110 protein-coding genes and 4 pseudogenes (2 of these 114 cut by a window edge) are annotated in these 110359 nt (G+C 71.1%); 56 read left to right on the plus strand and 58 right to left on the minus strand.

What is annotated here, in order from left to right:
• From AB5J53_RS24790 to AB5J53_RS24800, 3 genes are all read left to right on the plus strand, one after another.
• Positions 1–561: the 3' portion of an alpha-ketoacid dehydrogenase subunit beta gene (locus AB5J53_RS24790; RefSeq protein ID WP_369247847.1), read on the plus strand. It extends 420 nt beyond the left edge of the window; only the last 561 of its 981 coding nucleotides appear in the window; its start codon lies off the left edge, out of view; its stop codon occupies positions 559–561.
• A 10-nt stretch (positions 562–571) separates the two neighbouring features.
• Positions 572–1990 (plus strand): dihydrolipoamide acetyltransferase family protein, encoded by a 1419-nt coding sequence (locus AB5J53_RS24795; protein WP_369247848.1) that lies wholly within the window; start codon positions 572–574, stop codon positions 1988–1990.
• Between the two features lie 263 nt (positions 1991–2253).
• Positions 2254–2817 (plus strand): hypothetical protein, encoded by a 564-nt coding sequence (locus AB5J53_RS24800; protein WP_369247849.1) that lies wholly within the window; start codon positions 2254–2256, stop codon positions 2815–2817.
• Positions 2818–2913: 96 nt separating this feature from the next.
• Here AB5J53_RS24800 and AB5J53_RS24805 read toward each other — a convergent pair whose 3' ends face one another.
• Positions 2914–3810: a D-alanyl-D-alanine carboxypeptidase family protein gene (locus AB5J53_RS24805; protein ID WP_369247850.1), complete on the minus strand. Its 897-nt coding sequence runs from the start codon at positions 3808–3810 to the stop codon at positions 2914–2916.
• Positions 3811–4074: 264 nt separating this feature from the next.
• Here AB5J53_RS24805 and AB5J53_RS24810 point away from each other — a divergent pair, with 264 nt between their 5' ends.
• Both AB5J53_RS24810 and AB5J53_RS24815 read left to right on the plus strand, forming a co-directional pair.
• Positions 4075–4761: a GntR family transcriptional regulator gene (locus AB5J53_RS24810; RefSeq protein ID WP_369247851.1), complete on the plus strand. Its 687-nt coding sequence runs from the start codon at positions 4075–4077 to the stop codon at positions 4759–4761.
• Positions 4758–6062 carry a nitrate/nitrite transporter gene (locus AB5J53_RS24815; protein ID WP_369247852.1) on the plus strand — a complete coding sequence of 435 codons (1305 nt, stop codon included), beginning with the start codon at positions 4758–4760 and terminating at the stop codon, positions 6060–6062. Before AB5J53_RS24810 ends, AB5J53_RS24815 begins: the two co-directional genes overlap by 4 nt.
• A gap of 51 nt (positions 6063–6113) precedes the next feature.
• On the opposite strand, the gene AB5J53_RS24820 is transcribed toward AB5J53_RS24815, so the two are convergent.
• The gene (locus AB5J53_RS24820; protein WP_369247853.1) at positions 6114–6875 is read right to left on the minus strand and encodes a cyclopropane-fatty-acyl-phospholipid synthase family protein; all 762 of its coding nucleotides are present in this window, start codon (positions 6873–6875) and stop codon (positions 6114–6116) included.
• Positions 6876–7053: 178 nt separating this feature from the next.
• Positions 7054–7878, minus strand: coding sequence for a maleylpyruvate isomerase family mycothiol-dependent enzyme (locus AB5J53_RS24825; protein ID WP_369247854.1), 825 nt, complete (start codon positions 7876–7878; stop codon positions 7054–7056).
• A gap of 154 nt (positions 7879–8032) precedes the next feature.
• On the opposite strand from AB5J53_RS24825, the gene AB5J53_RS24830 reads away from it, so the two are divergent.
• Positions 8033–8851, plus strand: coding sequence for a carbon-nitrogen family hydrolase (locus tag AB5J53_RS24830; RefSeq protein WP_369247855.1), 819 nt, complete (start codon positions 8033–8035; stop codon positions 8849–8851).
• A gap of 192 nt (positions 8852–9043) precedes the next feature.
• Here the strand turns inward: AB5J53_RS24830 and AB5J53_RS24835 are convergent, their stop codons facing one another.
• Both AB5J53_RS24835 and AB5J53_RS24840 read right to left on the minus strand, forming a co-directional pair.
• A complete protein-coding gene (locus AB5J53_RS24835) occupies positions 9044–9541 on the minus strand; it encodes an LURP-one-related/scramblase family protein (RefSeq protein ID WP_369247856.1) in 498 nt (165 codons plus the stop codon).
• Positions 9538–10560, minus strand: coding sequence for a GlxA family transcriptional regulator (locus tag AB5J53_RS24840; RefSeq protein ID WP_369247857.1), 1023 nt, complete (start codon positions 10558–10560; stop codon positions 9538–9540). Before AB5J53_RS24840 ends, AB5J53_RS24835 begins: the two co-directional genes overlap by 4 nt.
• Positions 10561–10612: 52 nt before the next feature.
• On the opposite strand from AB5J53_RS24840, the gene AB5J53_RS24845 reads away from it, so the two are divergent.
• Positions 10613–11041: a cupin domain-containing protein gene (locus tag AB5J53_RS24845; RefSeq protein ID WP_369247858.1), complete on the plus strand. Its 429-nt coding sequence runs from the start codon at positions 10613–10615 to the stop codon at positions 11039–11041.
• 69 nt (positions 11042–11110) lie between these two features.
• On the opposite strand, the gene AB5J53_RS24850 is transcribed toward AB5J53_RS24845, so the two are convergent.
• Entirely contained in the window at positions 11111–11383 is a 273-nt protein-coding gene (locus AB5J53_RS24850) for a hypothetical protein (protein ID WP_369247859.1), read from the minus strand.
• A 154-nt stretch (positions 11384–11537) separates the two neighbouring features.
• Between AB5J53_RS24850 and AB5J53_RS24855 the strand changes: the two genes are divergently transcribed.
• A complete protein-coding gene (locus AB5J53_RS24855; protein ID WP_369247860.1) occupies positions 11538–13367 on the plus strand; it encodes a thioredoxin-like domain-containing protein in 1830 nt (609 codons plus the stop codon).
• A gap of 22 nt (positions 13368–13389) precedes the next feature.
• Here AB5J53_RS24855 and AB5J53_RS24860 read toward each other — a convergent pair whose 3' ends face one another.
• The 3 genes from AB5J53_RS24860 to AB5J53_RS24870 form a co-directional block, all read right to left on the minus strand.
• On the minus strand, positions 13390–13635 hold the full coding sequence (locus tag AB5J53_RS24860; protein ID WP_369247861.1) for a DUF6458 family protein: 246 nt from the start codon (positions 13633–13635) through the stop codon (positions 13390–13392).
• 111 nt (positions 13636–13746) lie between these two features.
• Positions 13747–15042: a M18 family aminopeptidase gene (locus AB5J53_RS24865; RefSeq protein ID WP_369247862.1), complete on the minus strand. Its 1296-nt coding sequence runs from the start codon at positions 15040–15042 to the stop codon at positions 13747–13749.
• Positions 15043–15219: 177 nt separating this feature from the next.
• Positions 15220–17046, minus strand: a complete 1827-nt coding sequence (locus AB5J53_RS24870) for an acyl-CoA dehydrogenase (RefSeq protein WP_369247863.1) — start codon at positions 17044–17046, stop codon at positions 15220–15222.
• Between the two features lie 143 nt (positions 17047–17189).
• On the opposite strand from AB5J53_RS24870, the gene AB5J53_RS24875 reads away from it, so the two are divergent.
• The 4 genes from AB5J53_RS24875 (at position 17190) to AB5J53_RS24890 (ending at position 20935) form a co-directional block, all read left to right on the plus strand.
• Positions 17190–17678 carry an SseB family protein gene (locus AB5J53_RS24875; RefSeq protein ID WP_369247864.1) on the plus strand — a complete coding sequence of 163 codons (489 nt, stop codon included), beginning with the start codon at positions 17190–17192 and terminating at the stop codon, positions 17676–17678.
• A gap of 135 nt (positions 17679–17813) precedes the next feature.
• The gene (locus AB5J53_RS24880; protein WP_369247865.1) at positions 17814–18785 is read left to right on the plus strand and encodes a pirin family protein; all 972 of its coding nucleotides are present in this window, start codon (positions 17814–17816) and stop codon (positions 18783–18785) included.
• A gap of 219 nt (positions 18786–19004) precedes the next feature.
• Entirely contained in the window at positions 19005–19793 is a 789-nt protein-coding gene (locus tag AB5J53_RS24885; RefSeq protein ID WP_369247866.1) for a VOC family protein, read from the plus strand.
• A gap of 92 nt (positions 19794–19885) precedes the next feature.
• The gene (locus AB5J53_RS24890) at positions 19886–20935 is read left to right on the plus strand and encodes an AI-2E family transporter (RefSeq protein WP_369247867.1); all 1050 of its coding nucleotides are present in this window, start codon (positions 19886–19888) and stop codon (positions 20933–20935) included.
• On the opposite strand, the gene AB5J53_RS24895 is transcribed toward AB5J53_RS24890, so the two are convergent.
• Entirely contained in the window at positions 20902–23082 is a 2181-nt protein-coding gene (locus tag AB5J53_RS24895; RefSeq protein ID WP_369247868.1) for a SpoIIE family protein phosphatase, read from the minus strand. The genes AB5J53_RS24890 and AB5J53_RS24895 overlap by 34 nt on opposite strands.
• A gap of 180 nt (positions 23083–23262) precedes the next feature.
• Between AB5J53_RS24895 and aspS the strand changes: the two genes are divergently transcribed.
• Positions 23263–25023, plus strand: a complete 1761-nt coding sequence (aspS, locus tag AB5J53_RS24900; RefSeq protein ID WP_369247869.1) for an aspartate--tRNA ligase — start codon at positions 23263–23265, stop codon at positions 25021–25023.
• Positions 25024–25139: 116 nt separating this feature from the next.
• On the plus strand, positions 25140–26090 hold the full coding sequence (locus AB5J53_RS24905) for an intradiol ring-cleavage dioxygenase (protein WP_369247870.1): 951 nt from the start codon (positions 25140–25142) through the stop codon (positions 26088–26090).
• 82 nt (positions 26091–26172) lie between these two features.
• Here AB5J53_RS24905 and AB5J53_RS24910 read toward each other — a convergent pair whose 3' ends face one another.
• The 3 genes from AB5J53_RS24910 to AB5J53_RS24920 form a co-directional block, all read right to left on the minus strand.
• Positions 26173–26697, minus strand: coding sequence for a hypothetical protein (locus AB5J53_RS24910; protein ID WP_369247871.1), 525 nt, complete (start codon positions 26695–26697; stop codon positions 26173–26175).
• Positions 26698–26856: 159 nt separating this feature from the next.
• Positions 26857–27759, minus strand: coding sequence for a hypothetical protein (locus AB5J53_RS24915; RefSeq protein WP_369247872.1), 903 nt, complete (start codon positions 27757–27759; stop codon positions 26857–26859).
• A gap of 79 nt (positions 27760–27838) precedes the next feature.
• Positions 27839–28270 (minus strand): ATP-binding protein, encoded by a 432-nt coding sequence (locus AB5J53_RS24920; protein WP_369247873.1) that lies wholly within the window; start codon positions 28268–28270, stop codon positions 27839–27841.
• A gap of 246 nt (positions 28271–28516) precedes the next feature.
• On the opposite strand from AB5J53_RS24920, the gene AB5J53_RS24925 reads away from it, so the two are divergent.
• The 5 genes from AB5J53_RS24925 to AB5J53_RS24945 all read left to right on the plus strand — a co-directional run bounded on the left by AB5J53_RS24925 (position 28517) and on the right by AB5J53_RS24945 (position 32249).
• Positions 28517–29368, plus strand: coding sequence for a helix-turn-helix domain-containing protein (locus AB5J53_RS24925; RefSeq protein ID WP_369247874.1), 852 nt, complete (start codon positions 28517–28519; stop codon positions 29366–29368).
• A gap of 3 nt (positions 29369–29371) precedes the next feature.
• Positions 29372–29551 (plus strand): DUF397 domain-containing protein, encoded by a 180-nt coding sequence (locus AB5J53_RS24930; protein WP_369247875.1) that lies wholly within the window; start codon positions 29372–29374, stop codon positions 29549–29551.
• Positions 29548–29949 carry a hypothetical protein gene (locus AB5J53_RS24935; protein ID WP_369247876.1) on the plus strand — a complete coding sequence of 134 codons (402 nt, stop codon included), beginning with the start codon at positions 29548–29550 and terminating at the stop codon, positions 29947–29949. The genes AB5J53_RS24930 and AB5J53_RS24935 overlap by 4 nt, the downstream gene beginning before the upstream one ends.
• 121 nt (positions 29950–30070) lie before the next feature.
• Positions 30071–30730 (plus strand): hypothetical protein, encoded by a 660-nt coding sequence (locus AB5J53_RS24940; protein ID WP_369247877.1) that lies wholly within the window; start codon positions 30071–30073, stop codon positions 30728–30730.
• A gap of 169 nt (positions 30731–30899) precedes the next feature.
• Positions 30900–32249, plus strand: coding sequence for a polysaccharide lyase family 1 protein (locus tag AB5J53_RS24945; RefSeq protein ID WP_369247878.1), 1350 nt, complete (start codon positions 30900–30902; stop codon positions 32247–32249).
• A gap of 95 nt (positions 32250–32344) precedes the next feature.
• Here AB5J53_RS24945 and AB5J53_RS24950 read toward each other — a convergent pair whose 3' ends face one another.
• The 5 genes from AB5J53_RS24950 to AB5J53_RS24970 all read right to left on the minus strand — a co-directional run bounded on the left by AB5J53_RS24950 (position 32345) and on the right by AB5J53_RS24970 (position 40325).
• Positions 32345–32827, minus strand: a complete 483-nt coding sequence (locus AB5J53_RS24950; protein ID WP_369247879.1) for a hypothetical protein — start codon at positions 32825–32827, stop codon at positions 32345–32347.
• A 180-nt stretch (positions 32828–33007) separates the two neighbouring features.
• A complete protein-coding gene (locus AB5J53_RS24955; RefSeq protein WP_369247880.1) occupies positions 33008–36199 on the minus strand; it encodes an FG-GAP repeat domain-containing protein in 3192 nt (1063 codons plus the stop codon).
• 102 nt (positions 36200–36301) lie between these two features.
• Positions 36302–36667, minus strand: coding sequence for a PH domain-containing protein (locus AB5J53_RS24960; RefSeq protein WP_369247881.1), 366 nt, complete (start codon positions 36665–36667; stop codon positions 36302–36304).
• Positions 36668–36876: 209 nt separating this feature from the next.
• A complete protein-coding gene (gene metG, locus AB5J53_RS24965) occupies positions 36877–38592 on the minus strand; it encodes a methionine--tRNA ligase (protein WP_369247882.1) in 1716 nt (571 codons plus the stop codon).
• A 176-nt stretch (positions 38593–38768) separates the two neighbouring features.
• The gene (locus AB5J53_RS24970) at positions 38769–40325 is read right to left on the minus strand and encodes a VWA domain-containing protein (RefSeq protein ID WP_369247883.1); all 1557 of its coding nucleotides are present in this window, start codon (positions 40323–40325) and stop codon (positions 38769–38771) included.
• A gap of 232 nt (positions 40326–40557) precedes the next feature.
• On the opposite strand from AB5J53_RS24970, the gene AB5J53_RS24975 reads away from it, so the two are divergent.
• The gene (locus AB5J53_RS24975) at positions 40558–42618 is read left to right on the plus strand and encodes a PhoX family phosphatase (protein ID WP_369247884.1); all 2061 of its coding nucleotides are present in this window, start codon (positions 40558–40560) and stop codon (positions 42616–42618) included.
• Between the two features lie 196 nt (positions 42619–42814).
• Here AB5J53_RS24975 and AB5J53_RS24980 read toward each other — a convergent pair whose 3' ends face one another.
• The 3 genes from AB5J53_RS24980 to AB5J53_RS24990 form a co-directional block, all read right to left on the minus strand.
• Positions 42815–44749 carry an FUSC family protein gene (locus AB5J53_RS24980; RefSeq protein ID WP_369247885.1) on the minus strand — a complete coding sequence of 645 codons (1935 nt, stop codon included), beginning with the start codon at positions 44747–44749 and terminating at the stop codon, positions 42815–42817.
• Between the two features lie 69 nt (positions 44750–44818).
• A complete protein-coding gene (locus tag AB5J53_RS24985; protein WP_369247886.1) occupies positions 44819–45826 on the minus strand; it encodes an endonuclease/exonuclease/phosphatase family protein in 1008 nt (335 codons plus the stop codon).
• 185 nt (positions 45827–46011) lie between these two features.
• Entirely contained in the window at positions 46012–46794 is a 783-nt protein-coding gene (locus tag AB5J53_RS24990) for an alpha/beta fold hydrolase (protein WP_369247887.1), read from the minus strand.
• Between the two features lie 95 nt (positions 46795–46889).
• Between AB5J53_RS24990 and AB5J53_RS24995 the strand changes: the two genes are divergently transcribed.
• Entirely contained in the window at positions 46890–48299 is a 1410-nt protein-coding gene (locus AB5J53_RS24995; protein WP_369252446.1) for a PLP-dependent aminotransferase family protein, read from the plus strand.
• Here AB5J53_RS24995 and AB5J53_RS25000 read toward each other — a convergent pair.
• Positions 48214–49113 carry a hypothetical protein gene (locus AB5J53_RS25000; protein ID WP_369247888.1) on the minus strand — a complete coding sequence of 300 codons (900 nt, stop codon included), beginning with the start codon at positions 49111–49113 and terminating at the stop codon, positions 48214–48216. The two genes, AB5J53_RS24995 and AB5J53_RS25000, sit on opposite strands and share 86 nt — an antisense overlap.
• 219 nt (positions 49114–49332) lie before the next feature.
• On the opposite strand from AB5J53_RS25000, the gene AB5J53_RS25005 reads away from it, so the two are divergent.
• Positions 49333–49653 (plus strand): hypothetical protein, encoded by a 321-nt coding sequence (locus AB5J53_RS25005; RefSeq protein ID WP_369247889.1) that lies wholly within the window; start codon positions 49333–49335, stop codon positions 49651–49653.
• A 238-nt stretch (positions 49654–49891) separates the two neighbouring features.
• Here AB5J53_RS25005 and AB5J53_RS25010 read toward each other — a convergent pair whose 3' ends face one another.
• Complete coding sequence (locus tag AB5J53_RS25010) at positions 49892–50347, minus strand: hypothetical protein (RefSeq protein ID WP_369247890.1); 456 nt, start codon at positions 50345–50347, stop codon at positions 49892–49894.
• Positions 50348–50452: 105 nt separating this feature from the next.
• On the opposite strand from AB5J53_RS25010, the gene AB5J53_RS25015 reads away from it, so the two are divergent.
• The 3 genes from AB5J53_RS25015 to AB5J53_RS25025 all read left to right on the plus strand — a co-directional run bounded on the left by AB5J53_RS25015 (position 50453) and on the right by AB5J53_RS25025 (position 53581).
• Positions 50453–51094, plus strand: a complete 642-nt coding sequence (locus tag AB5J53_RS25015; protein ID WP_369247891.1) for an NAD(P)-dependent oxidoreductase — start codon at positions 50453–50455, stop codon at positions 51092–51094.
• Between the two features lie 88 nt (positions 51095–51182).
• A complete protein-coding gene (locus AB5J53_RS25020) occupies positions 51183–52349 on the plus strand; it encodes a PP2C family protein-serine/threonine phosphatase (protein WP_369247892.1) in 1167 nt (388 codons plus the stop codon).
• Between the two features lie 107 nt (positions 52350–52456).
• Positions 52457–53581, plus strand: a complete 1125-nt coding sequence (locus AB5J53_RS25025) for a hypothetical protein (RefSeq protein ID WP_369247893.1) — start codon at positions 52457–52459, stop codon at positions 53579–53581.
• A 3-nt stretch (positions 53582–53584) separates the two neighbouring features.
• On the opposite strand, the gene AB5J53_RS25030 is transcribed toward AB5J53_RS25025, so the two are convergent.
• Positions 53585–54829: an amidohydrolase gene (locus tag AB5J53_RS25030; protein WP_369247894.1), complete on the minus strand. Its 1245-nt coding sequence runs from the start codon at positions 54827–54829 to the stop codon at positions 53585–53587.
• Positions 54830–55247: 418 nt separating this feature from the next.
• Between AB5J53_RS25030 and AB5J53_RS25035 the strand changes: the two genes are divergently transcribed.
• Positions 55248–56591 (plus strand): helix-turn-helix domain-containing protein, encoded by a 1344-nt coding sequence (locus tag AB5J53_RS25035; protein WP_369247895.1) that lies wholly within the window; start codon positions 55248–55250, stop codon positions 56589–56591.
• Between the two features lie 74 nt (positions 56592–56665).
• Positions 56666–56782 (plus strand): annotated as a pseudogene (locus AB5J53_RS25040) (3-beta hydroxysteroid dehydrogenase); the annotation flags it as partial.
• Between the two features lie 131 nt (positions 56783–56913).
• Here AB5J53_RS25040 and AB5J53_RS25045 read toward each other — a convergent pair.
• Positions 56914–57516 (minus strand): TIGR03086 family metal-binding protein, encoded by a 603-nt coding sequence (locus AB5J53_RS25045; RefSeq protein WP_369247896.1) that lies wholly within the window; start codon positions 57514–57516, stop codon positions 56914–56916.
• 125 nt (positions 57517–57641) lie between these two features.
• Here AB5J53_RS25045 and AB5J53_RS25050 point away from each other — a divergent pair, with 125 nt between their 5' ends.
• Both AB5J53_RS25050 and AB5J53_RS25055 read left to right on the plus strand, forming a co-directional pair.
• A complete protein-coding gene (locus AB5J53_RS25050) occupies positions 57642–58454 on the plus strand; it encodes a helix-turn-helix domain-containing protein (RefSeq protein ID WP_369247897.1) in 813 nt (270 codons plus the stop codon).
• A gap of 168 nt (positions 58455–58622) precedes the next feature.
• Positions 58623–58823 (plus strand): annotated as a pseudogene (locus tag AB5J53_RS25055) (hypothetical protein); the annotation flags it as partial.
• Here AB5J53_RS25055 and AB5J53_RS25060 read toward each other — a convergent pair.
• Positions 58813–60651, minus strand: a complete 1839-nt coding sequence (locus tag AB5J53_RS25060; protein ID WP_369247898.1) for an alkyl/aryl-sulfatase — start codon at positions 60649–60651, stop codon at positions 58813–58815. The pseudogene AB5J53_RS25055 and the gene AB5J53_RS25060 sit on opposite strands and share 11 nt — an antisense overlap.
• 318 nt (positions 60652–60969) lie before the next feature.
• Between AB5J53_RS25060 and AB5J53_RS25065 the strand changes: the two are divergent.
• A pseudogene (locus tag AB5J53_RS25065) lies at positions 60970–61494 on the plus strand (hypothetical protein); the annotation flags it as partial.
• Here AB5J53_RS25065 and AB5J53_RS25070 read toward each other — a convergent pair.
• From AB5J53_RS25070 to AB5J53_RS25095, 6 genes are all read right to left on the minus strand, one after another.
• The gene (locus AB5J53_RS25070; RefSeq protein WP_081218430.1) at positions 61470–61691 is read right to left on the minus strand and encodes a hypothetical protein; all 222 of its coding nucleotides are present in this window, start codon (positions 61689–61691) and stop codon (positions 61470–61472) included. The pseudogene AB5J53_RS25065 and the gene AB5J53_RS25070 overlap by 25 nt on opposite strands.
• Positions 61692–61775: 84 nt before the next feature.
• Entirely contained in the window at positions 61776–63548 is a 1773-nt protein-coding gene (locus tag AB5J53_RS25075) for a transglycosylase domain-containing protein (RefSeq protein WP_369247899.1), read from the minus strand.
• Entirely contained in the window at positions 63545–64282 is a 738-nt protein-coding gene (locus tag AB5J53_RS25080) for a hypothetical protein (protein ID WP_369247900.1), read from the minus strand. Before AB5J53_RS25080 ends, AB5J53_RS25075 begins: the two co-directional genes overlap by 4 nt.
• Positions 64279–64893, minus strand: coding sequence for a SigE family RNA polymerase sigma factor (locus AB5J53_RS25085; protein ID WP_369247901.1), 615 nt, complete (start codon positions 64891–64893; stop codon positions 64279–64281). The genes AB5J53_RS25080 and AB5J53_RS25085 overlap by 4 nt, the downstream gene beginning before the upstream one ends.
• A gap of 91 nt (positions 64894–64984) precedes the next feature.
• On the minus strand, positions 64985–65581 hold the full coding sequence (locus AB5J53_RS25090; protein WP_369247902.1) for a hypothetical protein: 597 nt from the start codon (positions 65579–65581) through the stop codon (positions 64985–64987).
• Between the two features lie 130 nt (positions 65582–65711).
• Positions 65712–66692: a L,D-transpeptidase gene (locus AB5J53_RS25095; RefSeq protein ID WP_369247903.1), complete on the minus strand. Its 981-nt coding sequence runs from the start codon at positions 66690–66692 to the stop codon at positions 65712–65714.
• A gap of 111 nt (positions 66693–66803) precedes the next feature.
• Here AB5J53_RS25095 and AB5J53_RS25100 point away from each other — a divergent pair, with 111 nt between their 5' ends.
• The gene (locus AB5J53_RS25100) at positions 66804–67334 is read left to right on the plus strand and encodes a SigE family RNA polymerase sigma factor (RefSeq protein WP_369247904.1); all 531 of its coding nucleotides are present in this window, start codon (positions 66804–66806) and stop codon (positions 67332–67334) included.
• Positions 67324–68028: a L,D-transpeptidase gene (locus AB5J53_RS25105; protein WP_369247905.1), complete on the plus strand. Its 705-nt coding sequence runs from the start codon at positions 67324–67326 to the stop codon at positions 68026–68028. The genes AB5J53_RS25100 and AB5J53_RS25105 overlap by 11 nt, the downstream gene beginning before the upstream one ends.
• 196 nt (positions 68029–68224) lie before the next feature.
• Here the strand turns inward: AB5J53_RS25105 and AB5J53_RS25110 are convergent, their stop codons facing one another.
• Positions 68225–69031, minus strand: a complete 807-nt coding sequence (locus tag AB5J53_RS25110) for a hypothetical protein (protein ID WP_369247906.1) — start codon at positions 69029–69031, stop codon at positions 68225–68227.
• Positions 69032–69183: 152 nt separating this feature from the next.
• On the opposite strand from AB5J53_RS25110, the gene AB5J53_RS25115 reads away from it, so the two are divergent.
• The 3 genes from AB5J53_RS25115 to AB5J53_RS25125 all read left to right on the plus strand — a co-directional run bounded on the left by AB5J53_RS25115 (position 69184) and on the right by AB5J53_RS25125 (position 70511).
• Positions 69184–69522 (plus strand): MerR family transcriptional regulator, encoded by a 339-nt coding sequence (locus AB5J53_RS25115; protein ID WP_369247907.1) that lies wholly within the window; start codon positions 69184–69186, stop codon positions 69520–69522.
• A gap of 279 nt (positions 69523–69801) precedes the next feature.
• Positions 69802–70005: a cold-shock protein gene (locus tag AB5J53_RS25120; RefSeq protein ID WP_010986199.1), complete on the plus strand. Its 204-nt coding sequence runs from the start codon at positions 69802–69804 to the stop codon at positions 70003–70005.
• A gap of 215 nt (positions 70006–70220) precedes the next feature.
• A complete protein-coding gene (locus AB5J53_RS25125) occupies positions 70221–70511 on the plus strand; it encodes an SCO5918 family protein (protein WP_369247908.1) in 291 nt (96 codons plus the stop codon).
• A 29-nt stretch (positions 70512–70540) separates the two neighbouring features.
• Here AB5J53_RS25125 and AB5J53_RS25130 read toward each other — a convergent pair whose 3' ends face one another.
• Positions 70541–70960 carry an ATP-binding protein gene (locus AB5J53_RS25130; RefSeq protein ID WP_369247909.1) on the minus strand — a complete coding sequence of 140 codons (420 nt, stop codon included), beginning with the start codon at positions 70958–70960 and terminating at the stop codon, positions 70541–70543.
• A gap of 189 nt (positions 70961–71149) precedes the next feature.
• Positions 71150–71614, minus strand: a complete 465-nt coding sequence (locus AB5J53_RS25135) for a cupin domain-containing protein (RefSeq protein WP_369247910.1) — start codon at positions 71612–71614, stop codon at positions 71150–71152.
• A 160-nt stretch (positions 71615–71774) separates the two neighbouring features.
• Here AB5J53_RS25135 and AB5J53_RS25140 point away from each other — a divergent pair, with 160 nt between their 5' ends.
• Positions 71775–72632 (plus strand): FkbM family methyltransferase, encoded by an 858-nt coding sequence (locus tag AB5J53_RS25140; RefSeq protein ID WP_369247911.1) that lies wholly within the window; start codon positions 71775–71777, stop codon positions 72630–72632.
• Here the strand turns inward: AB5J53_RS25140 and AB5J53_RS25145 are convergent, their stop codons facing one another.
• The 3 genes from AB5J53_RS25145 to modA form a co-directional block, all read right to left on the minus strand.
• Entirely contained in the window at positions 72633–73742 is a 1110-nt protein-coding gene (locus AB5J53_RS25145) for an ABC transporter ATP-binding protein (protein ID WP_369247912.1), read from the minus strand.
• Between the two features lie 99 nt (positions 73743–73841).
• Positions 73842–74708, minus strand: a complete 867-nt coding sequence (locus AB5J53_RS25150) for an ABC transporter permease (RefSeq protein WP_369247913.1) — start codon at positions 74706–74708, stop codon at positions 73842–73844.
• Positions 74705–75529 carry a molybdate ABC transporter substrate-binding protein gene (gene modA, locus AB5J53_RS25155; RefSeq protein ID WP_369247914.1) on the minus strand — a complete coding sequence of 275 codons (825 nt, stop codon included), beginning with the start codon at positions 75527–75529 and terminating at the stop codon, positions 74705–74707. The genes AB5J53_RS25150 and modA overlap by 4 nt, the downstream gene beginning before the upstream one ends.
• 175 nt (positions 75530–75704) lie before the next feature.
• Between modA and AB5J53_RS25160 the strand changes: the two genes are divergently transcribed.
• The 3 genes and pseudogenes from AB5J53_RS25160 to AB5J53_RS25170 all read left to right on the plus strand — a co-directional run bounded on the left by AB5J53_RS25160 (position 75705) and on the right by AB5J53_RS25170 (position 78610).
• Positions 75705–76250: a molybdopterin-dependent oxidoreductase gene (locus AB5J53_RS25160; RefSeq protein WP_369247915.1), complete on the plus strand. Its 546-nt coding sequence runs from the start codon at positions 75705–75707 to the stop codon at positions 76248–76250.
• 48 nt (positions 76251–76298) lie between these two features.
• Positions 76299–77231, plus strand: coding sequence for a LysR substrate-binding domain-containing protein (locus AB5J53_RS25165; protein WP_369247916.1), 933 nt, complete (start codon positions 76299–76301; stop codon positions 77229–77231).
• Between the two features lie 119 nt (positions 77232–77350).
• Positions 77351–78610 (plus strand): annotated as a pseudogene (locus tag AB5J53_RS25170) (NAD-dependent formate dehydrogenase).
• Between the two features lie 13 nt (positions 78611–78623).
• Here the strand turns inward: AB5J53_RS25170 and AB5J53_RS25175 are convergent.
• On the minus strand, positions 78624–79016 hold the full coding sequence (locus AB5J53_RS25175; RefSeq protein ID WP_369247917.1) for a molybdopterin-binding protein: 393 nt from the start codon (positions 79014–79016) through the stop codon (positions 78624–78626).
• 290 nt (positions 79017–79306) lie between these two features.
• Here AB5J53_RS25175 and AB5J53_RS25180 point away from each other — a divergent pair, with 290 nt between their 5' ends.
• Positions 79307–79702 carry a DUF5994 family protein gene (locus tag AB5J53_RS25180; protein ID WP_369247918.1) on the plus strand — a complete coding sequence of 132 codons (396 nt, stop codon included), beginning with the start codon at positions 79307–79309 and terminating at the stop codon, positions 79700–79702.
• 43 nt (positions 79703–79745) lie between these two features.
• Here AB5J53_RS25180 and AB5J53_RS25185 read toward each other — a convergent pair whose 3' ends face one another.
• The 3 genes from AB5J53_RS25185 to AB5J53_RS25195 all read right to left on the minus strand — a co-directional run bounded on the left by AB5J53_RS25185 (position 79746) and on the right by AB5J53_RS25195 (position 81364).
• Positions 79746–80339 carry a hypothetical protein gene (locus AB5J53_RS25185; protein WP_369247919.1) on the minus strand — a complete coding sequence of 198 codons (594 nt, stop codon included), beginning with the start codon at positions 80337–80339 and terminating at the stop codon, positions 79746–79748.
• Between the two features lie 126 nt (positions 80340–80465).
• The gene (locus tag AB5J53_RS25190; protein WP_369247920.1) at positions 80466–80753 is read right to left on the minus strand and encodes a hypothetical protein; all 288 of its coding nucleotides are present in this window, start codon (positions 80751–80753) and stop codon (positions 80466–80468) included.
• Positions 80750–81364 (minus strand): DUF5994 family protein, encoded by a 615-nt coding sequence (locus AB5J53_RS25195; RefSeq protein ID WP_369247921.1) that lies wholly within the window; start codon positions 81362–81364, stop codon positions 80750–80752. Before AB5J53_RS25195 ends, AB5J53_RS25190 begins: the two co-directional genes overlap by 4 nt.
• A gap of 414 nt (positions 81365–81778) precedes the next feature.
• Here AB5J53_RS25195 and AB5J53_RS25200 point away from each other — a divergent pair, with 414 nt between their 5' ends.
• The 5 genes from AB5J53_RS25200 to AB5J53_RS25220 all read left to right on the plus strand — a co-directional run bounded on the left by AB5J53_RS25200 (position 81779) and on the right by AB5J53_RS25220 (position 88964).
• On the plus strand, positions 81779–83350 hold the full coding sequence (locus AB5J53_RS25200; RefSeq protein ID WP_369247922.1) for a protein kinase: 1572 nt from the start codon (positions 81779–81781) through the stop codon (positions 83348–83350).
• Between the two features lie 183 nt (positions 83351–83533).
• Positions 83534–85636 carry a molybdopterin cofactor-binding domain-containing protein gene (locus AB5J53_RS25205; protein ID WP_369252448.1) on the plus strand — a complete coding sequence of 701 codons (2103 nt, stop codon included), beginning with the start codon at positions 83534–83536 and terminating at the stop codon, positions 85634–85636.
• Between the two features lie 10 nt (positions 85637–85646).
• Positions 85647–86102: a (2Fe-2S)-binding protein gene (locus AB5J53_RS25210; protein WP_369247923.1), complete on the plus strand. Its 456-nt coding sequence runs from the start codon at positions 85647–85649 to the stop codon at positions 86100–86102.
• A 651-nt stretch (positions 86103–86753) separates the two neighbouring features.
• Complete coding sequence (locus AB5J53_RS25215) at positions 86754–87866, plus strand: ferredoxin reductase (RefSeq protein ID WP_369247924.1); 1113 nt, start codon at positions 86754–86756, stop codon at positions 87864–87866.
• A gap of 27 nt (positions 87867–87893) precedes the next feature.
• Positions 87894–88964 carry a fatty acid desaturase gene (locus AB5J53_RS25220; protein ID WP_369247925.1) on the plus strand — a complete coding sequence of 357 codons (1071 nt, stop codon included), beginning with the start codon at positions 87894–87896 and terminating at the stop codon, positions 88962–88964.
• On the opposite strand, the gene AB5J53_RS25225 is transcribed toward AB5J53_RS25220, so the two are convergent.
• Both AB5J53_RS25225 and AB5J53_RS25230 read right to left on the minus strand, forming a co-directional pair.
• Complete coding sequence (locus AB5J53_RS25225) at positions 88965–89111, minus strand: hypothetical protein (protein WP_369247926.1); 147 nt, start codon at positions 89109–89111, stop codon at positions 88965–88967. It lies immediately after the preceding gene.
• Between the two features lie 137 nt (positions 89112–89248).
• Complete coding sequence (locus tag AB5J53_RS25230) at positions 89249–89617, minus strand: STAS domain-containing protein (RefSeq protein ID WP_369247927.1); 369 nt, start codon at positions 89615–89617, stop codon at positions 89249–89251.
• A 299-nt stretch (positions 89618–89916) separates the two neighbouring features.
• Here AB5J53_RS25230 and AB5J53_RS25235 point away from each other — a divergent pair, with 299 nt between their 5' ends.
• Positions 89917–90696 carry a L,D-transpeptidase family protein gene (locus AB5J53_RS25235; RefSeq protein ID WP_369247928.1) on the plus strand — a complete coding sequence of 260 codons (780 nt, stop codon included), beginning with the start codon at positions 89917–89919 and terminating at the stop codon, positions 90694–90696.
• A gap of 35 nt (positions 90697–90731) precedes the next feature.
• Here the strand turns inward: AB5J53_RS25235 and AB5J53_RS25240 are convergent, their stop codons facing one another.
• Positions 90732–91709 (minus strand): NADPH:quinone reductase, encoded by a 978-nt coding sequence (locus AB5J53_RS25240; protein ID WP_369247929.1) that lies wholly within the window; start codon positions 91707–91709, stop codon positions 90732–90734.
• A 928-nt stretch (positions 91710–92637) separates the two neighbouring features.
• Between AB5J53_RS25240 and AB5J53_RS25245 the strand changes: the two genes are divergently transcribed.
• Positions 92638–93165: a DUF5994 family protein gene (locus tag AB5J53_RS25245; RefSeq protein WP_369252450.1), complete on the plus strand. Its 528-nt coding sequence runs from the start codon at positions 92638–92640 to the stop codon at positions 93163–93165.
• Positions 93166–93215: 50 nt separating this feature from the next.
• Here AB5J53_RS25245 and AB5J53_RS25250 read toward each other — a convergent pair whose 3' ends face one another.
• From AB5J53_RS25250 to AB5J53_RS25275, 6 genes are all read right to left on the minus strand, one after another.
• Positions 93216–93431, minus strand: a complete 216-nt coding sequence (locus AB5J53_RS25250; protein WP_369247930.1) for a hypothetical protein — start codon at positions 93429–93431, stop codon at positions 93216–93218.
• 5 nt (positions 93432–93436) lie between these two features.
• A complete protein-coding gene (locus AB5J53_RS25255; RefSeq protein ID WP_369247931.1) occupies positions 93437–94039 on the minus strand; it encodes a DUF5994 family protein in 603 nt (200 codons plus the stop codon).
• Between the two features lie 189 nt (positions 94040–94228).
• Positions 94229–94399 (minus strand): hypothetical protein, encoded by a 171-nt coding sequence (locus AB5J53_RS25260; protein WP_369247932.1) that lies wholly within the window; start codon positions 94397–94399, stop codon positions 94229–94231.
• Positions 94400–94444: 45 nt separating this feature from the next.
• Positions 94445–94801: a PRC-barrel domain-containing protein gene (locus AB5J53_RS25265; protein ID WP_369247933.1), complete on the minus strand. Its 357-nt coding sequence runs from the start codon at positions 94799–94801 to the stop codon at positions 94445–94447.
• 357 nt (positions 94802–95158) lie between these two features.
• Positions 95159–95332, minus strand: a complete 174-nt coding sequence (locus tag AB5J53_RS25270; RefSeq protein WP_369247934.1) for a CsbD family protein — start codon at positions 95330–95332, stop codon at positions 95159–95161.
• A gap of 25 nt (positions 95333–95357) precedes the next feature.
• Entirely contained in the window at positions 95358–95525 is a 168-nt protein-coding gene (locus AB5J53_RS25275; RefSeq protein WP_369247935.1) for a hydrophobic protein, read from the minus strand.
• 436 nt (positions 95526–95961) lie between these two features.
• Here AB5J53_RS25275 and AB5J53_RS25280 point away from each other — a divergent pair, with 436 nt between their 5' ends.
• Entirely contained in the window at positions 95962–96231 is a 270-nt protein-coding gene (locus tag AB5J53_RS25280; RefSeq protein WP_369247936.1) for a hypothetical protein, read from the plus strand.
• Positions 96232–96409: 178 nt separating this feature from the next.
• On the opposite strand, the gene AB5J53_RS25285 is transcribed toward AB5J53_RS25280, so the two are convergent.
• Positions 96410–96766, minus strand: coding sequence for an ANTAR domain-containing protein (locus AB5J53_RS25285; RefSeq protein WP_369247937.1), 357 nt, complete (start codon positions 96764–96766; stop codon positions 96410–96412).
• A 202-nt stretch (positions 96767–96968) separates the two neighbouring features.
• Positions 96969–98336, minus strand: a complete 1368-nt coding sequence (locus AB5J53_RS25290) for a hypothetical protein (RefSeq protein WP_369252452.1) — start codon at positions 98334–98336, stop codon at positions 96969–96971.
• 245 nt (positions 98337–98581) lie between these two features.
• Here AB5J53_RS25290 and AB5J53_RS25295 point away from each other — a divergent pair, with 245 nt between their 5' ends.
• Complete coding sequence (locus tag AB5J53_RS25295) at positions 98582–99844, plus strand: molybdopterin-dependent oxidoreductase (RefSeq protein WP_369247938.1); 1263 nt, start codon at positions 98582–98584, stop codon at positions 99842–99844.
• A gap of 322 nt (positions 99845–100166) precedes the next feature.
• Here the strand turns inward: AB5J53_RS25295 and AB5J53_RS25300 are convergent, their stop codons facing one another.
• From AB5J53_RS25300 to AB5J53_RS25310, 3 genes are read right to left on the minus strand one after another with little or no spacing between them, the layout of a single operon-like run.
• Positions 100167–101054 (minus strand): class I SAM-dependent methyltransferase, encoded by an 888-nt coding sequence (locus AB5J53_RS25300; RefSeq protein WP_369247939.1) that lies wholly within the window; start codon positions 101052–101054, stop codon positions 100167–100169.
• A gap of 29 nt (positions 101055–101083) precedes the next feature.
• On the minus strand, positions 101084–101701 hold the full coding sequence (locus tag AB5J53_RS25305) for a DUF2064 domain-containing protein (protein WP_369247940.1): 618 nt from the start codon (positions 101699–101701) through the stop codon (positions 101084–101086).
• On the minus strand, positions 101698–102432 hold the full coding sequence (locus AB5J53_RS25310) for a glycosyltransferase family 2 protein (RefSeq protein WP_369247941.1): 735 nt from the start codon (positions 102430–102432) through the stop codon (positions 101698–101700). Before AB5J53_RS25310 ends, AB5J53_RS25305 begins: the two co-directional genes overlap by 4 nt.
• A 204-nt stretch (positions 102433–102636) precedes the next feature.
• Here AB5J53_RS25310 and AB5J53_RS25315 point away from each other — a divergent pair, with 204 nt between their 5' ends.
• Genes AB5J53_RS25315 through AB5J53_RS25325 form a run of 3 tightly spaced genes read left to right on the plus strand, consistent with a single transcriptional unit; the run spans position 102637 to position 104749 of the window.
• Positions 102637–103386 carry a response regulator transcription factor gene (locus AB5J53_RS25315; protein WP_369247942.1) on the plus strand — a complete coding sequence of 250 codons (750 nt, stop codon included), beginning with the start codon at positions 102637–102639 and terminating at the stop codon, positions 103384–103386.
• Between the two features lie 2 nt (positions 103387–103388).
• The gene (locus tag AB5J53_RS25320; protein ID WP_369247943.1) at positions 103389–103634 is read left to right on the plus strand and encodes a hypothetical protein; all 246 of its coding nucleotides are present in this window, start codon (positions 103389–103391) and stop codon (positions 103632–103634) included.
• Between the two features lie 2 nt (positions 103635–103636).
• A complete protein-coding gene (locus AB5J53_RS25325) occupies positions 103637–104749 on the plus strand; it encodes a sensor histidine kinase (RefSeq protein ID WP_369247944.1) in 1113 nt (370 codons plus the stop codon).
• 110 nt (positions 104750–104859) lie between these two features.
• Here the strand turns inward: AB5J53_RS25325 and AB5J53_RS25330 are convergent, their stop codons facing one another.
• Positions 104860–105855 (minus strand): NAD-dependent epimerase/dehydratase family protein, encoded by a 996-nt coding sequence (locus AB5J53_RS25330; RefSeq protein WP_369247945.1) that lies wholly within the window; start codon positions 105853–105855, stop codon positions 104860–104862.
• Between the two features lie 260 nt (positions 105856–106115).
• Between AB5J53_RS25330 and AB5J53_RS25335 the strand changes: the two genes are divergently transcribed.
• From AB5J53_RS25335 to AB5J53_RS25350, 4 genes are all read left to right on the plus strand, one after another.
• A complete protein-coding gene (locus tag AB5J53_RS25335) occupies positions 106116–106622 on the plus strand; it encodes a SigE family RNA polymerase sigma factor (RefSeq protein WP_369247946.1) in 507 nt (168 codons plus the stop codon).
• Positions 106623–106632: 10 nt separating this feature from the next.
• Positions 106633–107157 (plus strand): hypothetical protein, encoded by a 525-nt coding sequence (locus AB5J53_RS25340; RefSeq protein ID WP_369247947.1) that lies wholly within the window; start codon positions 106633–106635, stop codon positions 107155–107157.
• A 199-nt stretch (positions 107158–107356) separates the two neighbouring features.
• On the plus strand, positions 107357–108586 hold the full coding sequence (locus AB5J53_RS25345; protein ID WP_369252454.1) for a glycosyltransferase: 1230 nt from the start codon (positions 107357–107359) through the stop codon (positions 108584–108586).
• Positions 108587–108792: 206 nt separating this feature from the next.
• Positions 108793–109938, plus strand: a complete 1146-nt coding sequence (locus AB5J53_RS25350) for a hypothetical protein (protein WP_369252455.1) — start codon at positions 108793–108795, stop codon at positions 109936–109938.
• 71 nt (positions 109939–110009) lie between these two features.
• Here AB5J53_RS25350 and AB5J53_RS25355 read toward each other — a convergent pair whose 3' ends face one another.
• A protein-coding gene (locus tag AB5J53_RS25355; protein WP_369247948.1) for a DUF1152 domain-containing protein crosses the window boundary here: on the minus strand, positions 110010–110359 show its final stretch. It continues 742 nt past the right edge of the window; only the last 350 of its 1092 coding nucleotides appear in the window; its start codon lies off the right edge, out of view; it ends in the stop codon at positions 110010–110012.

Below are 110359 nucleotides of genomic sequence, written 5' to 3' on the forward strand. Positions count from 1 at the left end.
CACGTGGCGGGCCTCAAGGTGGTCTCCCCGTCGAACGCGTCGGACGCCTACTGGATGATGCAGCAGGCCATCCAGAGCGACGACCCGGTGATCTTCTTCGAGCCCAAGCGGCGCTACTGGGACAAGTCCGAGGTCAACAAGGACGCGATCCCCGGACCGCTGCACAAGGCGCGCGTGGTGCGCGAGGGGGCCGACCTGACGCTCGCCGCGTACGGCCCGATGGTGAAGGTCTGTGTGGAGGCCGCCGCGGCCGCCCAGGAGGAGGGCAAGTCGATCGAGGTCCTGGACCTGCGCTCGATGTCCCCCATCGACTTCGACTCCGTCCAGGCATCGGTGGAGAAGACCCGCCGCCTGGTCGTGGTGCACGAGGCCCCGGTGTTCCTCGGTACGGGCGCGGAGATCGCCGCCCGCATCACGGAGCGGTGCTTCTACCACTTGGAGGCACCCGTCCTGCGGGTCGGCGGCTATCACGCCCCCTACCCGCCGGCGCGCCTGGAGGAGGAGTACCTTCCGGGCCTGGACCGGGTGCTCGACGCCGTCGACCGCTCGCTTGCGTACTGAGGAGAGGGTCGTGACGACGATGACTGAGAACGCGTCGGGGCTCCGCGAGTTCAAGATGCCCGACGTGGGCGAGGGACTCACCGAGGCGGAGATCCTCAAGTGGTACGTCCAGCCCGGTGACACCGTCACCGACGGCCAGGTCGTCTGCGAGGTCGAGACGGCCAAGGCCGCCGTGGAACTGCCCATCCCGTACGACGGTGTGGTGCGCGAACTCCGCTTCCCCGAGGGGACGACGGTGGACGTGGGCCAGGTGATCATCGCGGTGGACGTGGCCGGTGGGGCACCCGCCGAGGAGGTCCCGGTCCAGGAGACCGTCACCGAGGAGCCGGCCCCCGCCGAGGAACCCAAGCCCGAGGGCCGCAAGCCGGTCCTCGTCGGGTACGGCGTCGCCGAGTCCTCCACCAAGCGCCGCCCCCGCAAGGGCGTCGAGGTCCCGGCCCAGCAGCCCGAGCCGTTCCTGGCGGCCACAGCGGTCCAGGGCGAGCTCAACGGCCACGGACACACCGGGCAGCGCCCGCTCGCCAAGCCCCCGGTCCGCAAGCTCGCCAAGGACCTCGGCGTCGATCTGGCGACGGTCACACCGTCGGGCCCGGACGGCATCATCACGCGCGAGGACGTGCACGCGGCGGTGGCCCCGGCACCCGCCCCGGCCCAGGCCCCGGTCGTGGAGGAGGCCCCGGCTCCCGTTCGGGTCCAGGCTCCCGCCCCTGCCGTCACGTACGACACGGCGCGTGAGACCCGTATCCCGGTCAAGGGCGTCCGCAAGGCGACGGCTCAGGCCATGATCGGCTCGGCGTTCACCGCGCCGCATGTCACCGAGTTCGTGACGGTCGACGTGACGCGCACGATGAGGCTCGTCGAGGAGCTGAAGCAGGACAAGGAGATGCAGGGTCTGCGGGTGAACCCGCTGCTGCTCATCGCCAAGGCCCTGCTGGTCGCGATCAAGCGCCACCCCGAGGTCAACGCGTCCTGGGACGAGGCCAACCAGGAGATCGTCCAGAAGCACTATGTGAACCTGGGCATCGCCGCGGCCACGCCCCGTGGCCTGATCGTGCCGAACATCAAGGACGCCCACGCCAAGGCCCTGCCCCAACTGGCCGAGTCTCTCGGCGAGTTGGTGGCCACGGCCCGTGAGGGCAAGACCTCACCCGCCGCGATGCAGGGCGGCACGGTCACCATCACGAACGTCGGCGTCTTCGGCGTCGACACGGGTACGCCGATCCTCAACCCCGGCGAGTCCGCGATCCTCGCGGTCGGCGCGATCAAGCTCCAGCCCTGGGTCCACAAGGGCAAGGTCAAGCCCCGGCAGGTCACCACGCTGGCGCTGTCCTTCGACCACCGCCTGGTCGACGGCGAGTTGGGCTCCAAGGTCCTCGCCGACGTGGCGGCGATCCTGGAGCAGCCGAAGCGGTTGATCACCTGGGCATAAGCCCGCACTCCGTCACGGGGCGCCTCTTCTCGCTCGAGAGGGGGCGCCCTTTGCCTGGGATCCCGAGTGTTCCGAGCGAATGGAACAAGCCAAGTTTCGGATCACCCGCTTTCCTTGATCTTTGCCTGCCTAAGATCACCACCGACGGGTGGTTCGACCAGCCATCCGGCAGCAGGCGGGGGAAAAGCGCACGAGCCCGCCGACTCGAAATGGTTCGGCGGGCCCACCTTTTCGGACGTGGGCCCTTCTCGAAAGGAAATCCCTTGACGGTTGGAAAGTCCTTGACGGTGGGCAAGTCTCTCGCCACGTTCGCCCTCGTGGGCGGCGCGCTCGCCGGCGGTGTCGCGTTCGCCTCTCCGGCGGCCGCGGTCAGCTCGTGCTCGGACTCGTTCGCGCACCAGTTCAACATCATTTTCCCGGGCCAGAAGCCCGAGACGACGTACTACATAGAGAATTGTGCCGACGTGACCTCGGGGAAAGTGGCCGCGTCGAGCAACGTGAGCTGGAATATCGTCGACGACCAGGTGATCGACAACAGCAAGAGATTCACCTCGTTCAAGATCACGACGCGGATCGAGTCGCGTGCGGACTCGGGCGGCAGCGACACGATCGTGGCCTCGAAGACGTGCGACTGGACGGCCCTGTTCAACAACAACTACTCGGGCCCCGGTGAGCCCGGTCCCGCGAGCACCTGCACCGTGCCGTCGGTGACGTACAACAAGGACCTGTACTGGTCCTCGGACTCGACGGTCGTGTACGACATCGAGGGCGACGGCAAGGGCGCGATCACCAAGGAGCTGTACGGCTCGCCGCTCATGCACGGCTGATCCCCGCAGAGACCGAAGAGGGCCTGCCGCGAACCGCGCGGCAGGCCCTCTTCGTCGTGTGCGCGGGCCTCCTCGGCGAAGGCCCGTGTGCCTCGCCTACTTGGCGAAGCCGTAGTTCAGCAGCTTCTTCGCGTCCGCCGTGCGGGCGTCGATCGACGTGGAGGCGAGAACCGTGCCGATGACCGTCTTGCCGTCGCGGGTGGCGGCGAAGACGAGGCAGTACTTGGCCTCGGGACCGGAGCCGGTCTTGACGCCGATCGTGCCGGTGTAGCCGGTCAGCAGCGGCTTGTTGGTGTTCTCCCAGGTGTAGTAGCGGTAGCCGCCGCTCGCGGTGGTGACCTTCTGCTTCGTGGTCACCGTCTTCACGATCGACTTGAAGGTCGAGTTCTTCATCGCGCTGCTGGCGATCTTCGTCAGGTCGCGCGGCGTCGAGTAGTTCGAACCGTGGCCGATGCCGTCGAACGAGTCGAAGTGCGTGTTCGTCAGGTGGAGGCTCGTCGCGGCGGCGTTCATCTTGCCGATGAACGACTTCACGCGCGCGGCGCGGGTCGTGCCGCTGCCGAACTTGTCGGCGAGCGCGTAGGCGGCGTCACAGCCGGACGGCAGCATCAGCCCGTACAGGAGCTGACGGACCGTGACCTTGTCGCCGACGATCAGGTGCGCCTGAGAGGCGTTGTTGGCGACCACGTAGTCGCTGTACGCCTTCTGGATCGTGACCTTCGCGTCCAGGTTGAGGTTCGACTGCGCGAGCACGACCTTGGCGGTCATGATCTTGGTGGTGGAGCCGGTGGAGCGGCGGGTGTCCGCGGCCTTGGTGTAGAGGGTCGTGCCGGTGCCGTTGTTCATCACGTAGCCGCCCGCGGCGGCGATCGTGGGCGTGGTCACGGCACCCGCGGGTGCCGCGCCGAAGGCGCCGGCGGCCAGCACGGCGCCGGTCGTGAGAGTCACAGCGGCGGCCCTGCGGAAACGCGTGCCCTTAATGCCGGTAATCAAAATGAACGCTCCGAATGCGCGAAATGCCCCTGGGAGAGCGGCACATGGCAGTGCCGTCTCACGTACGGACTCGTGAAGAACGGAAAGGGATGTACGGCGAAGGGGTGAGAGTTGTGTGACGTGGGTTACACCGGTGGCCTCGCGTGATCCATGCAGGCCTCCCGGCGTCCATGGAAGTCTCCCGGCGGCCCATGAAGGCCTCCCGGCGGTCCGCATGCTGAAATACCCGCGACCATGCGTACGTGTTGTATCTATGATGTGCGCATGCCCTCAGCCCCACCCGTGTCCGCGAACCAGTCACTGAAGCAGCCCATGAAGCAACCCCCCGCCGCCGACCGTGTCTACGCGCACGTCAAGCAGGGTGTCCTGGAACGCCGTTACGAGGGCGGGACGCTGCTCACCGAGGGTGAGCTCGCCGACGCCGTGGGGGTCTCCCGCACTCCGGTGCGCGAGGCGCTGCTCCGGCTCGAGGTCGAGGGGCTGATCAAGCTCTACCCGAAGAAGGGCGCGCTCGTCCTGCCCGTCTCCGCACAGGAGATCGCGGACGTGGTCGAGACCCGGCAGCTCGTCGAGGAACACGCCGCGCGCAAGGCCGTACCGGCTTCGCCGCAGCTCATCGCACGGCTCGAGGAGTTGCTGGCGCAGCAGAGGGAGCAGGCCGCCGCCGGGGATCTGGCGGGAGCCGCGGTCACCGACCGCTGCTTCCACGCCGAGATCGTCCGCAGCGGCGGCAACGAGATCCTCTCCCGGCTCTACGACCAGCTCCGCGACCGGCAGTTGAGGATGGGAGTCGCCGTGATGCATGCCCACCCCGACCGGATCACCAAGACGCTCACCGAGCACCAGCAGATCCTCGAAGCGCTGCGCTCCGGCGACGCTGAGGCGGTCGTCGGAATCATCCACCGGCACGTCAGCTGGTTCTCCAACCTGGCGCGGGGCGAGCTCCGATGAGCTCCAGCTCCGCTGTGACGCTGCCCGGTGACCCGCCCGGCGGCCGGCGCGCGATCGCCGTCTGGGGCATCGGTGTCTCCGTCTACTTCGTCGCCGTCATCTTCCGTACGTCGCTGGGAGTGGCCGGGCTCGACGCCGCCGACCGCTTCCACGTGGGCGCCTCCGCCCTGTCCACCTTCTCGATCCTGCAACTCCTCGTCTACGCGGGCATGCAGATACCCGTCGGCCTGCTGGTCGACCGGCTCGGCACCAAGAAGGTGCTGACCATCGGCGTCCTGCTCTTCACGGCGGGGCAGTTGGGCTTCGCGTTCTCCTCCTCGTACGGCATGGCGCTCGCCTCGCGCGCGCTGCTGGGCTGCGGCGACGCGATGACGTTCATCAGCGTGCTGCGGCTCGGCACCCGGTGGTTCCCGGCCCGGCGCGGTCCGCTGGTCGCGCAGCTCGCCGGTCTGGTCGGCATGGCGGGCAACCTGGTCTCGACCCTCGTCATCGCGCGGCTGTTGCACGGGGTCGGCTGGACGGCGGCGTTCGCGGGCAGTGCGCTCGCCGGTGTCGTGGTCCTCGTACTCCTGCTGCTGTTCCTGAAGGACCACCCCGACGGACACGAGCCGGAGCCGTTCCCGCACCAGGGGGCCGCGTACGTCCGTCGCCAGATCGCCGCGTCCTGGCGGGAGCCCGGTACTCGGCTCGGCCTGTGGGTGCACTTCACGACGCAGTTCCCGGCGATGGTGTTCCTGCTGCTGTGGGGCCTGCCGTTCCTGGTCGAGGCGCAGGGGCTCAGCCGGGCGACCGCCGGTGAGCTGCTGACGCTCGTCGTCCTCTCCAACATGGTCGTCGGCCTGATCTACGGGCAGATCGTCGCCCGGCATCACACGGCGCGGCTTCCGCTGGCGCTCGGCACGGTGGCGGCAACGGCGGTCGTCTGGGCGGCGGCGTTGGCGTACCCCGCCGAGCACGACCCCATGTGGCTGTTGATCGTGCTCTGCGTGGTGCTGGGGGCCTGCGGCCCCGCCTCGATGATCGGCTTCGACTTCGCCCGGCCCGCCAACCCGCCCGAGCGTCAGGGCACCGCCTCCGGCATCACCAACATGGGCGGTTTCGTCGCCTCCATGACGACACTGCTGGCCATCGGGGTGCTCCTCGACGCGACCGGCGACAACTACCGAGTCGCTTTCGCCGCCGTGTTCGTCCTTCAGGCGATCGGCCTGAGCCAGATCTTCCGGTTGCGGAAGCAGGCGGCCAGGAGGGAGCGGGAGCGGTTGGTGGCGAGTCGGGTGGAGACGGTGCACGTGCCTGCGTAGCGGTACGTCGGTACGCAGCGGCACGTCGGTGCGTCGGTGCCCAGCGGTACGTCAGGTCGTGGGAACCAGCGTGAGGTAGGCCAGGCCCAGGATGCCGCGGTAGCTCATCCAGGCGCGGCGGTGGCGGTCGAGTCGTTCCCTGGTCTCGGCCGCGAGGGGGTGGTCGGTGTGGCCGGCGAGCCACACCTCCGTGTCCGCCTGGTAGCCCGACTCGAACTCCTCCCACTCGTCCATGGATGCCGTCTCGATCCACTCGGGCCGGAAACCGGCGGCGACCGCGAGATCGACGAGTGCCGGGAGTTCGTAGTGCTCGTCGGCCGAGGCGCCCGGCCACATGCCGGACAGTTCGGCGGGCGTGGGCGTGCGCTGCCAGAAACCCTCGCCGAGCAGCACGCGGCCGCCGTCGGCGACGAGTCGGCGCAGCTCGCGGAGGGCCTCGACGGTGTGCCCGGGAGCCTCGGCCTCGCTGAGGGCGTGGTCGGCGCCGAGACACAGGACGAGGTCGGCGGGGCCGTGAGCCGTGCCGAGCGCGGACTCCTCGACGAAGTCGACCCTGTTCGCCAGCCCTCGCTGCGCCGCGCTCCGTCGGCCGCGGTCCAGGTCATCGGCGTTCAGGTCGATGCCGATGCCCTTGGCGCCGGGGGTGGCGGCCAGGAGACGGAGCATCAACTCGGCCCAGCCGCAGCCGATGTCGAGCACGGTGGTGGGATTCGTCCGGGTCAGGCGCTCCACCAGGCGTGTTGCTCGTGCCTCGGAGAGGGGGCCGTGGAAGGTGAGGCGGGTGAGGCGGGGTGGGGCCGCGGGGTCGGTCATGGGGGGAAGGGTAGGTCCGTGGGGGTGGCGGTAGTAGTTTTTTTCGCCCCCTCCGCCCCTACCCGCCCCGTACCTGGGGGCTGCCGCCCCCAGAGCCCCGCTTCGGCCTTGACGGCCTCGTCCTCGAACGCGGACGGGCCAAAGACTGCCGGCCGGGGCGAAGAGACCGGCGAAGCACTCACGGTGTGACTTTGAGAGACCTGAGGATCGCGGTCGTCAGGTCCGGGTCGCCCTCTGCCTTGATGCGGTCCATGACGGTGTCGGCGTGGACGCGGCCGCAGGCCAGGCGGACGAAGGTTTCCCAGTCGAGGGCGAGGGTGGCGGCCGGGCCGAGGGAGGGGGCGCCGTCTATGGAGCCGCGCCCGTCGGCGTCGACGCGGACCGTGCGCAGGAACTCGACGGGGCCGTGGACGTCGAAGACGACCGCCGAGTTCGCCGGGGCGCCCGCGTCCTTGGCGACCACCTTCGGAAGGGCGGCGAGGAGTTCGTCGCGGACGATGAGCGCGCCCGGGGAGTCGAGGTTGCCCGGCCGGCCGAGGGCGGCGCGGAGATCCTGCTCGTGCACCCAGACGTCGAACGCGCGGTTCCGCATGGCCTGTTCGAGGGTGATCTCGGTGCCGAGGGGGCCGCGCACCTTGGTGTCGGGCTGCCGGGACTCGTTCCGCAGCTGGCGGTTGCGGCGGATGATCGTGTACTCCAGCTCGGAGGTCATCTCCGGAGCGGTGTGGTGGCGGCGTACGTCGACCTGCATCTCCATGTACCGCTGGTACTCGTTCGTCACGTGGTACAGGTCGCGGGGGAGCGTGTGGATCGGCCGCGGGTCGCCGAGCATCTCGCAGTCCATGCCGATGACGTGCGAGACGAGGTCGCGCACGGACCAGCCGGGGCACGGGGTGCGCCGGTTCCACTCGCCTTCCACAAGGGGCTGCACCAGCTCTGATATCGCGTCGATCGAATGGGTCCAGGCGTCGGCGTAGGACTGAAGGCTGGGATGCAGACTCACGGAACGGGACCCCTCGGGCGGTTGGACGCGGGCAGTGCACAGGCAGCGGGTGTCTTGGGACGCTAAGTTACGCTGCTGTGAGGCACCCCGGCAGTGCTTTCGTGTGACGATCGTAGGCCCGTATGGACGGCTCGAATGCCAGGACGGTGGTAGTGTGCGCGCCTCTCTCCTCCAGATCGACGTAAACGGGGCCGAATCGGTCGATGCGCGTCGGCGGCGTGTGGCCGCTCTCGTACGAGAACAAGCCGGTGTCGATCTCGTGGTGCTGCCCGAGCTGTGGACGACCGGCGCGTTCGCCTACGAGGCGTTCGCGGCGGAGGCCGAGCCGCTGGAGGGGCCCACGTACGAGGTGATGGCCAAGGCGGCGAGCGACGCGGGGGTGTGGCTGCACGCCGGCTCGATTCCCGAGCGGACCGCGTCCGACAGCGGCTTCGCCGCCGGTGAGGGCACCCTGTACAACACCTCTCTCGTCTTCTCGCCCTCCGGTGAACTTGCCGCCGCCTACCGGAAGATCCACCGGTTCGGCTTCGACAAGGGGGAGGCCGTGCTGATGGGGGCGGGGGCGGAGCTGGTGACGGTGCGGCTGCCGGAGACGGTGGTCGGGGTCGCCACGTGTTACGACCTGCGGTTCCCGGAGCTCTTCCGTGGGCTCGTCGACGCGGGCGCCGAGACATTTGTCATCCCTGCCGGGTGGCCCGAGCGGAGGCGCTCGCACTGGACGCTGCTCGCGCAGGCGCGGGCTGTCGAGAACCAGGCGTTCGTGCTGGCCTGCGGGACTGCGGGTACGCATGCGGGAGTTCCCCAGGCGGGGCACTCGATCGTGGTGGACCCGTGGGGGGAGGTTCTCGCCGAGGCGGGGGCCGGCGAGGAGGTCCTCACCGTGGACTTCGACCCCGCGAAGGTCGCGACCACGCGGGAGCAGTTCCCCGCGCTCAAGGATCGGTTGCTGGGGCTTGCTGCTCCTCGGCGCTGATTGGTTCGGCACCCGGGGTCGGGGCTGAGCTCGGGGCTGAGCTCGGGGGTGGTGCGCTTGCCGTTGCTGACAGCGTGCCGCTCTCTCTGGGACGGGTGCCGCCCCCAGCGGCGCGCATGCCCGCAGCCATGACGGATGGATGGCGTCCCTGGGTGGGCCGCCGCCCTCGCGGTACGCATGCCTGTGGCTACGTCAGTCCTCCTCGCCCCGTTCCTTCTCCGCCAAGTGGATGACGCATACCGCCACCGCGATCAGCAGGGCGGGATCCGTGTCCTCGCGCACGACATCGACGCCGTACGTCTCGCGGACGTGGAGCCAGCGGCGGGAGATCTGGGCGAGGAGTTCGTTGTCGTAGTCGATGGCGAACTCGCGGTCGAGGATTTTGCCGCTGACGTCGAGTTCGGTGCCGTCGACGAGGGACACGCGGTAGTGGTTGCGGAGCAGGGACAGGCGTTTGCGCTTGATGGTCGCCAGGGGATCGCCGTCCCGCTCGATGATCATCGTGTCGCGCAGGGCGAACATCTTCTGGTGGATGTCGATCAGGACCCGCCCGTGGGTGTCCTTCAGCTCGAAGGTGTCCCGCAGCCGCATGGCCTTGCCGTCGACGAGGAAGACCTTGTTGCCGTGGTCGTCCTCGATCCAGTAGTCCTCACCGAAGCCGAGGAGCCGGTCGCGTACGAGGTATCTCATGCCATCACCGGTTCCCCGGTGGGCGGTCCGAAACGCCGTCGGTAGGCCGACGGGCTGAGTCCGGTCGCGTGGCGCAGCCGCGCCCGCAGGTTCGCGGCGGTCCCCAGACCGCTGCGTTCCGCCACCACGTCCAGCCGTTCCTCCCCGCGCTCGATGAGCCGGCAGGCGAGCGCGACCCGCTCCCCGGTCAGCCACGCGAGTGGGGTCGTGCCCAGCTGGGCGCGGAAGCGGCGGTGCAGCGTCGCCGGGCTGACCGCCGCGCGCGTTGCCAGGTCCGCGACCGTCAGTGGTTCGCCGAGCCGCTCCTGCGCCCAGGCCAGCAGGGGTGCGAGGGACTCGTCCGGTACGTCGGGCACGGGCCGCTCGACGAACTGGCGCTGACCGCCGTCGCGATGCGCGGCGAAGACCAGTCGGCGGGACACCGCGTTGGCGATCTCCGCGCCGTGGTCGCGCCGCACGACGTGCAGCCCGAGGTCGAGCGCGGACGCGCTGCCGGACGCGGTGAGGATGTCGCCGTCGTCGACGAAGAGGACGTCCGGCTCCAGGCGCACCCGCGGAAACCGCGTCCGGAAGGACTCCGCCCACATCCAGTGGCAGGCCGCCCGCCGCCCGTCCAGCAGTCCGGCCTCCGCGATCGTGAACGCGCCGGAGCAGAAGCCGATGAGCCGGGCGCCCCGCTCGTGCGCCCGGCGTACGGCGTCCAGCACCTCAGGGGAGCGCGGGGCGTCGGTGTCGGGCCGGTTCGGCACGATCAGCGTGTCCGCGCTCTCGGCCGCGTCGAGCCCGGAGACATCGGTGAGCGTGAAGAACCCGTCCCGCATCCGGGTCCGTGGCTCGGCGGCGCACAGCCGGAAGTCGTACAGCTCCCGCCCGAGTTCGGGTCTGCGCAGCCCGAAGATCTCAATGGCGCAGCTCATCTCGAAGGGGTTGGAGTTCTCGTCGACGACCAGGACGACGCGGTGGGTGGCCCCGCGGAGGGGCACCCCACGGGGCGGCGGCTGAGAGGATCCTTGCGGCATATGCGATTTCTAGCACTCGCGGCGCCGCCCGGCCACCGCCGAGGATCGCCGTATGAGCAGCGAACCCGAGCCGATCAGCGAAGCCGCCCCGCGCAGCGAACCCGTATCCCTCCCCACCGCCCTGGCCTCCTTCACCGACCTGTGGAGCCCCCGCATCGTCACCGCCGTCAACGACTACGACGTACGCATCGCCAAGGTCGAAGGCGAACACGTCTGGCACGTCCACGACCACACGGACGAGTTCTTCCTGGTCCTGGAGGGCGAGCTGACCATCGCGCTGCGGGAACCGGACGGCGAGCGCACCGTCGTGCTCCCCAAGGGCTCGGTCTTCACCGTCCCGCGCGGCACCGAGCACAAGCCGTACGCCCCGGCCGGCGCCGCGATCCTGATGTTCGAGCCCACGGGCACCCTCACGGTCGGCGACCGCCACGACGAGGTGCCGGACCACGTGGACGCGACGACGGGGCACGCGCTGGCCTGAGAGCCGACGTGGTCGAGTCCCCCGCTGCCCTGGCGGCGGGGGACTCGACGCGATCCGCGGCGCGGGCTGCTAGAAGCGGTCCCGCCGCAGGTCGTCCTCGTCCTCGGCGGCGTGGTCGTCGCTGATGGCGCGGTCGCGCAGGTCGGAGTCACGCATGTCCGAGTGGCGCATGTCGTCGTCCCGCATGCCGGAGCCCGGCCCGCGGCGCTCCGTCCGGTCGTCGTCCCTCATCCGCTTTCCGCCGCGGTCCCGCACGGCGGCGTCGCTCGTGCCGGAGTCGCGCATCGCGGAGTCGGGTATGCCGGAGTCACGCATTCCGGGGTTCTTGGGCTTGCGTCCCATGGAAACTGCTCCTTCGCAGTGGCCCCCCTGTGTGCGTAGAGCATCTCTCCGTCACGGCCCGTGCGCATCCGGTGAGCTCACGATCACGCGCAGTGACCACATCGCGGTGCCGCCCCGTGACGGGCGACGCGGCCCGCGGTGGCACCCTTGTCCCATGAACGACTCCGCCCCGGCCCCCACACCCCGCCGCGCCCGTGTCCGCGCCCCCGAGCTGATCGGCAAGGGCGGCTGGCTGAACACGGGGGACGAGCAGTACACCCTCGCCGACCTGCGAGGACGCATCGTCATCCTCGATTTCTGGACGTTTTGCTGCATCAACTGTCTGCACGTCCTGGACGAGCTGCGGGAGCTGGAGGAGAAGCACCGGGACACGGTGGTGATCATCGGGGTCCACTCGCCGAAGTTCGTGCACGAGGCCGAGCACCAGGCGGTCGTCGACGCCGTCGAGCGGTACGGGGTGGAGCACCCGGTCCTCGACGATCCCGAGCTCGCGACCTGGAAGCAGTACGCCGTACGCGCCTGGCCGACGCTCGTCGTGATCGACCCCGAGGGGTACGTCGTGGCGCAGCACGCCGGTGAGGGGCATGCGCACGCGATCGCCCGGCTGGTGGAGGAGCTGGAGGCCGAGCACGCGGCGAAGGGCACCCTGCGACGCGGCGACGGGCCGTACGTGGCGCCGGAGCCCGAGCCCACGGCGCTCCGCTTCCCCGGCAAGGCGCTCGCCCTGCCGAGCGGGAACCTGCTGGTCAGCGACACGACCCGGCATCAGCTGGTGGAGCTGGAGGCCGACGGCGAGACCGTCGTACGGCGTATCGGATCCGGCGTACGGGGCTTTGCGGACGGCGCGGCCGAGGCGGCCGGGTTCAGCGAGCCGCAGGGGCTGGCGCTGCTGGACGACGGGTCCGTGGTCGTCGCCGACACCGTGAACCACGCCCTGCGCCGCCTCGATCCCGCGACCGGCGAGGTCACGACGCTGGCGGGGACCGGCCGCCAGTGGTGGCAGGGCTCGCCGACGTCCGGGCCCGCGCGCGAGGTCGACCTGTCCTCGCCGTGGGACGTGGCCGTGTTCGGCGGGCGCGTGTGGATCGCCATGGCCGGTGTGCACCAGCTGTGGGCGTACGACCCGGCCGACGGGAGCGTCGGGGTCGCCGCCGGTACGACCAACGAGGGGCTCGTCGACGGGCCGGGGGCCGAGGCCTGGTTCGCGCAGCCGTCGGGGCTCGCCGCCACCGCCGACCGGCTCTGGCTGGCCGACTCCGAGACGTCCGCGCTGCGCTGGGTGGACCTCGACGGCGCCGTGCACACCGCCGTCGGCACCGGGCTCTTCGACTTCGGACACCGCGACGGGGCGGCCGAACAGGCGCTGTTCCAGCACCCGTTGGGCGTCACCGCGCTCCCCGACGGCTCCGTGGCGGTGAGCGACACGTACAACCACGCGCTGCGCCGCTACGACCCGGCGACCGGCGAAGTGACCACGCTGGCCACGGACTTGCGGGAGCCGAGCGACGCGGTGCTCGTCGGCGACGACATCGTGGTCGTCGAGTCCGCCCGCCACCGGCTGACCCGGCTGCGGCTCCCCGAGGAGGCCGTACGCGTCGAGTCGGTCGCCCACCGCACGCAGCGCGCGGCCACCGAAGTCGCCCCGGGCGGGCTGCAGTTGGACGTCATCTTCCAGGCTCCGCCGGGCCAGAAGCTGGACACCCGCTACGGCCCCTCCACCCGGCTCCTCGTCTCCTCGACCCCGCCCGAGCTACTGCTCAAGGGCGAGGGCGCGGGAACCGATCTCTCCCGCGTCCTGGAGCTGAACCCGGCCGTCACCGAAGGGGTTCTGCACGTCTCCGCGATGGCCGCGTCCTGCGACGACGACCCTGCCGACGAGTACCCGGCCTGCCACGTCCACCAGCAGGACTGGGGCGTACCGGTCCGCCTCACCGAGGGCGGCGCGGACCGGCTGCCCCTCGTCCTCGCGGGCATGGCCGACTGACGTACGGCCGGGCTTTCAGGACCTACATGCCGTACCCGTCGCCGTAGCCGCCCCGGTGGTGTCGTTCCTCCTCGACCACCGGCGTGGTCGGCGGCACGACCACCCGCCTGCGCCGGGCGATGCTGCTGAACGTCGTCACGCCGATCAGCCCGACGATCATGAAGATGACCCCGACCAGGTCGAGGTTGACTCCCTGCATGTTCCAGTCGGTCGCGAACGTGAGGATCGCTCCCGCGGCGATCAGGATGATGCATCCGCCCAGGCCCATGAGTCTCGCCTCCCTGCCCGGCTCAGGTGTTCCGGGCGGGAGCCGAGTACCCGCGACCTCGCGGGCCATGCGGAGGCCCGGCCGTGGGGCGGCGACCCGACGGGTGGAGGGCTATCCCTCCAAGAACGCCACCAGCGCGTTGGTCAGCAGGAACGGGTCGTCCGCGCCGCAGAGTTCGCGGGCGCTGTGCATGGAGAGGATGGCCACGCCGATGTCGACGGTCTTGATGCCGTGCCGGGCCGCGGTGATGGGGCCGATGGTGGTGCCGCAGGGCATCGAGTTGTTGGAGACGAAGGACTGGAAGGGCACGCCGGCCTTCTCGCAGGCGGCGGCGAAGACGGCGCGGCCCGAACCGTCCGTGGCGTAGCGGTTGTTGACGTTCACCTTGAGGATGGGGCCGCCGTTGGCGCGCGGGTGGTGCGTCGGGTCGTGCCGCTCGGCGTAGTTGGGGTGGACGGCGTGGCCGGTGTCGGAGGACAGACAGACCGTGCCGGCGAAGGCGCGCGCCCGGTCCTCGTACGAGCCGCCGCGCGCGAACACCGAACGCTCCAGCACGCTGCCGAGCAGCGGCCCGTCGGCACCGGTGTCGCTCTGCGAGCCGTTCTCCTCGTGGTCGAAGCCCGCGAGCACGGGGATGTAAGGGAGCCCGGAGTCGCCGGCCGCCACCGCGACCAGCGCCGCCGTACCCGCGTGCAGGGAGAGCAGGTTGTCCATGCGCGGGCCCGCCACCAGCTCCTCGTCGCGGCCCAGGTACGAGGGCCGCTCGATGGAGTGGGTCATCAGGTCCCAGCCGGTGACCTCGCCCGTGGCCAGCCCCAGCTCCTCCTCCAGGAAGGCGATCAGATCGCCCTCGTGGGGTTCGCCGAGCCCCCAGATGGGCTGCAGATGGCGCTGCTTGTCGAGCTTGAGCCCGTCGGTGCTGACGGAACGGTCCAGGTGGACGGCGAGTTGGGGCACGCGCAGCAGGGCGCGGTCGATGTTCACCAGGCGGGTCGAGCCGTCCCGCAGCGACAGGCGTCCCGCGAGGCCCAGGTCGCGGTCCAGCCAGGAGTTCAGCAGCGGTCCGCCGTAGATCTCCACGGCCACCTGCCGCCAGCCGTGCGCGCCGCTGTCCGGCAGGGGCTTGACCCGCAGGTTCGGGGAGTCGGTGTGCGCGCCCACGATCCGGAACGGGGTGTGCGGCTCGGTGCCCTCCGGCACGTACCAGGCGACGATGGCGCCCCCGCGCAGCACGTACTTCCCGCCGCTCGTGCCCTCCCACGCGTCGGTCTCGGCGACCTGACGGAATCCGGCCTTCTCCAGCCGCTCGGCGGCATTCGCCACCGCGTGGTACGGCGTCGGGCTCGCCGCCAGGAAGGACATGAGGTCGTCGGTATGGCCGCGATCGAAGCGGGAGGGTGTGCTCATGGGTTCACCTTAACGACGCCTGAGGGCCCGCTCCCGGGGATGGGGAACGGGCCTTCGTAAGGGGGATGTGAAGGGCGGACACCTGACCGGAAGGACAGGTTCCGATCAGGTGTCCGCCCAGCCCTCGAGCGTGCTCCGAAGAGACTTCGGAGCCTTTGGGCAAGCCTGCGAGGACCTTTAGAACGCCGCCTCGTCCAGCTCCATCAGGTCCAGCTCCACGCCCTCGGCGAGCTTGCGCGCACCGGTGACGCCCGGCAGCACGTTCGCGGCGAAGAACTTCGCGGCCGCGATCTTGCCGGTGTAGAAGGGCTTGTCCTTGGCGGAGGCGGTCGCCAGCTTCTCGGCGGCCACGGCGGCACCGCGCAGCAGCAGGTAACCGACGACCACGTCGCCGGAGGCCATCAGCAGGCGAGTGGTGTTCAGGCCCACCTTGTAGATGTTCTTGACGTCCTGCTCGGTGGCCGCGAGGTCGGTGAGCATCAGCCCGACGATGGCCTCCAGCTCGACGGCCGCCTTGGCGAGCTGCTCGCGGGCGGTGGACAGCTCCTCGCCGCCGGTGCCGAGCGCCAGGAACTTCTTGATGTCCTCGGCGAGGGAGTTCAGCGCCGCGCCCTGGTTGCGGACGATCTTCCGGAAGAAGAAGTCCTGGCCCTGGATCGCCGTCGTGCCCTCGTACAGGGTGTCGATCTTGGCGTCGCGGATGTACTGCTCGATCGGGTACTCCTGCAGGAAGCCGGAGCCGCCGAAGGTCTGCAGCGACTGGGCGAGCTGCTCGTAGCCCTTCTCGGAGCCGTAGCCCTTGACGATCGGCAGGAGCAGGTCGTTCAGCGCGTGCAGGGCGCTGACGTCCTCGCCGGCGGCCGTCTTGACGGCGATCTCGTCCTGGACGGCCGCGGTGTGCAGCACCAGGGCGCGCATGCCCTCCGCGTACGCCTTCTGCGTCATCAGCGAGCGGCGCACGTCCGGGTGGTGCGTGATGGTGACCTTGGGCGCGGTCTTGTCCATGAAGTTCGCCAGGTCGGGACCCTGGACGCGCTCCTTGGCGTACTCCAGGGCGTTCAGGTAACCCGTCGACAGCGTCGAGATCGCCTTCGTGCCGACCATCATGCGGGCGAACTCGATGATGCGGAACATCTGGCGGATGCCGTCGTGCTTGTCGCCGATCAGCCAGCCCTTGGCAGGGTGACGGTCGCCGAAGGTCATCTCGCACGTGTTGGAGGCCTTCAGGCCCATCTTGTGCTCGACGTTCGTCGCGTACACGCCGTTGCGCTCGCCCAGCTCGCCGGTCTCGAAGTCGAAGAGGTACTTCGGGACGAGGAAGAGGGACAGGCCCTTGGTGCCGGGGCCGTGGCCCTCCGGCCGCGCGAGGACGTAGTGGAGGATGTTCTCCTCCATGTCGTGCTCACCGGAGGTGATGAAGCGCTTGACGCCCTCGATGTGCCAGGAGCCGTCCTCCTGCTGGATCGCCTTGGTGCGACCGGCGCCGACGTCCGAACCCGCGTCGGGCTCGGTGAGCACCATGGTGGAGCCCCAGGTCTTCTCGACCGCGATCTGGGCGATCTTCTTCTGGACCTCGTTGCCCTCGTCGAAGAGGATGCCGGCGAACGCCGGGCCGGACGAGTACATCCAGACCGCCGGGTTCGCACCGAGGATCAGCTCCGCGTACGACCAGATCAGGGACGGCGGGGCGGTGGTGCCGCCGATCTCCTCGGGCAGGCCGAGGCGCCAGTACTCGGAGTCCATGAAGGCCTTGTAGGACTTCTTGAAGGACTCGGGCACGGGCGCGGTGTTGGTCTCCGGGTCGAAGACCGGCGGGTTGCGGTCGGCGTCCGCGAAGGACTCGGCCAGCTCGTTCTCCGAGAGGCGCGTCAGCTCCTCGAGGATGCTCTTGGCGGTGTCCGTGTCCATCTCCGCGAACGGGCCGGTGCCGTACAGCTTGTCGCGCCCGAGCACCTCGAAGAGGTTGAACTCGATGTCGCGGAGATTCGACTTGTAGTGCCCCATGGCGACGGCTCCGTTAAAGGATCGGCGAGGCACTGACTCCTCGCATCTAGTTCACGTACCAACAAGTAGCTACGATGATGCTACCCGTCAGTAATAAGAAGCAACCCCTGTTGGCCCATATGTGGCCCACTACTCTTTGGGGCATGTACGGCTACGACCAGAACGCGGGCGCCCAGGGCTATGTCCCGCCGCAGCAGCAGATGCCCGGGCAGATGCCGGGTGCGCAGATGCCCGGCGGGTACGGCCAGCAGCCCCCGCTCTACCCGGAACCGTCTCCACCGTCCCTCGCGGACGCGGTCCGCGCCTTCACCACGGGGTCGATGTCCGCGGAGGACTTTCAGCAGGTCTTCGCGACCTCGAAGGTGTACTGCCCGCGCGGCGACAACCCCGGATTCCTGGCGCTGCACAACACCCAGCAGCCGGTGATCCCCATGTTCACCTCGCTCAAGGAGCTGCGCCGGTACGCCGGCAAGGAGTCCAAGTACTTCGTGATCACCGGCGCCGAGGTGATCGACCTGCTGCCGACCGGCTACGGCTTCGTGCTCGACATGGAGGGCGAGCACCGGATGGTCTTCGACGCCAAGGCCGTGGAGCAGATGGTGGACTTCGCGATGCGCCGTATGTACGGATAGGCGCTGTATGCGCGGCTAGGGCCGCTCTTGTACGACATCCCGGACGCCCGGAGGGAATGCCCTCCGGGCGTTCGTCGTTACGGGTGGCAGAAAGTTCAATGCTCAACTAAACTCCGAGCACAAGGAGGTACCGACATGCCTGCAGTGACCGTCGAGAACCCGCTGACCCTGCCCCGTGTGGTCGCGTCGGCCGACGCCGTGGCCCGTCCCGTGCTCGCCGTGACGACCGCGCCCAGCGGTTTCGAGGGAGAGGGATTCCCGGTCCGCCGCGCGTTCGCCGGGATCAATTACCAGCACCTCGACCCGTTCATCATGATGGACCAGATGGGCGAGGTGGAGTACGCGCCCGGAGAGCCGAAGGGCACCCCCTGGCACCCCCACCGCGGCTTCGAGACCGTGACCTACATCATCGACGGCATCTTCGACCACCAGGACTCCAACGGTGGTGGCGGCACCATCACCAACGGTGACACCCAGTGGATGACCGCGGGCTCGGGCCTCCTGCACATCGAGGCCCCGCCGGAGTCGCTCGTCATGTCCGGCGGCCTCTTCCACGGCCTCCAGCTGTGGGTGAACCTCCCGGCCAAGGACAAGATGATGGCCCCGAGGTACCAGGACATCCGCGGTGGCACGGTCCAGCTGCTGAGCACCCCGGACGGCGGCGCGCTGCTGCGTGTCATCGCCGGTGAGCTCGACGGTCACCAGGGCCCCGGCATCACGCACACGCCGATCACCATGGTCCACGCGACCCTGGCGCCCGGCGCCGAGATCACACTCCCCTGGCGCGAGGACTTCAATGGTCTGGCGTACGTCCTCGCCGGTCGCGGCAGCGTCGGTACGGACCGCCGTCCGGTCCACACCGGCCAGACCGCCGTGTTCGGCAAGGGCGGCTCGCTGACCGTCCGCGCGGACGAGAAGCAGGACTCCAACAGCCCGGACCTGGAGGTCGTCCTTCTCGGTGGGCAGCCCATACGTGAGCCCATGGCCCACTACGGCCCCTTCGTGATGAACACCCGCGAGGAGCTCCAGCAGGCCTTCGAGGACTTCCAGAAGGGCCGGCTCGGGACGATCCCGGCGGTGCACGGGATGTCCGAGGGCGCGCTGTAAGCCTCCGTCAGGTGAGTCACGGGAAAGCCCCGTCCGGTGGAACGGACGGGGCTTTCCCGTGCGCGCGTGGAACGGACGGGGCCTTCCCCGGCGCGCTTGCGCTTCGGCATGCCCGCGCGGGGCTCGGCGGGTAGCTTGTCGGACAGACGTGTCGGCAGGGTCATCGCATCCCGGCTCCTCCCTTCCGGGCCACCCCAACTCACCTGCTAGGAGCGCTCCATGCTCACCTCGACGAACGTTCCGGGCGGGCCGAACTGGCTCGACCTGGGGACACCGGACATCGACGCGGCCGTCGCTTTCTACGAGGGCACGTTCGGCTGGCAGTTCCAGTCCGCGGGACCGGAGGCCGGCGGCTACGGCTTCCTGCAGAAGGACGGCAAGACCCTGGCCGCCGTCGGCCCGCTGACCGAGGAGGGGGCGTCGTCCGCCTGGACGGTCTACTTCCGCACCCTGGACGCCGACGCCACCGCGAAGGCCGTGGAACAGGCCGGCGGCTCGGTCCGCTTCCCGCCCACGGACGTCTTCACCGAGGGGCGGATGGCCGGCTTCACGGACCCTACGGGCGCCGAGTTCGCCGTGTGGGAAGCCCGGGACATGGACGGCCTGGAGGTCGTCAACGAGCCGCGCACCCTCAGCTGGATCGAGCTCTACACCACGGACGCCGCGGCGGCGAAGGACTTCTACCGCACGGTCCTGTCGTGGGACGCGCGGGACATGCCCATGGGCCCGGACATCGTCTACACCATCGTCGGCCCCGAGGGCGGCGGCGAGGCGACCATGCACGGCGGCATCATGCAGCTCCCGGCGGAGCACATGCAGCGCGGCTCGTCCTCCGAGTGGCACCCGTACTTCGAGGTCGAGGACTGTGACACCGTCGTGGCCAGGGCCCAGGAGCTGGGCGCGACGGTCATCATCCCCGCGGTCGACGCCGAGGGTGTCGGACGCCTCGCCATGCTGCTCGACCCGTTCGGGGCGCCCTTCGCCGTGATCACGAGCGCCACGCCCTGAACCGAAGCGCGCAGCACCAGTCGCTGACGCTGTGTCACCCGGGCGGGCCCTCCCCACAGGACGGCCCGCCCCGCGCGTGCTCGGGTGGAAGCGTGCAGCTACTCCCCGAAGGCGCCCGGCGGCTGGCCGCGTGGTGTGTCGTGCTCCTGCTCGTCGCCGGTGTGGCGTGGGTCGGGATCCGGCTGTGCGGGCAGCTTCGTACGGCGGTGGTGCCGGTGCTGCTCGCCCTGCTCGGGACCGCGCTGCTCAGGCCGCTGTTCCGGCAGCTGGTGAAGGTGCGGGTCAACCGGTCGCTCGCCGCCGGGCTCACCTGTGTCGCCGTGGTCGTGGTCGTCGGCGGCGCCGTCTACATCGTCGTCGCCGCGCTCATCGACACGGGCGACCAGATCGTCGCCTCGCTCAAGCAGGCGGCGAAGTCCGTCGCGGAGCACTTCGGGGCGGCGGGCACCTCCCTCGACGATCTCGCCTCCAACTCCAAGGACCTGCTGACCAAGTTCGGCGGCACGGCCGTGTCCAATGTCATCAGCGGCGTGAGCGTGGTGGGCGAGTCCATCGCCATCGCCGTACTCGCCCTGCTGCTCGTCTTCTTCTTCCTGCGGGACTCGCACCGCGCGGGCGACACACTCCGGTCGCTCGCGCCGCGCGGCACCGCCGACACGGTCGAAGCCATGGCCCGGCGCGCCTTCCGGGCCGTCGAGGGGTTCATGCGCGGGACGACGCTCATCGCGCTCATCGACGCGCTCTGCATCACCATCGGGCTGCTGATCCTGCGCGTCCCGGGCGCCGCGGGGCTGGGTGCGCTCGTCTTCGTGACCGCCTACATCCCGTATCTCGGCGCGTTCCTCTCCGGCTCGGTGGCCGTGCTGGTCGCGCTCGCGGACCGGGGGTTCGTCATCGCGCTGTGGGCGCTCGGGGTCGTCCTCGCCGTGCAGGTCCTGGAGGGGCATGTGCTGCAGCCGATGATCCAGAGCCGGACGGTGCAGATGCATCCGGCGGTGGTGATGCTCGCGATCACGGGGGGCGCGTCCGTCGCCGGAATCCTGGGCATGCTGCTCGCCGTCCCGCTGACGGCTGCCGCGTTCGGGGTCCTCTCCGAGCTGCGTACGCGTTACGCCCCGCCGGACGGTTCGGCGGGCTCGTAGAACTCGAACCAGATGCTCTTCCCCTCGCCCCGGGGATCCACGCCCCACGACTCCGCGAGGAGCTCCACGAGAACCAATCCCCGCCCGGAGGACGCGAGTTCGCCGGGATGGCGCCGGTGCGGCAGGTCGTCGCTGGCGTCGGTGACCTCGACCCGCATCCGCCGCTTGCCCGGATCGCCGGTCACCTCGGCGACGAGCAGCGCGTCGGCGTCGGTGTGCACGAGGACGTTGGTGACGATCTCCGAGACGAGCAGGACCGCGGAGTCGAGCTGGTCCTCGGAGGCCCAGTCGTGGAGGAGTTCCCGCAGCTGCTGGCGGGCCCCGGCGACCCGCTCGGGCTCCGCCTGCGCCACGGTCAGCATCGTGCGCCGCATCGGCGGCCGCACGGCCGTGACCGTGTCGCCGCAGCCGCAGCCCGGCGCCACCCGGCACAGCAGCAGTACGGCGATGTCGTCCTCGCGCCGGTCGGCCAGCGGTCCGGTGGTGTGGTGCGAGGAGGGCCCGTGCACGGCCTGGACCAGGGCGTCGGCGAGGGACTCCATGTCGCCGTCGTGGGACTCGAGGGTCCGGCGGATGCGCCGCCAGCCGGTTTCGAGGTCGTGGCCTCCGGTCTCGATGAGCCCGTCGGTGCAGATCAGCATGGTTTCGCCGGGCTCCAGGACGAGCCGGGTCGTCGGGTAGTCGGCGTCCGGGTCGATGCCGAGCGGCAGCCCGCCCGCGGTCGGCCGCATCAGCACGGTCCCGTCGGCCATGCGTATCGCGGGGTCCGGGTGCCCGGCGCGGGCGATGTCGAGCGTCCCGGTCGCCGGGTCGACCTCGACGTACAGGCAGGTCGCGAAGCGCAGGTCGGCGCCGTCGCCCTCCTCGCTGCCCGCGCCGCCGTTCGTACCGCCGCCGCTCGAGCCGTACGTCACCGAGTCCGTGACCCCGTACAGGAAGCGCGAGGCCCGGGAGAGCACCGCGTCCGGGCGGTGGCCCTCGGCAGCGTACGCGCGCAGGGCTATGCGGAGCTGGCCCATCAGGCCGGCCGCGCGGACGTCGTGGCCCTGGACATCGCCGATGACGAGGGCGAAGCGGCCGGTCGGGAGCGGGATCATGTCGTACCAGTCGCCGCCGACCTGGAGGCCGCCACCGGTGGGCACGTAGCGGGCGGCGACGGTCATGCCCGGGATCTCGGGGCCCAGTGTGGGCAGCATCGAGCGCTGGAGGCCGTCGGTCAGCTCCCGCTCGGTCTCGGCGGCTCCGGCCCGCGAGAGGGCCTGCGCGAGCATGCGGGCGACGGTCGTCAGAACCGAGCGCTCGTCGGGCGTGAAGGTGACGGGGTACGTGAAGGCCGCCATCCACGCGCCCATGGTGCGCCCCGCGACGGTGAGCGGCAGGAACGCCCAGGACTGGCGGCCGAAGTGCTGGGCGAGCGGCCAGGAGACCGGGTAGCGCTCCTTGTACTCCTCGGGGGAGGAGAGGTACACGGCACGGCCCGTGCGGACGACTTCCGCGGCCGGGTAGTCCGTGGCCAGGGACATGTGGGTGAAGGGCCCCTCGTCCCCGGGCTGCTGTCCGTGGTGCCCGATGACGGTCAGCCGCTCGCCCTCCGCGCCGAAGACGGCGAGCCCGTCCGGCGAGAACCCCGGCATCGACAGGCCGGCCGCGACCCGCAGTACCTCCGTCGTGGACCGCGCCTCGGCGAGCGCCCGCCCCGCGTCCAGCAGGAACGCCTCCCGCGAGCGGCGCCAGTCGCCGGTGACGGGGGTGCGCGCGGCGGCGCCCGGCGGCTGCTCGGTGACCTCCTGGAGGGTGCCGATCAGCTCGTACTCCCCGGTCTTCGGGTCGATGATCGGCTTGGAGCGGCTGCGGACGGTGCGGATCACCCGGCCGTGCTCGTCCATGATCCGCATCCGGGCCTCGGCGAGGGTGCCCTCGGCGACGGCGAGCTGCACGACCCCGTCGATCTCGTTCCAGTCGACGGGATGGAAACGGGCGCGTGCGCCCGCCTCGGTGAGCGTGGTGTGCTCCGCGGGCAGCCCGATGAGCCGGGCGGCCTCGGCGTCGAAGGTGACCAGCCCCGCGGCGTTGTCCCAGCGCCACAGGCCGGTCGCGAGGGCGGCCAGGACGTCCCCCACGGCGGGCAGGGGCTCACCAGTGCGCATTGCCCCACTGTATGAAGAGGTGATCGATACCTGCCACCGAGAGTATGGGGAGTGGCGATCTTGGGGTGCCCGGTACCCTTGGGAGGTCCGGGCCTCGGCCCCGACGTTTCACGTGAAACAGACCCGGATGAGCAGATCCGGATCATCAGCCCCCAATCCGCGAAGACTGGATGAACGACGATGCATCGGTACAGGTCCCACACCTGCGGCGAGCTCCGCGCCTCTGACGTCGAAAGCGACGTCCGGCTGAGCGGCTGGCTGCACAATCGCCGAGACCTGGGTGGCATCCTCTTCATCGATCTGCGCGACCACTACGGCATCACGCAGCTGGTCGCCCGCCCCGGCACGCCCGCCTACGAGGCCCTCGACAAGCTCTCCAAGGAGTCGACGGTCCGCGTCGACGGCAAGGTCGTCTCGCGCGGCGCGGAGAACGTGAACACGGACCTGCCCACCGGCGAGATCGAGGTCGAGGTGAGCGAGGTCGAGCTGCTCGGCGCGGCCGCCCCGCTCCCGTTCACGATCAACGCCGAGGACGGGGTCAACGAGGAGCGGCGCCTGGAGTACCGCTTCCTGGACCTGCGCCGTGAGCGCATGCACCGCAACATCATGCTGCGTACGGCCGTGATCTCGGCGATCCGTCACAAGATGACGGCGCTGGGCTTCAACGAGATGGCGACGCCGATCCTGTCCGCCACCTCCCCCGAGGGCGCCCGCGACTTCGTCGTGCCCTCCCGCCTGAACCCGGGCAAGTTCTACGCCCTCCCCCAGGCCCCGCAGCAGTTCAAGCAGCTGCTGATGATCTCCGGCTTCGACCGCTACTTCCAGATCGCGCCCTGCTTCCGCGACGAGGACGCGCGCGCGGACCGCTCGCCGGGCGAGTTCTACCAGCTCGACGTGGAGATGAGCTTCGTCGAGCAGGAGGACGTCTTCCAGCCGATCGAGAAGCTCATGACGGAGCTCTTCGAGGAGTTCGGGAACGGCCGTCATGTGACGTCCCCCTTCCCGCGCATCGCGTTCCGCGAGGCGATGCTGAAGTACGGCTCCGACAAGCCGGACCTGCGGGCCCAGCTGGAGCTCGTCGACATCACCGACATCTTCGAGGGCTCGGAGTTCAAGGCCTTCGCGGGCAAGCACGTCCGCGCGCTGCCGGTGCCGGACGTGGCGTCGCAGCCCCGGAAGTTCTTCGACCAGCTCGGCGACTTCGCGGTCTCGCTGGGCGCGAAGGGCCTGGCCTGGGTCCGTGTCGCCGAGGACGGCTCCCTGACGGGCCCGATCGCGAAGTTCCTGACGGAGGAGAACGTCGCGGAGCTGACGAAGCGCCTGTCGCTGTCGGCCGGCCATGCGGTCTTCTTCGGCGCGGGCGAGTTCGACGAGGTCTCGAAGATCATGGGCGCGGTGCGGGTGGAAGCCGCCAAGCGCGCCGGTCACTTCGAGGAGAACGTCTTCCGCTTCTGCTGGATCGTCGACTTCCCGATGTACGAGAAGGACGAGGACGGGAAGATCGACTTCTCGCACAACCCCTTCTCGATGCCGCAGGGCGGCCTGGAGTCCCTGGAGACCCAGGACCCGCTGGACATCCTCGGCTGGCAGTACGACATCGTCTGCAACGGCGTCGAGCTGTCCTCCGGCGCGATCCGGAACCACGAGCCCGAGATCATGCTCAAGGCCTTCGAGATCGCGGGCTACGAACGTGAGACCGTCGAGGAGCAGTTCGCCGGCATGCTCCGCGCCTTCCGCTTCGGCGCCCCGCCGCACGGCGGCATCGCCCCGGGCGTCGACCGCATCGTCATGCTGCTCGCGGACGAGCCGAACATCCGCGAGACGATCGCGTTCCCGCTCAACGGCAACGCGCAGGACCTGATGATGGGCGCGCCGACGGAGCTGGACGAGACCCGTCTGCGGGAGCTGCACCTCTCCGTGCGCAAGCCGCAGCCGAAGTAGTTCTTCGTGTGAGGGCGGCCCGGAACCGGTGTCGGTTCCGGGCCACTTTCGCGTGAGCACGCAAATCACAGTCCTCACCCACGTCATTGACAGGTACCGTCCCTAGCGTCCGGCCCATGACTGAGACCCAAGGACCGGCGCACAAACGGAACATGACGCGACGCAAGGTCGTCGTCGCAGGTGGAGCGGCCGTCGCGGCCGTGGGCGTGGGCGGCGGCATCGCCGTGAACGCGTTCGCGGGCGAGACGAGCACCGACACCTCGTCATCGTCGTCGAGCGCCGAGACGTGTTACAAGCTCACCACGGAGACCACCGAGGGCCCGTACTACATCGACGCGGACAAGATCCGCCAGGACATCACCGAGGACCAAGAGGGCATCCCCATGACCCTCGAGCTCAAGGTGATCGACGCGGAGACCTGCAAGCCCCTCAAGAACGCGGCCGTCGACATCTGGCACTGCACGGCACTCGGCGTGTACTCCGGCTACGAGTCGATGGGCAGCGGCGGCGCGGGTGGCGGTGGCACGCCGCCGTCCGGTGCTCCCTCCGACGCCCCCTCGGGCACGCCCACGGGCGAGCCCCCGTCCGGCGCGCCCTCGGGCGGCACCGGCGGCGGCCACTCCGAGCCCACCGACGACGAGCGCTACCTGCGCGGCACCTGGAAGACCGACAAGCACGGTTACGTCACCTTCAGGACGATCTTCCCGGGCTGGTACCAGGGCCGCTGCGTGCACATCCACGTGAAGGTCCACGTGGACGGCGAGTGGACCTCCGCCGGCTACGAGGGCGGCCACACCTGCCACACCGGCCAGCTCTTCTTCGCCGAGAAGGCGGTCCTGGCCTCGGCGGAGGTGCCCCCGTACTCCACGAACACCACCACCCGCACGACCCTCACCGAGGACACGATCTACCCCCAGAACGGCCACGAGGGCGGCCTCCTCTACCTCAAGTACAACAAGAACAACATCGCCAAGGGCGTCCACGCCCACCTGACGATGGGCGTCGCCCCGGACGAGACCCACGACAGCACGGACACCCAGCCGAGCACGTCGGCGTCGGCGAGCTGATCCTCGTACGGACTTGACACGAGGGGCCCGGAACCAGCCCGGTTCCGGGCCCTTCCCCATGCCCTCTTGGTTGTCCTGCCGCTCAGATCACCTTGAGCAGGCCGTTGCCGCCCAGCAGGACCAGGGTGCTCTGGGTGAGGCCGACCGAGGAGGGCAGGATCATCCTGCTGCCCGTGGTCGTGGGGCGTGTGGAGGCGCCGGGCAGGACCCAGACCGCGCCGAGCGAGAGGTTCTCCCCGGATGCGCTGATGAAGAGCTCCGGCTTGCCGTCGCGGTTGATGTCGGCGGCCGAAACCGTGGTCCCGAAGAAGTCGTCGGTCTCCGAGCTGCCCGGCATGCCGGAGGTGTTCTGCGTGATGGTCTTCCGCCGGGTCGTCGTGAGTCCGGACGCGGATCCGTACAGCACGACGACCGCACCGGCGCTTTCCTTGCCGGACACGTTCGCGCCGGGAGCGGGCAGAACGGCGTCGCGATACCCGTCACCGTTGAAGTCGCGGGGAACCGGCCCGTGCACGGCGGCGGCGGGAGCGGCGGGCAGCAGCGCGCCCCCGACCACCCCGGCCAGCACGATCGCCGCGGCTCTCCACCAGCCTCTGGTTCTGGTCATGCGAGCATGTGTCATGTGAGCCCCTCCGCCCCAGGCGCAGCACCTGTACGCCGACATCACGCGGGGATTGTAAAGCGCCCGGGGCCGTGTGCTCCGGGCGCTCCGCTCATTGCTCAACCTGGGGGTCAGAACAGGGACTTGTCCCCGGAGCCCTGACAGTCAAGGCGAGGGTTCCTGTACGTGTCCGGGCTCCGCCGCGAACAGGTCCTCCGCGCGAGCGACTGTTCCGGCCCGGTCGAGCCAGTCGTTCAGACGGTCGAGGTCGGTGCATGTGGTGATGCGTTCGCGGACGACGTCGGAGATGGGGAGGCCGCGCACCTCCAGGACACGCAGGATGCCCTTGGCCTCTCCCCTCGCCTCACCTTCGAGGAAGGTCTTCTCAAGCAGTGTGCCCCGGCCGGGGAAGTAGTTGACGAACGTCACGATGTTCCTCCATTTGTCTCCGGCGGGGGATGCCCCCAGGGCGCTGTCCAGGAACTGGTAGAAGTAGCTGGCGGCGTCCGGGTCCATACCCGCAAGGGCACGGCCCAGTGAGTCCAGTATGCCGTCGACGTCGGGGCTGTTGGCGTGTGCCAGGGCGGAGAACGCGGCCATCGCGGGCTTCTCGGCCGCGGTTCTCTCGTCGGCGATCACCGGGAGGTTGTCCGGCCCGACGACGAGGGGGTACGTCCGCTGCGCGGTCCAACCGCGGGCTCCGCAGTCGAATGGACCGGCTGCCCATTTGGTGGTGGCCCGGTCCCGGCAGACGACGAGAAGCAGTACGGGCAGGCCGTATTTCGCTTGGAGATAGGCGACGTAATAGGGCCAGCTCGACTCCTTCTTGCGGTCTCGTCGTTTCTGCGCCTCGACGGCGAGCAGGAAGTCGTCCCCGTCGGAGGGCCCGACACGCAGCACGGTGTCGATGTGCCGGGCCATGGGCTTGGCCTCCGTGGCGTCGGTGGCTACCGCGTAGACGGCCGCCTTCTCGGGTAACTCGATGCCCAGCAACCCGAACACGGGAGTCAGGATCTCGGGCCGCTCCTGGAAGATCCGGTGCATGCCCTCGTGAGCTGATGTGACCATGTGCGCAACCTAGGTGGATCAAGGGCCAGGGCGGCCGGCCGATGTGGGGCGTTCACTCTTTCGAGATGGGAAGGAACGTTCACGCCGTCGCGGCCAGTTCGCACCAGATGTACTTGCCGGTGCCGACGATGTTCTTGGTGTCCCGTTGGGGGACCCAGCCCCAGGTGTCGGCGCAGGTGCGGACCAGGGTCAGGCCGCGGCCTGTTTCGGCGTCCGGGGTGGTGGGACGGGTCGGGTGCGGTGGTGTGGGGTCCGCGTCCCAGACGCCGATGCGGAGGGCGCCGTTTTCCGCGCGGAGTCTTATCGCGGCGGGGCCCTTTGTGTGTTGTACGGCGTTGGTGACCAGCTCGGTCGCCAGCAGTTCGGCGGCTTCCGTGAAGTGGGGGAGGCCGTGGGCGGCGAGGATCAGGCGGAGCGTGCGGCGGCAGATCGTGACGGCGCGGGGGTCGTTGGGGATGTAGAGGGTGTACTCCCAGGGTTCGTGGTCGGTGGGTTCTCCGTTTTTGGGCATGCGGGACTCCTGGTCAGGGAGGGGGAGTTGGGGGCAGCTGTGGGTTTCGGGCGGTGGCATGCCGCGCCCGTCATGGCGTGACGGGGCGGTGCGCTTCCGGTGGCCCCGGGGTTCCGCAGCGTGTGCGTCGCGTCACTGACGGTAGGGCATTAATTTCTGCCATCGCAAGCCGCTCGCGTAATCTGACCCCGGACGAGGGAGACCAACCTGTCCTCGTGGAGGGCCTGTTGAGAGGAAGAGGCGCGCATGCCACCGAGGAATCAGCCGACCGCTCGCCAGGTCCGTCTCGGCACTGAGCTGCGACGGCTGCGGGATTCCGCCGGGATGACCGCCCGGGAGGTGGCCGTGTTCCTGGGGTCGACCTCGGCGCAGATGAGCCAGATGGAAGCCGGGATCGCAGGGGTCAGCGAGGAGCGTCTACGCAGGCTTGCGGCTCACTACGCATGTGCGGACCTGGCGTTGGTCGACGCGCTGGTCGCGATGGCGACGGATCGTACGCGCGGGTGGTGGGAGGAGTACGCGGACGTGCTGCCGCCCGTTTTCCGAGACCTGGCGGAGTTGGAGCATCACGCCCGCTTCATGCAGGTGATCGCCACCGCGCACGTGCCTGGTCTGCTTCAGACGGAGGAGTACGCCCGAGCTGTCCTCGCGTACCGGGTTCCCGAGCTCCCGGATGGCGAGATGGAAGCCAGGCTGACGCACCGTATGCGCCGCAAGGTGGTCCTCTCCCAGGAGGGAGCCGTGCCGTACGAGGCGGTGGTGCACGAGTCGGTACTGCGCACCCGTGTTGCGGATCGGCGAGTGGCCCGCGCTCAACTTGAAGAGCTGCTCCGGGAGTCGGAGCGTCCGAACGTCACGGTGCGCGTGATTCCGTTCGACGTCGACGGATTCGCCGGAGCCAGCTCGATGATGTTGTACGTGGGCGGTCTGGTGACGGCGTTGGACACCGTCCAACGGGACGCTCCGTACGGCTCGGCCTTCCTGGACGCGTCGGCCCAACTCCTAGCCATGCGAACACTCTTCCGTAAGGTGGAGTCGGTATCCCTTGAGCCCGCCAAGTCGCGGGACTTCATGCACCATCTGGCGAAGGAACTGTAAGTCGTGATCCAGTGGCAGAAGTCCTCGTTCTCCGGTCCAGGAGACGGTAACGAGTGCGTGGAACTCGCCCACGGCAACGGCACGTTGCTGCTCCGCGAAAGCGATGAGCCCGCCCGAATACTCCCCGTCTCCCGAGACGGCCTCGCCGCCCTGCTCGAGCGGATCCACGCGGAGCGGCCGTGACCGACGACGAGTTCGCCCGGGTTCTCGACACCGTCCTTCGGGACCTCCGCGCCCAGTGCTCCGTACAGCCCGACGTACGCGCGCCCGAAGACGACTACCCCGGCCTCATGCTCTACGCCCCCGACGGCTCCGGCCAGGGCGTCTACTGGGGGCCGGACAACCGGCCCGGTGTGCGGCTCGCCGAGATCGCGGATCAGGTGCAGGGCTGGGCCGTGGAGGCCTTGTGGGGCGAGGGCGAGCCGGCGGTGTGGCCGCGCTGCCCGGCCCATCCGGACTCGCATCCGTCGGCCGCGACCGTCGTCGAGGGTGTGGCGGTGTGGGTCTGCCCGAAGACCGGGGTGAGCGTGAGCCCTATCGGTGAACTTCCCCCACGGGGGGACACCGTCCGCGCCCCGTGACGGCCTCGTCCCGGCTCTGTGACACCAGGAGTTCCAGTGCTGCGGTGGGACGACGCCGTTGCTACGGTCCCGCTCCGGGGGCGGCCGATTGGGCCGCCTGTGACCAGGGGGGACGTCCCAGATGAATGCCAACCGCCTCAGACCCGCCGTGCTCGCGCTCGCGGCCGTCGCGCTGACCGCCGCGCTCACCGGATGCCAGGAGGACAGCTCTGCCACCGGCGTCGGCGGGGCGCCGAGCGCGGGTGCCACGGCCACCCCATCGCCGGGCACGACTGCCGGGAAGCCCGACGCGACGCCGGGCGTGCGCACCACGGACACCTCGTCGCCCGGTGCGGCCGGCGGCGGCACGCCCGCCGCGAAGCCCGCCGCCAAGACCACTGGATCAGCCGCGACCGGCGCGGCCGCCGCCGACTGTGCCGACGAGCCGCCGAGCCCGGACCACGTCGATCCCGACGAGATCGCCGTCTACCGCGTCGAGGAACTCGACGGCAGCACCGGGAAGGTGAACCTCGTCATCGAGCACGGGGCTTGGGGATGCCCGGACAAGGACACCGACGGCGCGCCCTTCGTCGTCACGGGCGAGGACAGCCGCTGGGCTCTCGACCAGGCCGCGTATGTCACCGCCACCAACCCCATCACCGACAGCAGTGAGAACCAGCGGATCGGCGTGCAGGAGCTGATCGACTGGATCAACGCTCACCCCGACTCCGGCCTGGTGTTCAGGTATGAGACAGGCGACGACGGGGCCATCCACCGCCTGGAGCAGGTCTTCACGCCCTAGCCGGTGCGGCACGCAACAGGCTGGATTCCTCGATGAGTTGAGGGGAATCAGCTCAGGCGAAAATTCCGGCAACCTTCTCCCTCCCCGCGACCACTGATGAGTCGGAAGCCCCGTTCACCGGGGCTCCGCACGCACCGCACGTGCCCCACAAACACGTAAGGACTCATCCGTGGCATCCCCCTCCCACCGCCGGTCCCTCCGCACGCGCCGTACCGTCCTGGTCGCCGGTGCCGCCGTGGCGGCCACCGGGCTCGGTGCCGTCGCCCTGGTGATGAACGCGAACGCGGGTTCCGTCGACCTGTTCCACCAGACGCTGCCCGCCAAGGACGGCTGGGCGGCCTCCGGCTCCGGGACGACCGGTGGCACGCAGGCCGACTCCGCGCACGTCTACACCGTCAGTACCCGTGCCCAGCTGGTGAAGGCGCTGGGCAGCAGCACCAACTCCACGGCGAAGATCATCCAGATCAAGGGCACCATCGACGCCAACACGGACGACTCGGGGAAGAAGCTGAGCTGCGCCGACTACTCCTCGGGTACGGGGTACTCACTGGCCGCCTATCTCAAGGCGTACGACCCGTCCACGTACGGCCGCTCCAAGCTGCCGTCCGGTACGCAGGAGACCGCCCGCGCCGCCGCGCAGGCCAAGCAGGCGAAGAACATCGTCTTCAAGGTGCCGGCCAACACCACCATCGTGGGCGTGCCGGGCACCAAGGCCGGGATCACCGGCGGCAGCCTCCAGGTGAAGAGCGTCGACAACGTCATCGTCCGCAACCTCACCTTCTCCGCCACCGAGGACTGCTTCCCGCAGTGGGACCCGACGGACGGCGACGACGGCAACTGGAACTCGGCGTACGACGCCGTGACCCTGCGCGGGGCGACCCACGTGTGGGCGGACCACAACACCTTCACCGACGCGCCGGACTTCGACAGCGCCAACAAGAAGTACTACGGCCGCGAGTTCCAGATCCACGACGGCGACCTCGACATCACCAACGGCTCCGACCTGGTGACCGTCGAGCGCAACCAGTTCACCAACCACGACAAGACGATGCTGATCGGCAGCAGCGACACCGACAGCACCGGCAAGCTGCGCGTCTCCATCCACCACAACGTGTGGAAGGGCATCATCCAGCGCGCGCCGCTGGCCCGCATCGGCCAGATCCACGTCTACAACAACTACTTCGACACCACGACCCTCAACGGGTACGCGCCCCTCTACACCATCAACTCCCGGGCCAAGGCCCAGGTGGTCGCGGAGGACAACTACTGGAAGGTGCCGACCGGCGGCAAGGTCGCGAAGCTGCTGAGCGGCGACGGCACCGGTTCGGTCGCGGGCAGCGGCAACCTCGTCAACGGCACGACGACCGACCTCGTCGCCGCGTACAACGCCGCCAACTCCAAGAAGCTGAAGACGACGGTGAACTGGACGCCGACGCTCACCGCCGGCCTCCAGACCTCCGCGAAGAACCTCCCGACGGAACTGGCGACCACGACCGGCGCCGGGGTGCTGACCTCGTAAGAAGCGTCCAGGGGCCCGGGACGGCTGGTCCGTTCCGGGCCCCAACGGTCAGCCGCCCAGGGCCCAGGGCATGACGTCGACCGCGAACGGGCTGCTCAGGTGTCGTACGTGCCGTCCCACGGCTCGCCGAAGCCGAGGCGGTCCGGGTAGAGCTCGGCCCAGGCCTCGCCCTCGTCCTCTCCCGTCACCAGGCCGAACAGCACGCCGTCGACGGTGAGCTGGAAGGGACGGATCGCGATGTCCGTGTAGGAGCGGCGAGGGAGGCTGCGCAGGAGCTTCGCCAGGTGGACGCGGGCGCGGGAGAGGACCGAGTCGTCGCCGTGCGGGTTGCGCTGCTGTTCGGCCCAGGTGCCGGCACACCAGATCTCCGAGTCGCGGTAGCGGCCTGCGGAGTCGAAGGTGTGGAGCACCACGTAGAGGCGCTTGTGCTCTTCCCAGCCGTCGTCGGGACGGAACCCTTCGGGGAAGGCGTACGTGATCGACGCCAGGAACTGACCGTCCGCGTACCGGCCGATGGTCTCGGTACGGTGCTTCGGCTCGTAGGCGATCGGGATGACCTCGGGGACTGGGACTGCCATGGCGGAAACCATACGGGTGAACGGGGACATGCCAGAAGTGGGGGCCACCCCCCGACCGGCTGCCGCGAGGGACCGGGAACCGTTCGTTGCCGGCGTCGGCTTCGGCGTCGTGGTTGCCCGCACGAGGACGAGGGCGCCCGGGACGTGGAGTCCCGGGCGCCCTACGGCATGTGAGGTTCCTCAGCCGAGGAACTTGTATCCGCTCCACCCGGTCGCGATCTTCGTACGCGAACCGAACGACCCCTTGCCGTCCCCGCTGTTGCGGTACAGGTTGCCGCTGGTGTCGCGGGAGACCAGGTCGGCCTTGCCGTCGTCGGTGATGTCGCCGACGCCGACGACGACGTTGTAGGAGCCACCCCAGTCGGTGAACAGCTTCACGCGGGCGGCGAAGGTGCCGTCGCCCTTGCCGTCGTAGCGGTAGAGGGTGTTCGCGGTGTCCTGGGCGAGCAGGTCGGCCTTGCCGTCGCCGGTGATGTCGCCGACGCCGACGATCTTCTTGTAGCCCTTCCAGTTGTCGTAGAGCTTCACGCGGGAGGCGAGCTTGCCGTCACTCGTGCCCTTGTACAGGTAGACGGTCCCGGTCGACGCGCCCCGCGCGATGAGGTCCGGGCGGCCGTCGCCGCTCACGTCACCGGGCGAGGTGAGCGCGTTGTACTGGGTCCAGCCGCTGGTGGCGAGGGTCGTGTACGACGTCGACGGCGTGACCGCCTTGCCGCAGCCCGGCTTGTACAGGCGCAGCGCCCCGCTGCTGTAGCGCACCAGGACGTCGTTGCAGCGGTCGCCGTTCAGGTCGCCGAAGGGGATCGCCGTGATGGTGGTGGCCCAGCCGGTGCCGGTGTACTTCGAGTTGAACTTGCCGGTGCCGGTGCCGCTGTGGAAGGTGAGGCCGCCGGAGGAGTTCAGGGTCAGCAGGTCGCCGCGGCCGTCCGGGCCGTCGGGGCTGACGAAGTCGTGGCGTACGGCCGCTCCGCGGGAGAGGAAGCCCTTGCCGGTGGCCACCGTGACGGGGGTGGAGGTGCCGGTGCCGGTCGCCTTGAGAGTCCAGGTGAACTGGCCCGTGGGGAAGTAACTCCCGCCCACCGCCTTGCCGTACCAGTTCGTCCCCACCCATGCCTTGGCCCCGGCGCCGGTGACCGTGTCGGTGGCCCTGCCGGTCGCGCCGCTCTGGACCGAGGTGAAGGTCACGGACCAGGAGTTGACCGGGCGGGACAGCAGCCAGGAGCCCACGAAGGGCGTGTTCGGGTCGACGTAGCTGGGGGCGTGCGTCTCGAAAGACGTCACGGTGGACGGGGCGACGCCGGTCCTGGCGACGTGCGTCTGCTCGTACGCGCCGATCCAGGCGACCAGACCTGTGTACTCGTCCACGGTCCAGCGGTTCCGCCGGTCGGCGGCCAGGCCGGTGTCGGGGACCCCGGAGGCAATGACGCGGGTGGTACTGGTGGCTGCCTCGGTCAGGACCAGCTGGTCGGTGGCGTGGTCGTGGCGGACGGTGAAGCCGTCGCCGAGGAGCACGTCACCGGGGGTGACCGAGCGGGACGTACCGGCCTTGGAGTCGTACACGCCCGCCGAGTTCGTGCCGCACGCCCAGTAGACCCAGCGGCCCGCCGCCTGGAGTTCGCTCGGCACACAGGCGAGGCCCGGGACCGTCACCGTGGCGAGGGTCTTGTCGGTGATGAGGCTGTACGAGGTGAGCTGACCGGCGGTGGTGGTGGCGCTCCAGAGGGTGGGGCCGTTGAGAGCCGCGGCGCGGATGGAGCGCTTCAGCCTCTGGCCCTGCCCGAACTCGCCGACGTACTGCATCGGGGTCGAGCCGCCGGAGTTGTAGACGGCGTAGTTGTCGGAGACATCGACGATCGCGCCCTTCTCGGTGTGGAACTCCAGGGGGTTGGCGCCGATCGCGACCAGCCGGTCCGCGTTCGACAGGCCGCTGCCGCCCTCGTCGCCGTCGTCGTACGTGTCGAGGTAGACGTCCCTGGGCCCGTTGCCCAGGTTGCCCCACATCGCCGAGCAGGTGGTGCCGATGTAGGGACACTTGGGGCTGATCGAGCCGCTCTCCGTGGCGGTGGTCGCGGTCAGCCGGCCGCCGACGTTGTCGATGGTGCGCCACGAGGTGGTGTCGGAGGCGCTGGACGGGTCGTCCTCCGCGACGCGCAGGCTGCCCCGGCTGAGGGCGAGCCCGGTCTTGGTGTTCTCGTACGGGGCGACCTTGAACAGCTTCTCCAGCTGCGGGACGCCGTCCGCGCCCGGGGTGACCCGCTGGATCCACCAGTCGCTCGCGCTCGTGCCACCCGTGACGAGGGCGGCGCCGTCGGGGGTGGCCAGCGGGGTGCCGTACGCCCTCGTCAGCAGCGTGCGGGCGGAGCCGTCGGTGAGGGAGACAGCGGTGACGCCGCCGGACGCGGTGAGCACCAGCCAGTGGCCGACGAGGGTGGGGTAGCCGCCTGTGGTGGCCCCGGCGGCCACCGGGACCGTCTCCTCGGCGGTGAGGTCGGCGCGGGGTTTGAGGTGCAGGCCGGCGGAGGCCGTGTACCAGCCGACGCGGTCGTCGGTGAGGACGAGTTCCGGCTCGCTCTGCAGGCCGGTGAAGACCTCGGTGAACTGCGCGGTGGCGAAGTCGAGGTAGCTGACGGTGTACGAGTCGACGTCACCGTTCTCGTCGTTGACGGCGTAAGCCAGCAGGAAGCCGTTCTCGTCGCCGGTGCGCGGGGTGCTCCGGTTCCAGGACCCGCCGGTCGGGTAGCCGGTCACCACGCGGTCGCGCTGTTTGCCGTCGACGAGGTCGACGAGGTGCAGCCAGTGGCCGTCCAGCTGTTCGGCGTCGACGACGCCGTTCCACTCGACCGTGACGAGCGTGTTGCCGTACATGCCCACGTAGTCGGCCGACTGGCTCAGGTCGACGGTCCGCAGCGCGCTGCCGTCCGGCGTCCACAGCGACACCGGGTCGCCGTAGGTGGCGTGCGGCAGCGCCACGGTGTCGCCGGCCTGCCCGTACATGCCCGATGCGCAGCGCACGCTGATGTCGTAGCAGGTGGTGGTGGTCGGCTTGTACACCCCGGACGGGCCCTCGACCGTGACGGTGGTGCCGTCGTCGTAGTCCGTCCACAGGAGTCCGGCGACGCCCGCCTGGCGGTGCAGGAATCCTGTCTCGCCGGCGGCGAGCAGCCGGTCGCTGCGCGGGGTGTCGAGCTGCGGATCGTCCAGGACGATCTCCGTCGTCCCGGCGGCGGCGGTGGCGGTCGTTGTGGCGGCCTGCGCGGCGCCGCCGCCGTCCGGAGTGCCGGAGAACAGGGTGATGGTGGCCGCCGCTACGGCGACCGCGAGTGCGGAGACGAGGGCGGTTGACCCGCCCCGTCTCAGGGCGTGTCTGCCCACGTGAAATGTCCCTCCCCGCGAGGGCCCCCGCCCTCGCACAAGTGAGCGGATGCTAGCAAGGGTTGGCAGGGATCTAGCGGGGAGGGCTGGCGGTGCGCGGTGCTACTTGGCCACGTACTGCGTGAGGATCGCCTGGACTTCGTAGATGTCCACGCCCTTGGTGAAGGTCTTCTCCACGGGGGCCGCGGTGCCGGAGATCCAGATCTTGAGCTCGGCGTCGAGGTCGAAGGTGCCGGCGGTCTCCACCGAGAAGTGGGTGATGCTGCGGTACGGGATGGAGTGGTATTCCACCTTCTTGCCGGTGATGCCCTGCTTGTCGACGAGGATGAGGCGGCGGTCGGTGAACAGGATGCTGTCGCGTATCAGCAGATACGCGGCGTGCACCTGCTCGCCCTGACCCAGCAGGCGCGCGAAGTCCTGCTGTGCCGAGGCCGGGTCGATGGTGCTCGCGTTGCCGAACAGTGCCATGGATGAACCCCCCACTCAGTGGACTCACATGTCCACTCAAGTCCCAGTAAGCCAATGGCTTCACTTGATCTTCGCAATGTATACAGCCTGGGAGAGGGTGTGCACAGAGGAGCAGGGGGTTCCGCATGGTGCCGCTGTTGCCTTGTGAGGTTCCGACGCCGAGGGCCCGGGAACTGTCCGTTCCCGGGCCCTCGGATGCGTGGTTGCCGCTACTCCGGTGCGCCGCCGAAGCGCTCCTTGTACGTCTCCAGGTCCTCGTCCGTGATCTTGGCGAAGAGGACCGGGGGGACCGTGAAGGGGGTGCCGGACGGGACCGAGTTCAGGGACTTGGCCTCGTCGGTCGTGACCCAGGTGGCCGTGTCGTCCGTGAGGGCGAAGGCCGAGCGCATCGCGCGGGAGGACGCGGGGATGAAGGGCTCCGAGACCACCGCGTAGAGGTGGATCAGGTTCATCGCCGTGCGCAGGGTCAGGGCCGCGCCCTCGGGGTTGGTCTTGATCTCCAGCCAGGGGGCCTTCTCCTCCAGGTAGGAGTTGCCCGCCGACCACAGGGCGCGCAGGGCTGCCGCCGCCTTGCGGAACTGGAGGGCCTCCATCTGGGTCTCGTACTCGGTCAGGAGGGCCGCGATCTCCTCGCCGAGCTTCGCCTCCGGCTCGCCGGCCTCCGCGCCCGCCGGGACCTCCTCGCCGAAGCGCTTCTTGGAGAAGGACAGGACGCGGTTGACGAAGTTACCGAGGGTGTCGGCCAGGTCCTTGTTGACCGTGGCCGTGAAGTGCTCCCAGGTGAAGGACGAGTCGTCCGACTCGGGGGCGTTGGCGATGAGGAAGTAGCGCCAGTAGTCGGCGGGGAGGATGTCCAGCGCGTGGTCGGTGAAGACACCGCGCTTTTGGGACGTGGAGAACTTTCCGCCGTAGTACGTCAGCCAGTTGAAGGCCTTGACGTAGTCGACCTTCTTCCAGGGCTCGCGCACGCCGAGTTCCGTGGCCGGGAACATGACGGTGTGGAAGGGCACGTTGTCCTTCGCCATGAACTCCGTGTAGCGGACGGTGTCGTCGGCCTCGTACCACCACGACTTCCAGTCGCGGTTCTCCGGGTCCTGGTCCGCCCACTCCTTCGTCGCGCCGATGTACTCGATCGGGGCGTCGAACCAGACGTAGAAGACCTTGCCCTCGGCGGCCAGCTCCGGCCACGTGTCGGCCGGGACCGGGACGCCCCAGTCCAGGTCACGGGTGATCGCACGGTCGTGCAGGCCCTCGGTCAGCCACTTGCGGGCGATGGAGGAGGCGAGCTGCGGCCACTCGTGCTCGTGGCCCGCCACCCACTCCGAGACCTCGCTCTGCAGCTTCGACTGGAGGAGGAAGAGATGCTTCGTCTCGCGGACCTCCAGGTCCGTCGAGCCGGAGATCGCCGAGCGCGGGTTGATCAGGTCCGTGGGGTCGAGGACTCGGGTGCAGTTCTCGCACTGGTCGCCGCGGGCCTTGTCGTAGCCGCAGTGCGGGCAGGTGCCCTCCACATAGCGGTCCGGGAGGAAGCGGCCGTCCGTCGGCGAGTACACCTGGCGGATCGAGCGCTCCTCGATGAAGCCGTTCTCGTTCAGGCGGCGCGCGAAGTGCTGGGTGATCTCACGGTTCTCCGGGCTGGAGCTGCGGCCGAAGTAGTCGAAGGCCAGCTCGAAGCCGTCGTACACGGCCTTCTGCGCGTCGTGCGCCTGCGCGCAGAACTCGTCGACCGGAATGCCCTGCTCCTTGGCCGCCAGCTCGGCCGGGGTGCCGTGCTCGTCCGTCGCGCAGATGTAGAGAACGTCGTGGCCGCGCTGGCGGAGGTAGCGGGAGTACACGTCCGCCGGGAGCATGGACCCCACCATGTTGCCCAGGTGCTTGATCCCGTTGATGTACGGAAGGGCGCTGGTGATGAGGTGTCGAGCCATCGCGGGCTGCTCCCAAGTCGCTACGCGGGGTGACGATCGTCGGTTCAGGTCGTGTCGTCGGTCGTCTTACGAACCTTGAAATCGTAGCCGACATGGGTGGGCCGCCCGCTTCCCGTTTTGAGGGGTGGGAAGGGGGCGGCCGGGTGTAGCTGGGGGTGCGGGGCGTTTACGAGGCGTTACGGCCGCCAGTTCGCCAGTACGCCTTCGTAGACCTCCGCGTCCGTCAGCTCGCGCGGGGTCGGGCCCGCGTGGAAGAAGGCCGTGTTCTCGGTCTTCAGTTTGCGGAGGTAGTCGAAGGCCTTGTTGTCGTGCTCGCCGAAGGCGATGAAGGAGAAGAAGACGGTGGGGTGGTCCTTCGCCGCGTCCGTGAGGGACTGGGTGGCGGGGGTCTTGGCGTCCGGGGCGCCGTCCGTCTGGAAGATCACGAGGGCCCGCTCCGAGTCCGGGTGGTGCTTCTCGTGGTGGGTGAGTACTTCCTGTACGGCGGCGTGGTAGCTGGTACGGCCCATGCGGCCGAGCCCTGCGTGCAGGTCGTCGATCTTGTTCTCGTGCTCGGTGAGGGTGAGCTCGCCGGTGCCGTCCAGCTCCGTGGAGAAGAAGACGACGTGGACGGTCGACTCCGGGTCCAGGTGGGCGGCGAGGGCGAGGGCCTGTTCGCCGAGGGCCTGGGCGGAGCCGTCCTTGTAGTACGGGCGCATGCTCGCGGAGCGGTCGAGGACGAGGTAGAGGTTGGCTCGGGTGCCGGTGAGGTCCCGCTTCCTCAGCGCGGTCCCCGCTTCCTTGTACGCGGTGACCAGGCCGGGGGCGCGGGTCCTCACGTGGGTGAGGGGGACGGCGGGCTGGCCGGGCGCCTCGGCGGCTGCCTCCGGCTCCGGCTCAGCGATCTCCTCGGCCGTCGGTTCGGGTTCGGCCTCGGCTTCGCCTTCGGCTGTGGTCTCCTCGGCCGTCGGTTCGGGTTCGGCCTCGGCTTCGCCTTCGGCTGTGGTCTCCTCGGCCGTCGGTTCGGGTTCGGCCTCGGCTTCGCCTTCGGCCTCGTCGGTTTTCCCGCCCGCACCGCCCGTGCTGCTTTCGTCGTCGCCTGCGGGTGGCCCCTGTGGGGCCTGATCGCCGTCGGCGACCGCGGGTGCGTCCGCCTGTGCGGCGACCGGCTCGTCCGCCTGTGCCGATGCGGGTTCGTCCGCCTGTGCGGCGAGGGGAGCGGGCTCCTCGGCGACGACGGGCTCCGGCTCCGCCGCCGCGACCTCGGCCACGGGCTCCGGCTCCGGCTCTGCCGCCGGGGCCTCTTCCGCTACGGGCTCGGGGGCGACCTCGACCACCGCCTCGGCCACCGGCTCCGGCTCGGCGACCGGCTCGACCTCGACCTCGGCCACCGGCTCCGGCTCCGGCTCAGCCTCCGGTGTCGCCTCCGCAACCGCGGTCTCCGTCGCCTCCACCGTCTCCGCCTCAGGCGTCGGTGTCGGCTTCGGGACCGTTACGTTGTCGAATGCCGCCGACACCAGCTCCTCCACCACGGAGGGCTTGGTCTCCGGCGTCGGCTCGGGTGAAGGAGACGGAATTTTCGGCTCGGCGGTCTCCTGTACGGGAACCCGTTCGGCCTCCTCGGACGAGGGAACCGGCTCGGTGGCCGGAGCCGGAACTGTCGGAGCCGAAACCTCTCGCGAGGTCTCCGCGTCGGCGTCACGACCCTTGCGTGAGCGGCCGAACGCGTTCCGCAGGAGAGTGAGAATGCCCATGTGCGCAACCCTTCGCGTGAGTTGATGCCCGTCAATCCCTGGCCAGGACGGACACGTAAGGTTAGCGGCCGCCGCCGGCGATCTTGGGCAGGGGCGGGGAGCCGTAATGCCGCCGTGTCAATACCCCCTCGGCTCCCACAGGTTCACTCGTCGTTCACCGGAGTGCAGCGTTCCTGCACGCGTGCCCCCCTAGCGTCACGCTGACACCAAGGGCTCGTATGGGGAGAGTAAAGTGCGCAGACTGCTGCCGTTGATCGGAACGCCCGGCTCACATCCCGGCGGGCGCTCCGCCATGACCTGTCGGTTCCGCTGTGGTGACGCCTGCTTCCACGAGGTGCCCAACACCAGCGACAACACGTACGTCGGCGACGTCATCGCCAGTGCGCTCAGTCGCCGTTCGATGATGCGGGCCGCGGCCGTCGTGACGGTGGCGACGGCGACGGGCGCGGCGGTCGTCGGCACCGGCGCCCCGCAGGCCCGAGCCGCGACCGAGTCGGCGTATAAGGGTGAAAAGGGGGCGCGTGGGCTGCGTTTCGCACCCGTCGCTCCCAACACGACCGACGCCGTCGTCATACCCGACGGATACGGGCAGAACGTCGTCATCCGGTGGGGCGAGCCCATCCTCCGCGGCGCCCCGGCCTTCGACCCGGAGAACCAGACCGCCGCGGCCCAGGCGGGCCAGTTCGGTTACAACAACGACTTTCTCGCTCTCCTCCCGCTGCCCGGTGAGCACGGCCGCCAGGTCCTCGTCGCCAACCACGAGTACACCGACGAGATCCTGATGTTCCGGGGTTACGACGCCGAGAACCCCACCCGCGAGCAGGTCGAGGTCGCCTGGGCCGCGCACGGCCTGTCCGCCGTCGTCGTCCGGAACGACCACCGCACCGGCAAGCTCACCGCCGTCCCCCGACACGCTCTCAACCGCCGCGTCACCGCCACCACCGAGTTCCGGCTCACCGGCCCGGCCGCCGGATCGGATCTGCTGAAGACCTCCGCCGACCCCACCGGGCGCAAGGTCCTCGGCACGCTCAACAACTGCTCGGGCGGGACGACCCCCTGGGGCACCACCCTCCACGGCGAGGAGAACTTCAACCAGTACTTCGCCAACAGCAGCCGTGCCACGGACAAGCGGTACGGCATCGGCACGGGTGCCACCGAGCGCAAGTGGGAGCGTTTCGACAAGCGGTTCGACGTCGCCCAGGAGCCGAACGAGGTGCACCGCTTCGGGTACGTCGTCGAGTTCGACCCGTACGACCCGACGTCCACGCCCCGCAAGCACACCGCCCTCGGCCGCTTCAAGCACGAGGCCGCGACCGTCCGGCTGACGGAGGACGGCCGCCCCGTCGTCTACACCGGCGACGACGAGCGCTTCGACTACTTCTACAAGTTCGTGAGCAGCAAGCGCGTCCGCAAGGGCACCAGCCGCTCCGTCCGCGAGCACAACCTCTCCCTGCTCGACGAGGGCACGCTGTACGTCGCCAAGCTCACCGGCGACTCCCCGGCCACCGACATCGACGGCAGCGGGAAGCTGCCGGCCGACGGCGAGTTCGACGGGAGCGGTGAGTGGATCCCGCTGGCCACCGCGACCGCCGAAGGCGCCGTCTCGCACGTCGACGGGATGACGGCCGAGGAGGTCTTCGTCTTCACGCGGCTCGCCGGTGACAAGGTCGGTGCGACCAAGATGGACCGGCCCGAGGACATCCAGCCCTCGCCGCACACCGGCAAGGTGTACGTCGTCCTCACCAACAACACCAACCGGGGCAAGACCGGCTACGCCGCCGCCGACGAGGCCAACCCCCGCAACTCCAACAAGCACGGCCACATCCTGGAGCTCACCGAGCGCCGCAGCCGTGCCGAGAGCACCACCTTCGCCTGGTCGCTCTTCCTCGTCGCGGGCGACCCGGCCGACCCCGCCACCTACTTCGCGGGCTTCCCGAAGGACAAGGTCAGCCCGATCTCCTGCCCGGACAACGTGGCCTTCGACCCGTACGGCAATCTGTGGATCTCCACCGACGGCAACCAACTCGGTTCGCACGACGGCCTGTTCGGTGTCGCGACCAAGGGTGAGCGGCGCGGTGAGCTGAAGCAGTTCCTGACCGTGCCCACCGGCGCGGAGACCTGCGGCCCGATCGTCCAGGACCGGCGCGTGCTCGTCGCCGTGCAGCACCCGGGCGAGATCGACGGCGCGTCCGTCGAGAAGCCGGCGAGCGTCTGGCCCGACGGCCCCGGGAAGATCGTCCGCCCGGCCGTGGTCGCGGTGTGGCGCGCGGACGGCTGCGACGTAGGGGTCTAGACGTTAACGGGCCACAGCGGTAGCGGTAGCCGTGCACACGGGGATGGGGGCGCCCTTCGACTCGAAGGGCGCCCCCATCCCCGTACCGGCTCACTCGGAGACCGCCGCATACGGCACCGCGGATGCGTGAAGCGGACTCTGGTCCCTCGGCGCAGCGGGACGGACGTCCCCTCGGAGCGATGGGACGAACGTCCCGTCAGTGCGGTGAAGCGATCGCCCGCGCCGCCGCGACCTCCTGGCGGAGCGGTTCGAGCACGGAGCCCGAGGGCCCGGTGAGATCCGTACGGACGGCGACGAGCACGTCGGTCTCGCGCAGCCCCTCGGACAACTCCCTTAGCTGGAGGACGACGTGGGCGACCTCGGCGGCGGACGGCTGGAGCGCGCCCTGTTTGACACGGACCCGGGCCGCGGTCGTGGCGTCCACCATCCGTTCGACGGCGACGACGAGTGGCGACCAGGCGGCGGCGCGGCGCCCGATCGGCGGCGGTTCGGTCAGGGCGCGCTGGAACTCCGCACGGATGGCGGAGAGGTCGCGGTAGAGCCGTCGTCGTCTGCGGGCGCGGGCGGCCGGATCGACGTCGGCCCCGAACGCCACCTCCACATAGCCGGCCGTGTCCGCGACCGCGTCCGCGAGCCGCTCGCCGACCCGGGTGTGCCAGCTCTCCGGCCACAGCAGGTACCCGGCGACGAGCGCGATCGCGCACCCCATCAGGGAGTCGACCAGGCGGGGGACGAGGAGGGCCGTGCCCTGGTGGTTGAGGACGTCGGAGAGGAGGAGGATCACCGGGGTGATGGCGGCGGTCTGGTAGCCGTAGCCGCGCGGGGTGAACGCCGGGATGAGCGGCCCGAGGACGAGCAGGACGGGTACGTCCCACCAGCCGCGCGGTACGACAGCGAGGACCCCGGCCGCGACGACGAGCCCGGCCACCGTGCCCAGCGCGCGCAGCAGCGCCCGGGAGAAGACCGAACCGAAGTCGGGCTTCATCACGAAGGTGATGGTGAGCGTGACCCAGTACGAGCGCGGCACCGCGATGATCGAGACCAGCACCTGGGCGAGGCCGATGCACAGGGCGAGGCGCAGTCCGTAGCGCCAGGAGGCGCCGGACAGCAGCACGTTGCGGGCGGCGCGCGCGGCGCGGATGCGAAGGGCGGCGGGCCGGCCGAGGCGGTCGTCGACGGGGTGGGCGTCCGGCGCCCGGGCGGTCACGACGTCGGCGGCATGGCGCAGGGCGTGGTCGACGGCGCGCGCGGTCTCGCTGGTCGGGGCGGGCAGTCGGAGTCCTATCGGTCCGGTGTAGCCGGTCTCCACGGCCTCGGCGAGATGGCGTACGGCGGCGGGGATCTCGGCGGGCAGCGGCCTGCCGTACTGGTGGGCGGCGGGGGCGGCCTCGACGACGGGCGTGACGGCGTTCAACTGGGCGAGCACCCGGACGAGGTCGGGGCTGCGACCGTGGTGGAAGGCGCGCCGGGCGAGGACGACGTCGTACGCCTGGTTGAGGGACTGGGTGACGGTGAGGCGGCGGTCGTCGTAGGCGTCGGTCCCGCTCGCGGCGAGCAGGTCCGCGACCGAGCGGTACGTGCTCGCGACGGCGGCCCGCTCCGGCACCCCCGACCGCAACGGCCAGGCGAGGAGTGCCAGTGCGAGGACGAGGAGCCCGCCGCCGGACATCAGCAGGGGCGCCAGCCACCACTCGCCCGGCAGCGGAAGTCCGGCGCCGATCGAGCAGTTCAGGAGCAGCAGCAGTCCGGACACGGAGGCCACGGCACCGATCGTCGAGATCATCCCGGAGACCAGCGCGACCCCGGTGACGGCGGCGACGGCGACCCAGCCGTGCCCGAACACGAGCGAGCCGATCGTGACGCCGATCGCGCCGAAGAGCTGCGGTACGGCGATGTTGAGGATCCGCAGGCGGTAGGCGTCCGCGGTGTCGCCGATGACCCCGGACAGGGCGCCCATGGAGGCGAGCGCTCCGTAGCTCGGCTGTCCCACGGCGAGGCCGATGGCGAACGGGAGGGCCAGGGCGATCGCGGCGCGGGCGACGGCGGCCCAGTTGACGGACGCCTGCTGCGGTTGGAGGTTCCTGACCAGCCAGTCGGGAGGGGTGAGGCCGATGGGGAACTCTCTGGACATGCCCCAAGTATGGCTGTCATACAGGGCAGCCCCGGCTCGTCCGGCCGGGCGCTCCCGGCCCGTTCCCGCCTATTCGCGCTGGTGGAGGGTGAGATCGACGACGAGGGCGCGGTGGTCGGTGCCGGTGATGCGCGGGAACGTCGCCTCGTTCGCCGAGAAGTCCGCGGAGACGAGGACGTGATCGATCTGCGCGCCGAGCGCCGGGGTGGTCCTCGCGGGCCAGCTCGGGGTGCGGGGGTCCCCGGCGAGGCGGGCGCTGTCGCGCAGGCCGGTGTCGAGGATGCGGCGGAACGCGGCGTGGTCCTGGGAGGCGTTGAAGTCCCCGGCGATGACGGTGGGGCCACCGCCGTGCGCCGCGTAGTCGCGCAACTCGCCCAGTTCGCGCCGCCAGACGCCGAGCTGGCCGGGGAGCGGCGGCATCGGATGCGCGAGCTGCAGCCGTACGTCGTGCCCGCGCACGTCGGCGACGGCTCCCGGCATGCCCATGGTCCCGCGCACGCCGTCGGCCCCGGTGAGCGGGAACCGGCTCATGATGACGGACCCGTCGGATCCGGCCCCCTCGACGGCCTCCCGGTACGGATAGACCCCGTCGCTTCCCCCGAAGGCGTCCCGCAACGCCCGCGAACACCCGTACTCGCACTCTTCCACGAACAGGATGTCGGGCTTCTCCCGTCGCACCACGGGAATCAGCGCGCCGGTCCCCCGCCCGAACTCCACGTTCGAGGTCATCACCCGCAGCTCGGCCAGCGAAGCCCCACCGGGTTCACTGGTCTTCCCGTACGGCTCGATGAACCACGCGACGGCCCCCAGCAACAGCACCGCCCACACCATCCCGACCCGCCATCGCGCGAGCAGCGCGAGCAGCAGTGCGAGCCCGGTGGGCGCGAGCAGCCACGGCAGAAACGCCAGCAACTGCGGCACGGGCGTGATCCCGTCGCTGTCGGCCGCCCGGCACCCGACGACCACACTCACGCCGGCCAGCAGCAACCCCGCCACCCAGACTCCGGCCACCCGCCCGGCCCGCTGCCCGCCGACCGGTCTTTCCGAGCCCGTCCACTCGGCCGCCGCAGTGTCCAAGTCCCGGCCTTCCGTTCGTTCGTCGGGGGGTGCCCGAATCCTCCCTCAAAGACGGGATGGTGCGGTGGAGGGTTGCCCCCTGGAGGTCGCGCGGGTCGATTCCCGACCGCGGCGGGGTCAGTGCTCGAGCCGCGGCGAGGTCGGTTCTCGAGCCGCGGCGGATCAGTTTTCGAGCCGCGGTGAGGTCAGTTCTCGAGCCGCGCCAGGAAAGCCGCCAGCACCTCGTTGAACTCCTCCGCACGCTCCAGGTTCGGCATGTGTGCCGCCGACTCGATCACGTGGAGCGTGGAGTCGGGAAGCGCCGAGTGCATCGCCCGCGCGTCGGAGACCGGGGTGTACTCGTCGTCGGCGCCCACCACGACCAGGGCCGGGACGGTGACCCGGGTCAGCAGCTCGCGGTAGTCGGGGCGTTCCGCCCGGCCTCGCAGGGCGGCCGCCGCTCCCTCGGGGGGCGTCGAGGTCATCATGCGGTGCACGTGGGCCGCGACCCGCGCGTCCGCGTACGGCGCGACCATCTTGTGCAGCACCTCGTCGGCGTATCCGCGCATGCCCTCGCGCAGGAGACGGTCGGCCATGTCGTTGCGTGTCTTCTTGCCCTCGGGCGTCTCGGCGGCCGGGAAGGTGTCGGCGAGGACCAGTCCCCGGATCCGTTCCGGGAACTGCCGGTAGCACTCCATGACGATCTGGCCGCCCATGGAGAGCCCGGCCAGGACGAACTCCGCCACACCCAGCTCGTCCAGCAGCGCCGCGATGTCCTCGGCGAAGGTGGAGAGGGGGGTGACCCCGGGGACCACGGGGGACGCGCCGTAACCGCGCAGGTCCGGGGCGATCACCCGGCGCCCCGACGAGAACGCGGCGATCTGCGGAGCCCACATGGTGTGGTCGAAGGGGTGGCCGTGGATCAGGACGAGGGGCGGCGCCGTCGAGCCGGCGCCCCCCTGGTCCTCGTACGCGAGGAAGGGAGCCATGGCCACGACCCTAGGCTCGCCCAACTCCTCGGTGCAATAAGATCATTGCCCTCGGTGCAATCCTGTTCCGGGGCGCGGAACAGGGGGCTCACGTGATGGAGGACTACCGGCGGATCGCCGACAGGATCGCTGACGACATCGCCGCCGGACGGCTCAAGCCCGGTGAACGGCTGCCCCCGCAACGGGTGTTCGCCCGGCGCCGCGGGATCGCCGGGTCGACGGCCGGGCGGGTGTACGGCGAGCTGGTACGGCGCGGACTGGTCGTCGGTGAGGTCGGGCGCGGCACGTTCGTCCGGGCCGCGCCGCCCGCCTCGGGCCACGCACTCGCCGAACCGGCGACCACGGCCCCGGTCAACCTGGAGCTCAACTACCCCTCCGCGCCGGGCCAGTCGGAGCTCCTCGCCCCCGCCCTGGCCCCGCTGCTGCGTCCCGACGTCCTCACGGAGTCCCTGCGCACCGCTCCCGCCACCGGCACGGCCGCCGCTCGCGAGGCCGCCGCCGGCCTCCTCGCCACCCCGGGCTGGCGCCCCGCCCCGTCCCGGCTGGCCTTCGCGGGCAACGCCCGCCAGGCCATCGCGGCCGCGTTCGCCTCCCTCGTACGACCGGGCGGCCGCGTCGGCATCGAGTCCCTCACGTATCCCCTGGTCAAGGAGATCGCGACGCGTCTGGGCATCACGCTCGTCCCGCTGCCCATGGACGCGGAGGGGCTCCGCCCGGAAGCGGTCGCGGCCGCCCACCGCTCGGCACCGCTCTCCGCCGTGTACGTCCAGCCGACCCTGCACAATCCGACGTCGGTGACGATGGGGGATCGACGGAGGCGCCAACTGGCCGCCGTCGTCACGGACTTGGACCTCCCGGTCGTCGAGGACCGCATCTGGTCCTTCCTCCACGAGGGGGCCCTCGACCCACTCGGCGCGTACGCCCCCGAGCGCACGTACGTCGTCGACGGCCTCTCCAAGCGCGTCGCACCGGGCCTGACGGTGGGTTTCCTCGTCGCCCCCGAGGAGCGGGTGGAGCAGGTGGCGGCGGCCCTCCGCTCGGGCGCGTGGACCGCGAGCCGGTTCGCGCTGGAGGCGGCGGTGCGCTGGATCGGCGACGGCACGGTGGAACACCTGGTCCGCGCCAAGCGGCAGGACGCGGCGCGTCGGCAGCGTCTGGTCGCCGAGCACCTCGGCGAACACACCGTGCACTCCGACCCGCACGGGTATTACGCCTGGTGGGAGCTGCCTTCGCCATGGCGGGCGGACACGTTCACGGCGGCGGCCGCGAAGAGGGGGATAGCCATCACCCCGGGTTCGGCCTTCACTTCCGTAGCTGTGGGCATGCGTGCCGCCAGGGGCCCCCGTCCCGAAGAGAGCGGCATTCTGTCGGCGCCGGCAAGCGCCCCCGCCCCGAGCTCGGCCCCCACATCGGACTGCGTCAGGCTCGGACTCGCGACGACTGCTCCGCAGGAGCTTGCTCAGGCGCTGCGGACGCTCGCCGGTATCGCGCGTACGCGCCCGTGAGCGCGGCGGCCAGGGCCACGGCGAGGCCCAGCGCCAGCAGTCCCCAGGAGACGAGCCGCAGGGTGTCCGTGAGCGCGTCGTACACCGCGCCCGCGGCCGTGGGCGACACGTCGGGCGGCAGATCGGCGAGGGTGAGCCGGCGCCCCAGGGCGATTCCGCCGCCGAGCAGCGCGGCGCCCAACGCGGTGCCGAGCCCGGTCGCGAACACCGCCCGGCGGCGGCACACCGCCAGAAGGATGCCCGCGAGGGCGAAGACGACCGCGGCGACCGGCAGCCAGATACCGGCGACTTCGAGCACGTGGAACCCCTTCCGGAGCTGGGCCATGTCCTCGGCTTCGAGCACGGTGATCTCGGTGTGCTCGACGGGGATCCGGTTCGCCAACGGCGTGTGGTCATCAGCGAGTTGACGCTTCACCTGCTCGGTGACCGGCGCGAGGTCGACGGTCACCGCCCCCTCGCGGTCCTCGCGCAGCGCCCGCATCACGGCGTCGTGCGCGGCCATGTTCGCGGCCTGCCACGCCGTGCGGTACGCCTCGGTCTCGGTGAACGAGCGCACCGCGTCCCGCACGTAGTGGTTCACCGGCCCCTGCAGCCGCGGCCGTACGTGGACTTCGCGCAGGATCCCGTCCGTGACCCCGGCCGCGATCGCGTCGCGTACGTCGGTGTCGGCGGCGAGCGGCGCCATCGTGGCCTCGTACCGCACGGGGTCCCCGAGCCCGTACATCGCCCAGGTCGACAGCGCGCCGAGCGGCGCGAGCAGGCAGGCGAGCACGATCAGTGCGGCCGACAGAGCGCTCCGGAGACCTTGGGACACTCCACCAGGCAAGGCCTCCCGGCCGCTTCGCGCGAGCGGGTCGACTGCAAATGGGTGCATATGACAAGCCGAACGGGGCCCGCGGTTCACTCACCCGGACCCCGGCCACCACCTCGGCCGTCACAGCGTCCGACACCCCAGGAACCACGGGGCCGGGAGGCTCTCCGGTGGAGCCGTCACCCGAACGGGTGTTTCCTGGATCTGGGAGAGGAGGCCGATATGAGCACCACTCCGGCGCTGCGAACCCTCGCCGCGGCCCAGTTCACCTGCTGTGCTCCGACGGTGCCGACCGTCGTGGCGGCGGCCTCGTCGACGCATATCTCCGGTGGCGCCGGCTCGGGCGGTCCGGTATGGGGCACCGTCGTCTCCAGGGGCGGCCTGCGCCTGAGGTCGGAGCCCACCTCGCCCACCTCGAACTCCCCCGCGGAACGACTCCGGTTGGAACGACTGGGGTCGCAACGACAACTCCAACAGGAACGACTCCAGCTGGAACGACCACTGCGACTGGAACAACTCGTCCGGGTACGGCGACCCCTGTGACGACCCCGGCCGGAGTTCCTCCGGCTCGGGAACCTGGAGCTTCAGCGTCTCCGGCTCGTTCGGCCGGGACCTGAACGGCTCCTCCTCGGACTCCTGGGACTGGGTCCCAGGTGGCAGTAGGTGAGTGAGGGAGACGCACGAGGCCCCGGCGGCCTGCCGGGGCCTCGTGCGCCGTTCGGCGCTCGGCAACGCGCTCGGCGTGGAGGCGCTCGGCCGCGCTCGGCGCGGATCGGGTGCGCTAGCGCGGATCCGGGTGCCCCTCCGCGTCCTCGTGCGTGTAGTAGCGGTAGAAGGCCACCACGAACACGCCCGCCGCGACGCCCAGTGCCATGAAAATGGAGCGCAGGACGGTCGCCCCGGTCTGGCTGTACAGGAACCCGAACGTGATGCCCGCGAACGCCGTCCACAGCACCGCGTGCAGTTCGCGCTTCAACAGCGGCGCCACCATGCGTACGCCGATGTAGAGAGCCGCGAACCCGATGGCGGACACGAAGCCGAACAGGACGTTCCAGCCCGTGATCGGGCCGCCGCTGCGGTTGATGGCCGCGGCCCAGAAGCCGTAGATGAGACCGCCGACGATGGGTATCGCCCAGTGGGCGATGGTGTGGGTGCGTTCGTCGAAGACATCGGGTGTGCTGGGTGTCGGTATGCGTGGTAGCTGCGGGGTGGGTGACGCCGGTGCCGCATGAGCCATGGGAGCACTCCTCTCTCCTCGCCCCCCGCCTTCCAGGGCACACCCCGCCAGGGCGCCTGGCAAGTCGGGATGCGGCGGCTTTGGCCCCGTGTTTCGCTGAATCCCATGAAGCTCGTTCTCTTCGGTGCCACCGGCATGGTCGGGACCCGTATCGCCACGGAGGCGTCGGCGCGCGGACACCAGGTCACCGCGGTGAGCCGGTCCGGGCAGTCCCCGATCCCCGGGGTCACGGCGACGGCGGCGGACGCCTCCGACCCGGCGAAGGTGGCCGAGCTGGCGGCGGGCGCGGACGCGGTGGCCTCGGCGTGCGTGCCGCCGCGCGACGGCTCGGACCCGCGCGAGCCGTTCCTCGCCATCAACAGGGCGCTGGTCGAGGGCGTCCGGCAGGCCGGAGTGCGGCGGCTCATGATCGTCGGCGGTGCGGGCAGCCTGGAGATCGCGCCGGGCCAAGCGGCGTTCGACCAGCCCGGCTTCCCCGAGGCCTACCTCCAGGAGGCCCTCGCCCATCGCGACGTCCTCGCCTACTACCGCGCCCTCGACGACGAGAGCGTCGACTGGACCTACATCTCGCCCGCCGCCGAGATCCGCCCCGGTGAACGTACGGGCACGTTCCGTATCGGCGGCGACCGGATGCTCACCGACGACCACGGCAACAGCCGGATCAGCGCCGAGGACTACGCGATCGCCTTCGTCGACGAGCTGGAGAAGGACGCCCACCCGCGCGCCCGGATGTCGGTCGCGTACTGACCGCTGCCGGTCGCGTGCTGAGGAGCGCCGAAGAGCGCCGAAGAGGACGACGAGTACGACGAGCACGAGGACGAGGTGGTACGGGGAGGTGGCCGGCCGGAGATCCGTACTCGACCAACTGCCGCCCGGCGGGCGGGAGGACGCCGTCCAGCGGCAGCAGCCGCTGCGGGTGCGCGGCCGCAGCGTCGCCTGGGTGCCGCCGCTCGTGCTGCTCGCCTGCATTGCGCTGCTCGACTGGAACACCGCAGGGGAGTTCCGGATCATCTCCTGGATCGTCCTGGTGCCCGGTATCGCGGCGGCGATCTGCGGGGTGTGGGGCACGGCGGCGTTCGCGGTGCTCTCGCTGCTCACCTACATCACCGTGGACACGTCCTGGCCGCACCAGTACCAGACGGGCCTGCCCGACTTCATCCTCGTCGCCATGGGTGGCGTCCTCGCGGTGCTCGCCTGCGCGGTCCGGGTCCGCGGTGAGCAGCGCATGCTGCACATGCGGGACATCGCCGAGACCACCCGGCGCGCCGTGCTGCGCCCGCTGGCGCCGGGCTGGGGCGATCTGGACCACGCGGCCGTGTACCTCTCCGCCGACAGCGAGGCCCGGGTCGGCGGCGACTTCTACGACATCCAGCCGGGCCTGCACGGCACGCGCGTCCTGCTCGGCGACGTCCAGGGCAAGGGGCTCGCCGCGGTGGAGGCGGCGGCCGCGCTGCTGGGCACCTTCCGCGAGGCGGCGTACCACGAAGCCCTCCTCCGCACGGTCGCCGACCGCCTGGAGATCCGGATGCTGCGGCATGTGCGCTACTCCGTCGCGCTCGGCCGGGACGACAGGGACCGCTTCGCCACCGGAATCCTGATCGGCTTTCCGGCAGCCGCCCCGGACGCCCCGGACACCATCGAGGTCGTCAACTTCGGCCACGAACCGCCGCTCGTGGTCGCCCCCGACGGCGTACGGTCGCTGCCGCCCGGCGACGGACTGCCGCTCGGGCTCGGCGAGTTGGCGTCCGACCCGCCGCCCGTGCTCCGCGTCGCGCTCGCCCCCGGCGAGACCTTGCTGCTGGTCACCGACGGTGTGACGGAGGCCCGTGACGCCGACGGAGTCTTCTTCCCGCTCCGCGACATCGTCGCCGGTGCCCTGGCGGAGGACCCGCGCACCGCCGACCCCCAGCTGCTCGTGCGCTTCGTCCGCGACGGCACGCTGCGGCACTGCGGCGGGCACCTGGCCGACGACACGACCATTTTCGCCGTACGACGTCGGTAGTGCCCGAGACGTCCGGGCATGGGCCGGCGTTTGCACTCCTGCCGTCCCCCCTTTGCAGGCGCAGCGGTTACGGTGCTGCCGTACGTGATCGATGGGGGAGGGAACCTATGCCCGGAACCGTGCTGCTCCTCGCGGCCTCGCCGGTGGGCAAGGGGTGTCTGGTGGACGCGGCGTCCGTGCTCCCCGTACTGGCGGCGGTGTCGCCCGCGGTGCTGTCGGGCACCGACACCGCGAACGTCGTGGAACTGGCCGACCCGCTGGAGCCGCAGGCGGTTCTCACCCGGCTGCGCGCGGCGGCGACGGCGCCCGGTCCGCTGACGGTGTTCGTGACCGGCCAGCTCCAACTGGACCGCCGCCAGCACCTGCCCCACCTGGCCCTCGCCCGCACCACCCCGGCGACGGTCCGGTACACCGCCTTTCCCTGGCACTGGATCACCGAGGAACTCCGCCTGCGCCCACCGGGCACGACCACCCTCTTCGTCGACCTGCACGCCGACGCGGAGACCTGGGACCATCTCGTCGTCCGCCCGCTGACCGCGGGCCCGTCCGCCGCGCTCTACGGCCGCCTCGCGCCGCCCCCGCCGCGCCGTACGGTGGCGACACCGACGTACATGCGAGCCGTCGCCACGATTCTCCGCAGCGGTCACCGCCCGCCGCTGCCGCAACTGCACCAGCAGGCGCTGACACGGGTGTCGGGCGAGGGGGCGCGTACGGACATGGTGCTGGCGCCCGGGACGCCCATGGTGGCCGCACCGCCGGTGGTGGCACCGCCGCCGGTCCCGGCCCAGCCGCCCGCGGCCCCCGCGGACCCGCACGAGACCATCTCCGCCGCCGTCCAGGCGGGCCGCCACGGTGAGGCCGCCGCGCTGGCCGGGCAGCGGGAGCAGGAGGCGCTGCGGATGTACGGTCCCGCCTCCGAGACCGTGCTGCACTGGATGGAGGTCCGGGCGGATCTGGCGATGTTCGCGGGGGACGCCGAGCGCAGTTGCCGTACCTGGCTGGCGATCGCGGGCGCTCGCCTGAACGCGGGGCAGGCCACCGATTCCCCGGCCGTGGAGTCGGCCGTGGACCGCGCCCACCACCAGTGGGGCCGTATCGACGACGCGGCGCGGGCCCGTGAACTCGGGCCCGCGCTGGCGGACTTGAGGCTGCGCGTGCCCGGGCGCAGGCAGGGCGCGCTGGACCACGTCCAGGAGCAACTCCGCCGGCTGCAGTTCCAGACGCAGGCCTGAGGCTCACCCCAGCGACAGCGAGGCGAGCGCTCCCGACACCAGGGTTCGCACGCCCGGCGCGACCGTCGACAGGTCGGGGGCGAAGTGCGGGCTGTGGTTGCTGGGCACGGCCGCGAGCTTCTCCATGATGTCGCCGCCACCGGGAGCCGCGTCCCACACGTCGGCCGGAGTGCTCGTCACGAACCAGTAGGAGTACGGCAGCCCACCCTCCGCGAGCCGGGGGAAGTCCTCGCTGCCCATCGCCGGACCGGGGTCGAGGATCGTTCCGGCGCCGAAGACCTCGGCGTGCACGGCGGCGACACGGCGGTCGGTGTCGGGGTCGTTGACGGTCATCGGGAAGCTGCTGCCGACGGTGACGTCGGGCTCGCGCGGGCAACCGGCCGTCAGGCACTCGCCGGCCGCGATACGCCGGATCGCCGCGATCATGCGCTGCCGCACATCCTCCGACTGCGTACGGAGGTTGAGGGCGAGGCGGGCCTCGGACGGAATGATGTTGTGCCGGGTGCCCGCCTCGATCCTGCCCACGCTCAGCACCGCCGACTCGCGCGCCGCGATCTCCCGGCTGACGACCGTCTGCAGCCGGGTCACGAGGTAGGCCGCCGTCACCACGGGGTCGACGGTCGCCTCCGGCCGCGAACCGTGGCCGCCCCGCCCGTGCACGACGATGTCGATGTCGGTGGAGGCGGACATGATCAGTCCGGGCGCATGGGCGTACAGTCCCGCCGGGCCCGGCGCCGCGTGCTGGGCGAGCAGCACGTCCGGGCGCGGGAAGCGCTCGTACAGCCCGTCCGCGAGCATCCGCGCCGCGCCCTCCCCCGTCTCCTCGGCGGGCTGCCCGACCACGACCAGCGTGCCGGACCAGGTGTCGCGGCCCGCCGCGAGCGCGTCGGCGGCGCCGGTCAGCCAGGTGACGTGCAGATCGTGACCGCAGGCGTGCATGACTCCGGCGGTCTCGGAGGCGTACGGCAGCCCGGTCTCCTCGGCGACGGGCAGTGCGTCCATGTCGGCGCGCAGGAGGACGGCGGGCCCGTCCCCGTTCCGCAGGACGCCGACGACTCCCGTACCGCCCACGCCGTCGACGGTCTCGTACCCGGCCTTCCGCAGCCGCTCCGCGAACGCGGCCGCCGTGCGGTGTTCTCGCAGCGACAGCTCGGGATGCCGGTGCAGATCCCGGTAGAAGTCCTCCAGGGCGGGGACCGGGAGGTCGGCGGTGAGGTCCAGCGCGGTGCGGGCGGCGGGAGAGGTCACGGGGTCAGGGTATGCGGGGAGAGACATGCGGCACAGGGCGGCGCAGACCACGCCGCCGACGCAGCCTGCCACCACGTCACCGGTAGTCCGGCACGAGGGGGAGGTCAGGGGTTGGCCGCGGACCCGCCGACGTGCTGGGCCTGTGTGGCGGGGTGCGGCTCCGCCGCCCTCGCCGGGCCCGCGTTCGCCGCGGTGACCAGGGCGGCCACGGCGATCACGGCCGCACTGAACCCTCTGAAGTAGCGCGCGTGAATACGTCGGAGCACAGCGACCTCGCAACAACAGCGGCGTATTAAGCATGCTTAACCCTTCGCTTAACGTAGGGGCTTCCGGCGTCAAAGGGCAAGAGGCACAAGGGGAGTTGGATATTGGTCAGGAGTCGACTGAATGTAAGTCGACTTAATGGCATGCTTAACCCATGGCGGAGCGTGACGGCCCGGAGATCATCGGGCGCAGGGTGCAACAGCTGCGTACGGAACGCGGGTTGACGCAGAAGCAGTTGGCGGAGCCCGCGTATACGCCCGCGTACATCTCCACGCTGGAGGCGGGGCGGGTGCGGGCCTCCGAGCCCGCCCTGCGGCACATCGCCGAGCGGCTCGGGGTCGCGTACGACGAGCTCGCCACCGGACGGCCCGCCCACCTCGCCACCGACCTGCGGCTGCGGCTGACCGACGCGCAGCGCACGCTCGCCACCGGGGAGGCCGAGGTCGCGGCGGAGCAGTACGCCGGGCTGCTCGCGGAGGCGGACGCGCACGGGCTGGCCGCCGAGCAGGCCGCCGCGCTGCTGGGGCTCGGCGAATGCGCCCTGGAGACCGGCGACCTGGCCACGGCGCGTGAGCGATTCGAGGAGTCCGAGCGGAGGATGGGGGACGCGCCGCTGCCGCAGCGCGTTCCCGCCGTGCGCGGACGCGCCGTCTCCCACTACCTCGCCGGTGAACTCCGTTACGCCTGCTACCTGTTCGAGTCCACGCTCGACGAGCTCAATCGGACAGGACTGCACGATCCGGATGCGCTGCTGCTGCTCTACACCGGGGTCATAGCGCCCTACATGGACATGGGGGCGCACGCCCGGGCCGCCCAGGCGGCCGAGTTCGCGCTGGCCCTCGCGCCACAGGTCGGCGACCCCGCGCTGGTGGCCCGGATGCACCGCTCGGTGGCCCGGACGATGATCGCCGAAGGGCGGATCGCCGAGGCCGACGTGTCCCTCGCCAAGGCCGCCGAACTCTATCGTCAGCTCCAGATCCGTACCGAGCTCGCCAACTGTCACTGGATGCGCGGGTACTTGTACGCCCAGAACGGTGAACTGGAGCGTGCCGAGGACGAGTTGCGCGAGGCACAGGCCATGCTCTCCGCCAAGCGCGCCGCCCTCTACACCAGCCAGGTCGCCGTGGAGCTGGCGGATGTGCTGCACCGGCGCGGGAAGTCCGACGAAGCCGCCTCGTTGCTGCACGAGGTGCTCGGGGACCTCAGCCCCGAGCGGGGGGCCGTGCACTCGGCCGGGGCGCACCGCCTCCTCGGGATCATCGCGGAGGACGCCCGGGACACGGAGGCGGCCGAGGAGCACTACGTGCGCGCGATGAGCCTGCTGGAGCGGGCCGGGGCAGCGGGGGACCTGGCCGACCTGTGCCGGCTGCTCGGAGATCTGCTGCGGCGTACCGGCCGGGTCGAGGCGGCACTCGACGCCTACCGCACCGGACTCGGACACCGCACCGCGCCCGGCACCACGACCCTCGGCCCGGCTCCGGCGCAGCCGCCGCTCTAGGCCGGCGGGGTCTGGCGGAGCGCCGGGCCGTCGGTGCCGGGAGCCGTGAGGTGGGCGGCGGCGCCTTCGCGGGGCTCGACGCCCCGGCGTCGAGCACCCTGACCCGGAAGTGGCTGGGCCGGCGCCCCGTGCAGCCCGGGCTCATCGCGGACCTCGACGAGGGCCACTACTTCAGCGGCTCGACGGGCTGAACTTCGGCTCGCGGCCGAGGAAGTGGCGAGCAGGCGGTTGTGGTCGCCGGCGCGGGTCGCCAGGACGACGTGGCTGGGCCGGCGCCCCGTGCAGCCCGGGCTCATCGCGGACCTCGACGAGGGCCACTGCTTCAGCGGCTCGACGGGCTGAACTTCGGCTCGCGGCCGAGGAAGGCCACCAGGCGGTCCACTGCGGGGGCCTTCTCGTCGACGGTGACGATCTCGCCGAACGGCATGTTCTCGCCCCGGTACTGCGGGGGAAGGGTCGCCTCCGCCCGGGCCAGGGTCTCGGTCACCTCCTCCTCGGTGAACGGGACCGGTCGGCCCGTGGCGACCGCCAGGTCCCAGCCGTGGGTCACGTACTCCATGAGAGTCATGTTGAACACCGTCTCGGCGGGCAGCTTGCGGCTGCCGGTGACGGCGACCTCGCGGTCGAAGCCGTACCGCTCCCAGCCGGCGACGAGACCGGCCGCCGCGGCGCGGAACTCGGCGGCGGGGTCGGCGCCGCACTTGTACCGGCCGGGATCACCGTCGTACGACCGGTCGTGGCAGCCGGACTCGAAGAGCTGGAGCCAGCCGACGAGGTGGTCGACCAGGGTCTTGACGTCGTAGTCGTGGCAGGGGGTCGGGAGGCTCAACTGGTCCGCGCCGACGCCCTCGACGAGATCGCCGGTCTTGGCCAGGACGCCCGCGAGGAGACCGACTCTCGCCACGCGGGGATCGGCTCTCTCCATGGGGAGACCTCCTTGGGGGATCGACTCTCTCCCTGGCTGAAGTGTAGGAACGGGGGCGGGCCGCAGTCTTGAAGAAACCCGACACTTCGCTCTCGCCGCCTCGGTGCCCTCGCTATCTTGGTTGCGTGACTCGGCCGGCCGAACAGGACACCCGCGGCATCGTCGACCCCCGAGCCGGGTTCGAGCGCTTCACACTGACCCGGCACGAGCCCGCGGCCGACCTGGCCTGGGCCGTCGACCGCTACTGGGTGGTCCGCTGGGACGTGCGCGACGGGGAGACCTACGAGCAGCGCGTGATTCCGCACCCCGCCACGCACCTCGTGTTCGAGGCGGGCGCCGCGACCGTCGAGGCGATTTCGCCGCATGAATTCGTACGTCGGCTGGAGGGCCGCGGCCAGGTCCTGGGCGTCAAGTTCCGGCCGGCCGGCTTCCGGCCGTTTCTGCGGGGCGCGATGGCGGACATCGCCGGACGGCGGCAGGCGGCCTCGGCCGTGTTCGGCGCCGGGGCGGACGGTGTCGCCCGGGTGCTGGGCGGGGCGGACGACGTGAACGGATGCACGGCCGTCGTGGAGGACTTCCTCCGCTCCTTCGGCGCCCGGCCGCTGTCCAGGACCGCCGCCCTGAACGCCGTGGTCGAGCTCATCGTCGCGGACAAGTCCCTCACCCGGGTCGGGGATCTCGCCGAGCGGCTCGGCGTGAACACGCGCACCTTGCAGCGGCTCTTCGCCGACCATGTCGGGCTCAGCCCCAAGTGGGTCATCAACCGGTCCCGTATCCATGAGGCCGCGGACCTCGCCACCCGGCAGGAGTCCATCGACTGGGCCGCCCTCGCCGTCGAACTCGGCTACAGCGACCAGTCCCACCTGGTCCGCGATTTCACAGCGACGGTGGGCATGCCGCCGGGCCGGTACAGCAAGAGTTCGACCCCGGGGGCTTGATTCGGCTCGGGTCCAGGCGTCTTTCGCCCCCTCCGCCCCTACCCGTCCCGTTCCTGGGGGCTGCGCCCCCAGACCCCCGCCAAAAGATTGCGCAGTTCCCCGCGCCCCTTTTTAGGGGCGCGGGGAACTGCGCGAACAACCCCCACCCACCCGCAGCCAAACGACAAAGACGGGAGCTGGTACCTGGCCCGGCTCCTCATCACGTGCTGCGCGGCCGACGCGAGCACGTACAAGATCGAGGTCAAGGGCGCGGACGCCCCCGTGCACGACACCTGGGTCACCGTCAGCGGCACCTGGCGCCCCAAGGGAAAGCTGGGCTCGCAGGAGGCGTGGCCGCCGGTACTGGCGTTAGTACGGGTTACGGCGTGACGATGGGGAAGGCCTTGTCCGGCTCGGCGACGTACGAGAGCAGGCGGGTCAGGAGCTCCGTGTCGCCGTCCGTCTCGATGCCGGTGAGGCCCTGCCCCGAGAGCAGCCCGAGCAGCTCGGGCCGGGTGAGGATCAGCGTCAGACCCGCGTGCGGCTTGGGTGTGTGGTGGACGGGCATGCTGCGATGGGTGAGTGCCCCGTGGTGGAGATTGACCCGGTGGCGGCGCTGCTCGTCGATGACGATGAAGTCGAGGGTCAGGTGCTCGTTCCAGGCGCGTGGGCCGTCGATGCGGACGGCGAGCGAGTCGAGGAGCATGCTCACGGTCAGTGCGGACGTCATCTCCGAGCCCGTGGTGTCGATCTCGACGGCGGCCGTGCCCTCGCGCAGTTCCAGGGCGGCGGTGAGGTAGAAATTGCGCCAGGTCCCGTTCTCGGAGCCGTGCCCGAGCCGGTCGTAGACGGCGGCGAGGGCTTCCTTGGCCGCCGTGCTGTCCGGCTCGGCGAAGACCAGGTGATTGAGAAGGGTGGCGGCGAAACGAAGATCGCCGCCGTCGACGTACGCCCGGGCCTTGTCGAGCATCTGCTCCGCCCCTCCCCCCAACTCCACGTACCGCCGGGCGAGTTCGACGGGCGGATGCTCCCAGAGGTGGGCGGGATTGCCGTCGTACCAGCCCATGTAGCGCTGGTAGACGGCCTTGACGTTATGACTCACCGACCCGTAGTACCCCCGCGCGTGCCAGGAGTTCTCCAGGGCGGGCGGCAGGCGCAGCTCCTCGGCGATCTCGGGGCCGGTGAGGCCGTTGTTGAGGAGGCGGAGGGTCTGGTCGTGCAGGTAGGCGTACAGGTCCCGCTGCTCGCCCAGGAAACGGACGACGTTCTCCCGGCCCCAGGTCGGCCAGTGATGCGACCCGAAAGCGACGTCGTAGGCGTCGCCGAAGATGTCCATCGTCTCGTCGAGGTACCGGGCCCAGACCCGGGCGTCGCGGACGAGGGCGCCGCGCAGGGTGAGCAGGTTGTGCAGGGTGTGGCTGGCGTTCTCGGCCACGCACAGGGCGCGCTGCTCGCGCAGCAGGAAGTTCATCTCGGCGGGCGCCTCGGTGCCGGGCGTCAGCTGGAAGACGAAGTGCACCCCGTCGACGATCTCCTCCTGCCCGGTACGGGTGATGTCCACGGTCGGCGCGACGAGCCCGATGGTGCCGGTGGAGATGACGGTGCCGAGCCCGGTACCGATCTGACCGCGCGGCCCCTTCGGCAGCCGCCCCCCGTGCATGAAGTCGGCGCGCCGCAGCATCGCGTTCCCGGCGTAGACGTTCTCGCTGACCGCGTGCTCCAGGAACCCTTCGGGTGCGAGCACCGGAACCCCGTCCTCACTCCCGTGCGGCAGCACCCCGCGCGCACCGCCGAAATGATCGACGTGCGAGTGCGTGTAGATCAGCCCGGTCACGGGCCGCTGCCCCCGATGCTCCCGGTACAGCCCGAGGGCGGCCGAGGCACACTCGGCGGAAATCAAGGGGTCGACGACGATCACGCCCCGCTTGCCCTCGACGACGGTCATGTTCGAAAGATCGAGCCCCCGAACCTGAAACACACCCTCGGTGACCTCGTACAACCCCTGCCGCGCACACAACCGCGCCTGCCGCCACAGACTGGGATGCGCGCTGTCCGGACAGTCCTCCCCCAAGAACGCGTACGCGTCGCCGTCGTAGACGACCCGCCCCTCCTCGTCCCTGATCACACCCGGCACCAACGCCGCGATGAACCCCCGATCGGCGTTCTCGAAGTCCGCGAGGTCGTCGAAGGGAAGGTCATCACGCGCCGGGGCAGTCATGCGACCAGCCTGTGTCGCGGGCCTGGGGGCGGCTAGCGGTGTGGGCCGTTCGGGGACCGGGCCGTTCCCGGCCTGGGCAACGCGCGTGTTCGTGGTCCGGGCGACGGCCACGACCGAACCGGCACGCATATGCCACGGCGGACGTTGAGGTTCCTTTGACGCGCTGGGTGTGGGGCGCGTCACACATCGCTACGAAACAGGCCCGCCGGGGGTTCCGCGCGGCTGTGCATCCGGGGGCCTCATGCACGAGATGGTCAAGGGCGCCAACGTCGGTCTGGCGTCACTGAGCGAGGACGTCGGCTCGGTGACCAGCCGTGGCTGGACGGAAAGCTGGACGCCGAGCTGCGCATCGAGGGAACGCCCGGCGTCCTCGCGCTCTGCGCCGACCTGCGCAGCGGCAAGCTGCGTACGTCCATCGAGGTCGCCGCACCCGAACAGGGCTACCCGCTCACCTGGGCCAAGCGGCTGATCCGACAGCTCGACGAGGCTCCGGCCGACCTGCACGTCGAAACCCTCGTCGCGGGTCGGCCGGGCGGTCCGCGCGGCACCCCGGAGCGCCTGCGCCCCGAGCCGGCTGGCATCCTCCCCAGGAACGGCGACCGGATCACGGGCTTCCGCCTGTCCCTCTTCCGAGGCATGGGAAACACCCGCGGCAACGCCGAATCCGGCTTCATCCGCAGTGTCGACGACTCCGTGGACCGCTTCCACACCCACGTGGTCGCCCACCTGGACCGCCGCACCCCACGCCCCGGCAACCTGCGGAGGCCGCTGTCGCGGGGTGAGGTGGCCGGGTGTGCGGTTACGTCACGAGGTGCGCGTCAGAGTCGGTCCATCCGGGTGTAAGGGCTGAGGACGCGGACCTGGCGGGCGCCGAAGTCGACGAGCATCGCGATGCCCTCTTCGACACCGACGATCGTGCCCAGGCCGTACTGGTCGTGGGAGACGCGGTCTCCGAGGCTGAACTCCTTGGCCACGGGGACGACCGGGGCGGCGAAGGGGCTGGTGGGCAGGTGGCGCCGGGGCGCGGAGGGTTTCGTCATCGTGTAGCCAGTATGGGCCCTATTTTTTTGCGGGGGGTAGGGCCTTATGGTCTCGATCCCGCTCCGACCCCGTCTTCCCGGCCCTCATCCGGTCCCCTGGATCTTGGACGTCTGAGCGGGTGCGGGGACCGGTCCCCAGGTCGACGGCGCCAGCCGGTCGCGTACGTCCGCGGTGATGCGGGCGGCGAGATGTGAGGCGGCGGCGGGGAGCTGGGCCGTGCGGGGCGGGTGTGTGCCGTGTGCGGGGTGCTGGGCGAAGAGGGCGACGGTCACGGCGAGTCGCGGGTCGTACGTGCTCTGCCACAGGGTCCGGGTTCCGGCGCCCGCCGTGTACGTGGTCAGGGGGGCGGGATCGGTGGCGTGCAGGAGTTTGGTGATCGTTTCCGCGCCGAAGCGGTCCATCGCCGTCCGGGTGCGGGGGTGGGCCGTGAAGACGGTGCGGCCTGCACGGGTGATCTTCTGGACGGTGTAGGGCTGGGCGTAGGTGCCCCCGGCGGCCGCCGTGGCATACGCGGCGGCCATGTCCAGGGGCGTGGGGGCCGTGCGGCCAGGCAGGGCCGTGAGAGGGGCGCCCAGTTTCGCCGCCGTGAACGGCTCGAGCGCCGTGCCCGCCTCCACCGCTCCGTGCAGCGCGTCGTTGAAGGGCTGCCGGGCGTAGTCCGCGCCGCCGTACAGGACGCGGACCGCGCCGTCGCCCGGCACCAACGCGACCACCGCTGTGTGGAGTCGCGTGTCCTTCCCGGACGTTTCCGATGGTTTGGACGGCTGGTCCGTCAGCAACTCCGCCGTCGCGTCCTGGGTGGTGAGGTCGAAGGTGGTGCGGACCGTGTAGCCGCCGCGGGCCAGTTCGTCCTGGGTGATGCCCAGCCGGTCGGCGGCTTCCGCCGCGGCCGCGTCGATCAGGTACTGGCGCTGGCCGTCCGTGTCTCCGGGCGGGTAGAAGCGGAACGCCGGGAAGCGGGCCGCGGCGCGCTCCGCGCGCGTGATGGCCCCGCTGTCGGCCATCGCGTCCAGCACCCACTCCCACCGGTCCGTCAGCTTCGCGGTCACCTTCGCGTCCGAGCCCGCCTTCTCGTAGTACGAGGGGATGTTGACGATGGCGGCCAGGGCGGCTCCCTGGCTCACCGTGAGGTCCCTCGCGTCCACGCCGAAGTAGTTGCGCGCTGCCGCCTGGATGCCCGCCGCGCCGCGGCCGAAGTACACCGTGTTCAGGTAACCCCGCAGGATCTCGTCCTTCGACCTTGTGCGGTCGAGCTTGATCGCGATCAGGGCCTCCCGCGCCTTGCGGGACAACGACTGCTGCGGGCTGAGCAGCGCGTTCTTCACGTACTGCTGGGTGATCGTGGAACCGCCCTGCCTGCCGCCGCCGCTCACCGTCGACCACGCCGCCCGGGCGATCGCGCTCGGCGAGATCCCCGTGTCCGTACGGAAGGAGCGGTTCTCCGCGGCGATCACCGCCTCCTGCACATGCCGCGGCACCAGCGAGAGCGGGATCTCCTGTCGGTCGACCGGGCCGCGCCGCCCCAGGTAGTCCCCGTGGGTGTCCACGAAGACCGTGCTCTGCATCGCCGTCTCCGGGTGCGGCTCGGGGATCACCGTCAGCTTGTACGCCACCACGGCCGCGCCGACGAGGGAGAGCAGCACGACGAGCAGGGCGATCAGCGCACGGCGGAGGCGGCGGCCGCGGGTGCGGCGGGCCCGGACACGGCGGGCGCGGAGGTAGCGGCCGAGACGGGCTCGGGCGCGGCGCCGTAGGGGCGCGCGGATGGCGCCTTGCGTGTCGGCGCTCCTCCAGGCCCTCCAGGTCTTCCCGGCCCTCCAGGTCTTCCCGGCCCTGCAGGCCCTCCCGGGCCTCACGGCGCGAACTCCTGGGTCGCGATCACCCCGCCCGCCGAGTCGTACACGGTGACTCTCTTGGTGACGCCGGCCATGCTGTTCGCGGACGTCGCGGCGTCCGGGACCTTCGTCGTCAGGTACCAGACGCCCCAGCCGGGCTTGCCCGCGAGCGTGAGCGCGGTGCCGTTGCGGTCGCCCGCGACGGTGGTGACCTCGACACGCGCCGGTTCGCCCGTGCCGTGGAAGATGCCGGAGAGGAAGTAGCTGCCGTCCGCCCCCGACTCCTGGAGGCTGACGCCGGGTTTGCTCATGTCGAGGTTGCCGTCGCTGACGCTGCGGAACTGGGCGTCGGGCGCCCCCGGCTCCAGCCAGTGCTTGCCGTCCTCGGTCAGCCAGATCTTGGTGCCGGGCGCGACCTGCACCCGCTCGCCGGGCGTCACGACCCGCACCTTGCCCGCGGGCACCGAGGGCGAGGGGCTCGTGGTGCCGGCGCTCGCGGCCGGCGGCCGCACCCGCTCGGCGGGCCCAGGAGCCGCACCGTCGCGGAGCACCACCACGGCCAGCGGCACCAGCAGCACCCCGCAGGCCGCCCCCAGCACGGCGGACCTGCGGCGCCGCCTGCGCCGGCGGCCCTCGCGCTCGATGGCGGCCAGCGGCACCGCGGAGGGCGTGACGTCGTACGCGGCCTCGGCGAACACCTCGCGCAGCCGCTCGGCCTCGGCCGGGGGGCGCGGGGAACGGAACGGGTGGTTCATGGGCGGGCTCCGGAAACGGGGTGTCGGCCGTCGAACAGGGGGTGGGCGCGCAGGGCCTCCAGGCCGCGCCGGGCATGGGTCTTGACCGTGCCGACCGAGCAGCCGAGCAGCTGGGCTGTCTCGGCCTCGCCCAGGTCCTCCCAGTAGCGCAGCACCATCACGGCACGCTGCCGGGCCGACAGCGAGGCCAGCGCCTGGCCCAGGGCCGCCCGCTGCTCGACGGCCTCCGCGTGTCCGGGCTCGTGCTGGTGCACCCGCTCCGGCAGGAACGGCATCAGCAGATGCGCGACCCGTCTCTTGCGCACCCGGCTGAGGTTGTTGTTGACCAGCGAGCGGCGTACGTAGAAGTCGACGTCGTCGCGTGGGATGCGCCGCCAGCGTGCGTAGACCTTGGCCAGCGTGGTCTGGACGAGATCCTCGGCCTCGTGGAAGTCGCCGGTGAGCATGTGCGCGGTGCGGACGAGGCGGGGCCAGGCCGCGGTGGCGTACGCCGCGAAGTCATCGCTCTCGGCGGCAACGTGGGAGCTGTCGGCGGGAACTTCGCGAGTGTCCGCGGCGGCTTGGGAAGCGTCGGCGAGGACTTGGGAGGCGTCGGTGGGGTTGTGCGGCACGGCCGGCGGTCCCTCGGGTCGGGTACGTGGGGGGGGTGGGGCGGTGCGGGGGAGCCGAGACCTGAACAACCCGACTCCCCCGCCCGCACGCTCAGTTCAGCTTCAGCTGGGCGTAGACCTTGCCCTTGGTGGTGAGGACGGTGACGTTCTCGAAGTGGTCGAGGCCGCCCTTGTCATCGGTCGCCGGCACCTCGGCGGTGGCGTACCAGACGCCCCAGCCGGGCTTGCCCGCCAGCTCCAGCAGCTTGCCGTGCACGGCCCCGGACCTGGTCCCGACGGTGACGCGGGACGCGGTGCCCTTGCCGCCGTAGTAGAGGCCGGAGAGGAAGTAGTGGCCGTCCACGCCCTCCGTCTGCATCGACACACCCGGCTGCGTCAGATCGATGTTCCCGTCGACGACACTGCGGAACTGCGGCTCGGGATTGTCGGGCGTCGTCCAGTACTTGCCCTCCTTCGTGAGCCAGATCTCCGCGCCTCCGGGGACCTTCACGTGTTCGCCGGGGGCGACGATCTGAGCCGTGGGGGCCTTCTTGGCGGCGGCCTCGGTGATCGCGGCCCTCGCCTCGGTGACCCGCGGCTGCGTGCCGGACGCCGCCTTCCCCTGTGAGGCGGCGTACGACACCGCAGGCGCCCCGACCAGTGCGACGGCGACCGCGGTGGCGGCCACGTACTTCTGTATCCGTGTCATGAACGGACAACTCCTCGCGATGTAGCGATGTGCGATGTACGAATCGGACTGGAGGGCGCCTCTCCACTCCTCCAAACTCCGGTCACCCGCGCCCCGGATGACACCGGGGCCGACATTTCTCGCGCGGGCCTCACGAGAGGGCGCTTCCCGCCCGCCACTGCTCCCAGCTCAGGTTCCAGTCGCCGTAGCCATTGCCCACGGCCACCGTGTCCTTGGAGCCGACGACCGTGACGACGTCGCCGGGGATGACCTCGTCGTAGAAGCTCTTGGCCGTGCCGTCGGTGGCGAGCCCGATGCACCCGTGGGTGACGTTCTGGTGGCCGGCGTAGGTGTTGGCCTTCGGGTTCTGGTGGAGGTAGGTGCCCGAGGTGGTGAGGTGCACGGCGTAGTAGTAATAGCCCGCGTACGCGTCGCCGTAGCCGACCGTCCGCGCGTCCATGAAGACCTTGGTCGCCTTGTCGGAGACGACCATCGTGCCGTTCCAGGTGTCCATGCCCGGGGCGCCCGCGGTGATCGGCACACGGCGCGTCGAACCGGCCTTCTCAACCGTCATGGAGTGTGTACGCACATCGACTTCGGCGACGAGGGAGCGGCCCACCGTGAAATGGCGAGTGATCCCGGCACCGGCCCGGACGGTGACCTCCGTGCCGGGCTTCCAGTACGCGCGCGGCCGGAAGTCGACGCGCTGCCCGTCCAGCAGATTGCGGTCCTTGACCCAGCTCCAGGAACCCTCGACGTCCGCGGTGACCTTCAACTGCCGCTCGATGTCCGCCCGTTCGGCGGCAGGGATCACGTGGTCGAAGGTCACGGATATGGGCATGCCGACGCCCACGGTCTGCCCGTCGGCGATGTTGACGCGGGCGCCCTTCAGGGACTTGAGCGGCGTGGACGTGGGCTTCGGCGTCGGATCGACGGTGGTGGTGACGGCCGGCTTCGCGCCCGCGTCCACCCCGGCGCCCCTGCCCCCGCTCGCGTCGGCCACGGCCCGCGCGGAGCAGCCCGCCAGTGCCAACGCGCACACCGCCGCCGCGCCCCAGGCCCGCCCGAGCCGGCGCCGCCTGCCTCCCCTGGCCCCCCAACTCCCCGTACTCCCCGTGCCGCCCGTGGTCATCGCGCTCCCCCTGTGGTGTGTTTCGATGTGCGACGTACGGGACCTGTACGCACGGCAGGGACGGCCGGGTTGCATCGGGCCGCGGAAATTCCGGAAACTCCGGCGGGGGGCATGACCGAGGAAGAGTTCGACGCGTTCTACGCCGCCGCGTTCCCCCGGCTGACCGGCCAGCTCTACGCCTTCACCGGGGACCACGGCGAGGCTCAGGACGTCGTCCAGGAGGCGTTCGTACGCGCCTGGGACCGGCGGCGGGAGTTCCTCGCAGACGGGGCGCCCGAAGCGTGGATACGGACCGTGGCGATGCGGCTCGCGGTGAGCCGCTGGCGCCGCGCGCGCCGCTGGCTGGAGCTCGTACGGCGCACTCCGCCGCCCGAGCACACCCCGGGCCCCGACCCCGAGCGCACCGCCCTGGTCGCCGCGCTGCGCACGCTGCCCGAGCCGCAGCGGATGGCGCTGGTCCTGCACCATCTGTGCGACCTGAGTGTCGAGCAGGTAGCCTCCGAAACCGGTGCCCCCGTGGGTACGGTCAAGGCCCGCCTGTCCCGTGGCCGGGCGGCGCTGGCGCGGGTGCTGTCCGCGGACTCGGCGGAATCGGCGGACCCGGCCGGCAAGGGGGAGAGGGAGGACGACCGTGTCCGATGAACTCACCTCGGAACTGCGGGAGTTGGCGGCCGAAGGCGAGACGCTCCCGGCACTGTCGGGTGCGGAGATCCGCGGCCGGGCGGTACGCCGCCGACGCCGCCGCCGTACGACGGTGGCCGTGGCCGGCGTCGGTGCCGCGGCGGGGCTGGCCCTCGCGCTCGTCCTGAACCTCGGCGGCGGCACGGATCAGCGCCCGGCCCCGGCCGCGAGTCCCACTGGCACGCCCAGCCTCCCGGCGGTGCCGGACGCCACGGTCGACCTGTCCCGGCGGGTGATCTCGGTGGCGGGTCGCGAACTGCCGCTCTCCTCCGGCTCCGAGTGGACGCCCACAGGGACGGGCCGGATGACGGTCACCGCGAAGGAGTCCGTCAAGCTGATGCCCGGCGGCGTGGCCGGCCTCAAGGACGACTACAGCCTCAAGGTCCCCTGGGTGATCGAACTCGGCGCCTCCGACGGGACGGCCAACTACATCGCCGCCCTCACGTACGACGAGAAGGCCCCCGGCAACTACGACAGCACGACCGGCTGGATCGGTCTGCGCCCGACCGACGCGAAGTGGCTCTACGAACGGTTGACCCCGGGCTCGGTGATCGACGTCGAGGGGACGGCCCCCACACCCACGCCGACATCGAGGCCGGTTTCCACGCCACCCACCGCGACGCCGGGCGCGGGTACGGGAGCCTCGGGCGGCTAGGCGGGCGCAGTGGTTTTTCGCCCCCTCCGCCCCTGCCCGTCCCGTCCCTGGGGGCTGCCGCCCCCAGACCCCCGCTAAAAGATCGCGCAGTTCCCCGCGCCCCTGACGGGGCGCGGGGAACTGCGCGACAAGCCCCCACGCACCCGCAGCCAAAAGACAAATACGGGTTGGGCAGGGGCGGAGGGGGCGAGAAAAATCAGCCCTGTGCGGGCGGGGGCGTCATGCCCGCCAGGGCGTCCTTCAGGCGGGCGGCACCCGCTTGGACGGCCTGTCGGGTGGAGTCCTTGTCGGCACCGTCGAGGCCGCCGTTGGTGAGGGAGAGCGCGCTGTCGCCGACCCGCACGGCGGCGAAGTCCAGGGTCAAGGTGGAGGAATCGCCGTCCAGTTCACCGCTCATGGTGATCCGCAACCCCTCGCGAGCGTCGCCCACGTCGGGCAGCGACGACGAGACGACCTGGACGGTCTGCTGCCCACCCTTGTTGTCGACGGCGGTGAACCGGTCGCACTTGCCCGGCAGCGTCTTCACCCACGCCAGCTTCGCGTCCACCTCCGCCTGCCCGTACCCGGCGACCTGGTAGTGCATCTGCCCGTCGTAGTCGCTGTCGTCGAACCCGGTGAGGGCCTGTGCCCCCTTCGGGTCACCGAGCAGGTCCTCGGCGTACAGACCGTCGAGCAGCTTCTGGCAGTCGGCGGCGTTCTGCTTGTCCGTGACGAAGGCCTCCGCGTCGACCTTGCTCTTGAGCAGCCCGTCGTGCCAGGTCGCCGTGCCCTCCGTCCCGATCCACTGGGACTCGAGGTCGGCGTTGGTGATCAGCGCGGCCTGAGCCTGTGCCGCGGTGAGCATGGGGGGCGTGGACGCGGTGGGGGAGTCCTTGGCCATGGGGGACGCCGGGACATCCGAACGACCGGAAGCACCACTGACGCCGCCGGTCGAACACGCGGCTGTCGACAGCAGCATGCCCGCGGTCAGGGCGGACGCGAGGAGACAGGACGGACGGTTCATGGCGCAGGCCTCCCGAGGACACGGTGTGTCCTCCCACGCCACCACCGGGCAGGGCCGCCCACCAGCGCACGGGACCGTCCGGGTGAGCCCGGTCCCGCACCGTCGGCGGACGCCCTTGGGACGCCTTACGTGGATCTGTCGGAGGGGAGGTGATGCACCTGCCCCAGGGAACCTCAGCGAGCCCCACCGATCGCTTCGAAGACGACGACTACCCCGCGTACACGATGGGCCGCGCCGCCGAGATGATCGGTGCCACCCCCGCGTTCCTGCGCGCCGTCGGCGAGGCGGGCCTGATCACTCCGCTGCGTTCCGGGGGCGGCCATCGCCGTTACTCCCGCAGCCAGTTGCGCGTCGCCGCGCGCGCCCGCGACCTGGTCGACCAGGGCACGCCCGTGGAGGCGGCCTGCCGCATCGTCACCTTGGAGGACCGCCTCGACGAGGCCCTGCGGCTCAACGCGGAACTGCGCCGGTCGGCGACGCAGGACGCCTGATGACGGGTGCTGACGGTCTGCGGCGCCGTCTCCGCCGGCCTGAATATCTGTTTCGGCCGATGCAGAAATTGGCTCGGGGCGCCGTCAGATTTTTTTATTCCCCTCAGCGGGGTGACATAGTGCGCCCCCCTCCGGGAGTCGTACCGTGCTAGTGTCGATATCAGTTGCAGTTGTGGTTCCCAAAGTTTTTCCGGTGCGTTTTCCGGACGGGGCAATCATCGCGGCGACGCGGGTCCACACAGTGTGGGCCTTCGAGCTTTGCCCCGAAGGAGATATGACATGGCTACTGGCACCGTGAAGTGGTTCAACGCGGAAAAGGGTTTCGGCTTCATCGAGCAGGATGGCGGCGGCGCTGACGTCTTCGCCCACTACTCGAACATCGCCACCCAGGGCTTCCGTGAGCTCCAGGAAGGCCAGAAGGTGACCTTCGACGTCACCCAGGGCCAGAAGGGCCCCCAGGCGGAGAACATCGTCCCCGCCTAGTCCGGGACCCCGCTGACGCCTGACTTTCGAGTCGGCCGACGCGTACAGGTGGCCGGGACCTGCACCCTGAGGTGCGGGCCCCGGCCACCTGCTTTTTGTTTCCCTCGGGCTTCTTCCCGGCTTCCTCCGGGCGTCTTCCCTCAATGAATTTCCGGCGAATTTCCCGGCCGCCCTACCCACTTTCGGCGCTGCGAAACTCACCCCGCGGAGGCACCATGCGTTGCGTGATCGCCCGTTTCCCCTTCGACCTCATCAAGAGCGAGGTCGAGCACTCGATGGACGGCGTTCCGCCCGAGCCCGTCACGGGCACGTCCGTGCTCATGGGCCCGCTCGTCTACCCGGTCAAACAGGTCGGGGAGATCATCACCAGGCAGGACCGCCGCGACTTCACCGAGTTCGAGGTGGCGCGCGCCCTCACCCGTCTGGGCTTCGTCTGCCGCCCGGCCCCCGCCCCGGTCCGCCCGGCCGTCGCCGGCTGGGCCAAGAGCTGGTCCGAACCGGCGTAGTCCGTAGCGCCCGTACGCCGGTCGCGGTACTACACCGACAGGACCGCGCGGACCGTCTTGCCGCCGAAGCCGGTGCTGACGACCTCCAGGCTGTGGGCGAGCTGCTGGACCATCGCGAGACCGCGGCCGCTCTCCGACTCGGCGTCCAGCGGGCCGACGCGGGGCCGCCCGGGGCTGTCGTCGTGGACCTCGACGGTCAGCTGCCCGTGCCCGAGCTGCAGGCGCAGCCGGCAGCCGCTGCGGCCGTGCCGTATGGCGTTGGCGACGAGTTCCGAGGCGATCAGCGTGGCGTCGTCGACCTGGTCGGCCGTCGGCGCAGCCAACCGCGGCCGCGGCCGGGTGAGGAACGCCGACGTCAACCTGCGGGCCCTGCCCGCCGAGACGGCCGTACGCGGCAGTGTGTACTCCACGCGGGCGGTCGGCCGGACGGCGCGCTGGTGCGCACGCATGACTGACACCTCTCTTCCCCCTCCAGGACAACCGGCACCCGGCGGCTCCATCCCCGCCGACCGGGATCCGCGCGAAACGGTGCGCGGCCGGTCCTGCCTCCGGGTGATGCCCACCCCTGGTGATCCGCAACCAGCGCCGTACGTCACAAAGCCGCCACGGAGCCGTCCGGGCAGGCGTCGGAGCCCTGATCAGAGCCCCGAGTCGAGCATGCGGAAGTCCTCGTAGTCGAAGCCGGGGGCCACCACGCAACTGACCAGGACCTCCTGATCAGTTGCCGGGCGGGCGGACTGCCAGACGCCGCCGGGGACAAGGACCTGGGGGCGTTCACCGGCCTCGACGGCGGGGCCGAGGCGGACGACCGTGGGGGTGGACTCGGGCGTGCTGCCGTCGCCGCCGAGGAGCAGGTCCAGGGGGCCACCGCGATGCCACAGCCACAGTTCGTCGGAGCGCACCGTGTGCCAGGCGGACGTGTCGTGCGGGGTGAGCAGGAAGTAGATCGCGCTCGCGGCGGCGCGGGGGCCGGGGTAGCCGTCGGGGCGGAAGGCCTGTGGCGCCGTCCACGTCTCGACGAACCAGCCGCCCTCGGGGTGCTGTTGCATACCCAGTTCGGCGGCCAGCGGAGGGACGGCGGAAGGCGTCTCTGGAGAGGTCACCACATGGCTGTACCACGCAGATGAAGCCGGTTCAACCAACTCCCGGTGCACGCCCCGGCATGTCTGAAAGGGTATGGGTATGCCGACCCTTCACAGAAAACTGCTAGGGCTGCTTCCCCGGATAGGGGTGCGGGTCCTGGATCTCGGTTCGGGTACAGCGGTGGTCTACCGGAGTGGCGAGCGCAGACGCGTTCCGGTGGGCCGGGGGGCTGATCTGGTGCTGCGGGGCAAGACCGCGGCCTGGAAGAGCGTGTCTCTCGGGGACACCGGCGCCCGCCTCCTCCTCGACGAGAAGGCGACGGCGGCCGACGAACGCCGGTTCCAGATTGCGGCCGCGGCCTACCTGTGCGGGCAGCACGTCGCGGCGCTCCTCGAGCGGTACGAGGTGAACTGCGTCTTCGACGTGGGCGCCAACGCCGGCCAGTACGGACGGCAGTTGCGCCGCCTCGGCTACAGCGGCCGGATCGTCTCCTTCGAACCCACGGCGGAGGCCTTCGCCAAGCTCCAGAAGGCCGCCGAGGAGGACCCCGACTGGTGGGTGTACCAGGTCGGACTGGGCCGCGAGGACGCCACGCAGTCCATCCACGTGGGCTGGAACACCATGAACTCCCTCCTCCCGCCCAGTGATTACGGCAAGGACCGCTACAAGCGGTTCGCGAAGACACGTACCGAGGACATCGAGATCCGCCGCCTCGACGGGGTGATGGACAAGGCGCTGGCCGGGATCACCGATCCGCGGCCCTATCTGAAGATGGACACCCAGGGGTACGACCTGGAGGTGTTCGCGGGCGCCGGGGACCGCGTCCCCGAGTTCGTCGGGATGCAGTCGGAGGTCGCCACGCTGCGGCTGTACGAGGGCAGCCCCCGGATGGGCGAGGCGATCGCCGTGTACGAGGAGAGCGGGTTCGAGATCACGGGCATGTACCCGGTGTCGCGGGAAGCGGCGACGGGCCGGGTGGTGGAGTTCGACTGCGTGATGGTGCGCGCGGCCGCCGTACCGGCCACGGACACGGACTAGTCACGCTGGATACGCGTGCGTCTGGGTCGCCTTCACCGTCGCCCAGACCGGGGTGCCCGGGTGCAGGTCGAGTTCCGCCGCGGCGACCGTCGTCAGGTCGGCGGCGAGCGGGAGTTCGCCGGTGAGGTCCGCGCGGATCTGGTCGCCGTGGGATTCCAGCCCGCTCACCCGGCACTGCCACAGATTGCGGGCGCTGGAGCCGGTGGGGCGGTCGCGGTGCAGGGTGACGGCGCCGGGCGGGAAGGCCACGAAGACCGGTCCGCCGAGGTCCTCGGTCGTGGTGATCGCCGGGCCCGCGTCGAGCCGTACGGTGTGCCCTTCGGCCTGCCCCCGGTAGAGGTTGAGGCCGACCAGCTGGGCGATGTAGTCGGTCCGCGGATGCCGGGCGATGTCCGACGGTGTCCCGTCCTGGACGACGTGGCCGTGCTCGATGACGACGAGCCGGTCGGCCAGCACCATCGCGTCCAGCGGGTCGTGCGTCACCAGTACGGCGACGGCCTCGAAGTCGGCCAGGTGGCGCCGCAGTTGGGCACGTACGTCGAGGCGGGTGCGGGCGTCGAGCGCGGCGAGCGGTTCGTCCAGCAGGAGCAGCCGGGGGTGGGTGGCCAGCGCGCGGGCGAGGGCGACGCGTTGCGCCTGCCCGCCGGAGAGGCGGCGCGGCTTGGCCCCGGCGTGGTCGGCCAGGCCCATGCGGTCCAGCCATACGGCGGCCTGCGCCCGTGCCTCCGCCTTCCCCACGCCCTGGCAGCGCGGTCCGAAGGCCACGTTGTCGAGGGCGGTCAGGTGCGGGAAGAGCAGGTAGTCCTGGAAGACGACGCCGACGGGACGGGATTCGGGCGGTGTACGGTCCAGCGCGGCGCCGTCCAGCCGCAGATGCCCGCCGTCGGACAGCGGGGTGAGTCCGGCCAGCGCGCGCAGCGCGGTGGTCTTGCCGGCGCCGTTCGGCCCGAGCAGCGCGACGACGTCGCCGGGGGCGGCGGTCAGCGCGACGTCGAGGTGGAAGGCGCCGCGATGGACGACGAGACGGGCGTCGAGGCCCTTGTCGGGTCGCTCGTCGGCGAAGGCCCGGTCGGCGGCGGGGGGCGGGTCTTCGAGAGGTGCGCCCGTCATGACGTCACCCTCATCCATGCGGTTGCGTCCGTCATGGCGCCATCACCGTCTCGTATCCGTCCGTCCGTCGTGGCGCCGCCATCGTCTCGTACCCGTTCGTCATGACGCCGCCGTCATCCAGCGGTCCCGCAGTCCCGCGAGGACCGCGATCGACACGGCCAGCAGCACCAGGCTCAGCGCGATCGCGGCGGCGGGGTCGTTCTGCAGGGCCAGGTACACGGCCAGCGGCATGGTCTGCGTACGGCCGGGGAAGTTGCCCGCGAAGGTGATCGTCGCGCCGAACTCGCCGAGCGCGCGGGCCCAGGCCAGCACGGAACCCGCCGCGATCCCGGGCGCGATCAGCGGCAGGGTGACCCGGCGGAACGCGGTGAAGCGGGAGGCGCCCAGCGTCATGGCGGCCTCCTCGTAACGCGGATCGGCGGCCCGCAGCGTGCCCTCCACGCTGATCACGAGGAACGGCATCGCGACGAACGCCTCGGCCACGATCACCCCGGCCGTGGTGAACGGCAGCGTGATCCCGAAGGCCGAGTCCAGCCACTGCCCGACGACCCCGTTGCGGCCGAGGGCCAGCAGCAGGGCCACACCGCCCACCACCGGGGGCAGTACGAGCGGCAGCGTCACCAGGGCCCGTACGAAGCCGCGCCCCGGGAAGTCGGTGCGCGCGAGCAGCCAGGCGAGGGGCACGCCGAGCACCAGGCTCACCGCGGTGGCCGCCGTGGCGGTGACCAGGGACAGCTGGAGCGCCTGCCAGACCTCCGTGCTGGTCAGCTGGTCCGGCAGGCTGCGCCAGGGAGCCCGCACGAGGAGGGCGAACAGGGGGAGGAGCAGGAAGGCCAGGCCGACGAGGGCGGGCAGCAGCAGGGGAAACGGCGCGCCGCGCCGCGTACCTGTCCGGACGCGCCCGCGCCGCGGCCCACCGGTCAGGGTGTCGGCCGCGGCGTCGGAGGTGTCCAGCCCGGTCGTCACGGCTTGAGAAACCCGGCCGCCGTCAGGACTTTCTGGCCCTCGGCGGACTTCACCAGCTCGATGAACGCCTTCGCCGCGGCCGCGTTGGGCGCGTCCTTGAGCAGGGCGATCGGGTAGTCGTTGATGGCCTTGGCCGACTCGGGGAACTCCACGCCCTCCACCTTGTCACCCGCCGCCTTCACATCGGTCTTGTAGACGACGGCGGCGTCGGCCTCCTTCAGCTCCACCTTCGTCAGGGCGCTCTTGACGTCCTGCTCGTACGAGACCGGGGTGAGCTTGAGGCTGCCGGCGTCCAGCGCCTTCTGCGCGGCGGCGCCGCACGGGACCGTCTTGTCGCACAGGACGACCTTGAGGCCGGACTTGGTGAGGTCCTTGAGGGAGGCGACCTTGTCGGGGTTGCCGGGGAGGGTCGCGATCTCGAGCTGGTTGCGCACGAAGGTGACGGGCGTGGTCGCCGCGTCCTTCTTGTCCGTGACGATGGCCATCGTCTTGGGGCTCGCGGCGGCGAACACGTCGGCGGGGGCGCCGCCCGTGATGCTCGCGGCGAGCGTGTCACTGCCGCCGAAGCTGAAGGTCACCTTCGTACCGGGGTGCTCCTTCTCGAACTCCTTGCCCAGCGCCGTGAAGCTCTCCTTGAGGGAGGCGGCGGCGAAGACGGTCACCGTGCCGGAGAGCTTCGAGGTGTCCTTGGCGGAGGCCGAGGAGTCCGGCTTGCCCGAGGAGTCGGACGAGGAGGAGCAGGCGCTCAGGGCCAGCAGCGCGGCGGCGCCGGCGCCTGCCACCCGCAGAGTCCGGCGGGTCCGGCGTGCGGTACGGGTCATCACGGTTCTACTCCCTCGGAAGCCTCAGTCATGCATACGCCGATCATACTGGCGCAGATGCAACCCGGAAGTCTCCTGTCGCATCGCATGAGCCGGGTGATCGGCGCATGGATGTACGCATGTGCGTTTGTACGGGTCGGTGCCGCGGGTACCGTCTTCCGGGAGGTGGTACCCAGTGACCCAGTCCCTTACGGAACCGCCCGTCCGTCCGGTGGCGGAGCTGACCCTGACCGGAGACCTGGCCCGTCCCGCCCGGCTGACCGTGCCCGACCTGCTGGCCTGGCCCCAGCACCGGGTCCGGGTCAGCTTCGACTGCGCCACCAGCGGCGTACAGCACCACCGCTTCGAGGGACCGCTGCTGCACGACGTCCTGCACGCGGCCGGACCCGTCTTCGACCCGGCCCGCCGCAAGGACCGCCTGCGCTTCCTCATCGCGGTGACGGGCTCGGACGGCCACCACGCCCTGCTCACCTGGGCCGAGATCGACCCCGACTTCGCGCACTCCCCGGTGCTGCTGGCGGTCGGCATCGACGACACCCCGCTCGACAGGGCCGGCCCCCAGCTGGTGCTGCCCCAGGACCGCTGCGGCGCCCGGCACATCAGCGGCATCAACGCGATACGGGTGGACGGCCGCTATACGTCGTGGACGGCCGACGCGACTGAGGCCACCGAGCCGCCGCGTCCAGGGCCGGCCACACCCGGTCCCGGGTCAGCCCCGTGACAGGACCGCCCGCCGTCTGCGACGCTGACCCGCCGATGGAGGTGACCCGTGCTGCTGCGCCAGCTGGAGTACCTGGTCGCGCTCGCCCGGGAGCGGCACTTCGCGCGGGCGGCGGCGGCCTGTTTCGTCACGCAGCCGTCACTGTCGGCGGCGATCCGCCGGCTGGAACACGAGCTGGACGTGCCGATCGTGCGGCGGGGCAGGAAGTACGAGGGGCTCACCCCTGAGGGTGAGGTCGTACTGGCCTGGGCGCACCGCATCCTCGCCGAGCGCGACGCCCTGCGCCAGGAGCTGTCGACGCTGCGCGGCGGCCTGACCGGCACCCTGCGCCTGGGCATCGTCCCCACCGCGCTGCCCGCCGCGTCCCTCCTCACCACCCCGTTCTGCGAGTGGCACCCGCGGGCCCGGGTCAGCCTGGAGTCGCTGTCGTCCGCCGAGATCAGCCACGGTCTCGCCGAGTTCGAGCTGGACGCGGCGATGACGTACCTCGACGACGACGAGCTGCGTCACGCACGCCGCTTCCCGCTGTACGAGGAGCACTACGTGCTCCTCACTCCGGTGGACGGCCCGCTGGCCACGGCGCCGACGGCCCGCTGGGCGCACGCGGCGGCGCTGCCGCTGTGTCTGCTGAGCCCCCGGATGCGCAACCGCCGGATCATGGACGAGTGCTTCGCCGCCGACGGCGCGACGGCCGCCCCGGCGATCGAGTCGGACAGCGTCGCCGGGCTGTACGCGCAGCTGCCGGGCGGCCGCTGGTCCAGCGTGATCTCGCACGCCTGGCTGCACATGTTCGGGGTGCCGGACGGGATGCGGGTGGTGCCGCTGGAGGGGCCCGCGCACGGGCCCAGGGTCGGGATCGTGGTGGCCCGGGAGGAGCCTCAGTCCGTCCTGGCGGAGGCGCTGTTGAAGGTGGCGCGGGAGGCGGGCGTACGGGATGCCCTCGACGCGCTGCTGAAGGAGCATCTGGGCGAGCGGAGCTGACGGAGCAGCTGATAGCCGCCGGCTGTCCGGGCATAGCAACGTTCGCTTTGACCAGCGCGATCGACCCCGAGGATCGTGAAAAGCACCTTCCGATCAACGGAGTTGAGGAGAGCCGCGTCATGGCCAAGGTGCTCTGCGTGCTGTACGACGACCCGACCGACGGATACCCCACGACGTACGCCCGGGACGATCTCCCGGTCATCGACCACTACGCCGGCGGCCAGACCACGCCCACCCCGAAGGCGACCGACTTCACCCCCGGCCACCTCCTCGGCGGCGTGACCGGCGAACTCGGCCTGCGCCGCTTCCTGGAGGAGCGCGGGCACACCCTCGTCGTCACCTCCGACAAGGACGGTGACGGTTCGGTCTTCGACCGTGAGCTGCCCGACGCGGACGTCGTCGTCTCGCAGCCGTTCTGGCCGGCGTACCTGACCCCCGAGCGCATCGCCGCCGCCAAGAACCTGAAGCTGGCGATCACGGCCGGCATCGGCTCCGACCACGTCGACCTCGACGCGGCCATCGCGCACGGCGATGGGGGTCCCCCCTGCTCGAACGGAGTTGAGAGCTGGGGGAGGTCGCCGAAGTGACGTACTGCAACAGCATCAGCGTCGCCGAACACGTGGTGATGATGACGCTCTCGCTGGTACGGAACTACCTGCCCGCGCACCAGGTGGTGCTGGACGGCGGCTGGAACATCGCCGACTGCGTGGCCCGCTCGTACGACCTGGAGGGCATGCACGTCGGCACGGTGGCCGCCTGGGGGTGCCCCCAGGCCCTTTAGGCACTGGGGGAGCATCGGCCTCGCGGTGCTGCGGCGCCTCGCCCCCTTCGACGTGAAGCTGCACTACACGGACCGGCATCGGCTGCCGGAGGCCGTCGAGCGGGAGCTCGGTCTCACCTTCCACCCGACCGCCGCCGACATGGCCCCGCACAGCGATGTCGTCACCATCAACGCGCCGCTGCACCCGGAGACGGAGGGCCTGTTCGGCGACGAGCTGCTCGGCGCGATGAAGCGCGGGGCGTATCTGATCAACACGGCGCGGGCGAGGATCGTCGACCGGGACGCGGTCGAACGGGCCCTGGAAAGTGGGCAGTTGGCGGGATACGCGGGTGACGTCTGGTATCCGCAGCCCGCGCCGCCCGACCACCCCTGGCGCACCATGCCGCACCACGGCATGACCCCGCACATCTCGGGTTCCTCGCTCTCCGCGCAGGCCCGTTACGCGGCGGGCACCCGGGAGATCCTGGAGTCGTGGCTGGACGGCGCCCCGATCCGCGACGAGTACCTGATCGTCGACGGCGGCGCGCCGGCGGGGACGGGGGCGCACTCGTACTCGAGGTCGACGGCGACTGGTGCGACGCCGACGGCAGAGTCGTAAACCGTACGTCCGCTCACGTGCGGTCGATGTGCACGTTGGTCGACTTCACCCGGGCGGTGGCCTCCATGCCGACCTCCAGGCCCAGTTCCTCGACAGCCTCCCGGGTCAGCAGCGAGACCAGCCGGTGCGGCCCCGCCTGGATCTCCACCTGGGCCGCGACATCGCCGAGTTTGACGGCGGTGACGATGCCGGGGAACGCGTTGCGGACGGAGGTGTAGGAGGCGCCCTCCTCACCGCCGGTCCGGGCCAGTTCGACGGAGAACGCGGCGAGATCCCGCCCGTCGATGAGCCGCCGCCCGCCCTCGTCCCGATGCGTGGCCACCCGCCCGGCGTCCGCCCACCGCCGGGCGGTGTCGGGGCTCACGCCGAGGAGCCGGGCGGCCTGGCCGATGGTGTAGGACTGCATACGCGCCAAGATAGGCAGGAGATCATTGCAGCTGCAAGCAAATCCGCTCCCGGGGCCCGCGCGCCCACTCGCCGCAAGTCCCCCTTTCCGCAAGGCAGAGTAGGCTGAGGGGACCGAGGGCACGTCGTACGCCGGTGGTCAGGCCGGTCTCGTCCTCGGTTCACGACGACGCCGGGGAGATCCTCGCCCGGGGCGGTTCTGCCCTGGGACGTCACCGGAGCCCGTAGCCCGCGCACCCGAATGAGCCACCGGCACGCCCTTCGAGTCGTGCCCCAGACAGGAGCGCCTTCATGGCCACCGTCGTCGAACCCCTGCCCTCCCTGCCCCTCGCCCGCCTGCGTCTGGCGCCGCACAGCGTCATGCCGCGGCGCATCGACGGCGCCTGGTGGCCCCGTTCGCGCGATCTCCTCACCGAACTCCCGCTGCTGATCGGCGCGTTGCCACGTGCGTGGGGACAGATCACCGCCGTCACCGTGAACACGGCGATGTGGCCGGCGTCGCCCGGGCGCATGCTCGTCGCCAACCATGTCGTACGGCTGCGCAGGGCGGCCGGCGCGCACGGCCGGCACACCATCGGCCTGCTCAGCCAGGGCCGGGGCCGCTGGGACCTGCTGGTCGTACCCCCGGAGGTGGACGCGGCGGACGCCGAGCCGCTGATGGCGGCCGCGGCGGTGGACGCCGGCTGACGGGAGGCGGGGGCCGGGCCGGTCGGACGGCCGTGGCGTGGGATCACCGCAACGGCCTGCGGATCCATACCTCCTGAGCAACCGTCTCCCGGCCGGGACCGGCGCCGGATCCGGCGTCCGAGAAGGCGCGGGGAGCGAGTTCGCCGAGTTGCGACCAGCCCCAGGCATGCAGGGTCTGCGCCGCCGCGTTCTCACGACCGTCGTCGACGGGCCGGTCCACGGCGGCGACGACCAGGTCGGTGGCGAGCCGTGCCAGCAGCCGCTCGCCGAGGCGGGTCGCGATGCCCTCCCGTCGGTGGGCCGGCAGCACCATCAGCTCGGCGAGCAGGAATGTCCTTCCGGAGGCGGTGAGTTCCTCGATCTCCGTCGGCAGGTCGCCCCGGAATCCGGCCCACCACTCGCCCGCGCGATCCGCCCGGAAGCCGTACGCACAGCCGACCAGGCCGGTGGCGTCGGCGACCACCATGTCGAAGCCGGTGCGCTGCACATGCTGCTCGAACCGGCTCAGAAAGCCCTGACGGTCGCGGTATTCGGCACCCGCGGCACCTCGGTACGCCGTGACGTGGACGTCCGCGACGGAGTGCCGCTGCTGCTCGGCCTGCCACCGGGACAGCCTGCGCAAGTACACCTCTGCCATACGGGCCTCCACCGGTCGCGGGACGGACATCCCCGACTCGGCATGGTGACAGCGGGAGCCGACGGGGTAAACGGGCCGCGAGGCCCCGGCGCGTTCTGCCCGTCGCGCGGGTGGTGCGCAGCGCTCCTAACCACGTGACCCGCGGGTGCGGCGGCGTGGGCGGAAGCGGCCGCGGCCTCCGTCGCGGTGGTCGCGGTGGGTGTGCACGGCGGGTGGTGCGAGCGGTGGCGGAGAGGGCTGCGCGCTGTCGCCGTCGGCGGGGGTGCCGGCCCGTCCACCGGACGGGGGCCGGCCGTACGAGCGCAGGGCGATGCGGTCGGCCTGCTGGAGGTTGAGCCGGTGCAGGACGTACGTCGCGATGGCGATCAGAACGAGGAACGCGGAGACGGTCAGGCCTGCGTCCACGGTCGTCACATCCCCACGATCAGGCGGCTGGGCCGCTCGGGAGCGGCCGTGAGGGGAGTGCCGATCGTGTGGATCGAGGAGGCGCCGCCCTCGTACTCCCAGGATTCCTCCGCTTCCTCGGGATCCGGCGTCCGGTCGGCCGCGGAGACGTCGTGCGGCGACTCCGCCTCCGCCGCCATGAGCGCGCTCGCGGTCAGCGGCGGGCCGTCGTATTCGACCGCGGCCTTCATGAGACGGGCGGCCGAGGCGGCCCCGGTACCGGGCGGGATCACCAGCAGGTCCCAGCGGCCGGCGGTGTAGGACAGCAGCAGGATCTTGTGCGGGTCCAGCTCCGTCGTGAACCAGCCGACCTTCACCACGTGCCCCCGGACGGGGATCTGGCGCGGGACGACCGGCCAGTGCGTGGGGTTGACGGCGATGCGGGTGATGCGGCCCCACAGGGGGTCGAGTACATCGATCAGGGCGGGAAGCTCCCGCGCCAGGTCTCGTGAGCGGGGCCACCAGGCGCCGTCCAGCAGCCCGCGCGAGGCACCCGTGGCCTTCAGCGCGAGGCGTGCGGTCGGGGCGTCGGGCCGCTCTTGCCGCGGCGGCGGATCGCGGTGGTCGAAGGTCGAAGACATGATGCCGACCCGTCCCCGGGACGGCCTGTGGACGACCCGGTGTGAATCTCTCACCGAGAACGACCCCGGCATGGCAGCCGGTATGCGAAGTGCCCTCGGTGACTCAAAACTACTCCGCGACGCCCCCGAAAGGACCGCCCGGAGGACGTCGAGTTTCCCGCTCCCGCCGAGCACGACCGGGCCCGCCTCTGTGCCGTTGCGTCGTTCACGGCTTGCGGCCCAGGCCGCCGTGTTTGCCGATGGGTGCGTGGCCGCGTCCGGCGGGTTCTCCCGCCGCCGGGCCCGAGTCCCCCCGCATGGCCTGCGCCACAGTCCCGGAAAGCCGCGGCGACTATGGTGTCGCTGCGTGTCGATGCGAATCGAACACCAGGCAAGACCACCAGGAGCACCAGGAACGTCGGCGAGGGGCGCGCAGTGTCGGACGAGGGGCGGCTGGTCGCCGGGCGCTACCGGTTGATCGACCGGATCGGCCGCGGTGGCATGGGCACCGTGTGGCGCGCCGAGGACGAGGTCCTCAGCCGTCAGGTCGCCCTGAAGCGGCTGCACGTCCAGCCTCATCTGACCGACGACGAGCTCGCCACCCTCTACGAGCGCACCCGCCGCGAGGCGCGCAGCGCCGCCCGTATCGCCCACCCCAACGTGGTCGTCGTCCATGACGTCGTGGACGACCAGGGGCTGCCCTGCATCGTCATGGAATACGTCCCCTCGACCACCCTCGACGGGCTGCTCAAGAGGGGCGAGGTCCTCCCGCCCGCCGAGGCCGCCCGCATCGGCCTTGGCATGATCGCCGCGCTGCGTGCCGCGCACACGGCCGGGGTGCTGCACCGCGACGTCAAGCCCGGCAACGTGCTGCTGGGCGCCGACGGCCGCGTCGTGCTCACCGACTTCGGCATCGCGATGACGAGCGGCACCTCGACGCTGACGAAGACCGGCGAGATCGTCGGGTCGATCGACTACATCGCCCCCGAGCGGATGAAGGGCCGGAACTCCGGTCCCGCCGCGGACCTCTGGGCGCTGGGCGCGACCCTGTACCAGTCCGTCGAGGGACGGCCCCCGTTCCGCAAGGACACCGCGGTCGAGACGGCGTACGCCATCGTCGTCGACCCGCTCATCCCCATGAAGCAGGCCGGGGCCCTCGAACCCCTCATCGACGCCCTGCTGGCCAAGGACCCGGCGGAGCGGCCGTCGATGGAGGAGACGGAGCGGGCGCTGCGGGTGGTGGCGGCACAGGCTCCGACCCAGCCGCAGACGCAGCCCTTGTCGCAGCCGGGGCCGCAGCCGGCACCGACGCGTTCCCTGCCCACGCGGCCATCGGATCCCACGACCCTCGACAACGATGGCAGCGGTCGCCGCAAGGGCAAGGGCAAGGACACGGACCGCGGTGGCGGCGGACGCAAGCGCCGCCCTCTCGTCCTGAGCGCGCTCGCCCTGACCGTCGTGGGCGCGGCCGTCGCGGGCGGGCTGTACATGGCAGCGCACCGCGACAGCGGCTCGCGCGCGCACGGCACCGCTGCGGCGTCCACGTCCACGCCCACGGCCGCGCCTGTCCCCAAGGGTTTCCACCTGGTGGAGGAGAAGACGCTGGGTGCCTCCTATGCCGTCCCGGACGGCTGGAAGCGCGGCAAACCGAGCTCCGAGCAGGTCAGCTACACCGACCCGTCCGGCCTGGTGGAGCTCACCGTCGGCACGGTGGACCCCGCGGGCCCGAACCCCGAGTCGCACTTCAAGAACATCGAGGCGAACACCAAGCTCAACTACGCCACGTACCGGAGGATCCGGATGGAGCGGACCGCCTTCCAGGGCAAGGCCGCGGCGGTCTGGGAGTTCACCTTCAAGGGGCGGGTGCGGGCGTTCCGCGCCATCGACCTGGGCTTCGGGCAGGAGGGCGGCAAGGAGTACGACATCTACCTCTCGGCGCCGGAGGCCCGTTGGGACAAGTACCGCCCGGTCTTCGACAAGGTCAAGGCAGGCTTCCGCACCGACTGAAGCGCGCACCGGCCGCGTAGCGACGCACACTTTCGGGTGAGCGGAAGGCGGTGCGCGCGTTCAAATCAACTCCCCGGGTACGCAACCCGGAAGAGGACTGGCCCCTCCTAGATAACAGTCGAACCAACCCGGGTGCTCGGAGAGGACTGTCTGGTGGCCCGTCAGTTGTCCCGCCGCAGGTTCATGGTCTACACGCTGGCGGCGTCCACCCTGACCGTCGCGGCGCCGCTCGGCTGCGACGGATCCTCGGCGGAGGGCGTCGAGCCCACCGCCGACGGCGTCCGCACCCCTTCCGACGTCCTCGTGACCGGCACTGACGAGGAGATGCTGGTCCTGGAGGTCACCGCGGCCAACAGGGTGGTCGTACGGCTGCCGCGCGTCGAGGTCGGCCAGGGCATCACGACCGCGGTCGCCATGATGATCGCCGAGGAGCTGGACGCCCGGCTCGCCGACGTCGACATTCCGCTCGCCGAGGCCCGGACCAAGGGGAACCAGTACACCGGCGGCTCGAACTCGGTCGGTTCGCTGTACGGTCCCGCCCGCGAGCTGGCGGCCACCGCGCGCGCCAAGCTGGTGACCGCGGCCGCCCGGCGCTGGCACCTGTCGCCACGGCTGCTGCGTACCCGGGACACGATGGTGATCGCCCCCGACGGGCGTACGGCCACCTTCGGGTCGCTGACCGAGAGCGCCGCCCGGATCCACCGGCCCGCCGTGTCGACCAAGCCCAAACCGGCGTCCGAGCACCGGGTGATCGGGCGGCCGACGACGCGGATCGACGCGCGGGACATCGTCACCGGTAAGGCGAAGTACGCCGGGGACCTGAAGGTGGCCGGAGCGAAGCCGACCGTGGTGGCGCGTCCGCCGACGCTCGGCGGGAAGGTGGTCTCGGTCGACGACCGGGCGGCCCGCGCCCTGCCGGGCGTGCACGCGGTCGTCAGGGTCGCCGGTGGTGTCGCCGTGGTCGCGGAATCCTTCCACCACGCCTTCAAGGCCAGGGACGCCCTGCGGATCACCTGGGCGCCGGGCCCGCTCGCGGCGCTGTCCGACGCCGCCATCCGGTCCCGGCTGCGAGCCGCCGTCCCGCCGCTCGGGACCCCGCTGCTCGGAACGAGGCAGGTGACGGGCGAGTTCGAGTTCGCGTTCGTCAGCCATGCCCCCATGGAGGTGCTGACCGCGGTCGCGGACGTGCGCGCCGACCGTGCCGAGCTCTGGTTCTCCTCCCAGACGCCGATGGACGCGCGCGACAGCATCGCCTCGGCGGTCGGGCTGCCGGCGTCGAAGGTACGGGTCCATGTCACGCGGGGCGGCGGCTCGTTCGGACGGCGGCTGAACTTCGACGCCGCGATCGAGGCGGCCCTGATCTCCAAGGCGGCGCACCGGCCGGTGAAGCTGATGTGGAGCCGCAACGACGACATCCGGCACGGCCGGATGCGCCCGGCCAGCCACCACAGGATCCGGGCCAGCCACGCGGGCGGCAGGGTGGTGGCCTTCACCCACATGATGGCCTCGGTGAACGAGTCCTATGAGCGGGAGGGTCCGGCCGCCCAGGGCGGCGTCACCGGCGCCGTTTCCGTCAGCCGGGCGGCGGGGCCGCTGCCCAGCGACAGCGGCCTGTACAACTTCGGGCGCGTCTCGGGGGACTCGGGCGGGGTGGAGCTGGCGATGCCTCTCGGCGCCTGGCGTTCGGTGGACTCCGGGACGATGCGGACGGCGGAGGAGATCGTCGTCGACGAGGTCGCGGGGAGCCTGGGCGAGGACCCGGTCGCGTTCCGGCGTACGACACTCAGGAGCAAGAGGGTCAAGGCCGTGCTCGACAAGGTCGCGAGCGCCGGGAACTGGGGCCGGGCCATGCCGGACGGCCAGGCCCAGGGCGTGGCCGTCCACGAGGAGTACGGCTCCTGTGTGGCCTGCCTGGTCGAGATCGACGCCACCGACCCGAAGAAACCCCGGGTGACCAAGGTGGTGATGGCGGCCGACGTCGGAACGGCCGTCAACCCGCGTGGCCTGGAGGCCCAGCTCATGGGCACCGCCACCGACGGCATCTCCACCGTGCTGCAGGCGGGCCTGCACATCGACCGGGGCGCCGTCCGCGAGGGCAGCTTCGCCGACTTCCACTACGCCCGTCAGCGGCACGCCCCGCTGCACTTCGAGGCGCACATCATGCCCTCCCGACGGGACCCCGGCGGGGCGGGCGAACTCGGCGTCCCCGCTGCGGCGGGCGCCGTCGCCAACGCCTACGCCCGCGCGACGGGTACCCGCCCCCGCCGATTCCCGATCAACTTCTGAGACGGTGCCGATGCCCTCCTACTCTTTCCTGCTCAACGGGAAGCCGGTCACCGTCGAGGCGCCGGCCGACATGCCGCTGCTGTGGGTCCTGCGCGACATGCTGGACGTCACGGGACCCAAGTACGGCTGCGGGGTCGGCGTCTGCCGCGCCTGCACCAGCCACCTCGACGGGGCGGAGATCCAGCCCTGCGTCGTCCCGGTCGCGGACTGCGCCGGCCGCAAGGTCACCACCATCGAGGGCCTGGCCGACGGCGACACGCTCCACCCGGTCCAACAGGCCTGGCTCGACCGCGACGTCGCCCAGTGCGGCTTCTGCCAGCCCGGACAGATCATGGCCGCGGCGGCCCTCCTCAAGAAGACGTCCACCCCGACGGACGCCGACATCGACCGCATCGAGAACGTCTGCCGCTGCGGCACGTACTCCCGGATCCGCGAGGCGATCAAGAAGGCCTCCGCCCAGGGCTGAGGGGCTCGACGCTTCTTGACGGCCGCGGCGGTCGAGGGCTCGGCCGCCGCATCGGCCGCCCGGACGGGTCTTCGTGTTCAGCGCGTTCGGGGACTCCGCCGTGGGGCTCCGCCCCGGACCCCGCCGTGGGGCTCTGCCCGTCAGAAGGTCCCGTCCGTGGGAGGCGGCACGTGCGGGGAACCCGGAGACTTGACCATCCGTTGACCAACGAGCAGAACTCGTACGCGAGTTGAAGCAGAGCTCAGCTCTCTTGGAGCCCACCGTGAGAACCACGCATCCCGCCGCAACCGATCACGAGCCCGATCACGCGCCCGGCCACTCGCCGATACGGCGCTGACCTGCGCCTTTCGCCGTAGATCGCGACTCTCCTCGGTGCGGCGACATTCGGCTGTCGGGGAAGGCGCGGCCGTCCTCGGGCGCAGCGCACAGGCTCGATCCGGACATTCGGGGCGGATCCCGTTGCCTCGAGTGCCCGCCGTCGTTCCAGCCCACGGCACCCGGCCGCGCGGGCCCCCGCCCCGCCGTGTGCGCCCTGCCAGGCCAAAGCGGCGGGACGGTTGGCGGGAACGCCTCCTCGCGCCTCCTGCCCGGCGCCCTGCCGTGGTTCGCTGGCGTGAGCCCGTCCCGGTGTCCCCTCGGAAGGGCCCGCGCATGCCCGCCTTCGCGTTTCCGCTTCCGTTGCTGTCCCCGGACCTCGCCGGCCGGATCGGCAATCGTCTTCTCTCAGTCCTGGGCTGGCTGACCAGCCCGCTCTTGCCGGACGACTACCTCGGCCTCATCGATCCTTTGCTGTCCGCCCGGCACCCTTCGGGCGTGGTCACCGCGGTCCGGACCGAGACGCCGGACGCCGCCACGCTGGTGATCCGGCCGGGGCGAGGGTGGGCCGGCCACCGGGCCGGGCAGTACCTCCCGGTCGGCGTCGAGCTGGACGGCGTACGGCACTGGCGTACGTACTCCCTCGCCTCACCACCGGACGCGACGGGCGGCGAGGTGACGATCACGGTCAAGGCGGACCCGCGCGGCCAGGTGTCCCCACACCTGGTGCACCGCACACCTCCCGGTGCGGTCCTTCGACTCGGACCCGCGCAGGGGGAGTTCGTACTGCCGGACCCTGCGCCCGCCCGGCTGCTGTTCGTGACGGCGGGCAGCGGCATCACGCCGGTGATGGGGATGCTGCGTACGCTCACCCGTCGGTCCGGGGCGGTCCCCGACGTCGTACTTCTGCACAGTGCGCCCGGCCCGGACGACTCCCTGTTCCGCGCCGAACTGGCCGCTCTGGCGGCCCGGTTGCCATGGCTGTGCCTCCACGAGCGGCACACTCGGACGGCCGGGCGGCTCACCCTCGCCGACATCGACGCGCTCTGCCCGGACTGGCGGGACCGGGAGACCTGGGCCTGTGGCCCGGCCGGCCTGCTCGACGTACTGCGAGAGCGGTGGGGTGCGGGCAAGCGGCTGCACGTGGAGCGCTTCCGCCCGGCTCCGCTGCTCGCGCCCGGCACGGACGCGTCCGGCGGTCGGGTGCGGTTCGAGCGCAGCGGCGTGGTCGCTGATTCGACCGCCGCGGTTCCTCTGCTGGAAGTCGGTGAGTCCGCGGGCGTACCGATGCCGTACGGATGCCGCCGGGGCATCTGCTTCGGGTGCCTGGCGCCCCTGCTGCACGGACGCGTGCGCGATCTGCGGACGGGCGAAGTGCACGGCACAAAAGGTGAGTTGATCCAGACCTGCGTCAACGCCGCGGCAGGTCCGCTCACCCTCGGCCTGTGAGCCCTCCCGACCCCCAAGGAGCCCTTCATGACCTCGACCGTCGAAGCAGCCCCGCCCCCCAAGCCCCCTTCCTGGACCGACGAGTTCGGCGCCGAACTCGACCGCGTCCGTGCCGAGGTCGTCGCCGGGCGCGGAGCGGAGGATGCCCACTACATCCGTACGGTGATCGCCGTACAGCGCGGCCTGGAGGCGGGCGGTCGTCTGGCGCTCGCCGTCTCGCTGCTGCCGCCCGCCTGGTTCGCGGGCACAGCCCTGCTCGCCACCGCCAAGACCCTGGAGAACATGGAGCTGGGGCACAACATCCTGCACGGCCAGTGGGACTGGATGGGCGACCCGGCGATCCACTCCACCACCTGGGAGTGGGACTTCCTCACGCCCGCCGACTCCTGGAAGCACACCCACAACCACCTGCACCACACGTACACCAACGTCGTGGGCCGCGACCGGGACCTCGGCTACACCATCCTGCGCATGAGCCCCGAGCAGCCCTGGCGCCCGGTCCACCTCCTGCAGCCGCTGTACGCCGCTCTGCTCGCGCCCGTCTTCGAGTGGGGTATCGCCCTGTACGACCTGGAGGCGGACGCGGTGGCCGGGGGCCGCAAGAGCGTGTGGAGCCTGCTCGGCGAGATCGCGGGGCTGACGCGGAAGGCGGTGCGCCAGTGCGCCAAGGACTACGTCCTCTTCCCGCTGCTGGCGGGCCCTTCCGCACTGCCGTGCCTGCTCGGCAACCTCACCGCCAACGGCCTGCGCAACGTCTGGGCGCACACCGTCATCTTCTGCGGCCACTTCCCCACGGACGTACGGACCTTCACCGAGGACGACATCGAGGGCGAGAGCCGCGGCCAGTGGTACGTGCGGCAGATCCAGGGCTCGGCGGACTTCGAAGGCGGCTTCCTGCTGCACCTGCTGGCCGGGAACCTCGGCCACCAGATCGAGCACCACGTCTTCCCCGACCTGCCCAGCAACCGCTACGCCGAAGTCGCGCCCCGGGTGCGCGGCCTGTGCGAGAAGTACGGCATCCCGTACGTCACCGGTCCGCTGTGGCGGCAGTACGTGTCCATGTGGGGGCGCGTCGCGCGTCATGCGGTACCGGGGTGATCAGCCACCGGGTAGCACGCCTTGCCCGTTGCCGGTGCGGTAGCACTCCACGCACGGGCCCTGGTCGTGCTGGAGCGCGAACAGCTCGAGGAGGCACGTGCGTTCGCCCGCGGCGGCGATGATCTGCAGTTCGCCGTGCTCGTCCACGAGCAGGTTCCCGGCCGTCGAGATGTCGAGGAGCTCGACGCAGGCCTGTGGAGAGCCGTTGCAGCAGATCGATGACGTCGAATTCCTCGACGAGGGAGCTCGCGACCTCCACGAAGATCTCGGACAGTCGCCGCACATCACGCGGGTCGGTCGGCCGCCGCGCCGTCCGCGGGTACGTCGTGCCAGGCGTCCTGGGCACTCGCGTACCGGGGGAAGCGCTCCAGCACGCCGCCCGCCTGGAACACGAGACCCGTGCCCGGCCGGGTGTGCACGACGCGCACCCATCCGAGCCGTTCGTGGCAGTCCTCCCACGCCGCGCACAGCGGGGCCAGGACGCTGCCGTCCATGAACGTCACGCCGCTCAGATCGACGATGAGGTACAGGCGGCCGGCGTCTCGGCGGGCGTCCTCCAGGGCGTGGGTGAATGCCGGGGCGGTCGTCAGGTCCAGCTCGCCGCCGGCCCGGACCACGCGGCACTCGTCGAACAGATCGGGATGCGAGCCCATACGACCCATCTCCTAGGTCTGTGGGGTGGCTTTCGCCTTGCGCAGGGCCTCTGTTGCGCGGAGCGGGACTGCACGGAGAGGGCCGGGGTCACGGGCTGCCGTGCGGCCAGCGTACTGCCGTGCGGGGCAGCCGGTCGTGCCGCTTCGGGTATGCGTCGAGGTGATGACCTGCGGAGCCGTACCCGACCGGTTCCTGGCGGTTCGGGGGCGGAAGCCGATCGGGAGCGTGAGCGATACCCGTTCGACCTCGTGCGACGGAGCTGACCAGTTCCTCACATGTCTCGGCCAGGCTGCCGATCATGGCTTCATCCACCAGTCGTCCGGTCCCCGTGGGGATGTCGGCCGCAGCCCTGGTCCTGTCCGTGGCGCTCGCCGGGTGCGCGGGCGCCGGGGCCGCCGAATCGGCCCCCGGAGCCCTCGGCGCCCCCGGTACGACGCAAGCCATGCCTCGCCAATCCTCCGTGGACACCCGGGCGTCCGCCGCGTCCGTCCCCGCGCCTCTCCCGGGGCTGGGCCCCGCGACGCTGGCCGGGATACCCGAGAACGCACGGCAAGTCGTCCTGGTCACCGGCCGGGGCAAGGACTCCCCGACAGCGCAGGTGGTGCTGTACCGGCGTACCGGCGCGGGCTGGCAGCCGGGAGCCACCTGGCCGGCCCACAACGCCCTCGAGGGATGGACGGACGACCACCACGCCGGTGATCTCCGCTCGCCCATCGGCGTGTTCGGCCTCACCGACGCCGGTGGGCTGCGTGCCGATCCCGGCACCAAGCTGCCGTACGACCGGTCGGGGGGCTTCGCCATGGGCGGCACGGGTTTCGAGGGCGAGCCGCTCGCGGGCTCCTTCGACTATGTCGTCGCGATCAACTACAACCACGAGCCCGGCACCTCCCCCCTCGACTGGACCCGCCCCCTCGGCGCGGGCAAGGGCGGCGGCATCTGGCTGCACGTCGACCATGGCGGCCCCACGCACGGCTGCGTGAGCCTGGCGCGGGAACACATGAAGGAACTGCTGCGCACCCTCGATCCCGCCCGGCACCCGGTGATCGTCATGGGGGACGCCGGGTCCCTCGCCCGCTGACGCCAGGTCGAGGACGTACGAGAGGTGCCGGTCGCCTAGGGGACGCTGACCAGGACGCGGCCGCGGCCGCCGGCGCCGACGCGGTCGTGGGCGCGGGCGATCTCGTCCAGCGGGTAGCGGTCGCCGACGTCGACGGTGAGGGCGCCTACGGCGGCCGCGGCGGTGAGGTCGCGGGCGGCCTGTCGTTTCGCCTCGGCGGGGAAGTCGTCGCTGCCCAGCAGACGCAGGGTCACGTTGCGGAACAGCAGGGGCCAGAAGGGGAGTCGGGGCCGGTCGTCGCGGGTGGCGTAGGCGGCGACGACCGCGTCGTTCGCGACGACCGCGGTGTCCAGGTCCGCGTTGTCGGACAGGGCCACCTCGACGACGCGGTGCACCCCGTCGGGCGCGTACGCGCGGATCGCCTCGGCCGGGTCCTCCCGGTCGAGGGCGACGGCGTGGGACACCACGGCGGGGTCGACGCGGTCCAGGTCCGCGCCGCGCCGCACGGTGGCGATCACCGTCGCACCGCCCCAGCGGGCGAGTTGCGCGGCCAGTGAGCCGACGCCGCCGAGTACGCCGTGCACCAGCACGATCCTGCCGTCGACCGGGCCGTCACTGAACACCGTCCGGTGCGCGGTGATCCCGGGGATGCCCAGACTCGCGCCGAGGTCGTCGCTCAGGTGCTCGGGCAGGGGCACGGCTTGCGGGGCGGGCACCACGGTGTACTGGGCCGCGGTCCCGAACGGCCGGTAGGACTGGGCTCCGTACACCCACACCCGCTGTCCGATGCGGTGTGCGTCGATTCCCTCGCCGACGGCGTCGACGACTCCGGCCGCGTCGCTGTGCGGGACCACCCGAGGGAAGGGCATCGACGAACCGAGCCAGCCGTGCCGCTTCTTGGTGTCGCCGGGGTTGACGCCCGACACGGTCACGCGGACGCGGACCTCGCCGGGGCCGGGCTCGGGGTCGGGCAGCTCGCCGACCTGGAGCACGTCGGCCGCCGGGCCCTGCCGGTCGTACCAGGACGCGAGCATGTGCGGACCTCCGTAGCCTCTCGGCGCATGCGCTTGTCGAGCGTATGCGGATCATGTCCCCAGCGCGTGGAGTCCGGGGTCGCCCGTGAGCGTGTCGACCGGCGGAAATGAGCCGCCCGCGCGCCCCCAGGCAGGTGACGCACGGGCGGCAGCCTTGTGGGGGCGGCTAGTTGGAGAAGTACAGGTACTTCCAGGGCCCGTACGTCGTCGTGTTCATGGTGGTCCTCAGCAGCGTGTTGGGCTTGTCGGCGCCGTAGGGGTCCGACCAGATCTCGACCGTGCGGTTCTTGCTCGTCGAGCCGAGGTGAGCGGTGCAGAAGACGTCGGCGGCCGCGGGGCCCGGCCTCCGGGTCGACGACGCCGGTTCGACGACAGGCCCTAGCGGCGACTGTGCCGGCGCCGGGGGTGCGGCCGGCCCCGGCCGCCGTCCCGGTTGTCGATCTCGATGCCCCCACGCTACTCCCCCCGTACTTCGAACGGACCGGGCGAGGCACCGGTTCCGAACGCTGCCCAACGCGCCTGCGAAGGCTGCCCATCACGCCTGCGACGAGTGCCCTCCCACGCTCTGCAGGAGCGGTCGTGCGAGCGGTGGTGGCTCACCTCCGTGCGCGACGTCATGGCCGCAGCGGCCAGGCTCTGCCCGTCGCCCGGCCGAGGAGGTTTCCAGTGGCTCCATGGTGACCTCGTCCGTCAGGCCGACGTGGTGGTGGGCGTGAGCCCGTCGCTCCGGACCGACCTGCCCGGCGAGGAGGAGGCCTTACGACATCGGCGATCAGGGTGGGCCTGCGGCGATCGGGCGAGTTCCGGCCGTGGGAGAAGCGAGGAGTACCGTGAAATCAGGAAGCCCCTGTGGTTCCCTGGGCAGCCACACCGCCGTCGCCGCACGCGAGCTGTGAGCTACCGAAATCCCCGCAGACAGGCCGGCGCGATGTCCCACTCCGACTCTCCACGCGTGACGAAGCTTCTGCCGGACGCCGTCCACGAAGCCATCAAACCTGGGGCGGCCTTTCTGCGTCTGGAGACGAGACACGACCGTCAGGGAATTCTCGACGGTGCGTGGTGGCCGCGTTCCCGTGACGTCGGTGCCGAGCTTCCCGGCCTGATCGCCGCGCTGACCGAGCACCTTGGGCCGGTCACACGCGTCGGTCTGGACTCCAGTTCCTGGGAAGAGATGCCGACTCGTTTGATCATCGACGGCCGCGTCGTGCACATCGACTCCTTCCCGGTCGGCGACGACACAGTCCTCATCACCCGGGGCGATCAGGACCACTTCTCCCTGCTTGTGGTCCCGCCGCACGCCACGCCCGACGCGGCACGCGCCGCGATGGCCAAAGCCGTCCATGCCGACAACCTCACGCAGGCCGAACAGATCCTCATCGACACCGGTACCGATCGAGCCCGTCCGATCACCACGGAAGACTCTCAGACGAGCCGGGAAGGTCGGGACACGCCCTGACACCTCAGTAGTTGCAGGGATCCGACGGCGGGACGGCACGTCGCCAGAACTCATTTCTCGGTGCGACGCCACGGCCGGAGCCGCCGCAGTCCACTCATCGCGCTGCGCGCCGCGGTGGTTCGCCGCGGACCCTTGTCCGGCGGACGGGACCGGCCGGAGGGCAGGGTCACGACGCGATCGTCGTGGCTCGTGGTGAACAGCTGAATCGCGAATGCGCCCAGGGCGATCATCGCCAGGAGCACGATGACGGTCGTAAAGGTCTCCATGCCTGTCACACTCCTTGCGCCGGAATCGGCCCGTGCTCGATGACGCCCACGGCAGGGCCCCGAGAGGGCGTGCGACGAGTGTCATGGCCGCCTTCGGAGTCCCAGACCGTCTCCCGGGCCGAGTCCCAGTCGGCCTCGGCCGCGTTCCGGAAGAACTCGGCCTCCTGGATCAGGCCGCTCGCGGTGAGGCTGCGTGACGGATCCGTCGCCGTGGACATCAGCCGGGCGGCTGTGACGGCGCTGGTCTCGGGTGGGATCACCAGCAGGTCCCAGCGGCCCCCGGTGTAGGAGAACAGGAGCAGCTTGTGCGGGTCCTGCTCGGCCTTGAACCAGCCGACCTTCACCACATGGCCCTGGACGGGAACCTTGCGTGGGATGACCGGCCAGAACGTGGGGTTCACGGTGACGTGAGTGATCCGCCCCCACAGCTGGTCCAAAACCGCGGTGAGCGCGGGGAGCTCAGCCATCAGATCGCGAGAGCGTGGCCACCATGCACCGTCGATCAAGGCAGAGGCAGAGCCGGTCGGCGCCAGCTGGAGCCGGAGGAGCGGCGAAGAAGAGAAGGTCCGGTCTTCGACCGCGGGTTCGTGGAACGTGTTTGCGGTCATGACGCGGACCTCACCCCGGGCCGGTCATGACCGGCCCGTCTTGTGACTCGCCGAGAGCGACACGGGCGTGAAGGCCGGTGTACGAAGAGCTCTCGGTAAGTCGAGGCTACTCCTGGCCAGGGCCCGACGGACCGTTACCGTGGCGCGAGTTCAAAGGCATGCCGCCCCCCGGCCGCCCGTTGCCCGCCGTCAGCGGAGGGGACGACGGCCGGCACGCCGGGACCATCGGACGGAGGCGATGGCCACATCGGCCGCGAGGAGCACGATGCCGATGATGAGCAGATAGCGCAGGCCCTCGGCCGCCACGCCGATGATTCCCAGGACAACAGCTACGAGGACGAGCAGCAGGAAGAGCACCATGACCCGAACGCCTCCCTTGGACTGAGCTGGACTGGGTGCTGTCGCTCAGCGGCGCGCGAGTTGGCGTTCGCCGTTCGCGCCCGGCTGGTAGGCCATGCCGTAGTGCTGGAAGATCGCTTCCTCCTGCTCGGCGGCCAGGACGCCGTCCGTGCCGATCGAAGGGGATCTTCTCACCAGGCTCTTGGCGTAGGAGACCTTGAGGTAGTCCGGCCCGAGGATTGCCTCGTCGAGGGGGACGAAGACCAGGCGCTGGCGGGTGGGCAGCCCGGTCCTCACGGTGGCCACGGCCGGTTCGTCGGTGGTGGTGTCCACATAGATCGCCTCGAGCACACCGATCTTGCGCCCCTTCGCGTCGACGACCTGACGGCCGCGCCACTCACGGATATCGGCTGCCTGGACCATGCCCGCTCCCTTGGCCAACGGCTCCGGCGTGAACACGCCGGAGCCGCCCTTCCGGGCGGTTGCACGTGAGAGTGAACCAACCCGGAATCAATATTACTGCGGCCCGTGTGGCTCGTGCATGCCTCAGACGTTTCTTTCGGGGTCCGCATGTAGAGCATGGGTGATGTTCTTTCCGTATGAATTACGCTCCGACGTGCCCTCGGCGCTGTTGCCGCCGGGGGAGTCGTGCTTTGAATTTTTTCATGGCCATTCTGCCGGTCCGGTACAGGTAATCAGCGCCATTCGGCCCATTAAGTATTTCTATGCACTTCGCGATCCATTCGTCAGCTCGGCGTAGTCCACCCGGGGCTGTCATGGTCACCGCTTGAAAGCGTGCCTGGCCTTCTCCCCGGCCTGCTTCAGGTTGCCGGAGACCCGTTCGACCCTGCCCTGCCGCTCCAGTTTCCTGTTGCGGGTGGCCCGGCCGAAGGCTTCAGTGATCCTTCCCTTGATTTCCTGCGTCTTGTTCTTGACCGTTCGTCCCACGCTCATGGTCGGCCTCGTCGTTGAAGGTGGACTACCTGTGGCTGCGGCCGGAGCGGCGACTGCCGCCGCCGTGCCCCCGCTGGGTGAAGCCGACGATCCAGCAGATCAGCAGGACGGCCGCGGCCCACCACAGAATCTGCGTCGTGAAGCCGAACCCGAACACCACCAGGATCAGCAGAAGGAGAAGAATCCATAACATCGCCGAACCTCCAGATCGCGGGGATTTCCTGATTCCGCGGGGTCCTGGCGAAGCGGGAAGGTGGAATGCTTCGCCCGAATGATCCGGAGTGGCATGGCCCTACACCGTGCTGTCAGTCAACGCCTGGCCGCTTCCCGTGTCAACGTGATGTCGACATAGGGGAGTTCTGAGGGTCGGGAAGGGCTGCCGGGGCGAATGGAGCGCGACGGCGGTGCGACGTCGCCGGGGGCCGGGGCGGCATGGCCCACGCCGGCCTTACTTCGCCGCATGTCCTGAGCAGGCGTCAAGTGACCATTTCTGCCGGGCAGTACGCGGTTGCGTCGCACGGTATCTGCAACCGTCGCACGGTATCTGCAACCTTCGGGCAGGACTACGCTGTGGGGAGAGGCCCCAGTCCCCGGCACCGATGCCGTGTTCCGCTCCGGGGAGGCCCGCCGTGTTCGTTCTGCTTCTCATCCTGATCGTGGTCCTGTTCGGCTTCGGCTTCCTCAGTCCCGTGTGGTGGGTGGTCGCGGCCGTGTTGGTCTTCGGAGCCACCCGCTACGGCCGCGGAGGCCGGGGCCGTAGCGGCGGGTCCGACTTCGGTGAGTACCAGGACTACCGAGACCGCCGGGAGCGTCAGGACCGCTGGGATCGTCGCTACAGCCGTCAGCACCGAGCACGCTGGAACCGCGAGGACCGGCGGGACCGCGAGCGCCGCGGGTGACCGATGAATCGGCCGGGCGTCCACCGACCGGTCGTGAGGCTCACGCCGAGCAGCCGACACGGGCGGGGGTCTCGCATCCTCGCGCCCACGGTCACGGCCGTCGCCCGATCAGCAGCAGCGGCGGCCGTCCGGCCCGCCGATCAGCCCGTGAACCGCTGCTGTCAGGCCGGGGCGCCGGTCAGGACCTCAGGCCGGGGAGTGGTTCTGAGTCGTCGATGAAGGCGCGGGCCAGATCGGACAGACGCCGGTTGTGCGCCCGCGCGTAGCCGCGCAGTGTGGTGAAGGCTTGTTCCATGTCGATGCCCCGGCGTTCGGCGAGTTTTCCCTTGGCCTGTTCGATCAGGACGCGGCTGTTCAGCGCGGTCTGCAGTTGTTCGTTGAGGACGGTGCTGCGGTGCATCGAGCGTTGTTGCAGCAGGCTGATCGTGGCGACGTCGGCAAGAGCCTGGGCAAGGGGCGTGGCGGCCGGGTCGAAGGGGCCCGGGGTGGCGCGGAAGAGGTTCAGGGCGCCGACGATCTCGTCCCGCAGGCGCATGGGCAGAGCCTGGACCGCTCCGAACCGGGGTCTGGGACGTCTGCGCAGCAGCGTAGTCCTCGCCTGGTGCGACGGACCGCCCGGAGCGGCCCATTCCCAGCATGTGGACGGTGCCGAGGCGTGGTGGGGCGCACATGTCCTGTGTATTGCACACTACTTGGGCTCACCGCCCCTTCCACCCGGCCGAGGCCCAGAAGAGTGGTCACCAGCCCGTCAGCAGCAGGTGATTGAGGAGCAGGGCCAGGATGGCCTGCGCGGTGAGCCAGGCGCGCGGCCGCGGGAGGAACGCGCACGCCGGGAGCAGCCACATCGCGAACGGCAGCCAGATGCGCTCCGTCTCCGCCTTGCTCATGCCGGAGAGGTCGGCGACGAGGAGGGCGAGCAGGGCGGCGAACACCAGCAGCGAGAGGCGGGGTTCGGCAGCGGGAGTACGAAGGCGGCCGGGCACGTCCTTGTCCGTCGGGATACGGAGGCAGCCGCGGACGTCCTTGCGTACGGGGGCCGAGCCCGCCCGTCGCAGGCCCGCCGCCGTCGCCGGGCCCACGATGAGCGCCGTGCACGCGAGGTTCGCCCACACCCAGTAGCCGTACGGCCGGATGCCGCCGGCCCCTTCGTAGTAGCGGGTGACCAGCAGGCGGTACGCCTCCCACCAGTCGAAGCCGAGCAGCGTGAACACCAGTGGCACGACCGCCAGTCCGGCGACGACGTACGGGAGGGGGCGCAGCCGTCGGCGGCCGAGCAGCAGGACGGCGCAGGCGATCACCGCGAACAGCGTCAGCCCGTAGGAGAGATACGCGGTGAGGCCGAAGAGGAGTCCGGAGGCAAGGCCTGTCGCCCGCGGCCGGTGTCCGGTGACCGCGAGGGCGAGGAACGCGACGGCCCAGGCGGCGACCGCCGCGAAGTATCCGTCCCCGGAGGTGCCCATCCACACGGCGGCCGGGGCGAGGACGAGGAACGGGGCGGCACGCCTGGCGAGGGCCTCCCCCGCCAGCGTCCGTACGGTGACGAGGACCGCGGCGGCTGCCGTCGCCCCGACGGTGATGCACCAGACGCCCGCCCAGGCCCCGCCGCCCAGCCCGATCCGGTCGAGCAGGACGAAGGTGAGGGTGGCCGCGGGGGGATGTCCGGCGACGTGCGCGGGCCAGTGGTCGGGGGAGTGGATCAGGATGTGGTGAGTGAAGTCCCGCAGGGCGGCGGGGATGTCATGGAAGCGGTTGACGGGGCTGATGACCTGCAGGTACTCGTACTCGGTCGTCAGCCGCCGGGCGATCCCGCGCTGCCAGCCGTCGATCAGCGCGAGGGAGTACGTCCACGCCATGGCGGTGCCCCAGGCGGTGAACAGCAGCGCGCGCCAGGGCAGCCGCGCGGCGAGCAGCGGCCCGTACGCCACGACGGCGACGGCCACCACGATCGCGGCCGCGGTGCCGGGGCCGACATGCGGTTCCCAGTGTGCGTACAGCGGCGGCCAGCTGACGTGCAGCGTGCCGTGGCGGTGCTCGATGGAGTCGCCGATCAGGACGGCCGCCGTGACGAGCAGCGCCGCGGCGAGGGCGGCGGACAGGTCGAGCAGATGGTCGAGGGGAAGCTCGCGGGGGCGGTCGCGCGGGTCGCGGGGGAGGTCGCTGGGATCGCGGGGACGGTCGCGGAGATCGTGGCGAGCATCGCGGGGATCGCGGGGATCGCGGGGAAGATCGCGGTTCACACCGGCACGCTAGGCCGGGGGCTGCCCGGTGGGGCCGCCGCAGGGGTGGACGTCAGAGTTTCGTCATGGTTTGGGGACCCGTTCGGGGGGTGTTCCCGGCCTACGGTCGGGGCATGCCACGGTCTCCCTCCTCCCCCGCGTTCTGGCGCAGCCCGCTGCGCGGCCCCTGGTTCACCTCCGTGCTGGGCGTCGTGCTGCTCGGCGGGATCACGGTGCTGTTCGTGACGGGTCTGCTGTCGTACGCCGCCTACAACCCGAACCTGTCGCCGGTGAACGACATGACCCCGGACAAGGGTCTGCTCGGCTTCTACCTCTTCTCCTGGCCGACCGACCCGTCCTGGCTCTACCGGCTCACCCAGGGCGTGCACGTCACGCTCGGCGTCGTGCTGATCCCCGTACTCCTGGCGAAGCTGTGGTCGGTCGTGCCGAAGCTGTTCACGCTGCCGCCCGCCCGGTCCCTCGCGCACGCGCTGGAGCGGATCTCGCTGCTCCTGCTGGTGGGCGGCGCCCTCTTCGAGTTCACGACGGGCGTGCTCAACGTCCAGCTCGACTACATCTTCCCCGGCTCCTTCTATCCGCTGCACTTCTACGGCGCGTGGGTGTTCTTCGCCGCGTTCGTGGCGCACGCGGTGCTACGGGTGCCGGTGGCGGTACGCAATCTGCGCCATCCGAAGGACGATCGTCATCCGGGAGCCGAGTGTCATCTGACGGACGAGGAACGGGAGTTGGTGGCACCGGACCCCGCTCCGCCCACCTTCTCGCGGCGCGGCGCCCTCGGCTTCGTCGGCGGCGGCTCGCTGCTCCTGTTCGTCACGACGGCGGGCCACAGCTTCGACGGGCCGCTGCGGGAGACGGCCGTGCTCGCCCCGCACGGCGGCCCCGAACCGGGCTCCGGTCCCGCCGGATTCCAGATCAACAAGACGGCCGCCTCGCGCGGGATCAGCGCGAGCGAGACGAGCGAGGAGGCCTGGCGGCTGGTCGTCGAGGGGCCCGGCCGGACGGTCCGGCTGAGCCGGGCCGAGCTGCTGCGACTCCCGCTGCACAGCTCCGCGTTGCCCATCGCCTGCGTGGAGGGCTGGTCGACCTCCGACCAGTGGTGGCGGGGGGTGCGGCTGCGGGACGTGGCGGCGCTCGTCGGGTACGAGGAGGGCGCGGCGCCCGACGTGCTGGTGGAGTCGCTCCAGCGGCACGGCGCCTTCCGCCGGGCCGCCCTGCGCTACAACCAGGTGCGCGACCCGCGCTCCCTGCTCGCCCTGTTCGTCAACGGCGAGGACCTGACCCCCGACCACGGCTACCCGGCGCGGATCATCGTTCCCGCGGCACCCGGTGTGCTCAACACCAAGTGGGTGGCCCGGATGACGTTCGGAGACCTGTGATGCGACGGCCGTTCGGCAGGCCCGCCCTGGGCAGTCCGCTCCAAATCCTGCTGCTCGCCGGCTCGTTCGCGCTCGCCGGGTACGCGGCGGTGCGGCTCCTCGGCGACAACTGGTTCGAGGTCGCGCTGTGGTTCGTGGGCTTGGCGGTGCTGCACGACCTGGTACTGGTGCCGCTGTACTCAGCAGCGGACCGGGCCGTCACGGGGGCGCTGGGCGCGGCCGGCCGCCGGGAGCGGACGGTCTACGTCCGGGTCCCGGCGGCGCTCTCCGCTCTCCTGCTGTTGGTGTGGTATCCGCTGATCAGCGGGCAGATGGCGGACCATTACAGGTCCGCGACCGGCCTCTCGGGCGACGACTTCCTGTCCCGCTGGCTGCTGATCACGGCGGTGCTGTTCGGCGGCTCCGCGCTGCTCCTCGTAGGGAAGTTGCGGCGGTTGCGCAGGGCGACGAAGGAACGGCCGCCGGTCGCCCACTGACCGTCCGGGCGCCAGCCCGCGCGCGTCGCGTGCCGCAGCAGGGCCGGGGTGCCGAGGCGGGCCCAGGGGAAGGCCGGGCCGACGTCGCCGGCGTCACCGTGGGCGCCGGTGACGCGGACGACGTGGACGCTGACGCGTTCGTCGATGTCCAGGTCCGGGACGGTCTCGGCGATCAACAGCCCGCCGGGGGCAAGGACTTGGGACATCCGGCGCAGCAGGGCGGCCGGGTCGCCGCCGATGCCGACGTTGCCGTCGATGAGGAGCGCGGTGTCCCAGCGGCCCTCACCGGGGAGCGGCTCGAAGACGGACCGCCGCAGCGCCTGCCCACCGAGCCGCACGGTGTGCGCGACGGCGGCCTCGCTGACATCGATCCCGAGCGCGGCCCACCCCCGCGCCGCAAGCTCTGCGACAAGCCGCCCCGGCCCACACCCCACGTCGAGCACGGCACCTTTGCAGCGCCGCAGCGCCTCCAAGTCGGCCGCGTCGGCCCGCCCACACCACCGCTCGACCTCGAGCGGGAGCAGCCAGCCGTCGGGCCGGCGCAGATAGAGGGGACCCTGACCGGTACGGAGAGCGTCGGAGTAGGGGTCGGCGGACCAGGGCGCAGCCGTGGCCGCCCCAGCTGCGGGCAGGCGTGCCGCAAGGGGCGGCACGGGTGGGCGCAGCGGCACCCTGAGCGCGCCGGCAAGCGAACCCTCCCTGTGGCCGGCACCGCTGCCGGGTGCCATGCTCATCTGGCCGGCACCCACGCCGGGTGCCGTACTCACCGGTGGCTCACCGCCCGCACGCGGGCGAGCTCCGCGGCGAACCGCCCCCCGGGCGCCATCGCCGCGACCAACTGCGCGTCGCGGGCCGTGTCCACGTCCCGCAGACGGGGCAGATCCCGCACGAGCAGCCCCGCAGAGACGAGCCGCTCCCGCTGCACCGCCCCCGTCGTCGGTGTGGACATCGGCACACCTCGCAGCAGCGCGGGCTCGGGCACGGCCAGCCCCAGCGCCCAGAAACCCCCGTCCTCGGCCGGCCCGAAGTACGCGTCGCAGTCCGCGAAGTCCACCGTGAGCAGCTCGGGCCTCACCTGCGGCGTGTCCATGCCGATGAGCAGCGCGGGCCCGTCGCAGCAGGCGAAGGCCGCGGCCAGCCGCTCGTCGAGCCCTCCCCCGCACTGCGGTACGACGTCGAAGCCGGGCGGCAGCCAGGCCCCCGGCTCTCCGTCGAGCACCAGCACGCGACGCCGCGCGGGCGTCGCCGCCACCGTACGCAGGGTGTCCACGAGGGCCGCCTCGGCGAGCAGCGCGGCTTCCCGGGGCGTGAACGGCGGCGTGAGCCGGGTCTTGACCCGTCCCGGTCGCGGTTCCTTGGCGATGACGAGGAGAGTCGTCACTGGGTGGTTCCTCCCTGAGAGGGGGCGGGCGACTCGACGCGCGTTGGCGGTTCCGCGAGGACGCGGCGCATGTCCCGTACTGCCTGCCAGGTGCCGCGCCAGGTACCGGTGACCTTGGAGGCGCCGGTGCGCGGCAGGTACGGAACGTCGTGCTCGGCGATGCGCCAGCCGGCGTCGGCGGCGCGGACGACCATCTGGAGCGGGTAGCCGCTGCGGCGGTCGGTGAGGCCGAGGTCCAGCAGCGGCTCGCGGCGGGCGGCCCGCAGCGGGCCGAGGTCGTGCAGACGCAGCCCGGTGCGGCGCCGGAGCATCCGCGCCAGCACGAGATTGCCCGCCCGGGCGTGCGCGGGCCACGCGCTCCGGCCCTGCGGGCGGCGCCGCCCGAGCACGAGGTCGGCCCCGCCGTCGCGGACCTCGCGGACGAAGGGCACGAGCAGGGCCGGGTCGAGCGAGGCGTCGCAGTCGCAGAAGCACACGATGTCCGCGGTGGCGGCGGTCAGCCCGGCGTGGCAGGCGGCGCCGAACCCGCGCCGCTCCTCGCGCACAACGGTCGCGCCGAGCCCGCGGGCCAGCTCCGCCGAGCCGTCCGTGGAGCCGTTGTCCACGACCAGCGCGCGCCAGCCGGGCGGGATGCGGGCGAGCACCCAGGGCAGGGCCTCGGCCTCGTTGAGACAGGGGAGGACCACGTCGACTTGCGGGTCCGATGGGGGACAGGCGGGATGGGCAGTCACGGCTTTCACCCTACGAACGCGAAAGGTAAATATCGGACTTCAGGTCCTTACGAAACACGGACGTCGGGCTCGCCGCGAACACGGACGTCGAGCCTCATGGACACGGACGTCGAGCTCATGGACACCGAGTCGAGACTCATTACGAATCACGGACGTCCAGGTCGCAGCCCGGCACGGACCTGCGGCCGGTGGGAGGCTGGACGCATGCATCAGCCGTACGAATCCCCAGGTGCCGTACCCGCCCCGAGCGGGTACGGGGACACGACGCGCGTCCTCGTCGTGGACGACGACCCGACCGTCGCCGAGGTCGTCTCCGGCTACCTCGACCGCGCGGGCTACGTGGTGGACCGCGCCGCGGACGGACCCGCCGCGCTCGCCCGTGCCGCCGCGCACTGGCCGGACCTGGTGGTCCTGGATCTGATGCTGCCCGGGATGGACGGCCTGGAGGTGTGCCGGCGGATGCGCGGACGCGGGCCCGTGCCGGTCATCATGCTCACCGCCCGCGGTGACGAGGACGACCGGATCCTGGGCCTGGAGGTGGGCGCGGACGACTACGTCACCAAGCCGTTCAGCCCCAGGGAACTGGTCCTGCGCGTGGAGTCCGTCCTGCGCCGGACCCGGCCCTCCGCCTCCGCGCACCCTCTGCACACGGCCGGTCTCACCGTCGACCCGGCCGCCCGTCGCGCCACCAAGGAGGGCGTCGAACTCGCCCTCACCATCCGTGAGTTCGACCTCCTCGCCTTCTTCCTCCGGCACCCCGGCCGCGCCTTCAGCCGCGAGGACCTGATGCGCGAGGTCTGGGGCTGGGACTTCGGGGACCTGTCGACGGTCACGGTCCATGTGCGCCGGCTGCGGGGGAAGGTCGAGGACGATCCGGCCAGACCCCGCCTGATCCAGACGGTGTGGGGCGTCGGCTACCGCTTCGACGCCACGCCCGGCGAGGAGGCGGTCTGACGATGTCCGCTGCCACGCTCCGCCGGGAGGCGGGTCCGACGATGTCCGGCACCGGTCTCCGCCGGGAAGGCGGTCTGACGATGTCTGCTGTCATGCTCCGCCGGGAGGCGGGTCCGACGATGTCCGGCACCGGTCTCCGCCGGGAAGGCGGTCTGACGATGTTCGCTGCCATGCTCCGCCGGGAGGGTGGTCTCACGACGCTCGACGCCACTCTGTCCGTCGCCACCCCTCGCCGGGAGGCGATCTGACCATGCGCGACATTCTGCTCATCGCCCTCTTCGCCTTCCTCGGCGCGGCCGCGGCCGGGCTGTTCGGCGCGGGCGCGCTCTGGCTCATCCGGCGGCGCTCGCTGACCGCGTCGCTCGCGGTCGTCGCCACCGTGGCCGTTACCGCGATGCTCGCGGGGACACTGGCCGTGGCCTGGGCGATGTTCCTGTCCTCGCACGACCTGACCGTCGTCACCACGGTCGTCGCGATGGCGGCGGTCGTCTCGCTGGCCACCGCGCTGCTGCTGGGCCGCTGGGTCGTCGCCGGCAGCCGGGCGCTCACCCTCGCCGCACGCTCCTTCGGCGACGGCGGCGACTTCGCGGCTCCCGACGGCCCGGCGACGGCCGAACTCACCGCGCTGAGCCGGGAGTTGGAGGCCACCAGTGCGAAGCTCGCCGAGTCCCGCGACCGTGAACGTGCCCTGGAGACCTCGCGCCGCGAACTCGTCGCGTGGATCTCGCACGATCTGCGCACTCCCCTCGCGGGGCTCCGGGCCATGTCCGAAGCCCTCGAAGACGGCGTCGCCGCCGACCCCGACCGCTACCTCCGCCAGATGCGCACCGAGGTCGAGCGCCTCAACGACATGGTCGGCGACCTGTTCGAGCTCTCCCGCATACACGCCGGGACGCTCGCCCTCTCCCCCTCCCGGATGTCCGTGTACGATCTGGTGGGCGACGCCCTCGCGGGCGCGGATCCCCTGGCCCGCGAGCACGGCGTACGGCTGGTCGGCGACCGGATCGAGCCGGTTCCCGTCGAGGTCGACGGGAAGGAAATGAGCCGGGTGCTGGGCAATCTGCTCGTCAACGCGATTCGGCGCACGCCTGCCGACGGTACGGTCGCGGTGGCGGCGGAACGCTCGTCCGCGGGGGTCGTCCTGTCCGTCACCGACGGCTGCGGTGGTATTCCCGAGGAGGACCTTCCGCGCGTCTTCGACACCGGCTGGCGCGGCACCCATGCGCGCACGCCCCCCGCCGGGGCGGGGCTGGGCCTCGCCATCGTCCGCGGCATCGTGGAGGCCCATCAGGGCCAGGCCGCCGTCCACAACGTCCCCGGCGGCTGCCGCTTCGAGGTCACCCTTCCCATGGCCGGGGCCTGAGTTTCTTCGCCCCCTCCGCCCCTGCCCGTCCCGTACCTGGGGGCTCCGCCCCCAGACCCCCAAAAGACCGCGCAGTTCCCCGCGCCCCCAAAAAAGGGGCGCGGATACAGCTACTCCCCGCTCAACCGCGCCGCCGCGAACTCCCGCATTCCCTCCACGAATCCGACCTCGGCCTTCCAGCCCAGTTCGGCCCGCAGCCGCGACGAGTCCGCGGTGATGTGGCGAACGTCGCCGAGCCGGTACTCCCCGGTCACGACGGGCTCGGGGCCGCCGTACGCGGCGGCCAGGGCGCGTGCCATCTCGCCGACGGTGTGCGGTTCGCCGCTGCCGGTGTTGTAGGCGGTGAGCGCACCGTCGTGCGAACCCGCCTCCAGCGCCGCCACGTTGGCCGCCGCCACATCCCGTACGTGTACGAAGTCCCGCCGCTGCCCGCCGTCCTCGAAGACGCGCGGGGCCTCGCCCCGGGCGAGCGCGGACCGGAAGAAGGAGGCGACGCCGGCGTACGGGGTGTCGCGGGGCATCCCGGGGCCGTACACGTTGTGGTAGCGCAACGACACGGCGCTGCAGCCTGTCGACCGGGCCCAGGCCGCCGCCAGATGCTCCTGGGCCAGCTTGGTCGTCGCGTACACGTTCCGGGGGTCGGCCGGGGCGTCCTCGCCCACCAGACCCGGCGTCAGTTCCTCACCGCACCGGGGGCACCGGGGCTCGAAACGCCCCGCGTCGAGATCCTCGACGGCCCGGGGCCCCGGCCGCACCACACCGTGCCATTCGCACTCGTACCGCCCCTCCCCGTACACCACCATCGACCCGGCGAGCACGAGCCGCCGTACCCCCGCGTCGGCCATGGCGGCGAGCAGCACCGCCGTACCGAGGTCGTTGCGCGAGACGTACTCGACCGCGTCGTCGAACCCCCTGCCAAGACCCACCATCGCCGCCTGATGACACACGGCGTCCACTCCCGGCAGCGCGGCCGCGAGGGCCGCGGCGTCGCGCACGTCCAGGCCGTCGCGCAGGTCGAACACGACCGTCTCGTGCCCCCGCGCGGCCAGCGCCTCGACGACATGGGACCCGATGAACCCGGCACTGCCGGTGACCAGTACTCGCATGAGCCGAACGCTAGGGCCCCGGGCGCGGTGCACGGCAGAGCGGCGCCCGTCACGTCACCCGGCCGTAAGAGTTGTCCCGTACTGTCCCGCGGCTTCGTGGAACGGGGTCGGTCTGTCGGCGCGACCGGCTTCAACAGGTCCCGAGAGCCCGTACGTGACCCGGATCACAGGGGCAGGGTGCATCGCGGAGGGGGCTCCAGTGTCTTTCCCCTTGTGGAGGGAGCCGGTGCAGGGAGCCGGCGAGAACGGGGACGGTGCGGATGGAGCAGGATCGGGCCGATGGGTTCGACGGGTTCGTGGCGGCCCGTTGGTCCGCGTTGTTCCACCTCGCGCGGCTGCTCGCCGGAGGCGACCGGCACCGGGCCGAGGACCTGCTCCAGGAGGCCCTGGTCAAACTCTGGTTCGTCTGGCCCAGGATCGCCGAGGAGGCACCGGAGGCGTACGTACGCAAGGTCCTGGCGCGAGCGGCGGCCCGCTCCGCCCGGCGGCGCTGGTGGGGTGAGCGCCCGGTCGAACAGCTCCCCGACCTGCCGGAGGCGGGCGACGTGTCCGCCTCCGTGGTGGAGCGCTCGCGGTTGGAGTCCGCGCTGGCCCAGTTGCCGGCGCGGCAGCGGGCCGCGGTGGTGCTGCGCTACTACCAGGACCTGCCCGAGAAGCAGGTCGCGGAGGCGCTGGGGTGCCCGGTGGGCACCGCTCGATCCCATGCGTCACGGGGCGTGGCGCGGCTGCGCCGGATCCTGGCCGATGTCATCGAGCCGGTGGGGTGAAGGGGAGTCCATGGATCACTTCGAGCGGGAGTTGGCGCGGTTGATGCGCGACACCCAGGAGCACACCCCCTTCGAGCCGAAGCACCGGACGCGTCTGCGGGCGGGCGTACGGGCCCGCCGCCGTGCCCGCGCGGCGCAGAAGGCCGTCGGCTCCGTTCTGGCGGTCGCCGGACTCGGCATCGGCTTCTTCCTGCTGCCCCACGACCCCGTCAAGGACAGGCCCCAGGCTCCCCTTCCACGGCCCGCGACGAGCCCGTCGTATCCGAGTACGACGCCGACGCCGGACGCGTCCCCGAGCGAGACCTCCACCGCGACCCCCTCGAACACCGCCGGGACCGGCGACTCGACCTCCGGCCCGCCCACGACACCGACCGCGACCGGGAGTTCGGTCACGGCCTCCTCGGACCCGACCGTGACCGCGACCGACACGCCACCGCCCTCGTCCTCGGGGACGCCGAGCGCACCGGCGACGCCGTCGAGCACACCCTCGACCCTCGAGTCGTCGTCGCTCGCCGACTCGGCCGCCCCCGGGTAGCGGGTGCGGCGCCGCGTCCCCGACCGGCGACCGCAACTCGTCACCCCTGACCCGTGACACCCAGCCCCTGATCGCACCACTGCCGTGGGTGACTTCGGCATGCCCTGCGACAGAACACAGACATGGACACATCGTGACAAATGCAGGGCTGATCGCCTTGACGGACTCCGTGATGGACGACTTCATGGACCACGACTTCATGGACCGACTGCCGCTGCGCACACCGGTGCCGGCGCACCACCGGGAGCCCGTCCTGGACGTGGTCGTCCCGGTGTTCAACGAGGAGAGGGATCTGGAGCCGAGCGTGCGGCGGCTCCACGCGCACCTGCGGGAGACCTTCCCCTATCCGTTCCGAATCACCGTCGCCGACAACGCCAGCACCGACAAGACCCCGCGGATCGCGGCCCGGCTGGCCGCCGAGCTCCCCGGGACGCAGTGGCTGCGGCTGGCCGAGAAGGGACGGGGCCGGGCGCTGCACGCAGCGTGGTCGCGTTCGGCGGCCCCCGTACTCGCGTACGTGGACGTGGATCTGTCGACCGATCTGACGGCGCTGCTGCCGCTGGTCGCCCCGCTGATCTCCGGGCACTCCGACATCGCCATCGGCACCCGCCTGGCCCGCGGCTCCCGGGTGGTGCGCGGCCCCAAGCGGGAGGTCATCTCCCGCTGCTACAACGCCCTGTTGCGCTCCACCCTCGCCGTGGGCTTCTCCGACGCGCAGTGCGGTTTCAAGGCGGTGCGGCGCGATGTCGCCGAGCGGTTGCTGCCGCTGGTGAAGGACTCGGGGTGGTTCTTCGACACCGAGCTGCTGGTGATCGCCGAACGGGCGGGGCTGCGCATACACGAAGTGCCGGTCGACTGGGTGGACGACCCCGACAGCCGGGTCGACATCCTGTCCACGGCGCTGGCCGACCTGCGCGGCATGGCCAGGATCGGCCGGGCGCTGGCCCGTGGCACGCTCCCGATGGCCAGGCTGCGCCGGAGCGCCGGCGGCGAGTCGCGGGGCGGCCTGGCCGGCCAGCTGCTGCGCTTCGCCGCCGTAGGAGCGGTGAGCACCGTCGGATACGTGCTGCTGTACGCGACATTGCGGCCTGCGGTGGGGCCGCAGGCCGCCAACGCGCTGGCGCTGCTGGCCTGCGCCGTCGCCAACACGGCCGCGAACCGGCGGCTCACCTTCGGGCTGCGCGGCCGCGGCGGTGCGATGCGCCACCAGGCCAAGGGACTGCTCGTCTTCGTGGTCGGCCTGGCACTCACCAGCGGGTCACTCGCCACCCTGCACCACGTGGCGCCCGGGGCCGCGCGCCCCACCGAAGTCGCCGTGCTCGTCGCCGCCAACCTGGCCGCGACACTCCTGCGCTTCCTGCTCTTCCGGGCCTGGGTCTTCCCCGCCCGCCGCACCGGTCGCCGCGGGACGGGACCGACGGCCTCATGAACCACACGGCGCTGAACCACACGGCGCTGAACCACACGGCGCTGAACCACGCGACGCTGAACCACGCGACGTCGAGCGACCGAGCGATGAGTCACGCGAAACTGACGGCTCGTCCGGACGCCGACATCCCCGAGTCCTCCGACGCCGTCCCTGCCAGGGAGCAGCGGCTGCGCCGGGCCGCGCGGCACTACGCACCCGTCCTCGCGATGTACGGCGCACTGAAGCTCATCGGCTTCTCCGTGTTCATGTATCTGCTGCACTCCGCCGGGGACTACCGCACGAAGCACCCGCGCTTCGGCGGCGGCGCCCACCCCTGGGATGTACTGGCCACGTGGGACGGCTGGTGGTACGAGCAGATCGCCGCGCACGGGTACCACCCCGCGCTCGTCCCGGTTCCCGGGGCGAAGGGCCTGATCACCCTCGAAGGCAACTCGGCGGCGTTCTTCCCGCTCTACCCGGCGGCGATGCGCCTGGTCTCCGAGTGCACCGGCCTCGGTCCGTACGGCGCCGGCATGCTGGTCTCCGTCGTCGCCTCGTTCGTCGCCGCGCTCGGCATCTACGCCGTCACCGCCCGGTTCGGCGGCAGGCGGGCCGGGCTGGCCGCGGCCGGACTGTGGGCGGTCTGGCCCGGCTCCGGCATGGAGTGGTCGGTCTACTCGGAGTCCCTCTACATCGCCCTCGCCGTCTGGGCCTGCCACGCCGTCATCACCCACCGCTGGCTCACCGCGGGGGTCCTCACCTTCACCGCCGGCCTCAACCGCCCCACCGCCGTCGCGCTGATCGCCGCCCTGACGGTGGCCGCGCTGCCGGCACTCCACCGACACCGCCGCCGGGACGGCATGGTCCGGCCGCTGACCGCGATACTGATCGCCCCGCTCGGCCTGGTCGGCTACCTGCTCTGGGTGGGCCACCGAATGGGCGACTACGGCGGCTACTTCAAGCTCCAGACCGGCGCGTGGGCGCACACCTTCGACTACGGCAGCCACACACTCGACGTCCTCACCTCCGTCCCGGTGGGCCACTTCGACTACCTCTTCGCGTTCCCCTTCGAAGACATCATCGGCGTGGCCGTCGTCCTCCTGTCCCTGCTGCTGATCCCCCTCCTGATCCGCCTGCGCCCCCCGGCCGTCCTGGTGGTCCACACCCTCCTGACCATCGCCCTGGTCCTCGGCAGCCGGCAGATCTTCGGCAACGTCTCCCGCTACCTGCTCCCCGCCTTCCCCCTCTTCATCCCGCTCGCCCTCCAGATGCGCGGCCTCCGACCGCCCACGCAGTTCACGCTGCTCGCCATCGCCGCGGTGGCCTCGGGCTCGTACGCGGGCTACGCCCTCTTCGAACTCGGCGTCCCGTAAAGGCCAGGCGGAGGTGATTCGGCTGTCGGGGCGCGGTGAGGTCGGGGGCACTGTTCGGCGAGCTGGTTCGGTCAGGCGGGGATGTGCCAGAGCGGGGCCTGGTACTGCTCCGGACGGCTGCTGAGCAGGAGTGACCTGAGGTCCTGGCGTTGCTGGTCGCCGAGTCCGAGTGCCTCGGTGATCCTGCGGAACGTCACGTGGGTGATGCCTCGGGCGCGGGCGTCGGCCTCGAACCGGTCGAGTTGACGGAGCGTGCTGTCCGGGTCGAGCCGCTGTTCCGGTCGGCCCGGCAGCCGACCGGACTTGTTCCGCTCGTAGTCGATCTCCGAGTAGCCGCAGACTGCGCGGCTGGCCTGTTCGGCCTCCTCGAGGCTCTCCGTCTCAAGGAGGGCGCGGGCAAGCTCGTTGCGATTGAGGGCGT

The organism is Streptomyces sp. R41, from assembly GCF_041053055.1.
In the GTDB taxonomy this organism is placed as follows: Bacteria; Actinomycetota; Actinomycetes; order Streptomycetales; family Streptomycetaceae; genus Streptomyces.

Coding starts and splice junctions, on each gene's coding strand:
- AB5J53_RS24810 (WP_369247851.1), top strand. CDS start 4,075: ATGCCCTCAGCCCCACCCGTGTCCGCGAACCAGTCACTGAAGCAGCCC.
- AB5J53_RS24815 (WP_369247852.1), top strand. CDS start 4,758: ATGAGCTCCAGCTCCGCTGTGACGCTGCCCGGTGACCCGCCCGGCGGC.
- AB5J53_RS24820 (WP_369247853.1), bottom strand. CDS start 6,875: ATGACCGACCCCGCGGCCCCACCCCGCCTCACCCGCCTCACCTTCCAC.
- AB5J53_RS24835 (WP_369247856.1), bottom strand. CDS start 9,541: ATGAGATACCTCGTACGCGACCGGCTCCTCGGCTTCGGTGAGGACTAC.
- AB5J53_RS24840 (WP_369247857.1), bottom strand. CDS start 10,560: ATGCCGCAAGGATCCTCTCAGCCGCCGCCCCGTGGGGTGCCCCTCCGC.
- AB5J53_RS24845 (WP_369247858.1), top strand. CDS start 10,613: ATGAGCAGCGAACCCGAGCCGATCAGCGAAGCCGCCCCGCGCAGCGAA.
- AB5J53_RS24850 (WP_369247859.1), bottom strand. CDS start 11,383: ATGGGACGCAAGCCCAAGAACCCCGGAATGCGTGACTCCGGCATACCC.
- AB5J53_RS24855 (WP_369247860.1), top strand. CDS start 11,538: ATGAACGACTCCGCCCCGGCCCCCACACCCCGCCGCGCCCGTGTCCGC.
- AB5J53_RS24860 (WP_369247861.1), bottom strand. CDS start 13,635: ATGGGCCTGGGCGGATGCATCATCCTGATCGCCGCGGGAGCGATCCTC.
- AB5J53_RS24865 (WP_369247862.1), bottom strand. CDS start 15,042: ATGAGCACACCCTCCCGCTTCGATCGCGGCCATACCGACGACCTCATG.
- AB5J53_RS24870 (WP_369247863.1), bottom strand. CDS start 17,046: ATGGGGCACTACAAGTCGAATCTCCGCGACATCGAGTTCAACCTCTTC.
- AB5J53_RS24875 (WP_369247864.1), top strand. CDS start 17,190: ATGTACGGCTACGACCAGAACGCGGGCGCCCAGGGCTATGTCCCGCCG.
- AB5J53_RS24880 (WP_369247865.1), top strand. CDS start 17,814: ATGCCTGCAGTGACCGTCGAGAACCCGCTGACCCTGCCCCGTGTGGTC.
- AB5J53_RS24885 (WP_369247866.1), top strand. CDS start 19,005: ATGCTCACCTCGACGAACGTTCCGGGCGGGCCGAACTGGCTCGACCTG.
- AB5J53_RS24895 (WP_369247868.1), bottom strand. CDS start 23,082: ATGCGCACTGGTGAGCCCCTGCCCGCCGTGGGGGACGTCCTGGCCGCC.
- aspS (WP_369247869.1), top strand. CDS start 23,263: ATGCATCGGTACAGGTCCCACACCTGCGGCGAGCTCCGCGCCTCTGAC.
- AB5J53_RS24905 (WP_369247870.1), top strand. CDS start 25,140: ATGACTGAGACCCAAGGACCGGCGCACAAACGGAACATGACGCGACGC.
- AB5J53_RS24910 (WP_369247871.1), bottom strand. CDS start 26,697: ATGACCAGAACCAGAGGCTGGTGGAGAGCCGCGGCGATCGTGCTGGCC.
- AB5J53_RS24915 (WP_369247872.1), bottom strand. CDS start 27,759: ATGGTCACATCAGCTCACGAGGGCATGCACCGGATCTTCCAGGAGCGG.
- AB5J53_RS24920 (WP_369247873.1), bottom strand. CDS start 28,270: ATGCCCAAAAACGGAGAACCCACCGACCACGAACCCTGGGAGTACACC.
- AB5J53_RS24925 (WP_369247874.1), top strand. CDS start 28,517: ATGCCACCGAGGAATCAGCCGACCGCTCGCCAGGTCCGTCTCGGCACT.
- AB5J53_RS24940 (WP_369247877.1), top strand. CDS start 30,071: ATGAATGCCAACCGCCTCAGACCCGCCGTGCTCGCGCTCGCGGCCGTC.
- AB5J53_RS24950 (WP_369247879.1), bottom strand. CDS start 32,827: ATGGCAGTCCCAGTCCCCGAGGTCATCCCGATCGCCTACGAGCCGAAG.
- AB5J53_RS24960 (WP_369247881.1), bottom strand. CDS start 36,667: ATGGCACTGTTCGGCAACGCGAGCACCATCGACCCGGCCTCGGCACAG.
- metG (WP_369247882.1), bottom strand. CDS start 38,592: ATGGCTCGACACCTCATCACCAGCGCCCTTCCGTACATCAACGGGATC.
- AB5J53_RS24970 (WP_369247883.1), bottom strand. CDS start 40,325: ATGGGCATTCTCACTCTCCTGCGGAACGCGTTCGGCCGCTCACGCAAG.
- AB5J53_RS24980 (WP_369247885.1), bottom strand. CDS start 44,749: ATGTCCAGAGAGTTCCCCATCGGCCTCACCCCTCCCGACTGGCTGGTC.
- AB5J53_RS24990 (WP_369247887.1), bottom strand. CDS start 46,794: ATGGCTCCCTTCCTCGCGTACGAGGACCAGGGGGGCGCCGGCTCGACG.
- AB5J53_RS24995 (WP_369252446.1), top strand. CDS start 46,890: ATGGAGGACTACCGGCGGATCGCCGACAGGATCGCTGACGACATCGCC.
- AB5J53_RS25005 (WP_369247889.1), top strand. CDS start 49,333: ATGAGCACCACTCCGGCGCTGCGAACCCTCGCCGCGGCCCAGTTCACC.
- AB5J53_RS25010 (WP_369247890.1), bottom strand. CDS start 50,347: ATGGCTCATGCGGCACCGGCGTCACCCACCCCGCAGCTACCACGCATA.
- AB5J53_RS25015 (WP_369247891.1), top strand. CDS start 50,453: ATGAAGCTCGTTCTCTTCGGTGCCACCGGCATGGTCGGGACCCGTATC.
- AB5J53_RS25025 (WP_369247893.1), top strand. CDS start 52,457: ATGCCCGGAACCGTGCTGCTCCTCGCGGCCTCGCCGGTGGGCAAGGGG.
- AB5J53_RS25035 (WP_369247895.1), top strand. CDS start 55,248: ATGGCGGAGCGTGACGGCCCGGAGATCATCGGGCGCAGGGTGCAACAG.
- AB5J53_RS25045 (WP_369247896.1), bottom strand. CDS start 57,516: ATGGAGAGAGCCGATCCCCGCGTGGCGAGAGTCGGTCTCCTCGCGGGC.
- AB5J53_RS25060 (WP_369247898.1), bottom strand. CDS start 60,651: ATGACTGCCCCGGCGCGTGATGACCTTCCCTTCGACGACCTCGCGGAC.
- AB5J53_RS25070 (WP_081218430.1), bottom strand. CDS start 61,691: ATGACGAAACCCTCCGCGCCCCGGCGCCACCTGCCCACCAGCCCCTTC.
- AB5J53_RS25080 (WP_369247900.1), bottom strand. CDS start 64,282: ATGAACCACCCGTTCCGTTCCCCGCGCCCCCCGGCCGAGGCCGAGCGG.
- AB5J53_RS25090 (WP_369247902.1), bottom strand. CDS start 65,581: ATGACACGGATACAGAAGTACGTGGCCGCCACCGCGGTCGCCGTCGCA.
- AB5J53_RS25095 (WP_369247903.1), bottom strand. CDS start 66,692: ATGACCACGGGCGGCACGGGGAGTACGGGGAGTTGGGGGGCCAGGGGA.
- AB5J53_RS25100 (WP_369247904.1), top strand. CDS start 66,804: ATGACCGAGGAAGAGTTCGACGCGTTCTACGCCGCCGCGTTCCCCCGG.
- AB5J53_RS25110 (WP_369247906.1), bottom strand. CDS start 69,031: ATGAACCGTCCGTCCTGTCTCCTCGCGTCCGCCCTGACCGCGGGCATG.
- AB5J53_RS25115 (WP_369247907.1), top strand. CDS start 69,184: ATGCACCTGCCCCAGGGAACCTCAGCGAGCCCCACCGATCGCTTCGAA.
- AB5J53_RS25120 (WP_010986199.1), top strand. CDS start 69,802: ATGGCTACTGGCACCGTGAAGTGGTTCAACGCGGAAAAGGGTTTCGGC.
- AB5J53_RS25125 (WP_369247908.1), top strand. CDS start 70,221: ATGCGTTGCGTGATCGCCCGTTTCCCCTTCGACCTCATCAAGAGCGAG.
- AB5J53_RS25130 (WP_369247909.1), bottom strand. CDS start 70,960: ATGCGTGCGCACCAGCGCGCCGTCCGGCCGACCGCCCGCGTGGAGTAC.
- AB5J53_RS25145 (WP_369247912.1), bottom strand. CDS start 73,742: ATGACGGGCGCACCTCTCGAAGACCCGCCCCCCGCCGCCGACCGGGCC.
- modA (WP_369247914.1), bottom strand. CDS start 75,529: ATGACCCGTACCGCACGCCGGACCCGCCGGACTCTGCGGGTGGCAGGC.
- AB5J53_RS25175 (WP_369247917.1), bottom strand. CDS start 79,016: ATGCAGTCCTACACCATCGGCCAGGCCGCCCGGCTCCTCGGCGTGAGC.
- AB5J53_RS25180 (WP_369247918.1), top strand. CDS start 79,307: ATGGCCACCGTCGTCGAACCCCTGCCCTCCCTGCCCCTCGCCCGCCTG.
- AB5J53_RS25185 (WP_369247919.1), bottom strand. CDS start 80,339: ATGGCAGAGGTGTACTTGCGCAGGCTGTCCCGGTGGCAGGCCGAGCAG.
- AB5J53_RS25195 (WP_369247921.1), bottom strand. CDS start 81,364: ATGTCTTCGACCTTCGACCACCGCGATCCGCCGCCGCGGCAAGAGCGG.
- AB5J53_RS25205 (WP_369252448.1), top strand. CDS start 83,534: ATGGTCTACACGCTGGCGGCGTCCACCCTGACCGTCGCGGCGCCGCTC.
- AB5J53_RS25210 (WP_369247923.1), top strand. CDS start 85,647: ATGCCCTCCTACTCTTTCCTGCTCAACGGGAAGCCGGTCACCGTCGAG.
- AB5J53_RS25215 (WP_369247924.1), top strand. CDS start 86,754: ATGCCCGCCTTCGCGTTTCCGCTTCCGTTGCTGTCCCCGGACCTCGCC.
- AB5J53_RS25220 (WP_369247925.1), top strand. CDS start 87,894: ATGACCTCGACCGTCGAAGCAGCCCCGCCCCCCAAGCCCCCTTCCTGG.
- AB5J53_RS25230 (WP_369247927.1), bottom strand. CDS start 89,617: ATGGGCTCGCATCCCGATCTGTTCGACGAGTGCCGCGTGGTCCGGGCC.
- AB5J53_RS25235 (WP_369247928.1), top strand. CDS start 89,917: ATGGCTTCATCCACCAGTCGTCCGGTCCCCGTGGGGATGTCGGCCGCA.
- AB5J53_RS25240 (WP_369247929.1), bottom strand. CDS start 91,709: ATGCTCGCGTCCTGGTACGACCGGCAGGGCCCGGCGGCCGACGTGCTC.
- AB5J53_RS25245 (WP_369252450.1), top strand. CDS start 92,638: ATGTCCCACTCCGACTCTCCACGCGTGACGAAGCTTCTGCCGGACGCC.
- AB5J53_RS25250 (WP_369247930.1), bottom strand. CDS start 93,431: ATGGAGACCTTTACGACCGTCATCGTGCTCCTGGCGATGATCGCCCTG.
- AB5J53_RS25255 (WP_369247931.1), bottom strand. CDS start 94,039: ATGACCGCAAACACGTTCCACGAACCCGCGGTCGAAGACCGGACCTTC.
- AB5J53_RS25260 (WP_369247932.1), bottom strand. CDS start 94,399: ATGGTGCTCTTCCTGCTGCTCGTCCTCGTAGCTGTTGTCCTGGGAATC.
- AB5J53_RS25265 (WP_369247933.1), bottom strand. CDS start 94,801: ATGGTCCAGGCAGCCGATATCCGTGAGTGGCGCGGCCGTCAGGTCGTC.
- AB5J53_RS25270 (WP_369247934.1), bottom strand. CDS start 95,332: ATGAGCGTGGGACGAACGGTCAAGAACAAGACGCAGGAAATCAAGGGA.
- AB5J53_RS25275 (WP_369247935.1), bottom strand. CDS start 95,525: ATGTTATGGATTCTTCTCCTTCTGCTGATCCTGGTGGTGTTCGGGTTC.
- AB5J53_RS25285 (WP_369247937.1), bottom strand. CDS start 96,766: ATGCGCCTGCGGGACGAGATCGTCGGCGCCCTGAACCTCTTCCGCGCC.
- AB5J53_RS25295 (WP_369247938.1), top strand. CDS start 98,582: ATGCCACGGTCTCCCTCCTCCCCCGCGTTCTGGCGCAGCCCGCTGCGC.
- AB5J53_RS25300 (WP_369247939.1), bottom strand. CDS start 101,054: ATGAGCATGGCACCCGGCAGCGGTGCCGGCCACAGGGAGGGTTCGCTT.
- AB5J53_RS25315 (WP_369247942.1), top strand. CDS start 102,637: ATGCATCAGCCGTACGAATCCCCAGGTGCCGTACCCGCCCCGAGCGGG.
- AB5J53_RS25320 (WP_369247943.1), top strand. CDS start 103,389: ATGTCCGCTGCCACGCTCCGCCGGGAGGCGGGTCCGACGATGTCCGGC.
- AB5J53_RS25325 (WP_369247944.1), top strand. CDS start 103,637: ATGCGCGACATTCTGCTCATCGCCCTCTTCGCCTTCCTCGGCGCGGCC.
- AB5J53_RS25330 (WP_369247945.1), bottom strand. CDS start 105,855: ATGCGAGTACTGGTCACCGGCAGTGCCGGGTTCATCGGGTCCCATGTC.
- AB5J53_RS25335 (WP_369247946.1), top strand. CDS start 106,116: ATGGAGCAGGATCGGGCCGATGGGTTCGACGGGTTCGTGGCGGCCCGT.
- AB5J53_RS25340 (WP_369247947.1), top strand. CDS start 106,633: ATGGATCACTTCGAGCGGGAGTTGGCGCGGTTGATGCGCGACACCCAG.
- AB5J53_RS25345 (WP_369252454.1), top strand. CDS start 107,357: ATGGACCGACTGCCGCTGCGCACACCGGTGCCGGCGCACCACCGGGAG.
- AB5J53_RS25350 (WP_369252455.1), top strand. CDS start 108,793: ATGTACGGCGCACTGAAGCTCATCGGCTTCTCCGTGTTCATGTATCTG.